The following is a 100,451-nucleotide window of genomic DNA, read 5'->3' as shown; positions in this document are numbered from 1 at the left end:
AATCCGGGCCGCTGGTTCCCGGAAGACGAAGTCGGTCCATCCCCACGTGCGTGGGGCTCACGTGGGACCTTAGATCATCATTTTTGATGAAATCGGTCCATCCCCACGTGCGTGGGGCTCACGACTGGGGGATCCCACGGTGAGACTCCGGTGACCGGTCCATCCCCACGTGCGTGGGGCTCACGGCCGGGCGGGGGCGTTTGTGTTTTCAGGCCGCTGGTCCATCCCCACGTGCGTGGGGCTCACCCCCTGGCCGGGCCGCTGGCCGTAGACATGATCGGTCCATCCCCACGTGCGTGGGGCTCACGCACGGCCGCACCGTGGCCAGCGCCGACCAGAGCGGTCCATCCCCACGTGCGTGGGGCTCACGGGCCCGAGCCGAGCAGTCATTTCAAGTTCTCCGGTCCATCCCCACGTGCGTGGGGCTCACGTCTGCGGCGGAATCGAACATTTCCGCTAACGCGGTCCATCCCCACGTGCGTGGGGCTCACGTCCGCCGCTCATGCGGGGTAATGGCCTGCTGCGGTCCATCCCCACGTGCGTGGGGCTCACGATAAACAGCGCACGGCAGAGATCCTTCAGGAACGGTCCATCCCCACGTGCGTGGGGCTCACCTCGATGTCGCCCTGCACGGGGTCGTCGAGGTCGGTCCATCCCCACGTGCGTGGGGCTCACAGCTTGCCGTCAAAGCGCTGCGTTCGGTGAGGCGGTCCATCCCCACGTGCGTGGGGCTCACGGGTCGGCAGATCAACCTGCAGTCCTAGGCCGCGGTCCATCCCCACGTGCGTGGGGCTCACATCGTCACGGTGATCCAAATGATTCTGATGATCGGTCCATCCCCACGTGCGTGGGGCTCACCGAGTCCGGCATCCCCTCCAAAACCGTGGCCTCGGTCCATCCCCACGTGCGTGGGGCTCACACGCTGACGATGGGCGCATCCAAGTCGATGGGCGGTCCATCCCCACGTGCGTGGGGCTCACTGGCGTCACTCACCCCTCGTCGTCGTCGAGCGCGGTCCATCCCCACGTGCGTGGGGCTCACCCTACAAGGTCACCCTACGTAACAGCACCATCCGGTCCATCCCCACGTGCGTGGGGCTCACGCTTCCCTACCCTCTAGAGGTGGCGCTAGCGCCGGTCCATCCCCACGTGCGTGGGGCTCACGTGCCGTTGACCTGCCCATCCGGAGAATCCCGCGGTCCATCCCCACGTGCGTGGGGCTCACGGATCGCCGCTGACCTGCGGCACCGGATAGAGACGGTCCATCCCCACGTGCGTGGGGCTCACTCGTAGCCGGATTTTGGAGGTCTCAGCATCTGCGGTCCATCCCCACGTGCGTGGGGCTCACGCCGCGGCGAACCTCGGCGGCGACCTCCAGCAGCGGTCCATCCCCACGTGCGTGGGGCTCACGCCGGCAATCTCGGCCGCTTCTTTGCCGTACTCGGTCCATCCCCACGTGCGTGGGGCTCACCGAAGATGACCTGCAATTTTGCGAGGCGTTATCTCCTCGTTATCTGGATTGTGGGCAGCTTCGCTGCACACAACACTCTAGACCGTTTTCCCGAGCATCGTCCCCTCAATGGTGACATGAGGGCCGCCTGAATAACCGGGCCACACCACATGACTCCGCGGCCCCACCGTCAACCCGAACCCCGACACTTCTGGACAGCCATGCTGGACCCACCAGGCATGAGCCTGTTCGAACTTCTTCCACAGCCCGCAAGGACTTCCCCGCGCGATCCGCTCCAAGCAGACGCGTGTCCATGAGGGGGAGGGCCGACAGCCACACTGCCATACCACTCGCAGTAATCCGCGGTACGTACCGCCAGTGCGGATTGACGGCGCCGACGACTGTCTTCCTTGCCATGGGGCAGGTACGAGCGTCGTCAGCGAACTCGAAGAGAGCCGTCGGCCACGTCATGTGGGGGGGATATAGGCAATGGCTCCTTGAGGTGAAGTCATTTCTTGTTTTGGGGAAACATTCCTGTCGAATTTAAAACTGACAACAGTAGCGGCGTGTGTTGTTGCTGGTACGTGCCTAGTGGCAACGGTCGAAGCCCGGCGTAAAGAACAAATATTTGTTGACGCTGCCCGCCGAGTCTTACTCCATGGATTTCTGGGACGGGAGCGCGTCAGTTGCAGTATCAATGGGCTTTCGGTCTGTCGCTTTTTGTGCGGGGCGTGTCGACCAACGTCTTTGAACAAAGATTTGTTTTACGGGGGTAGGGAGTGGAAAGCACCGAACACCTCTGCCGAGGCACTCAGCGGGGAAGCGAGCCGGAACCCCGAGACACCTGAGGAGACAGCGTGACTGCACACGGCACACCAGACCACCAACCACTGCGCATCGTCACCGTCGTCGGCAGCCCCAGGGCTGGTTCCCGCACTCGCCTCGCCGCGGAAAGCCTTGCCAACGCGCTTGCTACCACCCTTGCAGAGAGCGGAACACCTGCGGAGACCGCGCCAACCATCGACCTGGCGGAATTGGCGTCAGGCCTCCTGGTTCCCTGGTCGCTGTCCGCGGAGGCTGCTGAAGCGGTGGCGACCGTGCAATCGTCCACCATCCTCCTGCTCGCCACCCCCACCTTCAAGGGGAGCATCACGGGCATCCTCAAACTCCTGCTCGACACCATCCCCTCCGGTGGCTTGGAGGGAGTGGTGGCGATTCCGGTGGCCATCGCGGGCGCACCCGCCCACCGCCACTTGGCAGAGATCGCCCTCCGCCCGATCCTCGCTGAACTCGGCGCTGCGACCCCAGTGCCGTCCTTCCTGCTCCTCGAGGAAGAACTAGGCGACGTGCAGTCCGCGGCGGACGACTACGCGACCGCCCACGCGCCAGTGGCCGCTGCGGTCGCACAGGCGCTGGCTGTGCGCCGAAAAGAGTGACCGCAGCCGCACGACACCACCCCGTAGCGGTGCGGTCCCAGCGTCCTCACGCAACAGACCACCAGCATCCCTGTTCCCTGTGCCCGCTGTGACGCCGACAGCGGGCACACCATTGTCCTCGGGAAAACCAGGCGTTCCCGCACTCCAACACAGTCCGCACCTAGGCATGCCGCTCCCGCTTCGCCTTCGAACCGCCATCCAACATCGTCTGCGCATGGCATCCCCGCGCTGACGGTTTTGTGCTGCCGTCAATCCCGGCGTGTCGGAAGCCACCGTGTCACAATCGGCCACAACCCGGGGAAAGACCCCTAAGGCCCGTCCTCACCTGCGAGGATGAAAAAAGCCTCATCTCTGTTTCATGGTGGTTCAAGGCATGCGCACCACGATAGGCAGACATGAAAGCCATATACCGAGGTGTCCTCCTCGCGTGTTTTTCCTTCATCGTGGTGTGGGCTGTGATTGCGGCCTTGCTGTGGCTGAGATCCAGTGCCGAACCACCGCCGCAACCACCCGGCCAGGTTGTCGTGGGCGAATCCGCGCCCTCCCGCAGTGTCTCGCCCGCCCCGGAACCGTCGCCGCCACAGTCAGTGGAAGCAACCAAAGACGACGTGGTAGCACCTCCCCCCGCCGTCACCGATGACGACGATGACGACGATGATGATGACGACGGCGACGACGATGACGACTGAACCCGCCCAGCCGCGCCGCCCATTCCGCATCCCCGCCCGGGTGCGGATCATGGCGTGGGTCGTCCTCCTGATGGCCGCGGTGCTGGTCTTGGTGAACTTCATCGTCTGGCAAACCCTGGAAACCGAGGTCAGCGAACGGGTTGACCGGGCACTCGACCAGGAGATCGCCGAGTTCGAAGAGTTCGCTGCCGCAGGCGTGGACCCCCGCACCGGCGCAAGCTTTACTGACCTCGACACCCTGTTCCGCGCCCACTTGAGCCGCCAATACCCCGACCGGCACGAGATCATCTTCGGCTACGTCGACGACGTCCCCGATGCCACCGTGCCTACCGGTCGTGTCCGTCAAGGACAAGAGCCCCTCTTCGACGTCTCCGCGGACCCGGCTGCTTTGGCCGACATCCTCACCGCACCCACGGGGCGCGGCACCGTGGACACCCCTGAAGGTGCGCTGCGCTGGGCCAAAATCCGCGTCAGCCCGCCCGAGGGGGTGGACGCACCCGAAGGATGGTTTGTCACCGGCTACTTCGTCGACGCCGACCGGGAAGAGGTCCACCGGTTCCTGCGTCTCCTCCTGCTGGTCAGTGCAGCCGGGCTTGTTGCTGCGGGCAGCGCCGCCTGGTGGGTTGCTGGACGCATCCTCGCCCCGGTGCGTCTCATCCGCCAAACCGCCGCGCAGATCACTGAAGAAGACCTCACCCGCCGGATCGACGTCACCGGCAACGACGACATCACCGCGCTCGCTGAACAGTTCAACGCCATGCTCGACCGGCTAGAGGAAGCGTTCTCCACCCAGCGGCGCTTCGTGGACGACGCCAGCCACGAACTCCGCACCCCTATCACCATCGTGCGCGGCCACCTGGAACTGATGGGGGACGATCCGGACGAGCGCCGCGAAGTCGTGCGGCTGGTCACCGACGAACTGGACCGCATGGCCCGCATCGTGGAAGACCTCCTCGTGCTTGCTCAAGCGCAACGCCCCGACTTCCTCCGCGTGGAAGACGTTTCTCTCGCCGAGTTGACCAGTGACATCGACGCTAAAGTGCGTGCCCTGGGCGACCGGGACTGGCGGCTCGACGAGATCGGGGAAGGCATCATCCGTGTCGACCCGCAGCGCATCACCCAAGCCATGGTGCAGCTCGCCAGTAATGCGGTCCGCCACAGCAGCTCGGGGGACACGATCGTCCTCGGCTCTTCCCTGACCGACGACGGCGGCCGCCGGACCGTCCGCCTGTGGGTTCGCGACTTCGGCCCCGGTATCGCCCCCGAAGACCAGGAGCGCATCTTCGAACGGTTCGCCCGCGCCGGCAGTCCGCGCGCTCACCGTCCCGGCGCCGGGTTGGGGCTCGCTATCGTCCGCGCGATCGCGGAAGCCCACCGCGGCACAGTCCACCTGGACTCGGCGCTGGGACGCGGCTCGACGTTCACCCTCATCCTCCCCGTGGATGAAAGGAGCACGGGCATATGGCACGCATCCTGATCGTCGAAGATGAAGACCGCATCGCCTCGTTCGTCCGCAAAGGGTTGAACGCGAACGGGTTCACCAGCACCGTGGTGGACCGCGCGGGCGCCGCCATCGACTATGCGCTCACCGGCAATTTCGACCTCATGGTTCTTGACCTGGGCCTGCCGGACGCTGACGGGTTCACGGTGCTGCGCCGGCTGCGTGAGGAAGGCAGCCAGCTGCCGATCATCATCCTCACTGCTCGCGACAGTGTGCGGGACACGGTGACCGGTCTGGAAACCGGTGCCGACGACTACATGACTAAACCGTTCCGCTTCGAAGAACTCCTTGCCCGTATCCGGTTGCGTATGCGGAGCGCGCACAACGCGGAAACAACCGTGCTCCACGCCGGTGACCTCGCCCTTGATCTGCGCACCCGCCGCGCCTCCACCCCTGAGGCCACTGTCGACTTGACGGCCCGCGAGTTCGCCCTGTTGGAACTGTTCCTCCGCCACCCAGGCCAGGTGCTGTCCCGCCAGCAGATTCTCTCCCACGTGTGGGGCTACGACTACGACCCCGGCTCCAACGTGGTCGACGTGTTCATCCGCGCGTTGCGGAAGAAGATCGGCGCCCACCGGATCGAAACCCTCCGCGGCATGGGATACCGGCTTGGCGGTTGATGAAAAACTCCTCATCAACCGCTCATGATCAATTCACGGCGGGTGCTCAGCATCGGAGCCATGAACATCTGGTTTGCGCTCGCTGTCGACTTGGTGGCCGTCGTCTTGCTCAGCTATGGCCTCTACTTTCGCCGTCACGGACGCCGGGATCTGCTGTTCGCTTTCATCGCCCTCAATGTGGGAGTGTTTGCGGCGATGGCGGCGATGATGACCGTCGGAGTGGGCCTTGCGGTGGGCTTTGGACTGTTCGGGGTGCTGTCGATCATCCGGTTGCGGTCGGACGCGGTCACCCAGACCGAGGTTGCCTACTACTTCACCGCGCTTGCGTTGGGACTGGTCGGCGCGCTGGGCCGGGAAATCCCCGTGATGGCAGTGAGCCTCACTGTTGTCCTGTTGGTCGCGGTGTTTGTTGCCGACCATCCGCGGATGCTGGCCCGCACCCGCAGGCAGACGGTCACTTTGGACGTGGTGCACCGCAACCCGGAGATGCTCCGCGCCGACTTGGAGCACCGCCTCGGCGGGAAAGTGAGCGCACTCACCGTCCTGGAAGTGGACTATGTCCGCGACCTCATGGTGGTGGACGTGCGGTTCCACGCCACCGGCTCCGAAGCGAAGCGGGAAACGTCCCGTCTGGTGGAAGAGGTGGCGCGGTGACGGCGGTGGCTGACGCGGCCGCGCTGCGTCCGCTGTCTCTTGTCGAGGTCAACGCTTTGGCGTCGCTGACTTTGCGCTCCTGCCGTAAATACGTGGTCCCTGCCCGGTTGCTGCCGGTTCTCGTCGGCCACCTGGCGCACGACTTCGGGGTGCTGTGCGAGGAGGGGCGTACCGCGTTCCGCTACTCTTCCACCTATTTCGACACGCCTGACCTGGTGACGTTCCGCCAGCACCGGCAGCAGCGGCGCCGCCGGTTCAAGATCCGCACCCGCAGCTACCTGGACTCGGGGCTGACCATGCTGGAAGTCAAGCTGAAAGGCGCCCGGGGGGTGACGGACAAGCGGCGCACCCCGCACGACGGGCGTCCGGACGAGTTGACGCCTGCCGCCGCCCGTTTTCTGGGCGAGGTGCTGTACGACTACGGGGCCGCAGTCCCGCGGCCCCTCACCGCTGTGGCGGTCACCGACTACCAGCGCACCACCCTGGTGGCGTTGTCCGGGACGGAACGCATTACCTGCGACACGGGGCTTGTGTGTTGGCATGCCGGGCAGGAGGTGCGGATGCGGGACGACGTGGTCTTGCTGGAGGTGAAGACCCGCCGTGGGATCACCGCGACAGAACGGCTGCTGCACTGCCACGGGGTGCGCGCGGTGAGTTTCAGCAAGTATGCGGCGGCTATAGCCGTGGTCAACCCGGTGATGGGTGCCAACCGGTGGAGCCGGGTGCTGCGCTCGTGCTTTTCCGGTTATTAGCCTTCCGCCGGGGCGCCGCGGCAGAGGGCGGGGAAAGGCCGGGGTTAGCGGGAATCTGGGCGGGCCGCATTTAGGATGGCCTCATGGGAGCACTCGGAATTCCGGAACTCGCTGTCCTCGTCCTGATCATGGCGGTGCCGGCCGCTATTTTCCTGGCTGGTGTCGTGTTCACGGTCCGTATTGCCCGCCATGGCGCCCCGGCGGTTCTTGCCCGGGCCCGGCGCCGCCGCGACATCCGCTGACCTCTATCCGGTTGCGGGTTCAGCGTCGAACGCGGTGACGAGCTGCCGGATCGCGTCGACCAGTTCCAGCGGGCGGTCGAACATCAGGTGGTGGTAGCCGCCGGGGATTTCGAGGTAGGAGGAGGAAGGGCGCTGCGGGCCGCCTTTCACGAAAGCCGCCAGCCGTTCCCGGTCCTCTGCGGACACCACGCCGTGTTCGGCGATGATCACCCCGAACGGGCAGCGCACCCGGTCCATGCCCGCCCCCAGGTCCGCGGGGCGGTCCGCCTGCCCGTCCGCGAAGATCCGCGGGTCGAACTTGAACGTCCACCCGTCTCCCGTGTCGGTGACACTGTGTTCGCCGACGTGGCGGACGAGACGCGGTTCGGCTGTCGGCTGTTCGGGAAGCGGCCGGAACCGGGCTACGGCCTCCTCCCGGGTGGCGTAGCGGCGGTGCCGCCCGTAGGTGCGGTGGGCGCTGCCGCCCCGGTGGTGGAGCGGTGCGTCGACCGCGATCGCTCCTGCCAGGTCAGCGTCTGGCTGCTGGGCGGCGAACATGGTCACCATGCCGCCCATGGAATGGCCGATGAGCACGGGCCGGGTAGTGGACGCTACCGCGTGGGCCACGGCGAGCGCTTCGTGTGCCCATAACGCGAAACGGTATTCGTCGCGGCGGCCGCTGTCGCCGTGGCCGGACAAGTCCACGGCGACCACCCGGTGGGTGTCGGCAAGCAGTGGGGCGGTGAAACTCCACCACCATGCGTGTGCGGCGCCGCCGTGCAGGAAAACCAGCGGCTGCCGGTCCGGGTCGCCCCACGACAGCCAGGAAATGTCACAGCCCGCTACCCGAGTGCTTCCCTTGTCGGGTTGCCTTGTGAGCGCCTCGGCCACCGGTCCCGGAAGCTCCGACATTGCCACCCCTGTTGCGGTCCATCCGTGTAGGCCCGCTGTCTGGATCTCCCACGCCACGGGAATCCGAACAGCGTTCGGATGAAACGATAGCCATTGGCGTTTCCGGGACGCACAGCGCCTCGGCAGATGACAGGGGCGGCCCTGCCGCGGGGACATCCGCACCCGGATGTCCCACGGCGCAGACCAGGCGGCCGCAGCAGCTTAGGAGAGGAGCTCGCGGCGCAGCTGCCGCAGGGTCTGCGACAGCAGGCGGGACACGTGCATCTGGGACAGGCCCACGTCAGCAGCGATCTCGCTCTGTGTCTTATTGCCGAAGAACCGCAGCAGGATCACGCGGCGTTCCCGCTCCGGCAGTCGGTCCAACGCGTCTTTCAGCGACGTCTTGTCGACCACGGTCTCCAAGTCGCCGTCGGCCACCCCCAGCGTGTCGCCGAGCGCGGACTCGTCCTCGGTGTCACCGAACGGCGTATCCAAGGAGAGCGCACTGTAGGCCGAGGACGCGTCGATCAGTTCGATCGCGGACTCGAGGTCCATTTCCAAAGCGTCCGCGATCTCCCGGGTGGTGGGAGTGCGTCCGTGTTTCTGGGTGAACTCGGCGATCACCCGGTTGAGTTCGCTGCGCCGCTCCTGGTGTACGCGCGGCACGCGCACCGCCCACGTCGTGTCCCGGAAGTGCCGTTTCAACTCGCCGGTGACCATGGGCAGCAGGTAGGCGACAAACGGTTTGCCATAGGACGGGTCGAAGCCTTTGATGGCTTTCATCAGGCCGAGCATGCCGACCTGGTAGAGGTCGTCCATGGGTTCGCCGCGGTTGCGGTAGCGGCGCGCCTCACGGCGGACGAGCGGCATGTACAGCCGTACCAGTTCGTCACGGATCCGCGCACTGGTCTCCTCATCGTCCTGATGGTCGGCCAGTGCGGCCAACAGCCGCTCCGCCTGTCCAGTGGGGCGGGACTGGGGCGCAGGGGGTCGAACCACCCCACCGCGCCGGTGGGCGGGGCTACGGCGGCGTGCCGTTGTGCTGTTGGTGGTCATGTCGACCTCCTCATCGCGGGCTTGGTTCAGCAGGACCGCTCCGACGGCGGCCCCGGTGAGAGGGCCGGTGCCGCTGTCCTCCCGATGAGGCACAGCCTCGGCGGAGCGGACAAGACCGCCTTATCCGTACCTGTCACTCGCCATGCCCCCAGCATCAGGTCACAAACACATCACAAGGACAAGTCTGGTGAAGTGGGAGATATCGCCCGTAACGGAAGGCGGAATCCCGGTGTCTGCGCTGCTCACCACGGCACTCCACCCCGCTTGAGGCGTGCCGTGACAACCGTCACCCCACGGCCAAGCCCACGGCGAGCACCGGTGCGCAGCGAAGAAAACACGATGCGGCCCGCCCGCCGACGGCCGCCGCAGGTCACAGGTAGCCGAGCCGACTCAACTCGGGGCGGGCCGTCGCCACCACGTCGGCGCGCTGCTGGGAGTCCAACCGGGTCCGCCACGACCCGGTGCCGTCATCGTCCGTGCGTACCAGCGCCACGGCCGACACCCGCGCGTCCACAAACTCCGACAAGCGTTGGGCGACCTCGATCTCTTTGCCAGGAATCTCCTCGTAGCGCACGGTCATCAACCGGTCCGTGGACAGTTCCGCGCGCAGCCGAGCCGACAACCGCACCGCGCTGCGCCACCGCAGCGCACACTTGGCCGCCAACGACAGGTTCGGATACTCCTCCCGCTCCTCCTCCGTCTCCACCCCAAAAAACGGGTGGGGGAACTCCTCGTCCACGTTGGCGATTCCGGGACGAAGCCACGCAAGCTGACTCTCATCGTCCAACATGTCCGCGACCACGTCCCGCCCGTCCCGGATCACCTGGATGAACACGGCATCGCTGAACGCCCGCGCCAGTGCGGTGGCGCTGTACAGCAGGTCCGGGCCCGCATCCCCGTAACGGTGGGCTTCCGCGGCATGCCGGCACGGCTCCACCGCCTCCCGCGGGGACACCGCCAACCCGCGGCAGCGGACACACGTGGCGGGGGTGAGAATCCACGACTCCGCCAACGCGTCCCGCAGCAAGACAGCGGTCCCCGACTCTCGGGTATGCACCATCGACGGCTGTCGCGCCACGGCATGCACCGCCTCCATCACCGTGGGATGGCCCCCGCCCACGTAAAACCCGGGAACACTGCGCAACGCGCGGGCAATGAGATCCACCCCGGAGTGGGGTGCGCCCAACACGAAGACGGGACGCTGAATCTTCGTCCCGTTGACCATGAGAATGTGCGGCGGCTGTTTCATATGGGGCCTGATTTTGTCATGTTTGGGATGTTTGGCGGAGCGGTGTCCCCAAGCAGCCCACTGTGGCACGAGCACGGCCTGGCCGCGACTAGGGTGGGATCGGCATACCCGCACCAGACCATCACCGGGCCTCGGTTTGACCCCCAGCCGAGGCCACCGAACCGCGCGGTCCCACTCGACACGAAGGGGAAAGCCGTGGCTGCCACCGTGAACATCAGCGACGTCGGACAATGGCTCGCCGAAAGCGAGCGGACGACGGTGCTCACCGGGGCCGGGATCTCCACTGCCTCAGGCATCCCCGACTTCCGGGGACCTCAAGGCCTGTGGACCCGCAACCCGGGGGCCGCCGCCATGTTCGACATCGACATCTACCGCTCCGACGTCAACGTGCGGCGCGAAGTATGGCGGATGCGCCGCGACAGTCCCGCACTCACCGCGGAACCCAACGACGCCCACCGGGCCCTCGTCGACCTGGACCGGACCGGGCGGCTGCTCGCCGTCATCACCCAGAACATCGACGGCCTGCACCAGAAAGCCGGGCTAGCCCCCGAACGCGTCCTCGAAGTGCATGGCACCATCCACGAAGTGGAATGCCTGTCGTGCGGCCGGCGCGTCCCCACCCCCGACGTGCTCGCCCGCCTCGACGAAGAATCCGACCCCCGCTGCCTCGCCTGCGGCGGCATCCAGAAAGCCGCCACGATCTCCTTCGGGCAGCGTCTCGACCCGGACGTGTTGGACGCCGCCATCACCGCTGCTAAAGACTGCGACCTGTTCCTCACCGTCGGCACCTCGCTCACCGTCCACCCGGTGGCGGGCCTGTGCGACATCGCCCGCGAACACGGCGCCCGACTCGTGATCATCAACGCCGAACCCACCCCCTACGACGAGGTGGCCGACGCTGTCCTCCGCGACCCCGTGGAAACCGTCCTCCCGGAGCTCGTCCAGCGAGCAGTATCCACCGCCTGACCTCGCCCCGGGCATGGTGACGGCCCCGGGAAGCGGCTTCCCGGGGCCGTCACCACGCCCGCGACCTACAGGTCGACGTCGAAGAGGATCTCCAAGGTTTCCTCAACGATCTCCTCGGTGTCGCCTTCGACCACGGCTTCAGCGAGCTCGAACACGTCCTCGGGGTCCACGGCATCCTCTTTCTCGGCGATCCCACACAGTGACGTATCAGAAATAGCAGCGGCCGCTCCCACGCCACTACCGTCCGGAAGAACTATTTCCCCACGCTCACCGACCGTGACCGGGATGGGACTCGGGTCACCAGCGGCCCGCCAGCACGTCACGGATCGCCGTCACATGCTCGTTGTGCTCCTCCGCCAACCGGCGCACCGACGCCCGCGCACTCCGTGCCACCCCCACCGGGCGTACATACCGGGCCACGAGCGGCACCAGACGCGCTCCCAACCGGTGGGTGTGCCCCCGCAACTGCCGTAGCAGGAACACGATGAACCGCAGCCGGTTATCAGAATCCAGCATGGCCGCCAAAGAGAACGCCCGATCGTAGTAGGACACCAAGTCCTCGTCCGACGTCTCCGCCGCGGTGAACGCCAACGCCAGCACCGCGTACGCGTCCGACACCTCCCCGGCAGCACGGGCCGTCACATCCCCGCCGAACAAACGGATCAGCGGGGACAAGGCGTGCAGCAACTGCTGGGTGCCGCTGTCCGCCAGCAGCGCCGCATCCCGCGCCACCTCACCCAGATAGGTCTGCGCCCCCGGATCCGGGTCAAGCGGCAGCCCTTCACAGGGGTAGACGACCAGCCCGCCACGGCTGTCCTCGTGCACGCGCAGCGACTCCGCCAGACTGGCCCACTGCTCCGGCGGCAACTGGGACCGCCACAGGTGCGCCAGCGACCGCCACCGCCGCACCGCGCCCGCCCCGAACAGCTCCCGCAGCGGCACCGCCCCGCCGTGCACCCCCATGAGCACCAGCAGCAGGTTCGCGGTGTAGATCGCGTCCCGGCATGCCGCCCCCAACTCAACAGGACGGTAGCCGCCGTAGTGCGCCTCCCGCCGGTGCCGTCCCGCCTCCCGCAACAGCTCAGCCAAGACCAGCCGCAGCTCGTCACGGACATGCGGGGCCAGCAACCGCAACCGGTCCGCAAGGAACCGGAGCACCTCCCCGGACACGGACAGCGGCGTAAATGACAGCAGGGCGTACAGGAACGAGTCGTCCACCGGCGCGGGACGGATCGACCGCAACTCCCGCATCCGCGCCTCAGCCAGCTCCGCCAGCTCTTCAGCGACGAGCCGCGCCACCAGGTAGTCGCCGAGCACCGGGTCGGTGAACGCCAACCCGGTCGGCGCCCCCTCCGCCGGAGGAGTCTCCCCTACACACGGCAACCGCAGCGGATCCAACGGCCGCGCATAGTGGGGCGGCCACCGCACCAGCGCGTCCCGGTCCGCGGCCACCGTCGCCCCGTCCACCACCTCACCGCCCCGGTGGAACAGCGACAATGCGAGCAACGACGCGGTGAGCAGTGCCTGTTCGATCCGCCCCGACCGGACTTCCGGGTCGCTTTCCGCTTCCGCGGGCCGCTCGGTCGCCACCGGATCCGCCCGGTCCGTGGAGTCGGCGAGCATACGCAGCCACCGCTCATACAACGCGGTTTCGCGCAGCGGCGCATTCACCCGGCGCAACGCGTTACCCACCCCGTCGTAGAGGGCCAACATCAGCAGGAACAGGGGACGCCGCGCCAACGGGAAGTGCGCCTCCACCGTCTCCCAGTCCAAAGACGCCACCCCGTGGTGGTGGAAGTAGCTGGAGTTCACCCGATTCCAGATCGACAACCAGGTGGCGAGCTGCGCGTCAGTGAAATCCTCCAACCGCAGCACCACGCTCCCCAACGGGAACCGCATCCGTGCCGCCGTCGAGTCACGGCAGGTCACCACCACCGCCACCGGGTCCGGGCCCGCGGCACGCTCCCGCTGGAACCGCGTCACACCGGCCAACAGGTCGCTGCGGGACGCCAACGACCGGGTGGTGACCTCCTCCAACCCGTCGAGGATCAGCACCGGCAGCGCATCACAGTTGCCGCCCCCGGCCGCCGCCAACGCTTCAGCGAACCGGTCCGCCAGCACCCGGTCGTACCCGTCGGCGGGCAGGTTGCGGCCGCTGACCCGCACCGCCGTGAAATCGCTGTCGGGCAGCCGCGCCGCCAGCACCGACGCCAACGCGGACTTCCCGGACCCCGGCGGCCCCACCACGATGAGCGGATGGGTGAGAGCCCGGGGGGACGTGACATACCCGAGCAGGAATTCCGCGAGATCGTCGCGGACTTCGGTGTGCTCCTCCCACCACGCCGCATCGTGGGGACGCGCGTGCGCGGTGATCTCAGTGACCCGGAAACACGGGTTGATGTAGGAGATGGACAGCGGGGGGATATGGGTGCCGCCCGTGTGCCGGACCGGCGGCACGTTGAGCCGCTCCTCGTGGGCGCGGGCCAGTGCGCCCCGCACCGCGCTCGGCACCCGCCCCGTGCTGATCGACTGCAACCGGTGCTGCAACCGGGACAGCCCTATAGGCACGTCCGTCACCGATGTGCGAGCCCGGACCATCGACAAGCTCGCCCACGCCCCGAACTCGGGGAAGCTCGCAGCGAGCTTGTCCCGCAGTTCTTCATAGCGGCGCACACACCGGTCTGCGAGCGAAGCACCGAGCCGTTCCGTAATCGCTCTGCGCTGCGACTCGTCGAGCTCCTCCCACAGCGGCATGCCGCGCAGCACCGACGGCAACTGTTTGCAGCGGCGCAGGTAGAAGCGGCGCACCCGGGCCCGCCCGTCGGCGGTGCTGCGCTGCGGGCGGGGGAGCGGCGGCGCGGACGCCACCAGCAGCGCCACGAACTCGCCGAGCCGTTTGCGGTCCGCTACGCCTGCGGCAGCGTCGTCCAGCCCGTTGTCCAACCGGAACGGGAGTTCTGTGTCGTCGAGGGATTCGAAGAACGCGGTGACGACGATAGCGCTGTGCGCGGCGGCAATGTAGCGGGTGCGCTCCACCCGGGTGAGCAGGTGGGCTTCCCGGTCCAAGCGGTTGAGTGCCTGGTGGGTGAACCCTACGAGTTCGGTGCGCGCGGCGAGAAGGTCAGTGGCTTCGTCAGCAACAAGTTGGTCGATCAACTCGACCACGTCCGGATCGTCGGCACCCAAAAGCCGGATCGCATCGCAGTATCGGACGGGTTCGCGCAATGCCACCACCGAAGTTCGCCAAAGTGCCCGGCACCGCAGAACGGCTGCCGGCAGCAGGCTACCGAGTCCCGGCAACCATCATGGCCCTCCATAGGGGCCGCCCGGGGCTTTTTAGGATTTTTCGTGATAACGGAACGGGTACGAGACGGTGAAGAGCTATTGCGAGCGTCGTTGCAATAGCGTTTTCGGATATCGCTACTAGCTAGTAGCAAGGTCTAAGATCCGGTCGATGACCGAAGGGTCGTTCAGATGAGGGCGGAGCGTCTCCAATACCGGCTCGAGGAGTTTCCGTTTGGGCATGACCTTTTCAACGCGGTGCAAGTGGGCCTCGATGATCACACGCAAGTTTTGGTAAACCTCCCGAAACACGGGATCTGTGGTCGCATCCTGTATGGCAGCGAGTTCTTCCCCAGCCTGGCGTAGGGCTGCCCATTCGTGGCGGCCTAGTACAAATCCCCTGCTGAGGGACCACTCCAAGATCCGCTGGTAGCGGAAGAGTCGGCTTGCAGCGGTCTCCGGGACCCCACAAGGGCCCAGCCGGAGTTCGAGGATGTCGCTGCTCGGCATCCACGAGACCGGAATAGGAAGGTGAGCGTCTTCAGCTTCTTCCTCGTCAGGATCCGAGTAGACAGCTTCCTCCATAGCCCAGGTTCCTATGGTGGATCCCCCATGCTCCAAATAGGGGCCCACCATGAGCACCAGGCGTGCCGACCACCCCTGCATGAGGAGGCTTACAGAGCGCAGCATGCGCGAAGTCTCATTGGGGTAGGGCACCGTGAGCCGGTACGGGTTAGTGATCTCCAACCGTCCGCTGGCGTTGACCCGCAGCTCGAAGCCCACGCATTCGCCGACATTCACGGGTGTCCGCTGTTCTCGGCAGAGCAAGGCACGCGGCGTCTCGTCCTCACCCCAGTGCCCCAGGTGACGCATCCGTACCGTGTCCAACAAGCCGTACCAGTCATCACCGGGCAGGGAGCGCCACGTTCCGACCAGTTCTCGCCAGGGCAGCCAGGGAGGCCCGGAGTCAGGAAACAGTTCGGACAGGTCAATCTCGTCGGCGATGAGCACAAGCAGAGTGACGAGGTTAGCGGTGTAGGCAGCAAGACGGTGCGTGATGGTCGCCTTAAAGGGCTGGTAATCCCGCTTCGGGAAGGGACGCGGATAAGGAGCCTCCCGGAACATGTCCACCAACAGGGAGCGGTATGCGGCGCGTTCCCGGGCATCGGCGGCTTTCACAGCGAGCAGTTCCGCGGCAGATTCAACGATGGCTGCGCGTCCCGCGAGTGCGGCAAACGAGGTGAAGGCGTAGAAGAGGAAGTCGCTGTTCTCCGGGAGCGGGGCGCGCCTACGCGCGTAGTAGGCGCGGTCCTCGACCAAGCGGGCGAGTTCATTGACGACGGCCCGCGCGACCAGGTGCTCCCCGAACGTGGCGTGGAGGAACTCGTAGACGCTGCGAGTATCTCCCTGTTGAATGGCGCGTGCTTCGTGTACGAAGAAGAACCGGCCCAGGACTTGATGAGACGTCGTGATATGACCGCTTAATCCAGTTTCTTCGGCATGGACCCCGGCTCCGGGAAACAGTGCTGCCAGGTCGGCTTCCAATTGCTCGGCACTCACCCACTGCTGGTGGCGAGCGAACATTGCGATGGCCACGACTTCGAGGCTGCGCAGTTCATCTTCGACAGCCTGAGCCAACTCCTCTCCGTACAGGTGAGGATGGTGTTTGCGGACCTCGCGTTCCGCAAATGAAGTCAGGAGCTTCTCATAGAGGCCTGCCCGACCTAGGTCGGCAGTCTCCCGCTGGAGTGCGTTCGCATCGGCGTCGAAGATCAGCAGCATGAAGAGCAGCAGCGGCTGCTCCGCAAGGTCTCGGTAGCGCAGCAGACTGTCGGCAGTGATCGGGTGCAAGCCCCGCTCGGCTAGCGCGGCAGTATTGGCCCGATTCCAGACGTCTGTCAGATGGGCGATCTGCGCGTCGGTGAACGGCTCCAGACGAATCACCGGTATCCCGAAGGGGAAGCGGGTGCGTTCAGCTACCACGGTTCGGCTAGTGACGATCACAGCAACGGGACGACCCAGGTCGGCTTGGTGCTCCTGGAAGCGTTGCACCTGTTCGAGGTAGTCGGACCGGTTGACCCCGGTGGCTTGGAGGAGTTCGTCGAAGCCGTCGAGGATCACCACGGGCAGCGCATCCTGGGCTTCGTCGGCCAGATCCCGCCATGAGGTGCGGGCGTGCAAGGTTGCGGAGATTCCCTCGTCGATCTGGGTGTGGATGGGAGCATCAGCGGGAACCGAGCGCAGTTCCACGCGCAACGGCAGGAAGTTCCCGAGCGGCAGCCGAGCAGCAAGCATCCGGGTGAGCTGTGACTTGCCTGCCCCGGGATGGCCGAGTAGAACGATCGGCCGCAGCAGGCATTCGCGCTGGGTGAGCAGCGACGCCAACAGGGGCTGCAAGTTGTCGTATCGGGTGGCTTCGTGCCACCACGCCTCAGACGAAGGGGTGGCGTTCTCGTCGGTGAATCGGAGAAGACCTCCCAGGTCCAGGTAGGCGTCGCGCACCGATGGCAGAACGACCCCATTGGGGGCTTCACTGGCGTCGAGTATTGGTTTGTCCAGTATCGCCTGGTAGAGGTTTTCCAGTTCGGTAAGTCGGCGTCGACTCCGGGATGTCGTCAGTTTCTGGAGTATTTGGGCTAGTTCATCCAGTCCGGTGCTGATTTCCGTAATCTGCTCCTGGGTTTTCTCATGAGCAGAAAAATTGGCCCACACCCCGAATTCCGGAACGTCCGCGGCGAGCTTTCGGTACAGCTCGATATGGCGGCGGCACGCTCGCGAAGGGAGTTCTTCCAGAGTCTCAGTGACGCGAGTGCGTTCAGCGTCGTCGAGACGATCCCACACCTCGAGTCCGCGGAGGAACAGAAGGAGGACGCCTGCGGCCTTACGGTAAGGCGTGGCCAGCTCAGGGCCGCCCGACGCTGGAGGCAGCGTCGGCGTGTCCTGCTCGATCCCGCGCAGCACATCGGAGAACAGGCGGTACTGCTCGTCCCGGGTGAAACGCAGGTCCCGCAGCGTGAACGGGCAATGGTGCTGCTCCAGGAGCTCCGCTAACGCGTTGAAGAACGCGGTGATCCGCAGGATCAGGTCAGCGGCGGCGACACGTTCGGTGCGGTCCCACCGGCTGACCCCGGTGAGTTTCTCCCGGATGCCGGTTATGGCGTTTTGGCCGTGTCGGATCAGGCGATCGTGCAACCCCAGCACGTCTGGGACACCCAGCGCGCTCAGGGTCCCTTTGGTGAGTGCTTCTCCTAATTCCCCGAGGGACGAGCCGTCTTCCCCGCCGAGGATCCGCAGGGCGTCGGCATAGGAGAGGGTTTTCTTCACTACGATGCTGCCTTCCGACGATGGCGTGGGAGGGGCTCTCTATTGTGGCGTTTCCGTGACGGTTGCCCAAATTCCATGATGGGCACAAGCTCATGCGGCTGCGTCCACTTTTGGAAGGAAATAGGAATGCGATCGGTGATTCGGGCAGTGACCTTCGACTGCGCTGATCCCTACGCGCTGGCCGAATTCTGGGCGGGAGCGCTGGGCGCCGTGATCGCTCCGGGGAGCAGGCCCGGTGATGCCCGGGTGTGCGTGGACACCCCCGACGGTCAGCCGAAGCTCACGTTTCAGCGGGTACCGGAGAGCAAAATGGTGAAAAACCGACTCCACTTGGATTTGAGTCCGGTGGAAGACGACCGGGACAAGGAGATCAACCGGCTCATCCAATTGGGCGCCACTTTCGTGGTCGACACCCGCACACCCGACGGCGAGGGGACCGTGGTGCTCGCCGACCCTGAAGGCAACGAACTGTGCGTGACCTCCCCCTGACCGGGAACGGGACTCCGCACGTCCCGCACGCGGGGATTCTTGGCGAACCCTGCTGGCCAGGGGGAGGCTGCGGTCCACGGGGCCTGCTTCCGCACGGGCAGAACGTGCCGCCGCGGACCTTCTGCTGTTTCGGCTGGGGTGCGAGGGCAGATCGGGCGGTACCCTTCACTACCCCAGCCAGCAAGGCTTCCTCGCGCCTAGGGCCGCAGCCCTTGGACTCGGCTAGGGCAGCCGCCAGTCCATGGGTTCGGCGCCCTGCTGTTCCAGCAGGGCATTGGCGCGGCTGAACGGGCGGGAACCGAAGAAGCCGTGGTGCGCCGACATGGGGCTGGGGTGGGCGGACTCTACGCACGGCACGTCCGGCATGAGCGGGCGTAGGCTGCGCGCGTCCCGGCCCCACAGGATGGCCACGAGTGGTTTGCCGCGTGCAGCGAGGGCGCGGATCGCCTGGTCGGTGACGGCTTCCCAGCCTTTGCCGCGGTGCGATCCCGGTTTGCGCGGGGTCACGGTCAGCACCCTGTTGAGCAGCAGCACGCCGCGTTCCGCCCACGGGGTGAGGTCCCCGCTGGACGGCATCGGATACCCGAGGTCTTGGGTGTATTCGAGGAAAATGTTGCGCAGGCTGCCCGGCAGGCGGCGCACTTCGGGGGAGACGGAGAAGCTCAGCCCGACAGCGTGCCCCGGCGTGGGGTAGGGGTCCTGGCCGACAAGGAGCACCCGCACTTGGTCGAAAGGCTGCTGGAAGGCGCGCAGCACGTTCTCCCCAGCAGGCAGGTAGGTGCGGCCTTCGGCCACCTCCTGCCGCAGAAAGTCACCCATCTGCGCGATACGGTCGGCCACGGGCTCCAGTGCCTCGGCCCACCCGCTCTCCATGATTTCGTGCAACGGTCGTGGCATGGCGGAAACCATAGCGGCGGGCTAAGACAACAGCGGCGGTTTCGCGCCAAGTCGGACACTGGTCACAGTTCAGTGGTGGAGCGCAGCCAGCGGGTCAGCCGCTGCCGCAGCGGGTGGGGCGGTGGTCGGCCGTCCAGCCGCGTGCTCTCCCTGAACCGGTTGGGGTGGGGCGGCTCCGCGCCAGCCGTCTCTGATGCGAAAGCAGCGGCCACATCCAGGTAGTGGTGGACGATCTGGAGCGCGGGAGTGTGGGCACCAAGCTGCTGCTCTAGTGCGGCGGCGAGATCCCGCAGCAGTTTTTCGGCGCCCGTGAAATCGCCTGCTTCGGCAAGGTCCACGGCGTAAAACAGCCGAGGGTGGAGAAGGCGGGCGGCCTGCGGCCCGTACTGGGCGGTCAGCGCGTCAACGAGTTCGCTGCGGAGGACCGCGGCTTCGGCCCGGCGCCCCGCCTGCTCGGTGGCGGCAGCGAGATGGTGCCGGGCAGCGTACGTTTCCGGGTGGGCATGGCCGTAGATCCGGTCCAGGTCAGCGACGAGAGTGTCGAAGAGGGCGGCGGCCCGCTCCGGGTCCCCGGCTCGGCTGGTGAGGGAAGCGTGGCGACGGCGGGCCTCCAACGTGGCGGGATGGTCAGCCCCGTAGATGGCGGCGAGCTCGCCGAGGAGGGCACCGATCCGCTGCGCTGCTGCAGCGGCCTGCCCCGCTGCAGCGAGACGTTCTGCTTCCACCCAGCTCTGCTCGAGCCGTCGCATCTGGGCCTCCCGCGACGCTGATTCGGTCGGGGAGGCCGCTGAGGCTGGGGGAGAGGTGCCAGACAGGGACAGCAGCCGGTCACGGACCCACAGGGCGTTGTCTGGCCGCTGGCCGGGGTCTTTTGCGAGCAGCATGAGCACGAGCTCCGCGAGTTCCGCTGGCACGTCGGGGCGCAGCTCAGCCGGGTTGGGCGGAGGTTCCGTCAAGTGCATGCGCAGCACCGGCATCGGTTCGGCGGCGTGGAACGGGGGCTGCCCGGTGAGCATGTGGAACAGCACCGCCCCGAAGGAGTACAGGTCGCTGAAGGCCCCCACGGGAAGCATTTGGATCTGCTCGGGCGACACGTACAAGGGGGTGCCGAACGGTTCCCCGGTGGGCGGCAGGGTGCGCTGGTGCAACGCGGCTTCGTGGAATCCCGCGATGCCGAAGTCCACGAGTTTGACGGTGCCTCCGTCAGGGGCGTCCGCGTCCACCACCATGAGGTTGCTGGGTTTGATGTCACGGTGGACCACGCCGACCGCGTGCGCGGCGGCCAGTCCCGCGCACACGTGGGCGCCCCACCGCACCGCTAATTCCACGGGGAGGCGTCCCCGTTCGCGCAGCAGGGCGCTCAACGAGCAGCCGGTGACGAGTTCCATGACCGTGTACACGGTGTCCCCGTCGGTGCCGTAGTCGTAGAGGATGACGATGTTGGGGTGTCCGGCGAGTCGTGCGGTCACTTGCGCTTCCCGGCGGAAGAGGGCGACGGCTTCGTCGTCTACGCTCGCCCCCGGGTGGATGAGTTTGATCGCCACTGTGCGGCCTAGCCGTTCGTCGTGGCCGCGCCAGACTTCTCCCATGCCTCCAGAGCCCAGTCGTTCGACGAGCCGGTAGCGGCCGTCTAGTACCTGCCCTGTCACGTCAGCCCTCCAGCGGGAGCCTGCGGGGTGTGCTCAACCTATTCAGTCAGATCCGACGGGCGGGCCGTGTGTTCGGTGCCGCACCCCGGTTACTGGGGAGTCGGTGTGCCGTCGTCGGGACATGCCAGGACTACTGTGACACTCGAGATAGGTTCAAAAGCGTCCGGAATTGGTAGCAAAACGCTCCTGCCTGGCTGCAGGGCGGAAGGGGAAGTTGAGGTGGCGTGGCGCCGTCTCCTGCCCACCAAACTGTGGATTAGAGTGGGCCCATGGCTTGGCAGTATTGACCCGCACCCGAAGCCCGGTTGACGTGGGGCGTCTACGCCTACGCGTTCTTCCAGGACTTGATTCCGCTCTACCCGGTGTATGCGCTGCTGTTCGCCGACACCGGGGCAACTGACGGGCAGATTTCCGCGCTGTTTGCGCTGTGGACGCTGGTGGCGTTCACGTTCGAGGTTCCGTCTGGGCTGCTCGCGGACCGGTGGGCGCGCCGCCCCCTGGTGGCTGCAGCACCGCTGCTCGCCGGTGCGGCGTTCGCGCTGTGGACCCTATTCCCTTCCTTTCCCGTGTTCGCCGCGGGTTTCGTGCTGTGGGGTGCGGGTGGCGCGTTAGGCTCCGGCGCGTTCCAGGCGCTCGTCTACGACACTCTCGCCGCCGCGGGCAGGACATCCGACTATCCGCGGCTGATCGGCCGCTCCCGAGCTTTGGCTACGGGGGCTGTGCTCGCCTCCGGCCTGCTCACTGGACCGCTGCTGCTCATCGGCGGCTATGCCGCAGTGGGGGCAGCGAGTGTCGCCGCGTGTGTGCTCGCCGCGCTTGCTGCAGGGCTCCTCCCTGAGACTCCCCGCCACCGTCCCGTCGCCGGCGAACAGCGGCAGCGGGGAGCCTGGAGTGGTGTGTGGACGCGCCTGCGCCACACCCCCGCCCTGGTAGGTGTGATGGGGGCGTTGGCAGCGCTCACCGTGGTGGACGCGTTGGACGAGTATCTTCCGCTGCTGGCCCGCGCCACCGGGGCCGCGGACTGGGCGGTGGCCCCACTGGTGGTGCTGGTGAGTGCGGGCACTGCCCTAGGCCAGTGGTGTGCGGGCCGCGGCACCCGGTGGACGGGTCCGATCCTGTGCGCGGGCGTGCTGCTGCTCGTGGCTGGAGCGCTCAGCGGCCACCCTGCAGGCATGGTAGGGGTCGCGGCCGGGTTCGGGGCGGGTGCATGGGCGGCCGTGGCCGTGGAAAACCGGATGCACGAGCAGGTCAGCAGCCGAGTACGTGCCACGGTCGCGTCCCTGGCGGAGGCGGGGCGGAGCGTGGTGGCGCTGCTGGTCTACGCCGCCTACGGCACCGGGGCGTTGTGGGCGGGGCCGGGACTGCTGTTCGCGCTGTTGGTCGTGCCCTGCCTGGCCGTGGGAGTGTGGTTGAGCGTGTGGAGGCTTTAGTCGGCCTCGTCCGGGCGGAGGACCCGTACCCGGTGCACCCCGTCGGTTTCCGACAGTCCCGTGGCCAGGTCTCTTGTGGGGGTTTTCCCCGCGAGGACCAAATCCACGTCGACGACGGCTCGCCCGTCACGGGTGATCTGCCGCTGGGTGGCCACATTGTGGACAGTGAACCCGTACTGGGTGGCCTGTGCCAGGATCGAGCGCAGAATGCCGCGCCCGTCGTCGTAGGTGACCCGGAACAGGGACATGGCGGGCTGGGAACGGGTGAGCAGCCGCAGCAGCGGGGGATAGCCGAGTACGACGATGAAATAGGCGACGGTCACCCACAGGCCGAGCAGCCACAGTCCGGCACCGCACGCCATACCGACCGCGCACGACACCCACACGGCCGCAGCGGTGGTGAGCCCGCGCACCATGTCGCGGCGCACGAAGATCAGCCCGGCGCCGATGAAGCCGATACCGGACACGATCTGCCCGGCGACCCGGGAGGGGTCCAGCATGATCAGCCCGTCGACGATCACGTCGCCGAACCCGTACTTACCGACGAGCATGAACAGCGCGGACCCTAGCCCGACGAGCGTGTTGGTACGCAAGCCGGCGTTCTTGTTACGCCATTCCCGTTCTAAACCGATCAGGGAGCAGAGCACAAGCGCGCTGAGCAGCGCGACCCCTTGCGGCCAGCTTTGTACCGCGAAATCTGTGAGATTGGTGGCCATGGCCGTGATCACTCCCATGGCCACCCCTACTAACCCATTGTGGCGGAATTTAATCAGTCAGTTTCGCTGCGCCGGTATCCGTCGTGGTGGGACAGGTTGAGTGCCGTGGTCACCAGCGGGAAGTGGCTGAACGCTTGTGGGAAGTTACCGACCTGGCGGCCCAGCCGCGGATCGTATTCTTCCGCGAGCAGTCCCACGTCGTTGCGGAGCGACAGCAGCCGTTCGAACAGTTCCCGCGCTTCCTTTTCCCGGCCAATGGACAGCAGCGCGTTCGCCATCCAGAAACTGCACGCGAGAAAGGCACCTTCGTCACCCGGCAACTGGTCGGCACCGTCTTCGATGCCGGTGCGGTAACGCAGCACGAAACCGTCGACCATGAGCTCTTCGCGGATCGCCTCGATAGTGCCGATGACCCGCGGGTCGTCGTAGGGCAGGAAGCCCACTTCAGGGATGAGCAGCAGTGCGGCGTCCAGCTCCCGGCTGCCGTAGTACTGGGTGAAGGTGTTGCGTTCCGCGTCGTAGCCGTATTCGCACACCTCGGCGTGGATGGTGTCCCGCAGCGCCTTCCACCGCTCCAGCGGGCCTTCCATGCCGTACTCTTCGATCATGCGCACAGCCCGGTCGGCCGCCACCCACGCCATGACCTTGGAGTGCACAAAGTGCTGGCGCGGCCCGCGCACCTCCCACAGGCCTTCATCGGGCTCCGACCAACACCATTCCAAGTAGTTGACGAGGGAACGCTGCAGGCCCCACACGTGCTCTCCCGCGGCCATGCCCGCCTTTTGCGCCAGGTAGAGCACTTCCATGACTTCGCCGTAGACATCCAGTTGGTACTGGTTCACGGCGGCGTTGCCGATCCGCACTGGCCGAGAGTTCTCGTAGCCGGGCAGCCAGTCGGCTTCCCATTCGGCGAGTCGCCGTTCGCCGCGCACCCCGTACATGATCTGGATGTGCTGGGGTTCGCCGGCCACGGCCCGCACCAGCCACTCCCGCCAGGCGTGCGCCTCGTCGGTGTAGCCGCTGCGGATGAGCGCCTCCAGGGTAATGGTGGCGTCCCGCAGCCAGCAGTAGCGGTAGTCCCAGTTACGGACCCCGCCGATGTCTTCAGGCAGCGACGTGGTGGGCGCCGCCACGATACCGCCGGTGGGCCGGTAGGTGAGCGCCTTGAGGGTGATGAGGGAGCGCACCACGGCTTCCCGGTAGCGGCCCTGGTAGGTGCACTTGGACACCCAGTCGCGCCAGAAACGCTCGGTTTGGGCGAGGGCTTTCTCCGCGTCGAGGTGGTCGGATTCCTCGACGTGGGAGGGATGCCAGGCCATGACGAAGGGGATGCGCTGGCCTGCCGTGACCGTGAAGACGGCGTCGTGCATGAAGTTGTGGCCTTCGAGCGGTACGGGGCCGCTCAGCCACACCGAGTCGGGCCCGGCGACAGCTACCACCTCGCTGTCGACGCGGTGGATCCACGGCACCACGTTGCCGTAGTCGAAGCGCAGGCGGATAGCGGTCTTCATCTGCACGGTGCCGCTGACGCCTTCGACGATCCGCACCAGGTGGGGGTGGCCACCGCGTGGGGGCATGAAGTCAATGAGGCGCACGGTACCGGTTGGGGTATCCCACTCGTTTTCCAGGATCAGAGTGTCCTGGCGGTAGCGGCGGCGAGTAGACCTGGGGTCAACCCCGACAGGACGGATCCACCAGTGGCCGTTCTGTTCGTCTCCCAGCAAAGCGGCGAAACATGCGGGGGAGTCGAAGTGTGGAAGGCACATCCAGTCGATTGACCCGTCCCGCCCGACCAGGGCAGCGGTCTGCATGTCGCCGATCATTGCGTAGTCCTCGATCAGTGCGGACACGCCGATCACCCCCATCAAACATTCGTGGATGGCCCCGTATGGACGGGTCACTGAAAAACGGGGACGCGGTAGCGGAGGATCTCCGTGTTGCGCTCCCGGACTCCGTTGCAGGCAACGTTAGTCCTGCCGGAGAGCGTCTGCTGCCACCTAGACCGATGTATAGGTCACGTTCCCGACACAACGCCCCGGAAGGGGGAGATTTCGGTGGAAAGAAGGGTATGAAAGAATCTCATTGCGTAGTTCGCGTGTAATGTCCTGTTCGCTGATAGTGAAGGTTCCGGGGAACCGCCTCCACGCTATCCCGCCACACGCCGATCCACGTGGAATGGCGGCAAGAAGAGTTGCGTGAGTGGCCCGATTGCCAGCGCGAACACCAGGGTGCCCACCCCCACCGTGCCGCCCAGGACGAACCCGGCCGCCACCACCGCCACCTCGATCAAGGTGCGGGCCACCGAGATCGACATGCCGCGCTCCGCCAGCCCGGTCATCAGACCATCCCGCGGCCCCGGGCCGAGCCCGGCACCGATGTACATGCCGCCGCCCGCCGCCACAGCCACAATCCCCACGACGAGCAGCACAACCTGCCCCACGAGCCCGTCCGGGGCAGGCAGCCACAGCAGCGAGACGTCCAACGCCACCCCGATCCCCGTCGCGTTGAGCAGAGTGCCCAACCCGGCGCGCTGCCGCAGCGGAATCCACAGCAGGATCACGATGACGCCGGTGATGATCACCCACGTGCCGATCGACCAGCCGGTCCGCAGGTGCAGGCCTTGGTGCAGCACATCCCACGGGGCGGCACCCAGCCCGGACGCCACCTGGGCGGCCAGGCCGAGCCCGAACAGGTACAAGCCGACACACAGTTGGACGAGGCGCCGCAGCCTCGGCTGCGGCAGCAGGGGAGTGATGAGGGTCCGGTGGACTAGCGACCGCCAAAAAGCGGGGGACTCACCGGGGGTTATCGGTCGCGTCATGGGGACGATCCTGGCGTGTCCGCTTCCGGCAACGCCAACCGGGGTAGGGAAATACCAGCTCACCCGCTGTCGCGCGCCTGCGCGGCGATCCGCGCCGCGAACCGCGCCACTTCCCCGAGCACCTCGTCGCGGTTGGTCTCGTTGAACACCTCGTGCCGCGCCCCCGGGAAGATCCGCGCCGTCGTGTCCGGCCCCGCCAGGGTGAGAATCCCCCGCACCGTGCCCTCCAACGGCACCAGAGCGTCGTCAGAGCCGTGCAGCCACAACAGAGGTGCCTCCACCTTCCCCGCCGCCGTAGCGCGCGCCAATTCCACGCGGAAGGCCTCCAGAGTGGGCCGCTTGAACGGGCCGTGCCACACGAGCTCGTCGGCGGCATAGGCCGCGCCCACCTCGGGGTCACGCGACAGGGTCGCCGGGTCGATCGGCACCTCGGGAATCTCGTCGTGGGCCAGCAGCTCGTCGACGACCGCCCACTCGCCGAGCACCGGCCCGCTCAGCACCAGCCCGGACACCTCCTCTGGATGGGTCTGCACGTAGCGGGCCGCGATCAGCCCGCCCATGGAATGCCCGACGACCACCAGCGGCAGCGCCCGGTAGGCGGTGCGCGCCTGGGTGACCACCCGGTGCACGTCCTCCACAATCCCCGCGAAGTCGTCGATGAGCACCCGTTCCCCCGAGGAGGTGCCGTGCCCGCGGTGGTCCACCCCGTAGCAGACCGCGCCATGCTCGCACAGCCAGCGCGCCACATGCTCGTAGCGCCCGATGTGCTCGCCGTAGCCGTGCACCAGCACCACCAAGAAGGCGGGGTCGCCGGCAGCCGGGGCCCACGCCCGCACGTGCAGGCGCTCTGCGCCCTTGGGCCCGCCGGGCAGGTTCCAGTCGCGCACGCTGATCACGCCACGCCCCTTCCTGTTGTCCGTGCCTTGTCGCCCACCGACGATAACGGGGCATTCCACCCCAACCACCGCCCACGTGTGCGCCGCCAGCGGGCTGTCTAAGGTAGAGGGGCCCAGCCGCCGCTTCCGAGGAGGTGACCCCGGTGCTGTCCGACTCCTACGGCAGGGTCGCCACCGACCTGCGCGTCTCCCTCACCGACCGCTGCAACCTGCGGTGCACCTACTGCATGCCGCCGGAAGGACTGGACTGGCTGCCCGCGCCGGAGCTGCTCACCGACGACGAAGTGGTCCGCCTCATCCGGATCGGGGTCACCCTGCTGGGGATCCGTGAAGTGCGGTTCACCGGCGGGGAGCCGCTGCTGCGCCGCGGCCTGCCCGGCATCGTCGCCGCCACCGCCGCCCTGGAACCCCGCCCGCGGATAGCGCTTACCACGAACGGGATCGGCCTCGCCCGGCTCGCCCCCGCCCTTGCCGAGGCAGGCCTGGACCGGGTCAACGTCTCCCTGGACACGGTGGACGCCGACACCTTCGAAAAACTCACCCGCCGCCGACGGCTGGACGACGTGCTCGCCGGGCTCGCCGCGGCCGCACACGCCGGACTCACCCCGGTCAAAGTCAACGCGGTCCTCATGCGCGGCATCAACGACCACGAAGCACCCGACCTGCTCGCCTACTGCCTGGAACACGGCTACCAGTTGCGGTTCATCGAACAGATGCCGCTCGACGCCCAGCACCGCTGGCAGCGCGCCACCATGGTCACCGCCGACGAGATCCTGGACCGGCTCAGCCAGGCCTACACCCTCACCCCGGCAGACACCGCCCAGCGCGGCAGCGCCCCCGCAGAACTGTTCCTGGTCGACGGCGGCCCGGCCACCGTCGGCGTGATCGCCTCCGTGACCCGCCCGTTCTGCGGAGCCTGCAACCGGGTGCGGCTCACCGCGGACGGTCAAGTCCGCAACTGCCTGTTCGCCCGCGAAGAATCCGACCTGCGCGGCCCGCTGCGCGCGGGCGCGAGCGACACCGAACTCGCCGAACGATGGCGGGCCGCCGTCGCCACGAAACTGCCCGGCCACGGCATCAACGACCCCAGTTTCCTGCAGCCGAGCCGCCCCATGTCCGCGATCGGCGGCTGACCACTCCGCGCAGACACCGGCGCACCCCGGCCGGGGTGCCCACGCAACAGAAAAGCGCCCCCGCGGCCTTCCCAGCCGAGAAGACCGCGGAGAGCGCTTACCCAATGGGCCGTGTCCACCCGCACAGGGCGGGGCGACTACTCCCGCTCCGGATCAGTGGGTACCAGGGCCCCGTTCGTGAGGCCTTCACGTGCCAGCCGCACCGTCTGCGACACCAGTTCCGCCGCGCGTTTCGCCTGCCGTTCGAACTCGTCCAACGTGCGGAACACTTCCCCGTAGCGGCGCTGCTCCGCCACATCCATCTGCGGCATGCGCGCCGACCGGGCATCAGTGCGGAACACGCCGCTGGCGCTCGTCGACCGGCGCACGTTCGCCGCGCTCCGCAGGAACCCGTTGAGGAAGTCGGTGTCCAACTGGTCGCTGGTGGACCGCAGCTTGTCTCCGACCACTTCGACCAGGCCGTTGTCGATGAGCTCACCGACCCGCAGCTGGGCACCGCCCAGATCCCGGTCCCCTTCCGCCAACGCGGGCAGGGTCTGCGCCAACGCGTCGAGAACCTCGCGCAGCTCGTCGCAGACTGCCTGGTATTCCGCAAAGTGGTCGGGAACCGGTTGGACGATGTGGTGCGCCGGTGTCAAGTCGACCAGGTCGTCCAACAGGTCGATCAAGGGCACCGTGGCCTGCTGGTGCTCTGCAGGCTCCAACGGCCCTTCCAGGTCGGCATCCGACATGTCGACCATGCGCACCTCGGTGGCGGCATCCGACTCCGAAGTGGGGCGCCGCAACACCCACAAGTGCACCGGCTGGGAGTGCGCGGACGCCAACCCGGCGGGAAGCGCGATCACGTCCGTGAGCAGGCCACGCCGCACCATCTCGGAACGGATCCGACGACCCGTGCGGCGGTAGGCGGCCGACGTGGACATGACGACAATGGCCCGCCCGCCGGGTGCGGTGTGCGCGTAGGCGTGCTGCAGCCAGGCCAGTTCAGCCTCGGCCCGCGGCGGCAGCCCCAGCTCCCACCGCGTGTCCAGCAGCAGCTCTTCACGCCCCCAATCCGCGTTGGAGGTCGGCGGGTCGCAGACGACAAGCTCCACCCGGTGGTCCGGCCAGGCATCGGCACGCAGCGAGTCACCGACCCGCACTTCGGCGGTCGTGGAGTACTCCAGCTCGGCGCGGAGTTGAGCGAGCCGAGCCGCATGCGGGTCGATGTCCTGTCCGGTGCGCTGCGCGTCGGGCGCGCCCACAGCCAGCAGCAGCGACCCCAGTCCGCACGCCGGGTCGAACACGCTGGTCGCGTCCTTCCCCGCCACCTGGGTGATGGCCCGCACCAGGCGGGACGTGGAGGAGGTGTCGGTATCGCCGCGCTGCGGAGAGTTGCGCAGCCGGTCCACCAGGGCGGTGAGCACTTCGGTGGTCGAGGTTTCCTTGGCGAGTTCCCGGGCGATCTGCAGGGCAGCAGAGTCGCGTTCTGCGTCGTCGCGCAGCGCTTCGACAATGTCGCAGATCCCCCGGGCCATCGAGTCCGGGTATTCGGCACGCAGCGCATGCCACAGCCGGACCTCCCCGGATTCCTCGTACCCCTTGTTCTGGCGGTCCAGCCAGGCGCGCACCTGCGACAGTGCGAACAGCGGGCTGGACTTGGTACCCGCGACCGGAGCGGGGAAGTCGTCGTGGCGGCGCCGCCAGTTCGACACGGCAGCCCTGGTCACCCTGGCGAGCCGGGCAATGTCCGCCGCGGTGACCAACTGTTCGTCAGCAGAGTGCGCGGTCCTGTCCATGCCACCACAGTACACGTATGTGTGCTGCGTTAACATCCATATGTTTGATGTGGGTTGCGGGTTTTGATTCTAATGTTTTGATTAATTTTATTTTTGTTCTATTGGGATGAATGAATCATTAATTGCAATCTTTATTTTGTTGGTTGCAGTTTCGAATTGTTGAATTGGTGTTTCCTGGAGAAGATGTCAATCTTGTCTGATTCCCATGTTGTTCCTGATCTTCTTGCTGTCGGTGCGAAGAGTGTCGGTCTGTACTTTGCTCGATACACCTATCGAGATCTAAGCGTTGACAGTGGTTTAAACTTTGGGGAATGAAAGATGTGAGCGAGTAGATAACATTACCAATGCTGCTCTAATAGGGCATCGAGCTGTTTATAATAATCCTAACACAGTCAAAGACGAAATTTTCTACTATATTTATAGTATTCTTCGCTCTCCTGAATATAGGAATCTTTTTGCGTCTGATTTGAAAAAGTCTCTTCCTTGCATTCCTAAAGTCCAAAACTTTTACGGATTTGTTGAGGCTGGACGTAAATCAACCGATTTGCATCTAAATCATAAAAAAGTTGAGCCTTATGGTGGTATTCTTGAGGAAGTAAAACCGAGATCTTTGGAAATTCCTCTAAGAGAACTGTACCGAGTTGCCAAGATGGAATTTCCCCGAGTAAAGGGAAAGGTGGGCCGCTCTACAATTATCTACAACACTTGGATTATGCTTCCCAATATCCCGGAAGAAGCCTATCGCTACCAGCTCGGTGCACGATCCGCAATTGAATGGATTATTGACCGCTGCCAATTTAAGACTGACAAGGCATCAGGAATCGTCAACGATCCCAACGACTGGGCTGACAATCCTCGTTACATAATCGACCTCCTCAAACGTATCGTCACGGACGGTCATGGCCCCAGAGATATAGCCGTACCACAGCAAGCATTAGGAAGGAAAATTGCTGTGAAGGAAGCTCTGTGAGGGTGTCAGAAACCGCGTTCCTTCACCGCGTCGAGGAACGCCTGCCACTCGGAGTGAGGAAACACCAGTGAGCCGAGTTCCCGATGCTTACTGTCACGGATCGCCGCCCCAGCCGCCGAGCTAGCACTGTGTGAGAGCTTGCGGGAGGGGATGGTGGGAAGGTGAGCAACTTCGACACAGGCAGCTTCACCTTGGGAATAGCTGGATTTAAACCAATCGCTCTCAGGAACAGGATGCATTTACCCTTCTCCTCTCCGATGATCACGTGCAATGCGTTCCAGCAGGGTACGAGTCGGCCGTCCTTCATCCAGACAAGCTGCGCGGAGCCGGTTGAAGATCATCCCGTACTCAGCGAGATCTTCTGAGTCTGTGAAGAACATGCCTGAGTTCTGACCTTCGATGTATACGGTGGTGATCCCATGTTGAGCAATACTCATGATTACAAACCCAGCTAGGCGCATCGCTACGTGTGCGCCTGCAGTGAAAGGCAACACCTGCAAGGTGATACCCGGTTCCTGAGACAACTCGATCAGTCGGTCAATCTGATCTGCCATCACCTGAGACGTTCCCACCTGTTGCCGAAGAGCTCCTTCGGCGATGATCAACCAAAGATCGGGACGCTCCGGCTTTGAGAGAACACGCTGACGCTCCATTCGGGCCTGGACCTCGCGGTCCACATCACTGCTGGGATGGAGTGTCGCTTCAATCACCGCGCGAGCATACGCCTCAGTTTGGGCAATTCCAGGAACGATCTGGGATTGGTAGTACTCGATCGAGGTCGCCTGAGACTCGATATTCGCGTATGTCCGGTAGCTACGCTCTAGGCCGTAGGGCTGCCATCGGTCTGGTTGCCGCGCTTCCTTTCGCAAGGAGAGCAGGCGTTCTAGTTGGTCTTCGGCCCCGTAGATCTGGAGAAGGCGCTCTAACGCGGCTGGGCCTGGGACAGCACCGCGATCTCCCGGCGTCTCCCATCTCGCCAGGCTGCCACCAGTGGTTCTGGCTGCCTTCACGACTTCGCTGAACTTGCGATCGCCGCGCAATCGCCTCAGTTCCTGCGCGAGCTGCCACTGGGCGAGTGTCGGATTGCGGTCCATCCCTGAATCCTGCCTGTTCTTCGCATGTGGGTACAACTTGGACAACTCTCAAATGAGACTTGTATTTGTAACTCTCATTCACTTTACTGTAGGTGAAAAAATGATCTCGAGAGGGGATCTCACTCTCGAGCTGCGGGAGAAAGCTCATGGCTGGAGAGCAGCAACTACTTGCAGGAACGGCGGCTTCTTGCTGTAGATCAGGCAGATCTGTATCAGGACAGCGGGAGGAAGAGCAGCGGATTGCTCGAGACAGGAACGGAGTCTAGAGACGTCGGTAATCGCGTGCTCGGATACACACGAGATTTGATCTTCCTGTCCTGATTTCCAGGTCTTCTGGGTTCCCGCGTGGCAACGGGTTCAACGTCACCAACACCAGAAACACCGCGAGAAACCGCTTCGACCTCTCCGCCACGCCGTCCTTGCCGTTCTCTACCTCTGAGCGGGACTGTGCAGCACCGCCTCACCGAGCAAGCATCGGACACGCCGCACCCGTGTCCGTGGCCGCTATGAACGATCCGCGAATCCGAACAGCGACCCGTCTTCGTGCATGGCTAGGGCTCCGGCGGGTGTTGGCCCCACCCCCGGAGCGTGGCCAGCAACCAACCGCTCTCAGACAGGAGTTGCCGACATGTCCATGATGCCGCATCATCCACCATCCGCGCCTTCCGTGAAGGGGGTTTGGCCGTGCCGGATCTACCCCGGCGACCTCTCCCACACTTCCCGGGTGCGCTCTGAGATCCGCGCTGACCTGGCCGCACTCCCGCACCTGCCCGCCGGCCTCGTTGACGCGGTGGAGCTGTGCGCCAGCGAAGCCTTCGCCAACGCTGTCGAACACACCCGCTCCGGTCAGGAAGGCGGCCGGGTCGTGCGCTCCCTCACCCGGCCCGCCCACAACCGGCTGCGTTTAGCCGTCGTCGACGACGGCACCACCGACACCACGCCCCGCATCCCCTGCGAGCGCACCGCGGCCGAATGGGTCGAAGCCGAAACCGGACGCGGCCTCCTCCTCATCGCGGCCCTCGCTACGGGGAATCCCTGCACCGGAAATAAGCGAGCAGGCCAGTAACCTCGCAGAACGGTTACACCGCAAACGCGACAACGATGGAGGACACCAGCGGCTCGTGGGTTGCTTATGGTCCGCAAACAGGGCTCCCCGAAGAACAGTGTCCACCATCGCACCAGAACCCCCGAGAGAAATCAACGCCGCGAAACCAGCACCCATCCCAGGTGGCAACGAGCGGATGATGGCGGCGAAACCGTCCGCGGAGCCCGCGAGCCCACTCCATCAGCAGCCCCGCTGAGTCTGCACGGTGGCGGCGCATACCACTTCCCAACCGGGGTAGCCGGGGCGGCACCGACAGTTGGGAATGAAGGGAGTCACCGTGCCTGGAAACAGGGAACGCGCGTTCGAAAGCACTCGCCAGGGACGGCCCGACCAACCCCCCAACATCCTGTTCATCCTCGCCGACGACCTCGGCTGGGCCGACCTGGGCTGCTACGGTTCCACCACTATCCGCACTCCCAACCTCGACCAGCTGGCCGCCCAAGGCATCCGGTTCACCCACGGCTATGCGGGATCACCTTGGTGCTCCTCCACCAGGATCAGTCTGTACACGGGGCGCTACCCGGGACGCTTGCAAGCCGGCCTCGAAGAACCGCTCGTCACCCGTTCCCCGGAAAACGGCATCCCGGAAGGCCACCCCACCCTTTCCTCACTTCTCGTTGAGGCCGGGTACGCCACCGCCATGTTCGGTAAATGGCACTGCGGCTGGCTGCCGTGGTACAGCCCGTTGCGGATCGGCTTCGAAACCTTCTTCGGGAACTTCGACGGGGCCCTCGACTACTTCGAACACGTCGACACTCTTGGCAAAGCCGACCTGTACGAAGGGGAGACCCCGGTTGAGGAAGTCGGCTACTACACGGAGATCATCTCCGAGCGGGCCGCTGAATACATCACCGCGCACCGCAACCGGCCGTTCTACGTGCAACTCAACTACACCGCGCCCCACTGGCCGTGGGAAGGACCCGACGACCACGAAGTCGGACAAGAAATCCGCCGCCGCTACCAGCAGAGATGGGAGCACTCCCCGCTGATGCACCTGGACGGCGGTTCGATCGCTAAATACGGCGAACTTGTGGAAGCCATGGACGCGGGCATCGGACAGGTCCTGGCCGCTCTCGACAGGGCCGGGGCCGCCGACAACACTATCGTCGTTTTCTCCTCCGACAACGGTGGGGAACGCTGGTCGAAAAACTGGCCGTTCGTGGGGGAGAAAGGCGACCTCACCGAAGGCGGCATCCGTGTCCCGCTCATCGTGGCCTGGCCGGAAGCGATAGCCGGAAACCAGGTGAGCGACCATCCCGTCATCACCATGGACTGGACAGCGACCCTGCTCGCCGCCGCGGGAACCGAACCGCACCCCGACTGGCCGCTCGACGGTGTGGACCTGCTGCCATGGCTGGTCGACGGCGCCGACTTTCCCGCCCACGACCTGTTCTGGCGCACCTCCAACCAGGGGACGCTGCGGCGAGGCCGGTTCAAATACCTGCGTGACCGGCGGGACCGCGCCGTGCTCGGCAACTGGCCGCGCCACTACGGCGACTACCACCTGCTCTACGACGTGACCGTGGACGGCCGGGAACGAGCTGATATTGCCGGACAGCATCCCGAAGTGCTCGCCGAACTGCGGGAAGCCTGGGAGCGGATCGACGCGGAACTGCTGCCCTTCCCGACCACCCACGTGGGCCTGCCGCGGCCCCGCACCGAAGGAGCCCCGGCCGTGAGCGAGCCGGACTGATGCGTCTTCTCCCCGTCCTCATCGACGCGGCAGTCGTGGTGTTCTCCGTGTCCTCCATGCTGTCCGTGGGATTGGGGAACCCCGCAAGAGAGCTTGTACAGCGGCTGCGCGCCACCTCCCGCGTGGTGCGGGCCGTGGCCGCCAACTTCGTGCTGGTGCCGCTGCTCGCCGTCGCCGTGACCCGGCTGATGCCGCTCGCCCCGCCGCTAGCAACCGGGCTGCTGCTCGTCGCCACCGCGGCCGGGGCGCCGTTCCTCATCAAACTCACCGAAGTCGCGGAAGGGGAGATGGGCTCCAGCACCGCACTGCTCGTGGTGCTGCTGCCGGTCACCGTCCTCACCATGCCGATCGTGGTGCCGCTGCTCGTGTCGGGAACCACGGTTTCTGCGGGAGCGATCGCGGTCCCGCTGCTGGTGACCATGCTGCTGCCGCTCGCGGTGGGAATGGTGTTGCGGGAGTGGCGTCCGACATGGGAGCAGATGCTGCGGCCCGTGTTGACGAAAACGTCGACGGTCGCCCTGCTGCTGCTCGTGGCGGCCACAGTCCTAGCGAACTCCACAGCCATCACCGACTTGGTGGTGCAGGGGGCGCTGCTGCCCGCGCTGCTGGTTATCGGGGGCGCGTTCGGGATCGGCTACCTGCTCGGCGGCTCGGATGCCCGGTTCCGGGAGGTGCTCGGACTGGGAACTTCGCAGCGGAACATTGCGGCGGCCACCGTAGTGGCCACCCAGAGTTTCGCCGACCCCCGCATCGTGGTGATGGTGGTCGTCACCTCGCTTGTAGGGTTCGCGGTGCTCTTCCCGGTCGCGGCACTGTTCCGCAAGCGGAGGTCGTGAACAGCCTAAAACGGAATACCGGCCGGGAGGCGGTGGAAAACCAGGGCAGGGGAGGCAAGGTTTCCGACGCTTCTCCCGTCTTAGGAAAGAGACGATTTTGTGGACCTGCCAGGAATGCTGCTGAATGCCAGATTCTCTGAATAAGGTCAGACCTGCAGCATGTCTGTGTTTTGAGGCGAAAGCTCAACACCAGGGGTTTATTCCGCTGTGTCGGGGTGCGGTTACGGAAAGTTGTCGCCGGTGTGAAACGGTGAGTATGAGACATTTCCTCGTTTTTCGAGAAAATCCTGATGCGAAGCGATGTGAGAAGGGGAAACCCCTGCGGTCCCTCCTGATGGAGAGGGGTGGTGCGTTGGTGGCATGCCTGGACAGGCTGTGCCGGACTCGTGGCCGAGCCCGTTTCGGGAGGGCTGGGAGCCGTCGTCGGGAAGAGGGGCAGGAACGCGGGATTCCTGGAGTTGACCTGTAGTTATCCAGTTCTGCAGCGCTTGGATGTGGTCTTTGAGGCTGCCTTGAGTATCCAGCGCGCATGCGTAGTCGGCGCGTTCCCCGACCCCGTTCCGGGGTGCTGCCGCCGTGCTCTGGCTGCACTGCCGACGTGAGGGAAAAGCGGGCTGACTCCGTTCCCGTTGGAGGAGTTTTCGGAAATAGGAGCAGGGGGAGCGCTGCCGCGCGCACGGCGACTGGATATCCCGTTCGTTAGAGCACTACCGGAGTATCGTATTTCAGTAAACGAGGCGGAGGGAATAATGCGTGATTTTTGAAGTCCGATTCACAGCGAATAGGAGAGAGTTTGGTCCTGAGTAAGGAGATGAGGGTATGTCTGGTCGTGTGCTCCTTTTCCGGAGCGTGATGAGTGTGTTTTTGTCCAGTGCCGCCGCCGTGGAATCCGGGGTTTGATCCGTTGCGGTACTCCCGTGTTCTGACTCCTGGCGGTGAGCGCTGCGGAGGGTGCGTCCAGTAAGACGGACCGCAACACGCTTACTCTGCTGGGGGCGAGGGGAGCGCGTCCCGTGCCCTGGGCGGGCCAGCGGGTTCCGTCAGCGGGAGAGGTCGGGGGAGTCGTGCCGGCCGGGGTAACCCCGCAGTCTCCGGTGCAGCGCTGCACCGCGCCATTGCCCATTCGCGGAAAGTCGCGGGCGCGAACCCGAGAACTCCACGGCCTCCCCAGCGCGTCGCGCAGCCCAAAAGAGAAAAGCTCTGGGGGGTATATACCCCCCAGAGCTTTGTCAGCGATTGTCCGCCCTCAACACCAACACTTGAGATCGCTGACGGGATCTATTGTGCCGCACTATCTGCGCTGCTTGCACACTTTGGGCGTGGTTGTTGATTTTTTAGCGATGAAGGATGTCACAGAGCGCTAGGCAGTGCCGCGGTGGGAAAATCGCGTCTCCGACGAAAAGAAAACGTGTCTTGCATCTCGTGAAAGAGAGATGCGAAAGAAGTCACCGAGACACTCAAACTTTTTGTGAGTGAAGTGTGGCAGTGTGTCACACGAGGGGAGTGGGTGTCGAAGGCACGGGTACTCCACGGGGCCCACAAGCGAAGCGACTGCTCTGCTTGTCCAGGCTGTCACGCGATCGGGAAGCGGTGAGCGACCCGACCCACCACCCCAGCGCAGGCAAGACGGCCGGCCGGGTACGGCACCTGCCAAGGTGTACCGCCTCAGTACGCCCCAAGCACAGTCTTGGCGTCGACAGCAGACTCTCCAGCCTGCGGCCATGCGGCCGCTGAGGCCTCCCCACTGGTCGACAACAAGCGCAAAACCCATATTAAGGTCTTTTGGTGTCCTTAATGGTCCATAACCGCAGTACAGATGGGAAAATGCGGTTTCTGGCCTCTGAGGCACCCGTGAAGCGCTGTCGTCCCACCGACACAACCCCTCACTGCCCTCGAAACCAGCCATGCCGGAGCGTTACCGCAGCATCGTCGACGTCCACGTGATCCTGCCGCGCAGGGAAAAATCCTGCTCATCGAAGGCAGAACACCGGATACTGCGACGGGATGCTGCGCCTTCCTTCAGGCCACCTGGAAGAAGGAGAACCCCTCCACCAGGGCGCGGCCCGCGAACTTCGAGAAGAAGTCGGCATCACCGTCGACCCCGACACGCTCCGCCTCGCCACCATCGTCCACCACTATCGACGTCCCGGACGAGCGCGACTCGGCGCGTTCTTCGTTGCCACCCACTGGGAAGGCGAACCGGTCAACGCCGAACCGCACAAGTGCGGCCCACTCGTGTGGGCCGATCCGCACCACCTGCCCGAGAACACCATTGACTATCCAGCCCAAGGGATCCGCGCCTGGCTGGAAGGCCACGGATACGTTCCCCACAACTGGGAGCGATCACCCACCGCACGTTGATCGACATCGGGTGGCGGTTCGTAGCGACGGTGACACGCCATCCAGGTCGCAGCCCTCCCTGTCCGTCGAGGCGGTCAGGTTGAGAGAGTCAGAGTCACAGTCCCGACAGCACTTGGTCGTGTAACGCTCGGTGTTGCCGTGTGTGGCCCGGGCAGGGGAACTCTCGCTGATCCGCTGCCGCACGTGCAGGGGAGAAATAAGGATCGTCCCCACCGGGAAGCAGGCGTCGTTGGCCTCCACAGAGCCGCTCCGCAGTGCCACGCCTGCCGCTGAGGAAGCGCACGTGCGTAAGCAGACGCAACCAAGGTGGAGGGGAGCTCGCAGTCCTCGCCACGCTCCATACGCTCGTCATGCGGCGGACAGCGTCGCCGTCCAGAATGAGGGAAACCACGAACCAAGCAGAGCCTCAAACAGACAAGCCAGCCGGGCGGGCTCCCGCAGTCCGCAGTGGGGGAGAGGGCAGGTCTGCTGGAGGTGCGGAAGCCCCAAGAGAAGGGAAGATTCGCGGCTTTCGCGGCGTTGATCATTAACCCCGACGGCGGACGTCCGCCGCGACGACCAGGCCGTGCCCCGCGGCGTGCCCGTGCGGGGCAGCCAGGCACCGGCCCCATCAGCACCCCGTCCACACCCTTGGCACCTGGGAGCGTGCCGTGCCCTGGGCACCGCCCGCGGGTGCGCCTCGGCAGACCACGGGTAGGGGCGGGGAAAACCATTTGCTCTGCAAAGGCGGATCTGGCGTCATAGTGGGGCGTCTGCCCACGCTGCAGCAGTCGGCATGCTCCCGTGTCGTCACCCATGAGGAGGTAGCCCATGGCTTACACCGAGGTTTCCGGAAATCGGGTTCCGATCCGCATGTGGACCGACCCGAACACGGTCGAACCGCAAGCCATGGCCCAGCTGTACAACGTCACCAAGCTGCCGTGGATCCACGGCTTGGCGGTCATGCCGGACGTGCACTACGGGAAAGGCGCGACCGTGGGGTCGGTCATCGCGATGCGGGACGCGGTCTCCCCGGCCGCGGTCGGGGTCGACATCGGCTGCGGCATGACCGCGGTACGCACCTCGCTGCGCGCCGAGGATCTCCCCGACGACCTGCGGAAGCTGCGTAGCGGCCTGGAAGAAGCAGTGCCTGTGGGCCACGCCTCGCACCGCACCCCGGTGGATCCGCGCCGCCTGCCCGAGGTGCGCAGCCGCGACTGGGACGAGTTCTGGGACCGTTTTGACACCCTCACCGACCGCGTGCAGAGACTGCGGGAGCGGGCCCTGCACCAGCTCGGCACCCTCGGCGGCGGCAACCACTTCCTCGAAGTGTGCCTTGATGAGAACGACGCGGTGTGGGTGGTGCTGCACTCCGGGTCCCGCAACATCGGCAACGAGCTTGCCCGCTACCACATTGAAGAAGCCCAGAAGCTGCCGCACAACCAGGACCTGCCCGACCGGGACCTTGCGGTGTTCCTCACCGGCACCCCCGAAATGGAGTCCTACCGCAACGACCTGTTCTGGGCGCAGGAGTATGCGCGGCGCAACCGGGACGTGATGATGGGCTTGGCGTGCGCGGTGATGCGGAAACAGTTCCCGGGGGTGCAGTTCCCCGAGTGGATCTCCTGCCACCACAACTATGTGGCTGAAGAAACCTACGACGGCGTGGACCTGCTGGTCACCCGCAAGGGCGCGATCCGCGCCGGCCGCGGCGACCTGGGGATCATCCCCGGGTCGATGGCGACAGGAAGCTACATTGTGCGCGGCCTCGGCAACCCGGCGTCGTTCAACTCGGCGGCCCACGGCGCGGGACGCAAGATGAGCCGCAGCCAGGCCCGCAAGAGGTTCACCCAGGCGGATCTGATCAAACAGACCGAGGGGGTGGAGTGCCGCAAGGACACAGGGGTGATCGATGAGATCCCCGCGGCGTACAAGGACATCAACGAGGTGATCGCCGCCCAGACTGATCTTGTGGAAGTGGTGACGCACCTGCGGCAAGTGGTGTGCGTCAAGGGATAACCGGCTCTCCCTTTCCGCCAGGAAAGGGAGAGCTTTTTCCTTGTGGGCCGACGGGGCAGCGACTGGGGGTGAGCCCGCCACCACCTGATGCGGATGCGGGCCGCTGCGGAACACATTTCCGTGCGGTTTTTGTGGGTATCTTTCCGTGTTCCTCCCGCTCCGTTCTGGTGGCAATTCTCGTTACCGCAGGTCTTTCGGGTTTTTATGGGCTTGGATCGGGCAGACGCAGAGCGTGAAGACCTACCGTCGGGCACCTGCCCGCCAAGGAACCACCCCAGTCGAGAGGCACCACGATGGATACCGACGACATCATTGGTCTCGCAGTGTTCCTCGGCCTGGTGCTGATCGCCGCCGCCGCGATCGCTGTCTTCCGGGAAACCCGTCGCGGCGGACCGCGGCACCGGCAGCCCCGCACTGACACCGCCCACGTGCCCCGCCAGCGGGAACAGCCCGAGCACCAGGACTCAGGGCACCGACCACCCGCCCCCAGCCTGCGCACCCTCACCGAGAGCGAACGCGCCTACTACGAGAACGAGTGGGCGCGCGCCCAGGAGCGTTTCGTCGACGACCCGGCCGCCGCCGTCGCCACCGCCGACCGGCTCCTCGCCCAGGCGATGGCCGACCGCGGCTATCCCGTGGACCAGCCTGTCGCACCCGCGGCCACCGTCGACGAATACCAGCGCGTGCACCAGGCCGCGGAACGCGGCCGGACCGGAGCAGCAACCACCGAAGAACTCGGTGACGCGATGGCCCGCTACCGCGAACTCTTCGCTGAAGTGCTGGGACACGTCTCCCCGGGTGAACGGGTCTTTGGGAAGCACGCTGCCCCGGAGTATGCCGACGCCGTCGCACACCCTGCCACCGCCAACACCGGCCGCCACCGCCGCCGGTAGCGGCCGCGACACCACTAAGGGAGACGACCACCGTGGAGCACCACAGCGACGAATCCCGCAACGTCTACGCTGCTGCTCACACCCCGGAACCGCGCCACGGGGAAGAACAGCCCTATGCCCCGGAAGGCACCGATACCACTCAAGCGTTCTCCGGACCCTTGCCCCGCAGCGAGCCGGAGGCGTTCACTGACGTGCAGCGATTCCACGACCGCTGGAACCGGATCCAAAAGAGTTTCGTCGACGATCCGCGGGCCAGTGTCGCTGCCGCGGACAGTCTCGTCGGAGAAGCAATCGAACAGTTCACCGCCCGCCTCAACGAGCGCCGCCGCCGTATCGAATCAAGCTGGCAGCGGCGCAGCGAAGGCGGAAGCGACACTGAACGGCTGCGTGTGGCACTGCGGGAATACCGCACCCTGCTCGACCAGCTCACCATGGTGCCCTACTAGACCGGGCAGTGGTCCGTCGCGCCCCGCCGCAGACGAGCCGTTCACTCCTGCCCGCGGGCAGACAGCCGCAGCCCGTAGGCGAGCAGCGGCACCCCCGGCTGGGGACTCCAGTCCCGTTCCGGTAGCCGGACAAACCCTTCGGAGGCGTACAACCGCTGCGCAGCCACCATGATCGGCTGCGTGGACAGTACAAGGTGGGCCACGCCCGCGTTCCGGGCCCGCTCGATCACGGAGCGCAGCAGCAGCCGGCCGATGCCGCGCCGCTGCGCGTGCGGGGCCACGGCGAGGGCACGCACCTCGGCTTCGTCCGGCGAGAGTGTGATCTCGCTGTCCTCTTGGAACGGCCGCAGCGTGACCGTGCCGAGCAGCTCGTCGCCGTCCACCGCGACCAGCACGTCACCGATCCCGCTCGTGCCCAGCGCGCGCAGCACGGGCAGGTACGGCGAGTCGGGATCCAGTAGCCCTTGGTCGAGATAGGTGCGCACCCGCAGTTCGCCGACGTGAGGCATTTCCTCGGGGTAGGCGGTACGAACCAGCATGACTCCATGGAACCGTATCTGTGGGGCTCGCTGGTACAGGTAAGGAGCAGACGTGGACGGTTGGGACGCGGTGATTCTCGCTGGCGGGGCGGCGCGGCGCATGGGCGGTGTCGACAAGCCCGGGCTGCGGGTCGGCGGGCGCACCATGCTGGAAAGGGTCGTGGACGCGGTCCAGGAGGCGGCCACGGTCGTCGTGGTGGGACCGCCGCGCCCCCACCCTCCGGCTCGCTATGTCCGCGAAGATCCCCCCGGTTCGGGCCCGCTGTCGGCGTTGCGCACCGGGCTCGCGGAAGTCGTCTCCCCCTGGTTTGTGCTGCTCGCCGCGGACATGCCGTTCCTGGACAGTACGGCGGTAGCGACGCTGCGCACGGCTGCCGCACCCGCTGCCGGGGCCGTGCTCGTCGACGAGGAAGGGCAGTCCCAGTGGCTGGCAAGCGTGTGGCGCACCGCAGCGGTGCGTGCCGCGCTCACTGACTATGCGGGGCGTTCCCTCCGCGGCCTGTTCGCTCCCCTCACCCCGGTGCGGGTGCCGCTCGGGTGGGCGGCCCGCGACTGTGACACCCCGGAAGACCTTGCCCGCGCCCGCCGCGACTGGCAGCAGCAGAACTGATCCGAATCTGATTCTGCGTATTCTGGCTGCGGAAAGGACTTTCTACCCGGCCGTAACGGAGAAAGCACAGGAAGTCAATCAGAAAAGAAATGACGCCGGGTGGCTACGGGGGCAAACCACCCGGCGTCGCAAACGGTGTTTCGACGGGGGCTCGAAACACCGATCCGTGCGCTTCAACGGGGGACTGAAGCGCCAAACCCCAATCTACACCGGTACTCCCTGAATTAAGTCAAGAATTTATTACGACGGGATCTCGGGAGAGTTCCATGGTTTCCCTACTTTCCTCCCGAGCCCGGTATTCCACGGGCAGCACCGCACCGAATTGTTTGGCAATCCAACTAAAACGGTTTCAAAGAAGACGAGCGGCGGCGCGGAAAACCCGGGTCGCGCCGCCGCTCACCCCACGCTCCCAGACGTCACGACGCCTGGCTCACCGACGACATGTTGAAATCCGGAACCCGCATTGGCGGCATCGCCGTGAGCGGGAAGTATTCACCGAACTCGCGGGAGAACGTCGGCGTCGTCTTCCCCACCTCCGTCACCCGCTCCAACAAGCTCACTGGAGACTCGTTGAACCGGAAGTTGTTCACCGCGCCCCGCACTTCACCATCCTCCACGAGGTAAACCCCGTCCCGGGTCAGCCCGGTGAGCAGCATGGTGCGCGGATCCACCATCCTGATGTACCACAGGCAGGTCAACAGCAGGCCCCGCTCGGTCGAGGCCACCATGTCGTCCAACGACGCGGTCGCACCCGGCAGTTCGAGAATCAGATTGTCGGCCTCCGGCGTCAACGGCAGCGCCGTCATCATCGCCGAATCGTAGGTTTGGACCAGGCGCGCCAACTCCCCGTCGCTGATCCACTCCGTCGCACCCACCGGACGCCCGTTGTCGAACGCGCTGATCCGCCGCCCCGGAGCGTCCGCCAGCACGAACGGCGCACACTCCAACCCGGGCTCGGCCGGATTCGACCGCAGCCGCACCGGCAGCGGAGACAACCGTTCCCCCACCCGGGTCCCGCCCTGCGGCGACGAGAACGCGGTCCGCCCCTCAAACGCGTCCCGCGCCCCCAACTCCCAGTACAAGTCGGTCATCAAATCAGCGACCGCCGACGGAGGCAGCAGCGTCTCATACCGTCCCGGAGGAAGCTCCACCGTGGTGCGGCCCCACGAGATCCGCCGCTCCAACTCGGCTTCCAACGCCGCCACATCCACATCCGTGAAATCGCGGGTCGCCTGCCCCACCCACGTGGAATGGTGCGGCTCCTCCGACTTGGCGTTGAGGTCCAGCGTCCCCGACGGCTGGTCGTGGCGGAGCCGCAGCCCCGTCGACGTGCCCAAAAACGTGGCGGACATCGTGTGCTGCGCATAGCCGTACAACCGCACACCCGCCTGCGCCGACCGTTCGAACGCCTTTCCCAGCGCTGGAGCGAACTCGGAGAACACGCCGATGTCTGTGACCGGAACCGGCGCATCCCACTCGCTGCCGGAAGCCTCCGCGCTCGCAGGATCCACCAGCGAATACGCTTCCTTGACCGGCGCCGACCCGCGCGCCGCCTCCTCCGAGGCGCGCACCAGGTCCTCCAACTGGTCGTCCCGCAGCCCGCTCTGCGACACCGAGCCGACCCGGACCCCCGCCGCATCCTTCACCAGCGAAATCACCGTGGCCGACCGGCCCCGAGTCACCCCGTTCGTGGTGAGCGAATTCCCTGCCCAGCGCAGGTTCGCCGTGCTCGCCTCGGTCACCAGCACCATGCACTCGTCAGCACGCGACAACTCCAACGCGCGCTCGGTCATCGCCTGCGCGGACAGCGACTGGCTCACGGTTGATCCCTTCGGTTGAGAGTGCACGCTGTTCACGCCCGGGCCTCCTGAGCGGTGTTGAGCACCCGCACCCCCTCAAACAGGGCGCTGGGGCAGCCGTGACTGACCGGAGCAACCTGGCCAGGCTGGCCCTTACCGCAGTTGAACGCCCCACCCAGCACATACGTGTCGGGGCCGCCCAGCATGCGCAGCGAATTCCAAAACTCGGTGGTGGTCGCCTGGTAGGCCACATCCCGAACCTGGTGGGTGATCCGCCCGTCCCGGATCCGGTAGAACCGCTGCCCGGTGAACTGGAAGTTGTACCGCTGCATGTCGATCGACCAGCTCCGGTCACCCACGATGTAGATGCCGTCATCCACCTGGCGGATCAGCTCCCGCGTGTCCGGGCCGCGCGGATCCGGCTGCAGCGACACGTTCGCCATCCGCTGGATCGGCATCGTCGCCGGCGAATCCGCGAACGCGCACCCGTTGGACCGCTCATAGCCCATCAACTGGGAGATCCTCCGGTCCCGCTGGAACCCGGTGAGCACCCCCTCCGTGATCAACGGGAACGACGACGTCGCCACACCTTCGTCGTCGTAGCCGATCGTGGCCAGCCCGTGCTCGGCGGTGCGGTCCCCGGTGACGTTCATGATCTCCGAACCGTAGCGCAGCACCCCGATCTGATCCGGGGTGGCGAACGACGTGCCCGCATACGCGGCCTCATAGCCGAGCGCACGGTCCAGCTCGGTGGCATGCCCGATCGACTCGTGGATCGTCAGCCACAGGTTCGACGGGTCGATCACCAGGTCGTAGACGCCCGGCTCCACACTGGGCGCTTCGACCTTCTCCGCGAGCAGCTGCGGCAGTTCCGCAAGCTCCGCCTCCACCGTCGGCAGGTACTCCAAGCCCTTGCCCACCGGCGGGGAGATGGTCCGCATACTCTCCAACCGGCCCTGCGCGGTCGACATGACCTCCACCACGGGATGCACCCGCACCCGCTGCTGGGTGGTCACCGTCCCGGCAGTGTCCGCATAAAACTTCTGCTCCTTCGCCACGAGCAGGGTCGCGTCCGCGTGGTCCACGCGAGCATCCGCCAACAGCCGCCGACTCCAGTCGGTGAGCTGCTCAACCGTCTCCTGCAGTGGCACCGACCACGGGTCGACCTCATAGGACGACACCCACACCGCATCCGAATAGGTGGGCTCGGGAGCCAACTCCACCCGGTCGCTGTTCAGCACCGACGTGAGTTTCGCAACCTCGACCGCCTGCGCTGCGGTAGCGGCCGCAGCCTCCAGCGTCAGAGTCGTCTCTGCAGCAAACCCCCACGCCCCGTTGTGGACCACGCGGACCGCGAAACCGAGGACGTCGGTCTCCTGGGCGGTTTCCACCACCCCGTCGGACACCACCAGGTGACGGCCGCGGATCCGCTCCAAACGGAAGTCGGCATGGTCAGCGCCGAGGTCGCGGGCGCGCTGCAGCGCCGCGTCGGCGAGAGAACGCAGCGGAAGAGAGAGGAATTCGGAATCAATTTCGCGCACGGTGGAAACGTAACGCGTTCCGCCGTTCCTGTCAGGTGAAGGGAGGTGATTCATTGGCCGCGCCGTACATCCACGTGGACATGGTCCCGGTGTTGCAGGATGTCGTTACTCGTATCAGACGACACGTAGGGACGCCACCCTGCCAGCGCGAACTGGGCGCTCCAGATCTGGTCGTCGAAGATCACCACCGAGACTTCCAACCGTTGCGCGTGCGCCACCAGCCACTGTGCCAGCAGCCAGCCGGCGTGCCGCTGCTCTTCGCTCACCGGGCGGAAGAACACGTCGATCGCCTCCCCCCGGTAGTGGGTCGAGTCCGCGCCGTGCCCGTCACGGACCCCGCCGGGCTCAAAACCGCCAAGACTCAACTCGCCGTGCACGTCCGTCATCTCGGCGAGCAGCGTCTCAGCGCGCGGCGTCAACCCGGACGGGCCCATCTCTTCGGCTGCAAGCTCCGTGGTGGAACCGGAAAAACAGGTGAGCACCGGCCCTGGGCCGTCCGCTGGACCGGTGAGGAGCGCATCCACCAGCTGCGGGTCCACTTCCACGTCTGCGGGAGGCTCTTCACCGCGGGCCTGCAACGCGGCCGCCGTGGTCGCAGCCATCGCCTGCTGCCGGTCCACCCCCACCTGCTCCCCGGCGACCTCCACCACACACTCGGACCCCCACAGCGCGGTAAGCCCTGTTCCGACAGCCCGCCCCAGCAGTCCTGCCGTCGCGACCGCGCACACCACCACGACGGCCACGATCGCCGCGGCCACAATCCACCACCAGCGCGTCCTCCTGCGGCGGCGCGGGGGCGCGCTCACCACGCCCCCCACAGCACGAAAACCCCGCCCGCCAACAGCGTGACCCCCCACACCCGGTCCATCGTCACCCAGCGCAGCCGCATCGCGTACACACCGAAAAACTCGTAGACGAGAAGCGCAGCCAGCCCGGTAGCGGCCAGCATCGCTAGCGTGTGCACTCCCGTCGCCGCCAATCCCAGCAGCGTCGCATCCCACAAGTCAACGTGGCCCGTGCTCGCCGCCGCCCCCGCATCCGCTGTCTCCACCACCGCTGTGCCGTGGTGGCCGTGGCCAGCGTGCACGTGGCTGTGCGCCACCTGCCCCGCCAAAACCGGCAACAGCATCAGTCCTGAGCCGTGCGCGCACGCCATCACAAACGACGCGACCGCCAACTGCCACGACGACAGGTTCGCAGGATGCTGGTGACCCCGGTGCAGCGGGCCCAGCAGAAACCACACGCCCGCCACCACCAGAATGGCCGCCCCAGCCACAGAGAACACGGTGGACGTCGTCATCGCCCCCGTCACCGTGACCGCGACCGCCACCAGCGCCACTGATGCGGCATGCCCCAACGCCAGCAGCGGCAGCGCGCTCACCACCGCGGAGCGGCGACGCTCCTGCAACCCGCGGGAAACCGCCAACAACCAGCCCATCCCAGGATGAAACCCGTGGAAAATGCCCAACACAATCAGCACCCACAGTTGATTGGCGGTCATGAGCCACGACTCCGTCCCGCATACCCGTCGCCCCACGCATCATCACACGGGACCGCGGCCGTGGCAACGGTCCGCAAAGAAGACCGTGCACAGCGCAACGCGGGGTGCGCACCATGGTGCGCACCCCGCGTCCCACAACCTGCGGCGACTCTGGAGGCGTCAGATCAGGCCCTGAGCGAGCATCGCCTCAGCGACGATCTCGAAAGCAGCGATGTTGGCACCTGCCACATAGTCGCCGGGCCGCCCATAGCGTTCCGCCGTCTCATAGCAGGTGTCGTGGATGTGGCGCATGATTTCCGCGAGCCGCTTCTCGGTGTACTCGAACGACCACGAGTCGCGGGACGCGTTCTGCTGCATCTCCAACGCGCTCGTCGCCACCCCGCCCGCGTTCGCGGCCTTGCCCGGCGCGAACGCTACGCCCGCCTCCGCGAACACCCGGATCCCCTCCGGGGTCGTGGGCATGTTCGCGCCCTCCGCCACCGCGCCCACCCCGTTGCGCACCAGGGTGATAGCGTCGCGGCCGGTCAGCTCGTTCTGCGTCGCGCACGGCAGCGCGATGTCGCAGGGCACCTCCCACACGCTGGACGACGACGAGTCGATGTAGCGGACGTGGGAGCCGCGCCGCTTGGCGTAGTCGGACACCCGGCCGCGTTCGACCTCCTTGACCTGCTTGAGCAGCTCCAGGTCGATCCCCTTCTCGTCCACCACGTAGCCGTTGGAGTCCGAGCAGGTCACCACATGCGCGCCGAGCTGCTGGGCCTTCTCGATCGCGTAGATCGCCACATTGCCCGAACCCGACACCGAGACCCGCTTGCCTTCCAGCGAGTCGCCGCGGGCCCGCAGCATCTCCGCAGTGAAGAGCACACAGCCGTACCCGGTGGCCTCACGACGCACCTGGGAACCGCCCCAACTGAGGCCCTTACCGGTGAACACGCCCGACTCGTAGCGGTTGGTGATCCGCTTGTACTGGCCGAACAGGTAGCCGATCTCACGCTGGCCCACGCCGATGTCACCGGCAGGCACGTCCGTGTGCTCACCCAGGTGCCGGTACAGCTCCGTCATGAACGACTGGCAGAACCGCATGATCTCGGCGTCGGAACGGCCCTTCGGGTCGAAGTCGCTGCCGCCTTTCGCACCGCCGATCGGCAAGCCGGTCAGCGAGTTCTTGAAGATCTGCTCGAACCCGAGGAACTTGATGATGCTCAGGTTCACCGACGGGTGGAACCGCAGCCCGCCCTTGTAAGGTCCCAAAGAGCTGCTGAACTCCACCCGGAAACCCCGGTTGACGTGGATCTCACCGGAGTCGTCCATCCAGGGCACCCGGAAGATCAGCTGGCGCTCCGGCTCACAGAGCCGCTCGATGATCTTGGCGTGGCTGATGTCAGGGTTCTTGGCCACCACGGGGCCGAGGCACTCCAGGACTTCGCGAACAGCCTGGTGGAACTCGACCTCCCCCGGGTTACGCCGCAGGATTTCCTCGTAGATCGGGGACAGTTTCTCATCGAGATTCGCCGACATGGTCGCCTCCGGTTCGGGGCGCACCTCGCAGGCACACCCCGGCTCGGGGCGTGCCGGGAGGAAGCACCGGTTGTGGCCGTATGGGGTTGCATCACGGGCGCCCCGTTGAGCCCGTACCCCGTTCGCTGATCATAGACGCCGTGGCTACCGCCATGGTCCGGCAGGGCCGGTCGTCATGCATCTTAAGGGCACAATTCGTCGAGCGCGGTCGCCTCCTCTCCCACCTGCCGGCCCGGGGAATGCGGGGTGGGTTCCGGCTGCTCAGCGGGTGTTTCACCGGTATCTGCCGCAGAAGACTCCGGGGAAAGCCCCACATCCGGGGCAGCATCCTCGCCGGAGGCAGCAGGCAGCGGTGTGTCGTATACCGCATGGTGCACCAGGGCGCGAATGTGCTCCCAGTCCGGGTAGGCGGTGTTCACCTGCGGCGGGGAAAGCTGCAGGGTCTCCATGTCCGCCTTGGCGACCTTTTCCGCCAACTCCACGAAGTGGGGGAGCTTCGGCTGGGGGATGTCGGTCCGCAGCGTGCTTTTCGCCGCCGAGGCCAGCGACCGGAAACTCGTGAGGATCGTCGCCGGATCAGCCTGTTCCGCCACGTACTTGATCAGACAGCCCTGGCGGCCCATGCGCGAATAGTCGTCGCTGTTGACCCGTGTCCGGCCGTACCACAGCGCTTTACGGCCATCAAGGAGCTGCCAGCCCGCGTCAATGTACTCGCCGCGCTGCCCGTAGGGGAGCGGCTCCTCCAAATAGACCCGGATGCCGCCGATCGCGTCGATGATGTCCTCAAACCCCTGCATGTCGACCAGCGCGTAGTAGTCGATGTCCAAGCTGATTGCGAAACCGATCACTTTTTTGAGCGTGTCCGCTCCCGGGTCGGTGGCATACGGGTTGATCGCCAGCGCGGGCTCGTCGACCACCGTCTGGTAGACCTCGTTGAGCAGGTTGTCGAACCCGTACGGCGCAGGGTAGCGCTCTGCCAGTGCCGTCCCCTCCGGGAACGGCACGTTCTCCAGGTTGCGGGGCAGCCCGATGAGCACGACGTCACCGGTCTCCACGTCGATGCTGGCCACGATCATGGTGTCGGTGCGCATCCCGTACCGGTTCTTGCCCGCGTCACCGCCCAACAGCAGCACGTTGACCCGGTCCTGGCCGTTCCACGGGTCTGCGTCGTCGTGCGGCTCACTCCCCGCCGACTCGAACAGTGTCGTGGACACGTCATAGGCGGTGTAGGAGACGTAGCCGACTGCGGCCGCAGGTGAAGCCACTGCCACGCACAGCACGGTGACCACCGCGCCCGCGACGAGCCGGCGGCCGAACGTGCGGGACTCGGGCCGCGTGATCACGTAGGAGTGGACCACCACGGTCATCCACAGCACCGCCACCACGAACGCGGTCACACCCATCAGCAGCAGCCAATGGTTCTGCGTGGCCAATGTGGCGCTCAGCACGAGGTTGCCGCTCACCACCAGGCCACCACCGACCAGGGCCGCGATGAACAGCAGGTAGCAGGTGAGAATGACGGCCCCGGCCCAGCGCCGTCCCATGCGTACATGGGCTATTCCAGGAAGCACTGCGGACGCCGCAGTCCACAGCAGCGCTTGCGTCATGCTCATTGGGCGACCGGGGGCGGGGGTCGACCGCCGTCTTCTGCCCATGGGGTCCGTTCCCTTTCTGCTGTCTTCCTAGGCGCCCGGGCGGTGGCGGGGTTGGGAGACCGCGGCCATGGTCTCCCACAACCGCAGGGGCGCGCTGTCGTGCCCACACCAGTGTCGCGCTTCACAGGAGTCGCTAAGACCGTACTCCCGTGAAGGGAGTGTCCACCGGCGGAGTGATTTGTCCTGATATCTGGATGCTATGTCTGTTTCCTGGGGATTATCTGGCCGAAGTCAGCCCCATTTTCTTCCGCGATCGGTAGTTAACAGCCTCAGTAGCTGCCATGATCAGGCCGCAGGAGGGGGCGACGCCCGGGGGGACAGGGGCGTCGTCAAAGAGCAACGAAAGGCACTACTTATCGTGCTCGATGCGGTCGACGCAGCGCTGGTACGAGCGCTGCAGGGGGACGGAAGAGCAACGTACCAGGCACTAGCAGACCAGGTGGGACTGTCACGCACGGCAGTCCGCGCCCGCGTCAAGCACCTCATCTCCACCGGAGCCATCCGGATTGTCGGGGTGCTGCACGCTGGCGTCATGGGAATGGAGGTGTTCGGACACATTTCACTTCGTGTTTGCGGACCAGTACGACCAGTCGTCGACGAACTCACCCGGCGCGAAGCCGTCGTCTTCGTCGCACAAACCGCGGGACGCTTTCCTGTCGTCGCCCACGTACGGGTCCGCGACGACGCCGCACTCTCCGCGGAACTCACCCACCTCCGCGCCATCCCCGGCGTCGTCGAAGCTGAAGTCTTCCGCGGCGACCAGATCACCAAAGACGAATACTCCAGCGTCCGGCCTCTGCGGAACATCTCCATCGACCCGCTGGACTGGCGGCTTGTCCGCTGCCTCCAAGCTAACGGACGAGCCTCCTACGCGGACCTCGCCCGCACCGTGGGCCTCTCCCAGGCAGCAGCGCGCGCCCGAGTCGTCCGGCTGCTCGACGCAGGTGTCATCCACGTCACCGCGCTCATTGAAGCTTCCGCTGTCGGCGTCACCGAACGGCTCGGCTTCGGTCTGCGGTGCCGCGGCGACGCATCCGCCCTCGCCGACAACCTCGCCTCCCTGCCCGGAATATCGTTCGCCGCCACAGGGTTCGGCAGCTACGACATCGTCGGCGGAGTCACCGCAACAGACCGGCGCACCATCGTCGACACTCTGGAAACGATCCGCCGCGCCCCCGAGGTCAGCTACACCGAAACCTGGGACTACCTTGCCGTCGCTAAAGAACGGCAGCGTATCGACGGCCACTCCTACACCACAATCCCGCACCCCCGCGGCGGGTGAACCGCGCCGTGCGGCGCCGCCACACCACGCCCAAGCCCAAAGCCCGCGCTCTGACCGTGGCGCCGCAGCTTACCCTGCCGCACCAGCCTCCAGCCGCCCCGCTCCGGCGCGGGCTCACCAGGCCGCGGCCCGGCTGGTGCACTCGGGGGAACACGATCCGACCCGGAAAAAGACACAAGGCGGCCCGCGGAACACCACCGCGCACCCCACCTGCGCGCCCGGAACCAGGGCACGCCCCCGCGGGAGGGCACGACAGTGCGGAGTGTTGCAGGCGACATCCCGGCCCCTGCGGGCCGCCGTCAACACTCGGTCGTCGCGAAACCGCCGCGAAAAGCCATAGCGGAAAAAGGGGGGAACAGGGGGAGGGAGATCACACAGCGCAGGCCACTGGCCGGGGCTACGACGACGCAGCAGCCTGGTTGACCAAGTCATCCAGGTAGCAGGCGGCCTCGCGGAGCGCACGCTCCGTGTCACCCGCCCGGATAGCCTCGGCCAGCCGCTGGTGGTCTGAGGCCGGCTCCTCCGTGGCCGTTTCCGGAGTCTCCTCGTACACCATGTGCGCGATGCTGTCGTAGACCGCCTGGGCGATGTCGTCGTACAGCTCGATGAGCAGCGAGTTGTGGGTCGCCGCCACCACCGCCTTGTGGAACGCGAAATCCGCTTCCACAAACGCCTGCATGTCACGGGCGTGCCAGGCGGACGTCCGTTCGCCGAGCGCACGGTCAATCGTGTCGAGGTCCTCCTCGGTGTGGCGGACTGCCGCCAGCCGGGCCGCCTCCAACTCCAAGGCCCGACGCACCTCGAAGTTCTCCCGCAACTCGGAACGCTTCAACCGGCGCCGCAGGGCGCCACCCAGTTCGCTCGACGAGCGAACAAAAGTGCCCGCCCCTTGGCGGATCTCCAACAGGCCGGTGTGGGCCAGCGCCCGCACCGCTTCACGTACCGTGTTACGACCGACCTCCAGCTGATCCGACAGTTCGGCCTCGGTAGGGATGCGGTCGCCGATTGACCACTCGCCCGAGTCGATCTGAGCTTTCAACTGGGTAATGACCTGGTCAACAAGTCCAGTGCGACGTGTTGAGGCGAGGGGCACGCTCTACCTCCTAGGGGATGTTCGTTACCGCCGGAGCTTAGACCAAGTCTCTCGCGAGAGAGTGGCTCTTGGCGACCGGTACGTTACCCTCGAGGGGATATCCGGTCATCCCACCAATCCAGGGAAGCTGTGGCACCACACCCGACGCCGACCCGCCGCGCCCGCTGGCACCTGGCCGCAGGAATCGTCCTCGCCGCCCTCAACCTGCGCACCGCCATCACCAGCATCGGCCCGCTGCTCACCGAAATCACCACCGACCTGCACCTGACCCCGGTCACCACCGGGCTGCTCACCACCCTGCCCGTCCTCTGCTTCGCCGGCTTCGGCGCCCTCACCCCCGCCCTGCAGCGCCGCTGGGGCGACCACCACGTCCTCCTCGCCGCCCTCGCCGCACTCACCCTCGGCCTCGCCAGCCGCGCCCTCGTCACCGACCCGTGGCTGTTCCTCGCCCTCAGCACCCTCGCCCTCGCCGGCGGCGCCGTCGGCAACGTCCTCCTCCCCACCCTCGTCAAACAGCACTTCCCCCACCGCGTAGGCCTGCTCACCGCCGCCTACACCACCGCTATGGCCCTCGGCACCACCCTCGCCGCTGCCGCCACCGTCCCCCTCGCCACCGCCTTCCACGGCAACTGGCGGCCCGCACTCGCCAGCTACGCCCTGCTCGGCTTAGTCGCCACCATCCCCTGGGCACTGGCCTTGCGTAACGAACCCCGACGCCACCCCGGCGACCAGCCGATCAGCATCCGCACTGTCCTCACCACTGCCCTCGGCTGGCAAAGCACCCTGTTCTTCGCGACCCAGTCCGCCATCGCCTACATCATGTTCGGCTGGTTCGCCCACTTCCTCCGCGACCACGGCATGCCCGCCCCGCACGCCGGACTCGTCCTCTCCTACCTGACCGCGCTCGCGATCCCCACCTCACTCGCCGTCCCCGCCGTCGTCGCCCGCATGCGCAACCCCGTCCTCCTCATCGCCCTCTTCGTCACCTGCTACCTGGTCGGCTTTGCCGGACTCCTCACCGCTCCCGTCACCGGCGCCTGGCTGTGGGCCACCCTCATCGGCATCGGCATGTCCTCCTTCCCCCTCGCCCTCACCTTCTTCGGGCTCCGCGCCCGCAGCCCTCACGGCACCGCAGCCCTCTCCGCCGCCACCCAAGGCGTCGGCTACCTGCTCGCCGGAACCGGGCCGTTCCTCTTCGGCCTCCTCCGCGACCTCAGCGGAGACTGGCGGCTGTCCATTGGCCTGCTCGTCGCCCTCACCTTCGCCCACGGCGGCTGCGGCATCCTGCTCAGCCGGCCCCGCCACATCGAAGACGCCGTCGTGCCCAGCCCAGTCGCCCCCTGACCGGCCTCCCCCGGCCGGCTCACGCCCCCGGCAGCCAGCCCACCCGGCCGATGACATACACCGACCCCACAAACGCCACAATGTCGATCACCGAATGTGCCACCACCAGCGGCATCACCCGCCCGTACCGGCGGTAGAACCAGCAGAACACCACCCCCATCACCAGGTTGCCGACAAACATGCCCACCCCCTGGTAGAGGTGGTAGAGCGCACGCAGCCCCGACGACGCCGCCACCGCCCGCACCGGCGACCAGCCCAACTGCTCCAACCGCAGCAGCAGATAGCCGACCACCACAACCTCTTCCAGCACGCCGTTCTTCACCGCTTGCAACACCAGGACCGCGTGCTGCCACCAATGCCCGTGCAACGCACTCGGCGCGATAGGACGATTGATCCCCCACTGCACCGACACCAGGTAGACCACCAGACCGCCCAAGCCGATCCCCGCGGCCAGCAGCACCCCCCACCCCGCGTCGAAACCGGGACGGCGCAGATCAAAACCGATCGTCCGCGCAGAATCCCCCGACCGGTGCAGCAGGTAGACCACCAACGCCACCGGAGCGAACGCGAACAGCAGCCGGTAGGCCTGCCACGACAAGTCCAGCCACGGACGCTCCGCATCCGCCGCTGACGTCACCAGGCTCGCCGTCTGCTCCGACAGCGCTTCAGGCGCAGTCAGCGCACCCACAAAAGAAATCGTCGCGGCCACAGCCGACGCACCCAACGACAGCGCTAACACACACCAGACCTCCACCCCGAGCATCCGGCGGGTCAGCACACCAGGAGAAGTCCGACCAGCAGCACCACTGCCAGCCGGGTCCAGCGTCGGTTCGGCCATGGTCGAAATTCTGCCAGTGTCCCGACACCACCCGCCCACCGGCAGAAAAAGGAGGCCGGTCTCGCGGGTGACACGGGAACCGCGAGACCGGCGGGTGGACGTCCGTCCCACCCGCGCCCCAGCCACGAAAGCGGGGGCGGGACGGACGCCGGGGAAGACCGGGATGTCAGTGAGCCGCTGACCACCGGTCTTCTGCCGGGCCGGTCTCGCGGGTGACACGGGAACCGCGAGACCGGCGGGAGGGCGTCCGTCCCACCCGCGCCCCAGCCACGAAAGCGGGGGCGGGACGGACGCCGGGGAAGACCGGGATGTCAGTGAGCCGCTGACCACCGGTCTTCTGCCGGGCCGGTCTCGCGGGTGACACGGAAGCCGCGAGACCGGCGGGTGGACGTCCGTCCCACCCGCGCCCCAGCCACGAAAGCGGGGGCGGGACGGACGCCGGGGAAGACCGGGATGTCAGTGAGCCGCTGACCACCGGTCTTCTGCGGGGGAGAAAGGTCGAGGGGGATGCATCGGGTGGGGGAGGAGGCCACCCGATGCACCCAGAGGGGGATAGGGGGTGTTAGTTGAACTGCTCCTCTTCGGTGGATCCGGTCAGAGCCGTCGTGGAAGCGTCCGGCGAGATCGTGGTGCTGATCAGGTCGAAGTAGCCGGTGCCGACCTCGCGCTGGTGCCGGGTCGCGGTGTAGCCGTCGGCCTCGGCAGCGAACTCCGCCTCCTGCAGCTCCACGTAGGCGCTCATGCCCCGAGCCGCGTACCCCTTGGCCAGGTTGAACATCGAGTAGTTGAGCGAGTGGAAGCCCGCCAGGGTGATGAACTGGAACTTGTAGCCCATGTGGCCCAGCTCGCGCTGGAACTTGGCGATGGTCGCGTCGTCGAGGTGACGCTTCCAGTTGAACGACGGCGAGCAGTTGTAGGCCAGCAACTGGTCGGGGTACTTGTCCTTGATCGCTTCGGCGAACTGGCGAGCCACCTCCAGGTCCGGCGTGGAGGTCTCCATCCACAGCAGGTCGGCGTAGGGAGCGTACGCCAGGCCGCGGGCGATGCACGCTTCCAGGCCGTTGCGGACCCGGTAGAAGCCCTCCGGAGTGCGTTCGCCGGTGATGAAAGGCCGGTCGCGCTCGTCGATGTCGCTCGTGATCAGGGTGGCAGCCTGCGCGTCGGTCCGCGCAATGATCAGCGAAGGCACCCCGGCCACGTCGGCAGCCAGCCGCGCCGCGTTGAGGGTCTTGATGTGCTGGCCGGTCGGGATGAGGACCTTGCCGCCCAGGTGGCCGCACTTCTTCTCGGAGGCGAGCTGGTCTTCCCAGTGCACGCCAGCCGCACCCGCGGCGATCATGGCCTTCATCAGCTCGTAGGCGTTGAGGACACCGCCGAATCCGGCCTCCGCGTCGGCGACGATCGGCGCCAGCCAGTACGGGGCGTCCTCGTCACCCTCCGACCAGGAGATCTGGTCTGCGCGCAGCAGCGCGTTGTTGATCCGCCGCACCACCTGCGGAACCGAGTTGGCCGGGTAGAGGCTCTGGTCGGGGTAGGTGTGCCCGGACAGGTTGGCGTCGGCTGCGACCTGCCATCCGGAGAGGTAGATGGCCTTCAGGCCGGCGCGGACCTGCTGGACAGCCTGGTTACCGGTGAGCGCACCGAGGGCGTTGATGTAGTCCTCAGTGTGGAGCAGCTCCCACAGGCGTTCTGCTCCCAAACGGGCCAGCGTGTGCTCCTCGGTGACCGAGCCGCGCAGCCGGATCACATCCTCAGCGGAGTACGTCCGCTTGACGCCCTTCCAGCGCGGGTTGGTCTCCCACTCCTTTTGGAGAGCCGCGCTGGCTTCCTGCTGACGACCGGTGATGCTCATGGTCTTCCCGCCTTAACGAGTCTGATCCCCTGGTAAGTCCACCGGCTGGAGAGCCCCCGCACCAGGTCAAACGTGCGGTGTGCGGTTCGTTCCCCGCCGGTGATCACCATTCTTTGCAAACTTCCACGGTTTTTCGAGCGGGATTCGGGTGAAGATTTGCGATTTTTTCTCTAGCATGAACGCATGCCGTACTTTGGGACTGAAGAAATACCGACTTTGCCAAGTGACCTAGATCTCGTCACCTTTGGCCAGCGGCTGCGCCACCTCCGCCGCGCCCGCAACATGACCCTCGCTGAACTGGGAGAACGCGTAGGACGCGCCCCGTCCCAGCTCTCCCTGCTGGAAAACGGCAAGCGGGAACCCAAGCTCTCCCTGCTCACCGCGCTCGCCAAAGCCCTCGACGTCTCTGTGGAGGAGCTCCTCTCCCGCCAGCCCCCCAGCCGCCGCGCCCAACTAGAGATCGCCCTCGAAGAAGCCCAGCGGGACCCCCTCTACCAGTCCCTCAACCTGCCCCACCTCAAAGTCGGCAAGCGCGTCCCCAACGACGTCCTCGAACACATCGTCACCCTCTACGAGGAACTCAAGCGGCGCGCCGCCAAACCCACCACCACGAACGAGGAAGCCCGCCGCGCCAACGCGGAACTCCGCCGCCTCATGAGCGAGCGCGACAACTACTTCCCCGAGATCGAAAAAGCCGCGCGGGAAACCCTCGAAGCCGTCGGCTACCAAGGCGGGGCACTCTCCCAGGGCATGATCCTCGCCATCGTCGCCCACCACGGATTCACCCTGCGCTACGTCCCCGACCTGCCCCGCTCGGTGCGCTCAGTCACCGACACCCGCAACCGCCGCATCTACCTCAAGCGGGAATCGCTGGGCATGCACACGCCGCGCACCATCCTGCTGCAGACCCTCGGCCACTTCGTCCTCGGCCACACCCCGCCCCGCGACTTCGCCGACTTCCTCCGCCAACGCGTGGAAGCGAACTACTTCGCCGCCGCGGTCCTCATCCCCGAATTCACGGCCGTCCCGTTCCTCACCGAGGCCAAACGGCAACGCGACCTGTCCGTCGAAGACCTCCGCGACGTCTACGCCGTCTCCTACGAGATGGCCGCCCACCGGTTCACCAATCTGGCCACCCGCCACCTCGACCTCGTCTGCCACTTCATCCGCAACGACGAGACCGGCATCATCTACAAGGCCTACCAAAACGACGGGCTGATCTTCCCCACCGACGACACCGGGGCCATCGAAGGCCAGCGCCTGTGCCGCTACTGGGCGGGCCGCCAAGTCTTCGCCTCCCCCGACCGCTATTCGATCTACTACCAGTACACCGACAAACCCAACGGCACCCACTGGTGTGTGGCCCATGTCGACCCCAGCCGGGAACGCAACTTCGCCATCACCCTGGGCGTGCCCTACAAGGAATCGCGGTGGTTCCGCGGCCGGGAGACCACCAACCGCACCAAATCCGAGTGCCCGGTCGGGGAATGCTGCGTGCGGCCCCCCTCGGAGCTCGCCTCCCGTTGGGAAGGCAACGTCTGGCCGTCGGCCCGCGCCCACTCCCACGTCCTGGCCGCCCTGCCCACCGGCCAATTCCCCGGCGTCGACGAGACCGACGTCTACACCTTCCTCGAAAAATACGAGACCGCATAAGGCCACAACCCGGCCGGATACAGCAGCCAGGGGTGGTTCCGGGACCCGCCGGAACCACCCCTGTTTCATGACCCCGCTAACATGTTACCGTTGGTAACACCTATCGTCTACCACCCCACACGAAGGACACCGTCATGACCGACGAGACGCCCGCATCCTTCAGCCTCGAACTCAGCGAAGACCTCATCCACATCCGCGACTGGGTCCACGAATTCGCCCGCGACGTCATGCGCCCAGCCGCCGCCGAATGGGACGAACGCGAAGAAACCCCCTGGCCGATCCTCCAAGAAGCCGCCAAGATCGGCCTCTACTCCCTCGACTTCTTCGCCAACCAGATGTTCGACCCCAGCGGCATCGCCATCCCCGTCGTCTACGAAGAGCTGTACTGGGGCGACCCCGGCATCGCGCTCGCCCTCACCGGCACCACCCTCGCCGCCGTCGCCGTCAGCGCCAACGGCACCCAGGAGCAAATCCTGGAATGGACCCCCCAAATGTTCGGCACCCCCGACGACATCAAACTCGGCGCCTTCTGCGTCTCCGAACCCGACGCGGGAAGCGACGTCGGCGCCATCCGCACCCGCGCCGTCTACGACGAAGCCAAAGACGAATGGGTCCTCAACGGCACGAAGACCTGGATCACCAACGGCGGCATCGCCGACGTCCACGTCGTCGTCGCCTCCGTCGACCCGGAACTCGGCACCCGCGGCCAAGCCAGCTTCGTCATCCCGCCCGGCACTAAAGGCCTCTCCCAAGGCCAGAAGTTCAGCAAACACGGCATCCGCGCCTCCCACACCGCCGAGGTCATCCTCGACGACGTGCGCATCCCCGGCCGCTGCCTGCTCGGTGGCAAAGAGAAACTGGACCAGCGTCTTGCCCGTGCCCGCGAAGGCCGCCGCTCCAAGGGCCAAGCCGCCATGAAAACCTTCGAAGCCTCCCGCCCTGCCGTGGGAGCCATGGCCGTGGGCTGCGCACGCGCCGCCTACGAATACGCCCGCGACTACGTCCGCCAGCGCGAACAGTTCGGCCGTCCCATCGGCGACAACCAAGCCGTCGCCTTCACCCTCGCCGACATGGCGACCCGCATCGACGCCGCCCGCCTGCTGGTGTGGCGCGCCTCCTGGATGGCCCGGTACGGAAAAGAATTCGCCAACGCCGAAGGCTCCATGAGCAAGCTGTACGCCAGCGAAACCGCTACCTGGGTCACCCAGAACGCCATCCGACTGCTCGGCGGCAACGGCTATACCCGGGACTACCCGGTGGAACGCTGGCACCGCGACGCCACGATCTTCACCATCTTCGAAGGCGCCTCGGAGATCCAGCGTCTCATCATTGGTCGCGCCATCACCGGACTGCCGCTGCGCTAGCCGAGGCAAAGCAGCAGAGCCAGGGGAATCGGCGGGACGCGAGCAGAGAAGTGGACGGCAGCGGACAAGGAAGCCGAATACTTCTCCTCGTCCCGCCGGCTTCCTGACCCATGATGTCGCCGGTGCTGTGCCGCCTGTGGCGGATTTTCTCAGGGAACACCGCCACAGGCGGCTTTTTGCTGCATGAGGTGAGTGTGCTTTCCAACTCACGAAGAATAGAGACTGGCGCGGCTATCCGACTTCTGGTGCAGGTCGTCGACGGTGATTGATCTGAACAAGATCTTTGCGCAGCACAGGAAAAGAGCCCCTCGAAGAGAGGCTCTTGACTAGCCGATTTTTAGGAGCAAGTTTGCTGAGGGCTGCGAGAAAGATATCTACGACTGCGTTCCTCGTTGAATGCCGGGGAGGGAATCGTACTCACTGAGATGGTTGTCCTCGAGAGGAAACAATTCGGGTAGACATGCGGCAGGCACTGTCCCGGACGAGGAGACCGAGGCAGAAAATGTGTCCGCAGCCTTGGGCAGTGAAGCAACCGCTGCATGAGCACAGGTGTGGTGAGGTATGCAGGGCTGAGGCCACCAGGCCCTTAGCAGAGCTGGCGTGCCAGGGCATCGACCGTGTCGCTTCCCCTCGGAATTAGGCGGCGAGGAAGTCGAGGACGAACCCGGTGAGGAAGAGCGGGACAGCGATGGCGCGGACAGTGCGGTCCAACCGGTCATGCTCCAAAACCCAGGCGGCGGCCTGGGCAGCCCGTCCAGTGATCGAAAGAAAGTCGAACAGAAACAACACTATTCCCGCAATACCCCACCAAGCGAAGAACAGCCACACAGGTTCCCCGTCGTAGAGCACGATGAGGAGAGCGGACGTCAAGCTTAATACCGAGGATGCGATGATCCCCACGTACAAGAGGCGCGTTGTTACGGGGAATTCTCTCCACATCTGGGAGCGGTGGCGACCTGTGTGCTTCACCCGGTCGGCGTAGGCACGAAGCCGCTCGGGGCCTATCGCGTCGAGCACAATGGTGACTCCCGCGAGGAACGTGAGCAATTTTCCAGCACGGGAGAGCCACAGGATGGAGACGCCGTACAAGGTGTGGTCTGTGAGCTGGTTGCCCGACCACCAAAGGTTCCAAGCTTCGACGATGGTGAGGTCCACGGCAGTACGGTAGCCGCCGTATGGGGTATTGGTGGTGATTTGGTCAACTATGACCATGCTCAAGTAGCTGATAAGGATCTCGTTAGTTCTAGGTTGTCTGTGGCTGTAGAGGAATTTTTTGTGCTTTTGTTCTTTTGTTTGATTTTTGGGAAGTGAATGAAATCAGCATGCCGCGCTGGTAAACTCGCAGGTCATGTAGTGTGCTCCCCGCGTATGCGGGGATGGTCCCTCGGTAGGGAGACCGGTGCAGCAGTTCCCTGTGCTCCCCGCGCAGGCGGGAGTGTGATTCGTCAACGGCCTCGTCCTCACCGAAAACCGACGTGCTTCCCGCGCGTGCGGGGGTGTGATGCCAGCCTCCGGCAGCGAGAGCTGGCATCACCCTGATACAGGTTCCCTTCTCACAGGCGGCTCCGGCTTCTTTCGCCTGGTGTGAGAGTGTGGCTGTGTCCGATGAGCAGCTTCTGTCGGTGAGAAGGGAGGCAGGGGCGCCGCTTCCTATTGAGAGCGCGCCGCACACAGCATGGCCGAAGCCGCGAACGTCACCACTGATTTCACAATCGACGCCCGATTCAACGGGCCGCCCACCTCAGCTAACGGCGGCTACATCTCCGGTCGTCTCGCCCAGTACGTGGACGCTCCCGCCGTCCGTGTTCGCCTGCGGCAGCCGCCGCCGCTGCAAACCCCCATGACGGTGCGCCGCAGCCCTGATGGGGGAGTTCACCTCCTCCGCAGTGAACAGCTCGTGGCTGAAGCCATCCCCGCCGACGTGCCGCAACAGCACCTCGACCCAGTGCCGCCCGCTGTCGCGGAGCAGGCGAGCGCAGGCTACCGGGGATACCGCAACCACCCGTTTCCCACCTGTTTTGTGTGCGGGCCGGAGCGGAGCACCGGTGACGGGCTGCGCCTGTTCGCTGGGCCGCTCGGCGGTGACCCGGAAGCGGACACGGTGGCCTGTGCGTGGACGCCGCCCGCCGATCCCGCAGGGCTGCCACTGGTGTGGGCTGCGCTCGACTGTCCGGGAGGCTGGTCGGTTGACATTACCGGGCGTCCCATGCTGTTGGGACAGATGACCGCCGCCGTTTTCGCGGACCCCCGTCCCGGGGAGCGCCACGTTGTCCTCGGACGCCTGCTCGGCGTCGAAGGACGCAAAGTATTCACTGCCAGTGCCCTCTACGACGCGCAAGGAACCGAGCTGGCGCGTGCCGAAGCGGTGTGGATTCGTATTCCACAGCAGTGAAACGACAATTCCGTTTCCCTGGGACTTTGATGAGAATCTGATAACGGTACGATCTCGGAACGTTTGTTGTTGTCGATCACCGGGTGTGCCATGACCGTTCAGACTTCTCGTTCCCCTCAGCCTCCCGTCGTATCGCCACGTTCCGTCACTAAAGCGACACCTGTAGAAACCGTCTGGCTTGATGTGGCCCGGATCGCGGCCATCACCGCTGTGGTCGTGTTGCACGCCGTCGCCGTGGTGGTCACCCGCCGCTACTACAGCGACATCGGCACGGCCACCTGGTGGACCGCGAACGTGGTGGACTCGTTGATGCGCTGGTGTGTTCCCGTGTTCATCATGATCAGCGGGGCACTGCTGCTCGCGCCGCGCCGGGAAGGCTTGCGCTCCTTCTACCAGCGGCGGTTCAACCGGATCGGGATCCCCCTGGTCGTGTGGAGTGTCGTCTACCTGTCCATCGACCTGTTCGTGAAACAGGCGAGCGACTGGTCGGACGCGCTGAACCGGGTCTTGGCGGGCAAGCCCTCCGTGCACTTGTACTTCCTGTTCGTGCTGGCCGGGCTGTATGCGCTCACGCCTTTCCTGCGGGTGCTCACCGCCCATGCCCCGCGGCGCATGCTGTGGTGGGCAGCAGTGTTCCTGACCGCGGTCGGAGTGGCGGACCAGGCGATCTCCGACTTTGCGGGGATCGGTGAAGCCAACGCCGTCACCCGCTTCCTGCCTTTCCTCGGCTACTACCTGCTCGGTTACCTGCTGCGCGACTGCGAACTGGGCAAGCGGGGCATGTGGGTGGCCGGAATGGTGTTCGTCGCGGCTGCTGCTGCCACCACGGGCATTGTCGGGGCGACCGCGGTGGCCTACGGGGAGTGGAACACGCAGGCCGCCTACGCCTACGACTATCTTTCCCCGACTGTCCTGGCCATGTCGGTGGCGTTGTTCCTGCTGTTCAAACCGCTTGCTGGACGGTGGCGGCGGTTCACCGCCCCCGACCGGGACACGACGGCGGCCCGCCGTCGGCTGCGCACTCTCGCCGATCTGAGCTTCGGGGTGTTCCTCATCCACCTGGTGCTGCTGCGGGAGCTGCGGTCCCTCACCGGGATTCCCGAGCACCCGGTGGGCATGGTGGCGACCGTGCTCGCCCAGGCCGCTGCCGTGCTGGTGGTCAGTTTTGTCCTCACCGCCGTGCTCCGCAGGATTCCCGGGCTGCGCGCTACCGTGTGAGGCTGTGAACCCTGATCCACTGCCCCCGGTGACTGCGCGGGGTGGACGCGCCTCCCGCGGCCGCGACCCCCGTCGGCGCCGCGCGATCCTGGATGCTGCTGACGCTGTCATCCAACGTGAAGGTCCTGATGCCCCCATGGCCGCGATCGCGGCCGAGGCGGGAATCAGCAAACCCATCCTGTACCGCCACTTCGGCGATAAGAGCGGCCTCTACCGTGCCCTCGCGGAGCGGCACGTCGACCCGCTCATGGAGCGGGTGCGGGAAAAACTGCGGGAGCCCGCCGAACTGCGTCCGCGGGTGCGTGCCACCGTCGGCACCTACCTGCAGATGATCAGCGAGAACCTCAACCTCTACCGTTTCCTCATGCACCGGGCTACCGCGGAGGATCCGCGTACCCGCGGCGATGTGAGTCTCATGGTGCGCCGGTTCGGCAAGGAGTTCGCGGACACCCTGGTCGCTGAACAGTACATCAGTGATCCGGTGCGCGCCGTGATCGTGGCGCACGCGGTGATCGGCATGGTGCAGGCGACAGGGGAGTGGTGGCTCGACCACCCGGAGATCCCCTACGAGGACGTGATCGAAAGCCTCACGGACGCGGTGGTGGGCGCGGTGACCAGCGAATGTGCTGCGCCCGCCTCATGAATCCCGGCCGGGACTTGACCTGGAGTGCACTCCACCCTTCAGGCTGTGACCCATGACCGACTACTACACCCCCGGAGAGGTGGCCCGTCGGCATGGGCTGAGCCTGGACACTCTGCGGTATTACGAGCGTGAAGGTCTGCTCGCCCAAGTGGAGCGCTCCCCTGCCGGGCATCGCCGGTATCGGGCAAGTGATGTCGAAATGCTCGACCTGGTGCGTTGCTTGCGGGACACCGACATGCCGATCGCCCGGTTGCGTGAGTTCGCGGAGCTTGTCCGCGCGGGCGACCATACGATCCCCCAGCGTATCGAGGTGCTCGTGGAGCACGATGCGCAGTTGACTGCGCGTATCGCTGAGCTGCGCCGCCGTCAGGAAGCGATCCGGCACAAGATCGACTACTACCGGGGTGTGCTTGCGGAGAACCGTTCGGACACGGAAGAAGAGGGGCGTTGATGCGTTACACCACCATCGGCAGTGGGGAGCGGGCACGGCAGGTCAGTGTGATCTGCCTGGGAGCGATGAAGTTCGGCAGCCAGGTCGGTGACGCGGAGTCGTTCGCGATCTTGGACCGTTTCGTGGAGCGGGGCGGCACCTTCATCGACACGGCGAACAACTACCAGTTCTGGGTGGAGGGGTTCACGGGGGACGAAAGCGAAACCCTGCTGGGCCGGTGGCGGGCCGCGCGCGGGATCACCGACGAAGTGCTCATCGCCACCAAGTTCGGCGCCCGCCCGCGCACGCCGGGCGGAGGGTTGGCTGACGCGGAAGGCTTGTCCGCGAAAGCGGTGCGTGCCGCGGTAGCGGGGAGCCAGCAGCGGCTCGGCATGGACCGGCTGGACCTGGTCTACCCGCACAGGGAAGACCGTTCAGTGCCCTTGGAGGAAACCTTGGGCGTGCTGGCCGAGCTTGTCGAGGAAGGCCAGGTGGGGCTGGTGGGGGCGAGCAACCACCGGGCGTGGCGGTTGGAGCGGGCCCGGAGGCTCAGCGATGACCGGGGCTGGCCCCGCTACGAGGTTGCCCAGTTGCGGTACAGCTACCTGCAGCCCCGCTTCGATATTCCGCTTCCGGAAGCCGGGCACATGCATGCCACCGTCGACCACTTGGACTACGTCGCTCAAGAGAACCGGGACGGTCGGCCGCTCGCCCTGGTCACCTACACGCCGCTGCTGTATGGGGCGTATGTGCGTGCTGACCGGACGCTGTCCTACCCGTATGAGCATCCGGGCACTGCGGCGCGGCTGAAGGTGCTGCGGGAGGTGGCGGCGGAGTGCGATGCGACCCCCAACCAGGTGGTTCTGGCCTGGTTGATGGGCGGGGACCCGGCGATCATCCCGCTGGTGGGGGTCAGCAGCGTGACGCAGCTTGATGAAGCTTTGGACGCGGTTGACGTGGAGTTGACCGCTGAGCAGCGGTCCCGGCTCGACCACGCGGGGTGAGCTGCGGGGAGTTCTGTACTGCGGTGCGGGAGACGTCGTCCCCGGGGCCGGGCGGGTGTGTCGACTGGGCCCGGGGACGGGTGCACGGTGCAGACGAAAAAGGGAAAATCACACCGCTCCGTGGGCTCCCATGAACCGTGTGTTACACGCTACACTTCTGCGCATGCGACCGGCACTGACTTTCCAGCAGTGGTGGCGCCGCTGGTAGGCGGCGCTTCTGGTTCGCATTCCTGAGACCTGGCGACCGCCCGGACCGGCGGTCGTTTCTGTTGTCCGCGGTTCGGGCGCTGACAGCAACCAGACCAGCCCGAAAAGGACCAGCCCGTGGACGACAACTCCTACACCACCAGTGGTGGTATCACCGTGCACCGCACGGCAGTGCCGTGCGATCCCCGTGCGCTCGCCGATCTGACGGTCAACGTGGAACAGCGCCGAGGCGGCGTGCTCTCCTCCGGGATGGAGTATCCCGGCCGCTACAGCCGTTGGCATTTGGGATACGTGGACCCGTGCCTGGAAGTTGTCGCGCGCGGCCGCACGATCGGGGCGACGGCCCTCAACGACCGCGGCCGTGTCCTGCTGCCCGCGGTAGCCCGGGCGCTCACCGCGCACGGCGCGGTGGTGGAGCACACCGACGACACGGTCGCTGTCACGGTCCCTGAACCGGATCCCACCGAGTTCTTCACTGAGGAAGAGCGCAGCCGCCGGCCCAGTGTTTTTTCTGCGCTCCGCGCCCTCGTGGGCGTGTTCTTCCACGCGGAAGAACCCCACCTGGGGTTGTACGGGGCGTTCGGCTACGATCTGGCGTTCCAGTTCGAACCGATCGAGCAGGTGCTGCCGCGCGACCCGGAGGACCGGGACCTGGTGTTGCACCTGCCCGACGAGATCATCGTCCACGACCGGAAACGGGAGATCTGCCAGCGCTACTCCTACGACTTCACGCTGCCGGAGGAGTTGCGCGGCCCGGCAGGGGCGACCACGCGGGGCCTGCCACGCCGCACCGAGCCCACACCCCCGGTGACCCCGGCTGCCGAGGTGCCGCCGCAGCCGGAACCCGGGTCGTATGCGCGGATCGTGGCTGAGGCCAAGGAGCGGTTCCGCCGCGGCGACTTGTTCGAAGTGGTGCCCAGCCACCGCTTGTACGCGCCGTGTGCGTCGCCTGCGCGGTTCTACGAGCGGCTGCGGGAACGCAACCCTGCCCCGTACGAGTTCTTCCTCAACCTGGGGGAGGGCGAGTACCTGGTCGGCGCGTCCCCGGAAATGTTTGTGCGGGTCACGGGCCGTCCCGGAGAGGGGCAGCGGGTGGAGACCTGCCCGATCTCCGGCACGATCAAGCGTGGCGCGGACGCGGTCGGCGACGCGGAGAACATCAAGGAGCTGCTGTCGTCCGCGAAGGAAGAGTCGGAGCTGACCATGTGCACCGACGTGGACCGCAACGACAAGTCCCGGGTGTGCGTGCCAGGCAGTGTGCGGGTGATCGGCCGCCGGCAGATCGAAATGTACAGTCGGCTCATCCACACGGTCGACCACATTGAGGGGATTCTGCGCCCCGAGTTGGACGCTATTGACGCGTTCCTCACCCACATGTGGGCGGTGACCGTGACGGGGGCGCCGAAGACGTGGGCGATGCGGTTCATCGAACAGCATGAGAGTTCGCCGCGCCGCTGGTATGGGGGCGCGGTCGGTGTCATCAATTTTGATGGTTCGATGAACACCGGGTTGACGTTGCGGACCGCGCACATCCGGGACGGGGTGGCGACGGTGCGGGCGGGCGCCACACTGCTGTACGACTCTGATCCGGAAGCTGAAGAGCGGGAGACTTTCCTCAAAGCCCGTGCCCTGTTGGAGACCCTCACCGACGAGGGTGAGGAAACCTCCAAGGCTGCGCCTGCGGTGGAGCAGGTGGGGGCGGGGATGCGGGTGCTGCTCGTCGACCACGAAGACTCGTTCGTCAACACGCTCGCGGACTACGTCCGGCGGCACGGCGCCGAGGTCACCACGGTGCGCTACGGGTTCGACCCGTCCCTGCTCGACCAGATGCGTCCCGACCTGGTGGTGCTCTCCCCGGGGCCGGGGCTGCCCGCCGATTTCGCGATGAGCGCGCTGTTGAAGGAGTTGGACGCGCGCGGCCTGCCTGTGTTCGGGGTGTGCCTGGGGCTGCAGGCGATGGTGGAGTACGCGGGCGGGGAGCTGCTCACTTTGGACACGCCGGTGCACGGTAAACCCGGCCGGGTTCGGGTCACCGGGGGCGCGCTGCTGGCTGGGCTGGGAGAGGACGGGGAGTTCACCGCGGCCCGCTACCACTCCGTGTACGCGACCCCGGACCGGGTGAAAGGGTTCGAGGTGACGGCGGTGACGGAGGACGACGGTTTCCCCGTGGTCATGGCGATCGAGAATGCTGAGGCGCGGCGGTGGGCGGTCCAGTTCCACCCCGAGTCGATCCTCACCGGCCGGGTGGGGGAGCAGATCGTGGCGAACGTGCTGCGCTTGGCCAGGGAGAGCAGCTGACCTCGGGGGTACGCCCGGTTGTGCCCGGTCCGCTGCGTTGCGGGGGCGCGTCGTTGCGTAGCGGACCGTCCGGTTTCGGCCATTCAGCGGCCTGAGTGGGCGGAGATCCCTGCTGGCTGCTACGTTCTTCTGCGGCCCCGGGACGGGTTCGGAGTGTGCCGGGGCCGCAGACACGACACGAGCTGGGGGATGCAACCGGTGGTGAAGCACGTCGAGCCCGAGGTCCACCTGATCGCGCGGCCGCAGTTGGACTACGACGAAATCGCGCGCTACCTCGCCGACGTGGGCGGGAGCAGTTGGCTGGAGCGGCTGGATCGGGGGGAGCTCGACGAGGTTCTCAACGATCCGCAAAACCTTGCGGAGTTCGCTGGTCGGTTGTGCTACCGCTCGTGGGAGCCGGGGCTCAACCCCAACGTGACCCGGGTGCGCACCGACCAGACCGCGTATTTGACGAACATTCTGGCGAGCATGCACGGGTCCGTGTTGGAGCACGTGAGTTTCAGCTTCGTGTTGCACAACGTGTCCCGGGTGGCCACTCACGAGCTGGTCCGGCACCGGCCTGGCGTGGCGATCTCACAAGAGTCGCTCCGGTTTGTCCGGTTGACGGACCTGCCGTTCTGGTTCCCCGAGTGGGCGCAGGAAGACCCCGAGCTGATGAAGCGCGCCACTGACCTGCTGGAACGCATGGAAGAGTTCCAGCGGTGGATGACCGACCACTTCGGGTTGGACGAGGAGGGCGTGCCGTTCGCGGTGAAGAAGCACCGTACCTCTTTCATGCGGCGGTTCGCACCGGAGGGGGTGGCGACCGGACTGGTGTGGACGGCGAACGTGCGTACCCTCCGCCACACGCTGGAAACGCGGACGGCTCCCGGCGCGGAAGAGGAGATCCGGCTGATCTTCCACAAGATCGGCGAGATCATGGTGCAGGAAGCGCCCGCCTTGTTCGGGGACTACACGGTCACGGACGGCGCCTGGGTGCCGAAGTGGCGCAAGGTCTGATCCCGCGGGCCTAGGAGGACAGTCCGGCGCGGGTTTCCGCAGCGGTGATGCCCTGCTGGCAGGCGCGGACGAGGGACCGGTGGGCGTGGAGGCGCGCCCACAGTCCCAGCGGCCGCAGCCGCGGGGCGGGGGCACCGGACGCCTCAGCGACGGTGAGCGTGGCTGCGTGGAGGGGGCCGCGACGGTACCAGTGCTCCCACTGGTCGAAGTCGGGGCTGTGCTGGTGGGCGAACACGCAGCCGTCCCCGTCAGCCGTGGTGAGCGGGGTGCCGTCGAGGCTGCGCAGCGGGATGCGGGCGCCGGGGGTGTGCGGCCAGGCAGGGGCGGTGACCACGTTCACCGCGGGCCCGTGCGGGCGGGCGGTGAGGAGGAGGGCGTGGTCGGCGCTGGTGCGTGGCGGCAGAGTCCACTCTTCGACGGTGTCGCGGAGGGTGACGATGATGCGCGGCAGCCACCACCAGTTTTCTCGGCGGGCCAGCAGGCCGCCGGCGCGCTGCCGGGTCGGCGGGTGTTTGCGGATCTCCTGGGCGAGCAGCGCGTCGACGAAGACGTCACCGGACAGGTCGTGGGTGACGGTGACCCGGCCGGTGGCGGCGACGGCAGGAGAACCGGGTGGGAGGGCACGGGCGTCCGTGACACTGCACACGGCCTGCCCGTCGGTGAGCGTGTCGAGTAGGGCGAGGTGGGAGAAGGGCAGTGCGACGCAGGGGTGTCCTTCCCACATGAGGGGGACGGCGGGGACGCCGACGGGGCCTGACGGGCTGAGCCATGACAGTTCCGCGGTCGTCGAGTTCTCCCAGACTGTGGCAAAAGAAGACACTTCGCTCCTTTTTGTGACGTGGATCTCATGTTACGTTCAGTGAGTCCACTCAGTCGACAGGCGGCGTCACGGAACGTGTGGGGCAGCCCCTCAGTCTCGCGGACGCCGCCGCGACCGAAGGAGCGACATGCCTGCCGTTGTCGTACTGGTCGCTGTTCTCGCCCTCTTCGCTCTGGGATACCGCTACTACTCGTCGTATCTGGCCCGCCGCGTCTACGGGCTGGACCCCAACTATGTGACCCCCGCCCACCGCTACTCCGACGGGGTCGACTTCGTCCCCACCAACCGTTACGTCGTTTTCAGCCACCATTTCATCTCCGTGGCCGGAGCCGCCCCCATCGTCGGCCCCGCGGTCGCCGTGTTCTGGGGCTGGGGCCCGGCCCTGCTGTGGGTGGTGCTCGGCACGATCTTCGCTGCGGGCGTGCACGACTTCGGGGCGCTCGCGGTCTCGGTCCGCCACCGCGCGAAAAGCATCGGCACGCTCGCCGGTGAGGTGGTGAGCAGACGCGCCGGCACCCTCTTTCTGATCATCATCTTCTTCCTGCTGACCCTGGTGAACGCGGTCTTCTCCGTGGTCATCGCCAACCTGTTCGTTTCCACCCCTAGCGTGGTGCTGCCCACCTTGGTCACGATTCCCTTGGCGATCGGTGTGGGCCAGTACGTCTACCGCACGCGCAGCGCGGCACTGCTGCCGTCCCTGGTCGTGCTGCTGCTGGTGTACGCGTCCATCCCGCTGGGCCTGCTGTTCCCGATCACTATCGACCCGCTGGCTGCCGCGGTCGGCCTCACCCCGAAAACCCTGTGGATCATCCTGGTCTTCGGCTACGCTTTCGCGGCGTCCCGGCTGCCAGTGTGGCTGCTGCTGCAGCCGCGCGACTACATCAACCAGCAGCAGATGCTGGTGGCGTTGGCGGTGATCCTGCTGGGCGTGGCCGTAGGCTTCGACTGGATCGTGGCGCCTCTCATCAACGACGTGCCCGACGGATCCCCGCCCTGGTTCCCCCTGCTGTTCATTACCATCGCCTGCGGGGCGATCTCCGGGTTCCACAGCCTGGTCTCCTCGGGGACGACAGCGAAGCAGATCGACCGGGAAACCGACGCCCGTTTCGTCGGCTACCTGGGTGCTGTCGGGGAGGGCACGCTCGCGCTGTGCGCCATCCTGGCCTGCACGGCGGGCGTGGCGGCGACCCGCGCCGACTGGGATGCGCTCTACACGGACTATGCGACCGCGTCGGGCAGCGCCACCGACAACTTCGTCAACGGGGTGGCGAACTTCGCGTCCCACCTGGGCATTCCCGAAACCGTGGGTGTGGTGTTCGCCGCCGTGGTGATCATCAGTTTCGCGTCCACCACCATGGACACGGGGGTGCGGCTGCAACGCTACATCGTGCAGGAGATCGCGGAGACCGCCCGGATCCGGCCGCTGGCACGCAACCTCACCTTGGCGACCCTGGTGGCGGTGGCGGTGCCGTTGGCGTTGGCGCTCACCCCGGGCGACTTCGCGTTCGGCACCCTTTGGCAGCTGTTCGGCACCACCAACCAGCTCACCGCCGGACTGGCGTTGGCGGTGATCGCAGTATGGGTCACCAAGAGCAGCCGCAACCCGCTCGCGGTGCTCATCCCCCTGGTGTTCCTGCTCGTCATGACCTCGTGGGCGCTGGTCCTCAACCTGGTCCGGTTTGTGACCGCTGACGACCCCATGCAGGTGTTCCTGCTCGCCCCCTTGGACGCGGTCATCTTCGTGCTTGCACTGTGGCTGATCGTTGAAGCGTCGCTGGCGCTGCGGACCGCGTGGCGGGCCCGCACGGCTGCCGCCGGCACTCCAGCAGTCCCGGCAGCGGACCCGAAGACCGGTACGGATGCGGCCCCGCCCGCGGGGGACAGCCCGACGGATCCGGCGGAGCCTGCGGGAGCAGGGGAGCAGTGAGCACCGGGTTTGCGGGGCGTGCCGTGCGCGCCTGGCGGCGGCTGGAAGCGTTCCACGAAGAGTGGTTCGCTGCACGCTGGCGGCATGCGCTGCAGCGGGAGGACCGCCGCCAGGCCGACACGTTCCGCGCCATGCTGCTGTTGCACTCGCTCGGCGTGGACGTGCCCGTGGCCTACGAAACCCTGGACCTCATCCCGTACCTGGTTGCGGACGTGCACGACTGGCATCGCCGCATGGGGCGCGACCGGTGGGGTGATGCGGGGGTGTGCTGTTGACCGGGGCAGCGATCACGCTGTTCGGGGGTAAGGGCGGCGTCGGCAAGACCACGCTGGCCGCCGCCCACGCCCTCGCCTTAGCGGACAGCGGGCAGCGGACCCTGCTCGTCTCCACGGACCCCGCGCATTCGCTCGGCGACATCCTGGACGTGCGGTTAGGGGACCGGCCGCGTCGGGTGACCGGCTGCCTGTGGGCGGTGGAACCCGATGCGGAGGCGACCGTGCGCCGCAGGATCATCCAGGTAGCGGACGAGGCGCGCACCGTCGTGCCGGACGAGGTGATGCCCGCGGTGCGGCGGCACCTGCGGCACGCTGCCGCTGCACCCGGCATGGTCGAGTCCGCGCTCCACGACCGGCTGATCGACTATGTCGACCAGGTGCCGGAAACGTGGGACCGGCTGGTCGTGGACAGTGCGCCCACCGGACACCTGCTGCGGATGCTGGCCTTGCCCACCCTGCTCGCCCCCTGGGTGCACGGCCTGATCCAGCAGCGGGAACGTGCGAGAGCAGTGGACGGGTTCGCTGCCAGCGTGTTCGACCCGGAGCCGGGACGGGATCCCGTGGTGGAGAAGCTGCGGGCCCGGCAGCGCCGCTTGGCGGCGGCCGCGGCCCGACTGCGCACTGACGCGGCCGTGTGCCTGGTCACTGTGCCCCGTCGGGCAGTGGTCGCGGAGACGCGCCGCGCAGCAGCGGCACTGCGCGACGACGGGATCCCCCTGGGCGTGGGGGTGGTCAACCAGGTTCCTTCCCGCGTGGATACCGCGGTCCTGGCGGAGCTCCGCGCCTTGTTCGCCCCGGTCGGCTGGGTGGAGGTGCCGTTGCTTGACACGGAGCCCATCGGGGTGGCGGCACTGCGCGCCCTACCGCGCCTCACCGGGGCAGAACCCGGCCCGTGACGTGCCGCCTCGCCAGGGCGGCCCTGTGGCGGGCGGCACGGCGAGGCGGCATGTGTCCGACGCTACGGCGGGAGTGAGCGACAGCACGGCGAAATGTTGTTAACGTCAAGGAGAGTGTGAATTCCCGCACACTCGCGGGATTTCGCGCTGCTCCCAACTGCCCCTGCCATCCAGGAGGACGCATGCCCCGGCCGCTCATCGGTATCACCAGCTATCTCGGACCGGCACGCTGGGGACACTGGGTGCGTGAGGCGTCTGTTGTCGCCACCCCGTTCCTCCGCGAAGTGGACCGAGCGGGCGGCCTGCCCGTCGTGCTCGCTCCCGTCCACCCTCGGCGCATCCCCGACCTGCTGCACCGGATCGACGGCTTCGTCTTCACCACGGGGGCACCTGTGGGGGCCGACACGGAAGCGGAGAACGCTGATCCGCGGCGCGACCGTTTCGAAATCGAACTCATCCGTGCCGTGCTCGACGCGGGACGGCCGTTTCTCGCGGTCGAACGCGGACTGCAGGTTCTCAACGTCGCCGTGGGCGGCACGCTACTGCCCGCCGCCGACACCGGTCCGGGCCTCGCCGACGCCGAGGTGATCATCAACGTCAGCAGCATGCTGGGCAAGGTGCTGGGTGACCGTGCCCGGGTGCGCTGCGCGGCCAGCCCGGGCATCAACCGCATCGGGTCGGGCCTGATGCCGGTGGCGTGGGGCGCCACCCAGACCGTGGAAGCGGTGGAAGCGGTCGGCCACCCCTTCGGGGTGGGGGTGCGGTGGCGTCCCGAAGAGGGGACGGACCGTCGCCTGTTCTGCGCGCTCGTCGACTACGCGGCGGGGTGACCCCGTCCTCGCGGATATCCCCGCAGCCACGCGGGGATATGGCACGAAGAGAAGTCCGCGATGCCGGGTAGGCTCACCTCAAACGGGGAGGTGAGATGGCGACCGCGACGAACCAGGGGGAACGCGACGACACCGTAGACCGGATCTGGACGATCCCGAACATGATCAGCGTCCTGCGGCTGCTCGGTGTCCCGTTGTTCCTCTGGCTGGTCCTCGGCCCGCAGGCCGACCTTTGGGCACTGGGTGTACTCGCTGCCGCCGGGCTGTCGGACTGGCTGGACGGCAAGATCGCCCGGGCATGGAACCAGACCAGCCGGCTCGGCACACTGCTCGACCCGATGGCCGACCGGCTCTACATCTTCGCCGCACTGCTGGGACTGGTCGTCAGAGACATCATCCCCTGGTGGCTGATGGCGATCCTTGTCCTTCGTGACGTCCTCATCATCGGCGCGCTACCGGTGCTGCGCTACTACGGGTACGGGCCGCTTCCCGTGAACTTCGCTGGAAAAGCCGCGACGCTGTGCCTGCTCTACGCGTTCCCCCTGCTGTTCCTCGGCGGGTATTCCGGAGCCGTGGGATATGTGGCGCAAATCGTTGGTTGGGCTTTCGCAATATGGGGAACAGCCCTCTACTGGTGGGCCGGACTGCTGTACTCGGTCCAGGGCTCACAGTTGATCAGACAGAGTCGTGCCCTGGAACGCGAAGAGGACACGAACCCTGGGCGTGGACAGCGGACGGACCGGCCGGCACCGCAACGGCGGTGACACCCCAGACTCAGGCAGCGTCGCCTGAGCGGTCCGTAGCTGGTCACTCCGGGCCACCACGTCGTGACAATGAAGGGAGCAGCATCCCCACCATGAGACCCCGTGCTATGGCGGTTCGCCGAACGATTTCCGGGGCTTGGAGGTGGCCGCGATGAAGGCCGTCGTAATGGCTGGCGGGGAGGGCACCCGACTCCGCCCGATGACCGCTAACCAGCCCAAACCACTACTTCCCGTGGTCAACCGGCCGATCATGGAGCACGTGCTCCGGCTGCTGAAGCGACACGGGTTTGAGGACACGGTCGTCACCGTGCAGTTCCTCGCCACCCTGATCCGCAACTACTTCGGCGACGGTGAAGAACTCGGCATGAGCCTGCGCTACGTCGCCGAAGAAGTGCCGCTCGGGACCGCGGGCAGTGTCAAGAACGCCGAAGAGCACCTGCGGGGCGAGCCGTTCATCGTCATCTCCGGTGACGCGCTCACCGACATCGACCTGACCGACATGGTCCGGTTCCACCGGGAGAACGGTGCCCTGGTGACCATCGGTCTCAAACGGGTCGCCAACCCCCTCGAGTTCGGCATCATCATCGTCGACGACAACGGGCGCATCCAGCGGTTCTTGGAGAAACCCACCTGGGGCCAGGTGTTCTCCGACACCGTCAACACCGGCATCTACATCATGGAGCCCGAGGTCCTGGACCATGTCGCACCCGGCGAGAACGTCGACTGGTCCGGCGACGTCTTCCCTAAACTCCTCAAAGCCGGCGCCCCGCTCTACGGCTACATCGCCGACGGCTACTGGGAGGACGTGGGCACCCACGAAAGCTACCTGCGCGCCCAGGCCGACGTGCTCTCCGGCAAAGTCGACGTCGAAATCGACGGCTTTGAAGTGTCCCCCGGCATCTGGGTGGCGGAAGGCGCCGAAGTCGACCCTGAAGCGGTCCTCAAAGGCCCCCTCTACATCGGGGACTACGCCAAAGTCGAGCCGGGTGCGGAGCTGCGCGAGTTCACGGTGCTCGGCAGCAACGTGGTCGTGCGCTCCGAAGCGTTCCTGCACCGGGCCGTGGTGCACGACAACGTGTACGTGGGCACCCGCGCCAACCTGCGCGGCTGTGTCGTCGGGAAGAACACCGACATCATGGCCGGGGTGCGGATCGAGGAAGGCACGGTTGTCGGTGAGGAGTGCGTCCTCGAATCCGAGGCCTACCTCGCCAACAACATCAAGGTCTACCCGTTCAAGACGATCGAAGCCGGCGCGGTCGTCAACACCAACGTCATCTGGGAGTCCAAGGGGCAGCGGTCGCTGTTCGGGCCCCGCGGCGTGTCCGGGCTGATCAATGTGGAGATCACCCCGGAGTTGGCGGTCCGTTTGGCCAGCGCGTACGCCACCACGTTGAAGAAAGGCGCGGTGGTGACCACGGCACGGGACGCTTCCCGGGCCGCGCGCACCCTCAAACGGGCGGTGATCAGCGCGCTCACCGCGGCCGCCATCAACGTCCAGGACTTGGAGGCGACCCCGCTGCCGTTGGCGCGCTTCCACACCTCCCAGCCGGGGTTGAGCGGCGGTATCGCGCTGCGCACAACCCCGGGCGACCCGCAGTCGGTGGACATCGTCTTCCTCGACTCCAGTGGCGCCGACTTGTCTCCGGCCGCCCAGCGCAAACTGGAGCGGGTCTTCTCCCGGCAGGAGTACCGGCGGGCCTTCCCCGGTGAGATCGCGGAACTGTCCTTCCCCTCCCGCAGTGTGGAGGCCTACACCCGGGAGCTGTTGCAGAGCATCGACTTGAGCGGGGTGGCGGAGGCCAACCTCAAAGTCGTGGTGGACTGTGCGGGCGGTACCGGGTCGTTGATCCTGCCGGCCCTGCTCAGCCAGATCGACGCCGATGTTCTCACCGTCAACAACCGGCTCGATGAGGCGTCCCCCACAGACACGCCGGCCAAGCGCACCCGCGACTTGCAGCGTCTCGGGGAGCTGGTGGCGTCGGCGCGCGCCGACTTCGGGGTCCGCTTCGACCCGGTGGGCGAGCGGATCCAGCTCGTGGACGGCAGCGGGACACTGGTGGACGACGAGCGGGCCCTGCTTGTCGTGCTCGACCTGGTAGCCGCGGAACGTCAAGGCGGCCGGGTGGCGCTTCCGGTCACCACGACCCGGGTGGCGGAACAGGTCGCTAACCGTCACGGCGTCGACGTGCAGTGGACCCCCACGTCGCTCGACGCGTTGACCAAGGCTGCGCTCGCTGACGACATCATCTTCGCTGCCGACGGCCGCGGCGGGTTCATCCTGCCCGAGTTCTCGCGGACCTGCGATGGAATCGCCGCATTCGTGCGACTGATCGGACTGGTGGCGCGCACTAAGATGTCGCTCAGCCAGATCGACCAGAGGATTCCGCAGGCGCACCTGCTGCGCCGTTCCGTACCGACTCCCTGGGCGGTCAAGGGCAGCGTCATGCGTGAAGTGGTGGAGGCCGCACAAGGCCGTGAGATCGACACCACTGACGGGGTGCGGGTCATTGAACCCGACGGCTCCTGGGCGCTGGTGCTTCCCGACACTGCCGAGGCGGTCACCCACCTGTGGGCCGAAGGCCCCGATGATGAGACCGCCCAGCGTCTGCTGGAGGAGTGGTCGGCCGTGGTCGAGCGAGCCGAGGGTTGATCCCGTGACCGGGCGCGCGGCCGGGGACACCCTCGACCGCGCGCCCGGCGTATGCGGAGTTTGAAATCGGTCTGGTTTCACGGAAGACTCCATCACTGCACGGTTCCACTGCCGTGCGGCTAAGGTTTAGAGCTGACTGCTCTTGGTGTAAGAGATGGTGAAAAAAGAGGTGATTATGGGGAAGAGATATGGAAAGGACCTGAACTGAAAACCAAGGTCCATGAACCACCATCTCCGTCCTCCGTCACCTGTAAGTCACCCAGCCGATTCAAGGACCGCCCCGTGCGGTAGGAGGCCGAGCCGACCTATGTCGAACTGCACGCAGTGCGGTCACGCCGTTGCGGATGATGCCCGCTTCTGCTCCAACTGCGGTTCCCCCGTCAACCGGTCGCGATGGGATCACTCGCAGTCGCGTGGCCGCGACCGCGTCGGCGAGACGACGTCCACGATTTCTCTCAGCGGCATCCAGGCGCTGGAGGCTGAAGCCGACGGCGTCGACCCCGTCGGCCCTGATGCGGCCGCGGTGGAAGCCCTGCCCCCTGGGACTGCCTTGCTCGTCGTGAAACGCGGTCCGAACGCGGGGAGCCGTTTCCTGTTGGACAAGGACCTCACCACGGCGGGACGGCACCCTAACAGCGATATCTTCTTGGACGACGTGACGGTCTCCCGGCGGCACGTAGAGTTCTACCGGCGAGGCGGCTCTTTCGGTGTCCGCGATGTGGGTAGCCTCAACGGCACCTACGTCAACCGGGAACGCATCGACGAAGCGGAGCTCGGGGGCGGAGACGAGATCCAGATTGGCAAGTTCCGACTGGTGATCCTCACCAGCCCGCGCCGTGGCTGACCGGTAGTCGACGCTGACACGACTGTGCGGCGGGCGGGGTGCCCTACTCAAGAGGTCCCGTCCGCAAAAATAGAGGTTTGTCACGCCTCGGAGCGGAGAGCTTTAGAGGAGGACCCGCTTCGGATACGCCGCCCGCCCCTGACGCGGACATCCCCCGGCGGTGTACCGTGGGGAATGGAGCAGAGCGCACTTCGGCGTGTGCCCCTCCGAACGCGACAAGTCGTGGGACGGAGCCGCAGTGAAGCATATGGAGGTCGTCGGCGTCCGAGTCGAGATGCCGGCAAACCAACCGATTGTCCTGCTCAAGGAGACTGACGGGAAGCGCTACCTTCCCATTTGGATTGGCACGGTCGAGGCTACGGCCATCGCACTGGCCCAACAGGGTGTCAAGCCTGCGCGTCCGCTCACCCATGACCTTCTTCGCGACGTGATCGAGGCGTTGAACACCAGCCTGGCCACGGTGAACATCACCGCGCTGGAAGACGGTGTCTTCTACGCCGAACTGGTCTTTTCGAACGGGGTTCAGGTCAGCGCGCGCCCGTCGGACTCGATCGCGCTGGCGTTGCGCACGGGAGCGCCGATCTACGCGCGCGACGACATCCTGGACGAGGCCGGCGTAGCAATCCCGGACGAGCAGGAAGACGAAGTGGAGCGTTTCCGAGAGTTCCTCGACAACATCACTCCCGAGGACTTCGGACGCATGACCTGAACGATGGTGAACGGTGGTCGACGGGCGCGTTCACCGGCAGCAAACCAATGTTGTGCACGACGCGCCGACGGCTGTCGTTGACGCTGCCCACGCTCCGGCTTACCGTCGGGGGAGTGAGGCCGCCTGCGGTGTCGAAAACAAGTCGTGTTGTCTCCCCATAGTCCGGTATCGCCGCAGGCCAGGAAGCCGGAGGTTCGGCGTGGCGGGTATCAGCGGCAAGCAGAACGCCTCCGAGTATCGGCGGTCACCCGTGCGATGGACGGGTGAAGAATGCCTGCTGTGTGACGAGGACGTAGTGGGGCTGCCGATGAACGTCGGATACCGTGGTCCCACCGCCTGTATGGCAGCGGGAATCACGTATCGCCAGCTCGACTACTGGGCTCGTACTCAGTTGGTCGAGCCCAGTGTGACCGTGCCCGGCAGCTCGCCGGCGCATCGGCTGTACAGCTTCCGCGACATCCTCATCCTCAAAGTCGTTAAACGGCTGCTCGACACGGGGATCTCTCTGCAGCAGATCCGCACCGCGGTCGAGCACCTCCGACAGCGCGCCACCGCTGATCTCGCCCACATCACGTTGATGAGCGACGGGGTCAGCGTCTACGAATGCACCTCCCCCGACCAGGTCGTGGACCTGCTGCAGGGCGGCCAAGGCATGTTCGGGATCGCGCTGGGACGCGTGTGGCGGGAACTGGAGGGCAAGCTCAGCGAGCTGCAGGGGGAGCCGCTCACCGAGCAGGCCCGCATCGCCATGGAGGCGTATCCGAGGGACGAGCTGGCGCAGCGCCGCCGACAGCGCCGCACCGGCTAGTCGACCCGTGCACCGCGGTGCTCCCGGGGCAGGGGGCCCGGGGCCGGTAGCATGAGAACGACACGGTGGACCGGACACACCCGGCCGCCGACACGCGCCGTTGACACCACACGGGAGAGACTCCGCGCCGCGGAGCGCCGACGGGGCAACCCTCCCCAGCAACCTCTCAGGCACCAAGGACCGTGTGGGATAGGCACTCTGGAGCACGGCGGCACACCAGTCGCAGGCGACAGAGGGGGAGACCTAAAGGAAGCACACCGTTGATCGGCCCAGCGACCAGGAGGTCTCCATGTCGGACCGTTCTGTTTCCCGTCCCCCTGCGCTCACGTTCCCGGACCGGCACATCGGCCCTGACCCGGCGGAACGTGCCGCCATGCTGGAGACGGTGGGATACGCGTCCACCGCAGACCTCATGACCGCGGCCCTGCCCGCCGACATTCTCACCGCCCCTGATGCTCCCGCACCTTTGCGCCTGCCGGAACCGGTGGGGGAGGCCGAGGTGCTCGCGGAACTGCGGGCTCTTGCCGCCCGCAACCGCCTGCTGGTCTCCATGATCGGCCAGGGCTACTACGGTACGGTCACCCCTCCGGTGATCCGCCGCAACATCCTGGAAAACCCTGCCTGGTACACCGCCTACACCCCCTACCAGCCGGAGATCTCCCAGGGGCGGCTTGAGGCGCTGCTGAACTTCCAGACCATGGTCGCCGACCTGACCGGGCTGCCCATTGCCGGAGCCTCCCTGCTGGACGAGGCCACCGCGGCGGCCGAGGCGATGACGTTGGCTCGCCGGGTGGACAAAGGGAAGCGGTCGGTGTTCGTGGTCGACGCCGACGTGTTCGGCCACACGCTGGCCGTGCTGCGGACCCGGGCCGAACCGTTGGGGATCGACCTGGTCGTCGCTGACCTGAGTGCAGGACTGCCGGATGTGGACGCGTTCGGGGTCCTCGTGCAGTATCCGGCGGCCAGCGGCCAGGTACGGGACCTGCGCCCGGTGGTGGACGCCGCCCACGAACGGGGCGCGCTCGTCGTCGTGGCCGCTGACCTGCTGGCGTTGACCGTGCTCCGCAGCCCTGGAGAGTTCGGTGCGGACGTGGCTGTGGGCTCCACCCAGCGGTTCGGGGTGCCCATGGGGTTCGGCGGCCCGCACGCCGCCTACATGGCAGTCCGGGACGGGCTGCAGCGGCAACTTCCGGGCCGCCTGGTCGGGGTTTCCGTGGACGCGGCAGGGAAACCCGCCTACCGGTTGGCCCTGCAAACCCGGGAACAGCACATCCGCCGCGAGAAAGCCACCAGCAACATTTGCACCGCCCAGGTGCTGCTCGCCGTGATGGCGGGCATGTACGCCGTCTACCACGGCCCGCACGGGCTTCGCGCGATCGCGGAGCGGGTCCACCGCCGCACCGCGGAACTCGCCGCCGGGCTGCGGAAGCTCGGGGTGGAGGTGCTCACCGACGCGTTCTTCGACACGCTGCGGGTGCGGGTGCCGTCCCGGGCCGCGGCCGTGGTGCGCACCGCGCGTGACCTCGGCATCAACCTGTTCTTCGCCGACGAGGACACGGTCGGTGTCTCCTGCGATGAGACCACCACATCCGAGCATGTGGCGGCTGTGCTGCGCGCGTTCGGGGCTACCACCCCGCCGCAGACCGGGGACGTCCCGTCCGCGCTGCCGGAAGGGTTGCGCCGCGACGTCGACTACCTCACCCACCCCGTGTTCCACACCTACCGCAGCGAAACCGCGATGCTGCGCTACCTGCGGCGGCTCGCCGACCGGGACCTGGCGTTGGACCGCACCATGATCCCGTTGGGCTCGTGCACGATGAAGCTCAACGCCACCGCGGAAATGGAGGCGATCACCTGGCCCGAGTTCGCGGAACTGCACCCGTTCGCCCCCCTCGACCAGGCGGAAGGCCTGGTGCAGATCGTGCGGGACTTGGAGACGTGGCTCGCGGAGATCACCGGATACGACGCGGTCTCCCTGCAACCCAACGCGGGCTCCCAAGGCGAGTTCGCGGGCCTGCTCGCTATCCGCGGCTACCACCGCAGCCGCGGTGAAGAGCAGCGCGACATCTGTCTCATCCCGAGTTCCGCGCACGGCACTAACGCGGCCAGCGCCGTCATGGCGGGCATGCGGGTGTCTGTGGTGGCGTGCGACAGTGGCGGCAACATCGACCTGGCGGACCTGCGCGCCAAGATCGACGCTGCCGGGGACCGGCTGGCCGCGCTCATGGTCACCTACCCTTCCACCCACGGGGTGTACGAGGAGACCATTGCCGAAGTGTGCCGGCTCGTGCACGAGGCGGGCGGCCAGGTCTACGTGGACGGCGCCAACCTCAACGCGCTTGTCGGCTGGGCCAAGCCCGGGAAGTTCGGGGCAGACGTCAGCCACCTGAACCTGCACAAGACGTTCTGCATCCCGCACGGCGGCGGTGGCCCCGGCGTGGGACCGGTCGCGGTCCGCGCCCACCTCGCCCCGTTCCTGCCGAACCATCCGGCGCACACCGAGGCGGGGCCGCACACGAGCGCGGGCCCGGTGGCTGCGGCCCCGTTCGGTTCCGCGAGTATCCTGCCGATTTCGTGGGCCTACATCCGGCTGATGGGGGAGGAAGGGCTGCGTGCCGCCACCGAACAGGCGGTGCTTGCCGCCAACTATGTGGCCCGGCGGCTGGCCCCCTACTATCCGGTGCTGTACACGGGACGCAACGGACTGGTGGCCCACGAATGCATCATCGACCTGCGCGGCCTGCAGAAACGCACCGGAATCAGCAACGAGGACGTTGCTAAACGGCTCATCGACTACGGCTTCCACGCGCCCACCATGTCCTTCCCGGTGCCGGGCACGCTGATGATCGAACCGACGGAGAGCGAGGACCTCGCCGAACTGGACCGGTTCATCGACGCGATGATCGCGATCCGTGGCGAGATCGACCGGGTGGCGGAAGGCAGCTACGACCGGGCAGACAACCCGTTGAAGAACGCTCCGCACACGGCAGAAGAAGTCACCGCGGACGAGTGGAAGCACGCCTACTCGCGGTCGGAAGCCGCCTACCCGGTGCCGAGCCTGCGCGCCAGCAAATACTGGGCGCCGGTGGGCCGGATCGACCAGGCCTACGGGGACCGCAACCTCGTGTGCGCCTGCCCGCCCCCGGAGGCTTTCGCGCAGTAGCGGCCCGCGACAGAAGGCTCCGGTCGAGGCAGCCCGGCCCGTCCGTGAGGCTGCGCGGCCGCCCGCCGTTCCCGGCGTGGCCGGGAACGGCAAGACCGGTACAGGGGGCGGGGAGGAACCGCTAATCTCCGAAGGGTCCTTCACCCCCGGACGGAAAGCAGTGTGCGACCGTGCAGTCCTCCCGACCAGCCTCCCCGCCCCGGCTCGACGACCCTGCGGCAGCGACCCTGTGCAGCCAGGCCCGCGATTTAGCTGAGGCGGGGCACGCGGACCGGGCCGCTGAACTGTATGAGCGGGTCGTCGCCGACGCCGGGCCCCGCTACCGGGCCCAGGCCGCGCTCGGGCTCGCAGTGGTGCGCGACCACCTCGGGGACACTGCGGGCGCTCGGCAAGCAGACGAGACAGCGATTGCCGCCGCCGACCCGGAGTTCTCCCCACGCGCCGCCTACCACCTGGCGCTGCTGTGCGAAAAAGAAGGGGACAGCGACGCGGCCGCCCGTGCCTGGCAGACCGTGGTGGAATTCGGTAACCAGCGCTACCTGGGGGCGGCCCATCACGGGCTGGCGCGCCTCGCGGAAGCCCGCGGCGACGATGAGACCGCGCGCAGCCACTGGCAGTACGCGTTGGACGCTGCCGACCCGCAGACGGTAGCGGATGCGGCCCGCGACTATGCGCGACGGCTGTTGGAACGCGGCGCTGCCGCCGAGGCAGCGGAAGTCCTCGCCCGCGGGCTCGCCGCCCACGACACGCCGGACCTGCGGCTCCTGCTCGGCGCGGTCCGGGTGGAGCAGGCCATCGCCGAGTTCGACACGGCCCTCGCCCAGCAGCCGGCAGACCCCCACGACACTGCGGTGGCCCGGGAGCTTTTGGCCCGCCTGCTCGCCGTGCGCGGGGATTCCGCCATCGCGGAACGCGTGTGGTACGACGGTCTCACCCACGACGACCCCCAGACCGCTGCCGAGGTGCGCGCCCGCCTGCGGCGCGGCTTCCTCACCCCCGACCCGGACGTCGCCGCAGAAACCGGGGAGGCCACGTTCTGGTGGGACCCCTACCTGGAAGCAGCCGTGGCCTCCGACACCACGCCGATGCTCGCCGGGGAACTGTTCGCCGCCCTCAGCCGAATCTACGCCCTGCTCGCCCAGGCTGACGGTCCTGCCCGCGCGGACGCTGCTCTTGCCGCGGCGCTGCAGGTTGTCGACGACTACGTGTGGGGTGCGGCCCTCCGCGACGATGTGCACGCCCAAACCGGCCGCACCACCACAGACCTCGACTGAAACCGGGTCGGGGGACTGGCGCGGTCACGCGCGGCCGGATGCGGCCAGTTCCCGGCGTGACAACTGGTCGGCGCGGCGGATCGGCTCACAGATCCGGTAGCGCGGCGACAGCCGTAGCACCAGCTCGCACGCGGAATCCAAGTCCACCCGGTGCCCCACCGACACGTACACCGGTTTGACCCCGTCGTGGACCCGCAGGCAGCGGCCCACCACTTCACCGCGGTCCACCAGGTCGGTGGCTGAGCCCCGCCGCGGGCCGGGTTCGGCGGCGTCACCCACAAACGCGGTCTTCGCCACCCCGAACACCGGCCGGTCCACCAAAACCCCCAGATGGCAGGCCAGCCCGAACCGGCGCGGATGCGCCAGCCCGTAACCGTCGCAGAGGTACACGTCCGGTTCGACAGGCAACTGTTCCAGTGCGGCGAGCAGCGGCGGCAGTTCCCGGAACGCGAACAGGCCCGGCACATAGGGGAACGTCGGCGTTGCGCGCACCGTGGCCTGGGCGGTGACCTCCAACGTGGCGGCGTCCACGACGACCGCGGCCGCCACCAGCTCGGTCGGACCGTAGCTCACATCCAGGCCTGCGACCAGGCGCACCGCATCCGGGTCGCAGGGGTGGACACGTACCCGGGACGCCAACCGGCTTTGGAGGGCACGTGCCGCATCAGGGTCGGTAGGCCACAGTTCCATGGCCGCCAACTCCGGGGTGATGTGGGGCATGGCACCTTCCCGTCGGGTGAGGCGAGGGCAGACCTGACTACCGTGCCACGCTTTCAGTGTCGGCGGTACCTCGGGAAGGCAGCACCGCTTCCACACACCCCCACACGAACACCACCGTGTTGATCACCGTGAACCCGGCAAGCGGCGGGAAGAACCCCTGCAGCTCCGCGGTGCGCGCCGGGTCCCCGACATACCAGATCAGTCCGGCGAGCACGGCCGCGCCCACGCCCGCGGCCACCAGGCCCCGCACCCATCCCACCGTCTCGTAGCGGAGTGCGGCCCAGCCGCGGCGGGGCCGCTGCGGCGGTGGCGGGCCGCCCATGAAGCGGTGCGCGAACCGCGCGTCCGCCCACGCGATCATGCTGTGCCCGTACGCCACGGTGAAGCCGAGGTAGAGGGCACCGAACCCGTGGCTGGCGTCAGCGTGGCCGCCCGACCGCAGATGCCAGGCGATGATCAGCAGCAGCGCCACGTCCAACACGGGGACGAGCAGGAGCAGCACCGTGCTCAACCAGCGCAGCCGCAGCAGGTAGCGGGCGCTCAACCCGCCGAGCAGCAGCACCCAGAACAGCACTTCGCAGGCGACGATTGCGGCCACCACCATGACGGTTTTCCCTTCCCGGCCCTTGTGTGACAGCTCCTGTCCCCACTGTGTCGCGCAGGCCCGCGGTGGCGCGTCCGCGGAAGGAACGAATCGATGTACTGCTTTCGGACGACGCTCTAGGCCCGGCATGCGTGCTGAGATGGGAATGTGCGACAGAAGTGGATGGAGTTCCTGGACCGCGACATCCTCGGCGGTTTCTCCCGCATGGGCAGCCTGCTGTGGGCGGCTGCGAACACCGCGGTGGGACTGCTGCTGTGGGCTTTGGGCGCGTTCGTGGACCGTCCCGGAGTCCACCGGTTGTGGCTGCTCGTTCCGCTGCTTTTCGTCTGCGCGGCACTGCTGCTGCGCCGCACCCGCCCCGGGGTGGGGCTGACGATCGGCACGATCGGTCTAGCTCTCGACCTTGTCGTGGTCGGCCCCTCGGTTTGGCCAGTAGCGGTCTACGGGGACCTGCTGTACGCGGTGACCGTGTGGGGCGGCAGCCGTCTCGCCTACGGGGTGGTCGCCGCGGTAGGTGCGCTCGGTGTCCTCGGCGTGGGCGGGGCCGTGCTGGTGTGGCCGGAGGAGCTCCTCGCTGAAGGGCTGCTGGGAGTGCTTTCGCTGGTCGGCCTCTACGTTCTGGTGTTCGTCACCCCGATGACCAGCGGGTTGAGTGTGCGCGCCCACCGGGCACGGGCCGAATTGGAACGCCAGCGGGCCGTGCAGGTCACGCGGATGGCGGAACTGGACCGGGCCAACGCGATCGCGGCCGAACGGGCTCGTATGGCCCGGGAACTGCACGATGTGGTCGCCAACCATTTGAGCGCGGTGGCGCTCCAGTCCACGGCGGCTCTCGCGCTCCGCGAGTTCGACCCGGAGCGGGTCCGCGGGGTGCTGCGCACTGTGCGGGACAACAGTGTGCGCGGGCTGGCGGAGATGCGCCGGATGATCGAAGTGCTGCGGGCCGGGGAGCAGTATGAGGCCGAACGGGTCGCTCTCTGCTTGAGAGATGTGGGCCAGTTGGCCGCCACCGCGCGGGACGCGGGCCTTGACGTGGTGCTCTCCGGGGTCGAGGAGGCCGGGGAACTGCCGGCGCGGGTGGACGCGGCAGCGTACCGGACCGTGCAGGAGTGCATGACGAACGCGTTGCGCTACGCTTCGCCGCCGCGGCTGCGGGTCACGGTGCGCCGCACAGCCGACGCCGAGGACGCAGGGGAGTGGCTGGTGATCGAGGCGGAGAACCCGGTCGCAGAGCCGGCGGAGCCGTCCCGGACCGGAGCTTGGGGGTCGGGGACTGGGCTGGCGGGGATGCGGGAGCGGACCGTGCTGCTTGGCGGTCGATTCCGCGCCGGACTCAACGGGGACGGGCAGTGGCGAGTACGGGTCGAGCTTCCCATCGAGTCGTAGCAGGACAGGGTGGAGGACACGTGGTCAGGGTCGTGGTGGCTGAAGACCAGGCGGCAGTGCGCGCCGGGCTGGTGATGATCTTGGAGACCGATCCCGGCATCACGGTGGTGGCCGAGGCAGCCGACGGGCAGGAAGCGGTGGACACGTGTCTGCGGCTGCGGCCTGACGTGGCGCTCATGGATGTGCGCATGCCGCGGCGGGACGGGATTTCCGCCACCCAGGAGCTTGCCGCGGCCGGGATCGATGTGCTGGTGTTGACCACTTTCGACTTGGACGAGTACGTGTTCGGGGCGCTGCGGGCGGGGGCCGCGGGTTTTCTGCTGAAAGACGTGGAGGCTGCGGACCTGCTGAAAGCGGTGCACACGGTGGCGCGGGGAGAGGGCATGATCGCGCCCGCGGTGACTCGACGGCTCATCAACGAGTTCGCCGCCACCCGGCCGCGGGAGCAGGAGAAAGCAGACCCCGCCATCCTGGAGCGGCTCACCCCCCGGGAGCGCGAAGTGCTGGCCTGTATCGGGGAAGGGCTGTCGAACCAGCAGATCGCGCGGCGCCTCTACATTACCGAGACCACGGCGAAAACCCACGTCAGCCGGATTCTGACCAAGCTGGACCTGCGTAGCCGGGTCCAGGCGGCCATTGTCGCCCGGGAGGTCGGCTTGGGCTGACCAGGGGTGGCCGACGGGGCCGGCCTCACCGCTCGCCGTGCTGGACCCGGGGGGCGGTGAGACCGGCCAGGAGCGCGTCCAAGCCGGTGCGGAAAACCCGGTCGTGGTCGACGTCGATCGAGCTCAACGCCATAACAGTGGGGAACCGCCCGTCGAGGACGGCAGGGTCGCTGCTGGGCAGTCCTTCGGAACGCACCTGGTGGATCACCGCGCCCAAGACATAGGAGGTCAACGCGGCTGCCGCCCCGGGAACCTCCTCCGGGGGCAGGCCTGCTTCGGTGAACGCCGCATAGTGCAGTTCCGTGGCGCGCAGGGCCGCCACCGTGTCGGGACGGCGGTGGATCATGAGAGGCAGCGCCCCCGAGTGGCGGAGCAGGGCGGCACGGTAGTCGCACGCCCAGTCGCGCAGCCGCTGGTCCCACGGCCGCGGCTCGGGTTCAGGATCGGTTTCGGGGGTAGCCTCATCCTCCGGGGCGGTTTCGGCTGCAGGGGAGGCGAGAGCCCGGGCAGGGTCGCTGATGTACTCCACGATCGCGCTGTAGAGCTGTTCCTTGCCCAGCGGGAAGTGGTGGTAGATGGCCATCGCTTCGACGTTGAGGGCGTCGCCGAGCCGGCGCATGGTGAGGCTGCGCAGGCCCATGCCGTCGATGATGCGGAGAGCCTCGGCGACGATCCGTTCCCGGCTGAGACCAGCGTTGTTGCGACTCACACCGCCATCCTAGACTTACTACGTAAAGTCAGGTGCGGATGGCGGTCGGGTGTCGGAAACCGGACCACTGCAGCCCTCTAAAGTGGGTGCTAACCATCCAAGACAAGGGAGCGAGCATGGTGCTGGGAGCCCGCAAAGTCGGAGCAGAGGCGCGTGCGCGATACGCAGAGGACACCGAGAAAGCGCAGCAGCTTCCCGAGCTGCTCGAAGCAGCCCGGAAAGCGGAGGAGGAGCTGCTGCGGGCCCGCCGGGAGGGCGCCGACGTGGTGGAGCTCAACCGGTTGGGGGTCGCCTACGATGCGGCTCTCACCGAGGCGATGCGCGCCGCCTACGCCCACCAGCGGGTACTGGTGGGCCTCCGCGGCTACGAGGACCGCATCTACCGGCGGCGTCGTCTGGCCCGCCCAGAGGTGAAGAAGGCCACGGAAGTCGCAGAACGGCTGTTGAGCCTGCGGGAGCAGCACCGCCTGCACGGTATTGAGCGGGTCCCGCGCAGCCCAGTGACAGCCTGAAGGGCGTGACACCATGGCGACGGACTTTGTGCGTATCGACCCGAATTCCAAAGTTCCGCCGTACGAGCAGATCCGCGCGGCCGTCGCCAACGCCGCTGCGAGCGGACGGCTGCCGGTCGGCTACAAACTGCCTACGGTGCGTGCCCTAGCCAGCGAACTGTCGGTGGCAGTGAACACGGCGGCGCGCGCCTACCGGGAGCTGGAACAGGCAGGCGTCGTGGAAACCCGGGGCAGGTCGGGCACGTTCATTGCGGCCGGCGGCGACCGGCAGCGCGCCGAAGCGCTGGCGGCGGCACGCCGCTACGCCGAAACAGTGTCCCGGTTGGGGATCTCCCAGCAGGAGGCTGTGGACATCGTGCGGGCGGCAGTAGAGAACCTCACCCGCTGACGGGGCACGAACCAGCAAGGCAGCCGTCCTCGCAACAGGCACAGAACGACCGTCAGCGCCCCGCCGGGTGCTGCCCCGCGTTCGCCGGGCAGGACGAGTCCCGTTCCCCAGACTGGGGGCGTGGCGGGCTCACAGCTCAGCGGCCACGCCGTGACAGGGCACGTGTCGACGCTGCCGGGGATGCCTGGACGAGCAGCGGCTTCTCCCGCGCGTCGCGGCGCCGCGCACCACCCGTCTGGTGCGGGAGCCGCGACGCGCGGCCCATACCGGATCAGCTAGCGAAGTCCAGCAGTTGCCGGGCGCGGCTGGGATGCCGCAGCTTGGACAGGGACTGCTTCTCCAACTGTCGGATCCGCTCCCGGGTCAGGCCCAGGTGCTTGCCGATCTCGTCCAGGGTGCGCGGACGCCCGTCAAATAGGCCGAACCGCAGCGACATGATGGTCGCTTCACGGGGCTCCAGGTCGTCGAGCGCGCGACGCAGTTGGTCGGCCATCAACTGGCGGTCCACCACCTCGGACGCCTCGGACGCGTCCACGTCCTCGATGAGGTCGCCGATCCGGGTCTCCCCGTCTTCGCCGATCGTCGAGTCGAGACTGATCGGCTGGCGGGTGATCCGCAGCAGCTCTTCGATCTGCGCCGGGGTCTTCCCGAGCTCCTGGGCCAGCTCGTCGGGGGTGGGTTCGCGGCCCAGCGTCTGGTGCATATCGCGCTCCAGACGGCTGAGCTTGCTCAGCAGCTCCAGCACGTGGACCGGCAGCCGGATCGTCCGCGCCGAGTCCGCGAAACCGCGCTGAATCGCCTGGCGGATCCACCACATGGCGTAGGTGGAGAACTTGTAGCCCTTGGCGTAGTCGAACTTCTCCACGGCGCGGATCAGCCCGAGGTTGCCTTCCTGCACCACGTCAAGCAGGGGCATGCCGCGGTCGCTGTACTTTTTCGCCACCGACACCACCAGGCGCAGGTTCGCTTCCAGCATGTGCGCCTTGGCGCGGCGGCCGTCCTCAGCGATCCACTCCAGCTCTTCGCGTTCGGTCTCGCTCATCTCCTGGGGGCCGGGAGACTCCTCCAGCCACCCCAGCTTGTATTCGGCGTACAGGCCAGCCTCGATTCGCTTGGCGAGCTCGACCTCCTGCTCCGCGGTGAGCAGTTCCCGGCGTCCGATAGCCTTGAGGTAGGTATGGACAGAGTCGCCCAGAGCCGGTGAATGGTCGTCAAGATCGGCCTCGGGGGCGTCAGTAGTCTCCGCCCCGGCCTGGGCTGGCTGCTTCTTCCGGCTTCTTTTCTTGGCAGAACGGCGTCGACCGCTCCCCTTCGAAGTCGTCTCCAGAACAGCTTCCAGCGTGTCGTCGTCACCGGGGTCCACCGGAGTATCCTCGTTGTTGGCGATCCGGACTCCGGTGTCGGACAGCTCCCGGAGAAGAGAACGGCCTTCGGCAGGGGTGATCCCGGCCTCGGAGAACGCAGTACGCAGCTCGGAGAGAGACACGTGTCCCCGGGCGCGTCCCCGTGCGATCAGCTCATCAAGCGTCGCCGAGGCGGCCTCGATCTCCGCCGTTACGGGAGAGGCGGCTTGGGCAGTGCGCGACATGAGAGCACCTCCCTCCCTTCAAGACAGTCGGGCACGCGGCGGAAGAGGAAAACCGCCGTCTTGGGCGCGCCACTATGTCCAACGTGTGAAAGAGTCAAATGTTCCCGAATCTCGATTGGATATCGACCTAAGTGACCGCGGTCACCAGCGTGGTAGGGGATGGCGAGGTTCCGGGCGGGGAAGAGAAAAAGACTTGGACGGCAAGGAGGGAGGGGGTTAACGGCCCTCCCTGGCAACAGATATGACGCTGGGTGACGCCGGGAAGTTCCCGGTCATCCCTGGCTCAACTGGCGCACGTCCGGTTTTCCGGAGGGAAGCAGCGGCAGCTCCGCGCGAAGGTCCAGTTCCCGGGGCGCGGCATAGCGGGGCAAGTGGGCGCTCACCCACTCCCGGATCTCCGCCAGAGTCGGGGGATGCGTCGGATCGGCGGGAACCACGACCGCGGTGACCCGCTGCCCCCACTCCGGGTCGGGACGGCCCACCACGACAGCGTCCGCCACCGTGTCCAACCGGGTAAGGAGCGCCGCCACCTCCCCGGCTACCACCTTGTGGCCCCCCGTGTTGATGACATCGTCGGCACGCCCGCGGACCCGCAGCCGCCCGTCGTCCACCACGCCGAGGTCCGAGGTGCGGAACCAGTGGCGGCCCGCACGCTCCGCCCGATGGGCAGCGGTCAAGTCCGGGCGGAGCCGATAGCCGCGGTACAGCACAGGCCCCGCCAGCAGGATGCGGCCTTCCGCGTCAACGTCGACGGCGACCCCGTCCAACGGCAGGCCGTCGTACACACAGCCGCCGCAGGTTTCACTCATCCCATAGGTGGTGACGATGCGCCCGCCCGCGCGGCGGGCCTCCGCGAGCAGGCCGGGATCGGCGGCAGCACCCCCCAGCAGAATGGTGCGGAATTGCGACAAGTCCACGCCTGCGGCAAGCAGGCGGCGCAACTGAGTGGGCACGAGGGACACGTGCGGGCGCTGCCTGGCCGCGGCCTGCACCGCTTCAACCGTGAACGGGCGGAAGAGCACCGGCGCGTCCAGCAGGCGGGCCCGCAGCAGCACTTGCAGCCCGGCGATGTGCGCGGTGGGCAGCACGCACAGCCACGGCTCGCCCTGCTGCGCACCGATCCGCGCGGTCGAGGCCCGGGCGGACGCGAGGAGCGCGTCCGCGCTCAACTCCACTCCTTTAGGCTGGCCGGTCGACCCCGACGTGCTGACGACCACTGCCACGTCGTCGGCCACCGGGACCCCGTCGGCAAGCGCGACCACCCCCTGCGGGGTGCGCATACTGGTGGGGCGCAGCGTCTCAACCAGGCGCCGGAGGTGGGAATCGGGAACGTCCCCGGGGATCGGCAGGAGGGCGGGCCCGTGCCCGGCCACGGCGGCGTCGACAAGCTCGGCGAGACGCTCAGCGGCAAGGCCTACCACGGCCTGCAGGGGACGTCGGTTCCGCATGGTTGTCCAGGGTAGTGCGCAGCCGGTTCCACGGGGGGATTAGGGTTGACCCCCGAAAGTACAAGGTTGGACAGACCAGGAGAGGCAAGAACGTGGGCAGCGTGGTGGACTGGAAGCGGTCCGGGGACTACACCGACATCATCTACGAGACCGCGGAGGGCATCGCCAAGATCACCATCAACCGCCCGGAGGTACACAACGCTTTCCGCCCACAGACCCTGTTCGAGCTGCAACACGCCTTCAACGTGGCCCGAGACGACTCCTCCATCGGTGTGATCATCCTCACCGGGGCCGGGGACAAGGCGTTCTGCTCCGGCGGGGACCAGAAGATCCGCGGCGACGACGGCTACCTGGGCGACGACGAAGTGGCCCGTCAGGGGATCGGCCGGCTCAACGTGCTTGACCTGCAAGTGCAGATCCGGCGGCTGCCGAAACCGGTGATCGCTATGGTCGCGGGCTACTCCATTGGCGGCGGCAACGTGCTGCAGATCTGCTGCGACCTGACGATTGCCGCCGACAACGCCCGTTTCGGACAGACCGGCCCCAAGGTCGGCTCGTTCGACGGCGGCTACGGCTCCTGGCTGCTGGCGCAGACCGTGGGCCTGAAGAAAGCCCGGGAGATCTGGTACCTGTGCCGCCAGTACACCGCGCAGGAAGCCCTGGAAATGGGCATGGTTAACGCGGTGGTGCCGTTGGAGCGGCTCGAAGAGGAGACCGTCGCCTGGGCGCGGGAGCTGCTGGAGAAGTCGCCGCTGGCGATCCGCATGCTCAAGGGCGCGCTGAACGCGGTCACGGACGGGGCCGCGGGCATGCAGCAGTTCGCCGGGGACGCCACCATGCTCTACTACATGAGCGAAGAAGCGCAGGAAGGACGCGACGCGTTCAAGGAGAAGCGCCGTCCCCGGTTCGACAAGTTCCCGCGCCGCCCGTGACCGGCCGGGCATTCGCCATCCCGCTGCGCACCCGCTTCCGGGGGATCACCGTCCGCGAAGGAATGCTGGTGCGCGGCGCCGCAGGATGGGGAGAGTTTTCACCGTTCGCGGAGTACGGTCCCCGCGAATGCGCCCGCTGGTGGGCGGCCTGCTACGAGGCGGCGGAACTCGGCTGGCCAGCACCGGTGCGCGACACGGTTCCGGTCAACGCCACCGTCCCCGCAGTGGGCCCGGAGGAGGCCGCGCGTATCGTGGCCTCCTCCGGATGCACCACAGCCAAAGTGAAGGTGGCGGAACGCGGGCAGAGCGAAGCCGACGACGTGGCCCGGGTAGAGGCGGTGCGGGACGCGCTCGGCCCGCGCGGGCGGGTCCGTATCGACGTCAACGGTGCGTGGGACGTCGACACCGCGGTCCGCATGATCCGGCTGCTCGACCGCTTCGAGTTGGAGTACGTGGAGCAGCCGTGCGCCACGGTCGACGAGCTCGCCGAGGTACGGCGGCGCGTGTCGGTGCCGATCGCAGCAGACGAGTCGATCCGGCGTGCCGAAGACCCGCTGCGGGTGCGGGACGCGGAAGCTGCCGATGTGGTGGTGCTCAAAGTCCAACCCCTCGGCGGGGTGCGGGCCGCGCTGCGGCTCGCTGAAGAGTGCGGGCTGCCCGTCGTGGTCTCAAGCGCCGTGGAAACTTCGGTAGGGTTGGCCGCCGGAGTAGCGCTGGCCGCGGCACTCCCCGAACTACCGTACGCGTGCGGGCTGGCCACGCTGCGGCTGCTGCACGCCGACGTGTGCGACGACCCGCTCCTGCCCGTCCACGGGGTGTTGCCCGTGCGCCGGGTGGACGTGTCCGAGCAGCGGCTAGCGGAGGTGGAGATCGACCCTGCGGCGTGGCAGGCGCGGCTGGCAGCGGCACGCGCCGCCTGGGAGCAGGTCGAGCGAGAGCCGGGGCCGTGAACTACGGTGGGGCGCGCCTGTGACACGCGGCAGCAGCGGACACGAGAGCGGGTGACGGACCGGTACCGGTGACGAACCGGTCGACACGGGGGCATATTCTCGGGTTCGTCACGGTCGGCTCGTGGTGGCGTTCCGGGGAAAGCCGACCAGAACACCTAGGCGCGGTGTCAAGGTGTTCGCGGATACGACTGGCAAGTAGGTCTTGCGGTGAGAGAGTACGCATGAATCCGTCTACCGCACTGGCGCGTGTCCTTGTCGACGAGCTGGCTCGGCTGGGGCTGACCGAGGCAGTGATCGCGCCGGGCTCCCGTTCCACGCCGCTGGCCTTGGCCCTGGTGGCCGACACCCGGATCCGCACCCACGTCCGCATCGACGAACGTTCCGCGTCCTTCCTGGCTGTCGGTCTGGCCCGCGCCTCGCGCCGCCCGGTTGCGCTCGTGTGCACCTCCGGTACGGCCGCAGCGAACTTCCACCCCGCCGTGCTGGAAGCTGACCAGAGCGGGGTCAGTCTCATCGTGCTCACCGCGGACCGGCCTCCCGAACTGCGGGGGACCGGCGCCAACCAGACAGTGAACCAGATCGGCCTGTACGGTTCCGCGGTCCGGTTTTTCGCGGAAGTGGGCGTGCCGGAACGCGAAGCAGGCATGGTCGCCTACTGGCGGTCCCTGGTCTGCCGGGCCTGGGCTGCCGCCCAGGCGAACAAGCCGGGTCCCGTCCACCTCAACCTGGCGTTCCGGGAGCCGCTGGTTCCGGAACCGGGAGGGCAGCCCTGGCCGGAACCGGTGACGGGGCGGCCCGACGGGAAACCGTGGATCACCGTCGACCTCCAGCGGAACGAACCCGAACCGGTGGAACTGCCGTGGGTGGAGCGGGGCGTCATCGTCTGCGGTGACGGTGACTACGACCCGATCCCCCTGCTCGCCCTGTCCGCCCAGACCGGCTGGCCGCTGCTGGCCGAACCCACCTCGAACGCACGCAGGGCGGAAGCCCTCTCCAGCTACCGGCAACTGCTCGCTGTCCCCGAGTTCGTCGCCGCCCACGAACCGGAACTGGTGGTGAGCGTGGGACGGCCGGGCCTGTCCCGGCAACTGCTCGCCTACCTGCGCCGCGCCCCGCGGCACGTAGTCGTGGGGGACCCGGTGGCATTCGCCGACCCGGTGCGGACCGCCACCGACGTGGTCGGCGCGGTCACCGCCCCGCCGTCCGCCACCCCCGACACGGCGTGGGCCGCATCCTGGGCCGCAGCGGAAGCAGCCGCCCGGGCCGCCGCCGACCGGCTGCTCGACAGCGACGAGACGCTCTCCGAGCTGCGGCTGGCCCGCGACCTGGCCGCCCACCTGCCCGCAGGGTCTCTCCTGTTCGCTGGGGCCAGCATGCCGATCCGGGACTTGGACGCGGTGATGCGGCCGCGGTGCGGGCTGCGGCTGATCGGCAATCGAGGCGTCAGCGGGATCGACGGCACCGTCTCCACCGCGGTGGGTGCAGCCCTCGCCCACCAGGCCGACGGCGGAGGGGAAGCGTTTGCCCTGCTCGGCGACCTGGCGCTGCTCCACGACCAGAACGGGCTCCTGCTGGGCCCGGACGAGCCCCGCCCCAACCTGACGATCGTGGTGGTCAACAACGACGGAGGCGGGATCTTCTCCGAACTGGAGCAGGCCGGGCACCCCGACTTCGAACGGGTTTTCGGCACCCCCCACGGCGTGGCCGTGGAACAGGTCGCCGCCACCGCGGGACTGCCCTACACGCGCGTGGAGTGGGCCACCGACCTGCCCAAAGCCCTCATCGGGGACGGGCTGCGCCTCGTGGAGGTTCGCACAGACCGCGCTGCTTCAGCCCGCCTGCGCCGCGCTCTGCAGGAAGCAGTCGCCGCCGCGGTGCGGTAACCCCGCGGACCGGACAGGACCCGGAGAGCTTTCGCGGGAACCACGCCGTCCCGGCCGCACAGGTCCGGCTCCTGGGGTGACGCACAGTAGTGTGCTGCTGGCCCGGCCACCATTGTCGCGGCGGGACACGCGCGGCCTGCCGGGCCCGGAGCCGCCACGGAGCAGCCGGGTAGAAAAGGCGAGACGCCGACCAGGGAAGGAGAGCGCATGTCGGACCGAGAAACCGTGCCGGGCACGGTCGTGGTCGGAGTGGACGGCTCGGAAGGCAGCCTGCACGCCTTGGACTGGGCGATTGACGCTGCCGCGGGGCGCGGGGCCACGCTGCGCCTGGTGTATGCGATGGGGCTGCCGCTCGTCACCGTCCCGCTGGGAGGACCGATCCGCACCGCCCCTTCCCCGGAAGTCTCTCAAGCAGCAAAAGCGCTCCTTGAAGAAGCGCTGCGGCGCGTCCAGGAGGCCGCACCCAGCTTGCGGGCCGTCACCGAAGTGTCCCGGGCCGAAGCCCACCACGCCCTGCTGAAATCCGCGCAGGACGCGGAACTGCTCGTCGTCGGCTCCCGCGGGTACAGCGGGGTCGCGTCGCTCTTCCTCGGCTCGGTAGCGCAGCGTGTCGCCTCCCACGCCACCTGCCCGGTCGTGGTGGTGCCGCCGACCAGCCAGGAGGCCGCGGCCCGCCGCGGCCGTGTCGTCGTGGGCGTGGACGGCTCCGAGCATGCCGCTGCCGCGCTGCGGTTCGCGCTGGTCGAAGCGGAACGGCTGCGCGCCGAACTCGTCGCTGTATACGCGTGGCAGGCGCCGGACGCCCCCGTCGACCCGTTCACCGTGCTGCAGGCCGACGTGGCAGTCGACCGGGAGCAGCAGGTCGCTCGGGCCCGCGAATGGCTGCTCCGCACCGTGGATGAAGCCCGGACCCCGCTCACCCAGCGGGTCCCGGTCCGTGTAGAAACCCCCGAGAAGCATCCCGCGGCAGCGCTGCTGGACGAAGGCGCCGACGCCGACCTGATCGTCGTCGGGTCGCGGGGCCGCGGCGGGTTCACCGGGCTGCTGCTCGGCTCGGTCAGCCAGCAAGTCCTGAACCACGCCGTCGTGCCCGTCGCTGTCGTGCGCGTCTCCTCGGCTGGTTGAGCCCGAGGCGCCCCGCTGCGGGGCGCCTCGCAGCGTTACCGTCCGGTGAGGGCGGCGCGCACCGCGCGGAACTTCGCCACGGTTTCCGCGAGCTCCGCCTGCGGGTCAGAGTCGGCGACGATCCCTGCCCCAGCGAAGAGGCGGGCCCGCGGCCCGGTGATCTGAGCGCAGCGCAGCGCGATCCCCCACTCCCCGTCGCCGCGCGCATCAATCCACCCCACCGGCCCGGCGTAGCGGTCGCGGCGCATTCCTTCCAATTCGCCGATGACGTCCATCGCTACCCGGGTCGGGGTGCCGCCCACCGCGGCAGTGGGATGCAGGGCCGCCAGCACTGGCAGGGTCGCCGTCTTTGCGGGGAGTACGGCCCGCACCGGGGTGGCCAAATGCTGCACGTTGGCAAGACGCAGCAGTTCGGGGTGGCGGGGCACGTCCAGTTCCGTGCAGAACGGGGCCAGCGACTCGCGCAGCGACTCCACCGCATAGGCGTGCTCTTCGACATCTTTCGCGGAAGTGAGCAGCGTTTTCGCGAGCACAGCGTCGTCGTCCGCGGTGGCCCCCCGCGGCGCGGTCCCCGCCAGCACCAGCGACTCCAGGCGGGTGCCGGTACGGCGCAGCAACAGTTCCGGGGTAGCCCCGGTCAGTCCCACCACCGAGTAGACGTAGCAGTCCGGATAGTCGGCGGCCAGCCGCTGCAGCGGGGTGCGGACATCAATGGGATGGTCCGCTTCCGCGACAAGGTCGCGCGCCAGGACCACTTTCGCTAGCCCGGTGGTGTGGATGCGGTCCACGGCCTGGCTCACCACTGCGCACCACTCTGCTTCGCTGAGCGTGCCCGGCCGCCACCGCAGTGCCCCCACCGGGCGGGGTGGCGGCACGGCCGGCAGCGGGTCGGCTTCGTCACCCACCACGGTGAGCCACGTCTGCCCGTCCCGCCGTCCCACGACGACTCGCGGCAGGATGAGCGTGGATCCGGCGTCGCGGCCGTCGAACGTGAACGAGCCGAACACCACAGGTCCGCTACCCGGCACCCCCACGTCGTCGTCCACCACGATCGTCGAGAACAGCGATTCAAGCCATTCATCTGCCGCCGTGAACCGTTGAATGCCGGACCGCTCCGGCTCGGCGGGCAGTTCCAAGCGCGCCGCGACTCCCCACGCCACCAGTCCCTCACCCCGCCGAACCCACGCCAGCGGTGCGGCGGGAGGCAGCAGGTCGAGCAGAGCGCGCTGGTCACGCAAGGCAACGGTGCGTGCGGTCACACGTGCACCGGAGGTCGGAGAAATCACGAGGATGGAGTCTATGCTGCCGCCCTCTCCGGCCGACGCCGCCCCGCTGCCTCGCCCGGCTGTCCCGGCATGGGAGGGGGCGAAAGCCGTCTAGGCTTGCCAACGTTTACCCCTCTTCTACCGAAACGTGTCGTGGAGAACACCCCATGGGATGGTTGACCCGTGCCACTGCTGCCGTGATGCTGCTGTCTATGACGGCCGCATGCGGACCAGTCCCCGAGGGGGCCGTCCCCCGCGTGACTACTCCGACCACTGAAACAGGCGACGCCGCCGCATCTCCCGCACCGAGTGCCGCGGCAGAGCTCACGCCGATCCCCGAGGACTGCGCAACAGACCCGGCCTATCCGAAACGGCAGATGCGCGGCGTATGGCTCACCACCGTCCGCAACATCGACTGGCCTTCCGAGCCCGGGCTGAGCCCCCAACAGCAGCAGGAGGAGCTCACCGCTTTTCTGGACCGCGCTGTCGAACTCGGGTTGAACGCGGTGTTCTTCCACATTCGCCCCACAGCGGACGCGGTCTACGCCTCAGACAAGGAACCGTGGGCCCGCTACCTGACCGGCACCCAGGGCGGCGACCCCGGCTACGATCCGCTGGAATTCGCGGTCGCAGAAGCCCACACACGCGGCCTGGAACTGCACGCCTGGTTCAACCCCTACCGGGTGGGGTGGCGGGAAGCCGACCTGGAGCACCTTGCCGACGACCATCCAGTGCGCCGCAACCCGGAGTGGATGATCGTCTACGACGACCAGGGCTACCTCGACCCCGGCAACCCCGAAGTCCGCGAATGGGTGGTCGACGTGGTCGCGGATGTCGTGGAACGCTACGACGTCGACGGGGTGCATTTCGACGACTACTTCTACCCGTACCCTGCCTCAGGGGAGACGTTCGACGACGACGCCAGTTGGCAGGCCCACGGCGACGGTTTCCCCGACCGGGACGCGTGGCGGCGCGACAACGTCAACCAGCTCATCCGGCAGGTGCACGAACGCGTCCACGACATCAAACCGTGGGTGCGGTTCGGGGTGAGCCCGTTCGGGATCTGGCGCAACCGCAGCAGCGACCCTTCCGGGTCGGCCACCAGCGGCCTGCAGTCGTACGACGCGCTGCACGCCGACACCCGCACGTGGATCCGCGAAGGCTGGATCGACTACGTGGTCCCGCAACTGTACTGGCCGCAAGGGTTCGCCGCCGCTGACTACGCGGTCCTCGCGCCGTGGTGGGCCGAGGAAGTGGCGGGCACGGGAGTGGACTTGTACATCGGCCAGGCCGCCTACCGGGTGGGGGAGGACGGCTGGAAAGGTGCGGACGCCCTCGCAAAACAGCTCGACTTCAACACGCAGCACCCGGAGATCACCGGCGACATCTATTTTTCGATGAAGGACCTCAACGGCCGGGCCCGCACAGCCATAGAGCAGGTGGCTGCCAACCACTATGCGCGCCCTGCGCTGCCCCCCGTCGCGAGCGGCGCGTCAGGACAGCCCGCCCCGGTGCGCGACCTCGTCGCCGACACCGGTGAAGACGGGGTGACCTTGCGGTGGGAAGGCGACGCAGACCACCGGTGGTACGCGGTCTACCGGGTGCCCGCAGACACGGACGCGTGCGCCCTCGCCGACGCCAAGCACCTGGTCGCGGTGCTCGGCGGCGACCAGCACACCTACCGCGATCCGGCACCGGGAAATGAAGCAGTGCGCTACCACGTGACAGCGGTGGACGCGTTCCGCGTGGAAAGTGTCCCCTCCGCGGGGGTGGTCGTGAACCCGAGGTGAGCGAAGACCAACCTTTCAGTTAGGTCTGGGCGGCCTAGGCCTGGTATCGCCCCGTCGCCGAACGGATAAGAAACTGGGTAACACCGCACACACGCGCAGACGCGCACCGGTGCTGGTCCCCAGTCGGTGAAGGAGGGCGCCATGTCGTTGCGGGAGAACGAGAGACGCATCCTGGCGGAGATCGAACACCAGCTCAGTACCGACGATCCGGAGCTCGCTGAGGCACTGGCCTCTTTCGACGGGGGCGACCGCTTCTCATCAGAAGAGATCGCGGAGACGTGGAAGCCGTGGGCGATCTGCGCGGCGATCGCGTCCGTGGTGGCAGGGCTGCTCGTCGTCCTGTTCCTCGCGATCCCCGGCCCGCAGCCCAGCGGGGAGGATGCGCCGTCGCCGCGCCCCAACGGGATGGTGATGCAGATGCGCGTCCGGTAACCGGGAAGCAGGCCCGTGA

General features: G+C 67.0%; 84 protein-coding genes, 1 CRISPR repeat array and 1 riboswitch. Of the genes, 52 read left to right on the top strand and 32 right to left on the bottom strand.

Going from position 1 to position 100,451, the window contains the following annotated elements:
• Positions 1-32 precede the first annotated feature (32 nt).
• Positions 33-1,470: a CRISPR direct-repeat array (repeat unit 29 nt; unit sequence CGGTCCATCCCCACGTGCGTGGGGCTCAC).
• 836 nt (positions 1,471-2,306) lie between these two features.
• The 7 genes from TF1_RS01070 (at position 2,307) to TF1_RS16220 (ending at position 7,343) form a co-directional block, all read left to right on the top strand.
• A complete protein-coding gene (locus tag TF1_RS01070) occupies positions 2,307-2,885 on the top strand; it encodes an NADPH-dependent FMN reductase (RefSeq protein WP_011291762.1) in 579 nt (192 codons plus the stop codon).
• Positions 2,886-3,280: 395 nt separating this feature from the next.
• Entirely contained in the window at positions 3,281-3,574 is a 294-nt protein-coding gene (locus tag TF1_RS15680; protein ID WP_081430407.1) for a hypothetical protein, read from the top strand.
• Entirely contained in the window at positions 3,543-5,051 is a 1,509-nt protein-coding gene (locus TF1_RS01065; protein ID WP_394296558.1) for a sensor histidine kinase, read from the top strand. The genes TF1_RS15680 and TF1_RS01065 overlap by 32 nt, the downstream gene beginning before the upstream one ends.
• Positions 5,036-5,695 carry a response regulator transcription factor gene (locus TF1_RS01060; RefSeq protein WP_061783533.1) on the top strand — a complete coding sequence of 220 codons (660 nt, stop codon included), beginning with the start codon at positions 5,036-5,038 and terminating at the stop codon, positions 5,693-5,695. The genes TF1_RS01065 and TF1_RS01060 overlap by 16 nt, the downstream gene beginning before the upstream one ends.
• A 60-nt stretch (positions 5,696-5,755) precedes the next feature.
• Positions 5,756-6,349, top strand: coding sequence for a DUF4956 domain-containing protein (locus TF1_RS01055; protein WP_370492582.1), 594 nt, complete (start codon positions 5,756-5,758; stop codon positions 6,347-6,349).
• Positions 6,346-7,101, top strand: coding sequence for a polyphosphate polymerase domain-containing protein (locus TF1_RS01050; protein WP_061783532.1), 756 nt, complete (start codon positions 6,346-6,348; stop codon positions 7,099-7,101). The genes TF1_RS01055 and TF1_RS01050 overlap by 4 nt, the downstream gene beginning before the upstream one ends.
• Positions 7,102-7,184: 83 nt before the next feature.
• Entirely contained in the window at positions 7,185-7,343 is a 159-nt protein-coding gene (locus TF1_RS16220) for a hypothetical protein (RefSeq protein ID WP_169803302.1), read from the top strand.
• Between the two features lie 3 nt (positions 7,344-7,346).
• On the opposite strand, the gene TF1_RS01045 is transcribed toward TF1_RS16220, so the two are convergent.
• The 3 genes from TF1_RS01045 to TF1_RS01035 all read right to left on the bottom strand — a co-directional run bounded on the left by TF1_RS01045 (position 7,347) and on the right by TF1_RS01035 (position 10,518).
• Positions 7,347-8,234 carry an alpha/beta fold hydrolase gene (locus tag TF1_RS01045; protein ID WP_011291767.1) on the bottom strand — a complete coding sequence of 296 codons (888 nt, stop codon included), beginning with the start codon at positions 8,232-8,234 and terminating at the stop codon, positions 7,347-7,349.
• A gap of 201 nt (positions 8,235-8,435) precedes the next feature.
• A complete protein-coding gene (locus TF1_RS01040; RefSeq protein ID WP_104612988.1) occupies positions 8,436-9,269 on the bottom strand; it encodes an RNA polymerase sigma factor SigF in 834 nt (277 codons plus the stop codon).
• A gap of 370 nt (positions 9,270-9,639) precedes the next feature.
• On the bottom strand, positions 9,640-10,518 hold the full coding sequence (locus TF1_RS01035; protein ID WP_011291769.1) for a sulfotransferase: 879 nt from the start codon (positions 10,516-10,518) through the stop codon (positions 9,640-9,642).
• 195 nt (positions 10,519-10,713) lie between these two features.
• Here TF1_RS01035 and TF1_RS01030 point away from each other — a divergent pair, with 195 nt between their 5' ends.
• On the top strand, positions 10,714-11,484 hold the full coding sequence (locus TF1_RS01030) for an SIR2 family NAD-dependent protein deacylase (protein WP_061783531.1): 771 nt from the start codon (positions 10,714-10,716) through the stop codon (positions 11,482-11,484).
• Positions 11,485-11,781: 297 nt separating this feature from the next.
• On the opposite strand, the gene TF1_RS01025 is transcribed toward TF1_RS01030, so the two are convergent.
• Both TF1_RS01025 and TF1_RS01020 read right to left on the bottom strand, forming a co-directional pair.
• Positions 11,782-14,715, bottom strand: coding sequence for an NACHT N-terminal helical domain 7-containing protein (locus TF1_RS01025; protein WP_255266120.1), 2,934 nt, complete (start codon positions 14,713-14,715; stop codon positions 11,782-11,784).
• Positions 14,716-14,907: 192 nt separating this feature from the next.
• The gene (locus tag TF1_RS01020) at positions 14,908-18,090 is read right to left on the bottom strand and encodes an NACHT domain-containing protein (RefSeq protein ID WP_061783529.1); all 3,183 of its coding nucleotides are present in this window, start codon (positions 18,088-18,090) and stop codon (positions 14,908-14,910) included.
• Between the two features lie 126 nt (positions 18,091-18,216).
• On the opposite strand from TF1_RS01020, the gene TF1_RS01015 reads away from it, so the two are divergent.
• Positions 18,217-18,579 carry a VOC family protein gene (locus TF1_RS01015; protein ID WP_011291774.1) on the top strand — a complete coding sequence of 121 codons (363 nt, stop codon included), beginning with the start codon at positions 18,217-18,219 and terminating at the stop codon, positions 18,577-18,579.
• A gap of 222 nt (positions 18,580-18,801) precedes the next feature.
• On the opposite strand, the gene TF1_RS01010 is transcribed toward TF1_RS01015, so the two are convergent.
• A complete protein-coding gene (locus TF1_RS01010) occupies positions 18,802-19,476 on the bottom strand; it encodes a uracil-DNA glycosylase (protein WP_038043641.1) in 675 nt (224 codons plus the stop codon).
• 62 nt (positions 19,477-19,538) lie between these two features.
• Positions 19,539-21,125: a serine/threonine-protein kinase gene (locus tag TF1_RS01005; protein ID WP_016188597.1), complete on the bottom strand. Its 1,587-nt coding sequence runs from the start codon at positions 21,123-21,125 to the stop codon at positions 19,539-19,541.
• A gap of 305 nt (positions 21,126-21,430) precedes the next feature.
• Here TF1_RS01005 and TF1_RS01000 point away from each other — a divergent pair, with 305 nt between their 5' ends.
• A complete protein-coding gene (locus tag TF1_RS01000; RefSeq protein ID WP_061783528.1) occupies positions 21,431-22,555 on the top strand; it encodes an MFS transporter in 1,125 nt (374 codons plus the stop codon).
• On the opposite strand, the gene TF1_RS00995 is transcribed toward TF1_RS01000, so the two are convergent.
• The 4 genes from TF1_RS00995 to TF1_RS00980 form a co-directional block, all read right to left on the bottom strand.
• Entirely contained in the window at positions 22,552-23,289 is a 738-nt protein-coding gene (locus tag TF1_RS00995) for an MgtC/SapB family protein (protein WP_011291778.1), read from the bottom strand. The genes TF1_RS01000 and TF1_RS00995 overlap by 4 nt on opposite strands.
• A gap of 35 nt (positions 23,290-23,324) precedes the next feature.
• The gene (locus TF1_RS00990) at positions 23,325-25,136 is read right to left on the bottom strand and encodes a glycoside hydrolase family 15 protein (RefSeq protein WP_016188599.1); all 1,812 of its coding nucleotides are present in this window, start codon (positions 25,134-25,136) and stop codon (positions 23,325-23,327) included.
• Between the two features lie 281 nt (positions 25,137-25,417).
• Positions 25,418-26,092, bottom strand: a complete 675-nt coding sequence (yczE, locus tag TF1_RS00985) for a membrane protein YczE (protein WP_061783527.1) — start codon at positions 26,090-26,092, stop codon at positions 25,418-25,420.
• 59 nt (positions 26,093-26,151) lie between these two features.
• Positions 26,152-26,988 carry an alpha/beta hydrolase gene (locus tag TF1_RS00980; protein ID WP_011291781.1) on the bottom strand — a complete coding sequence of 279 codons (837 nt, stop codon included), beginning with the start codon at positions 26,986-26,988 and terminating at the stop codon, positions 26,152-26,154.
• 143 nt (positions 26,989-27,131) lie between these two features.
• Here TF1_RS00980 and moaA point away from each other — a divergent pair, with 143 nt between their 5' ends.
• The gene (gene moaA / locus TF1_RS00975; protein WP_061783535.1) at positions 27,132-28,121 is read left to right on the top strand and encodes a GTP 3',8-cyclase MoaA; all 990 of its coding nucleotides are present in this window, start codon (positions 27,132-27,134) and stop codon (positions 28,119-28,121) included.
• Positions 28,122-28,258: 137 nt separating this feature from the next.
• Here the strand turns inward: moaA and TF1_RS00970 are convergent, their stop codons facing one another.
• Positions 28,259-29,899, bottom strand: a complete 1,641-nt coding sequence (locus TF1_RS00970; RefSeq protein WP_061783526.1) for an N-6 DNA methylase — start codon at positions 29,897-29,899, stop codon at positions 28,259-28,261.
• A 304-nt stretch (positions 29,900-30,203) separates the two neighbouring features.
• On the opposite strand from TF1_RS00970, the gene TF1_RS16215 reads away from it, so the two are divergent.
• Positions 30,204-30,869, top strand: coding sequence for a type ISP restriction/modification enzyme (locus TF1_RS16215; protein WP_218016124.1), 666 nt, complete (start codon positions 30,204-30,206; stop codon positions 30,867-30,869).
• A gap of 5 nt (positions 30,870-30,874) precedes the next feature.
• On the opposite strand, the gene TF1_RS15670 is transcribed toward TF1_RS16215, so the two are convergent.
• Positions 30,875-31,108: a DUF397 domain-containing protein gene (locus tag TF1_RS15670; protein ID WP_016188605.1), complete on the bottom strand. Its 234-nt coding sequence runs from the start codon at positions 31,106-31,108 to the stop codon at positions 30,875-30,877.
• Positions 31,109-31,963, bottom strand: a complete 855-nt coding sequence (locus tag TF1_RS00965; protein WP_016188606.1) for a helix-turn-helix domain-containing protein — start codon at positions 31,961-31,963, stop codon at positions 31,109-31,111. It lies immediately after the preceding gene.
• Between the two features lie 628 nt (positions 31,964-32,591).
• Between TF1_RS00965 and TF1_RS00960 the strand changes: the two genes are divergently transcribed.
• The 7 genes from TF1_RS00960 (at position 32,592) to TF1_RS00930 (ending at position 41,295) form a co-directional block, all read left to right on the top strand.
• A complete protein-coding gene (locus TF1_RS00960) occupies positions 32,592-33,029 on the top strand; it encodes an ATP-binding protein (RefSeq protein WP_061783525.1) in 438 nt (145 codons plus the stop codon).
• A gap of 316 nt (positions 33,030-33,345) precedes the next feature.
• Complete coding sequence (locus TF1_RS00955) at positions 33,346-34,761, top strand: sulfatase family protein (protein WP_255266119.1); 1,416 nt, start codon at positions 33,346-33,348, stop codon at positions 34,759-34,761.
• The gene (locus TF1_RS00950) at positions 34,761-35,597 is read left to right on the top strand and encodes a bile acid:sodium symporter family protein (protein WP_011291788.1); all 837 of its coding nucleotides are present in this window, start codon (positions 34,761-34,763) and stop codon (positions 35,595-35,597) included. The genes TF1_RS00955 and TF1_RS00950 overlap by 1 nt, the downstream gene beginning before the upstream one ends.
• A gap of 2,004 nt (positions 35,598-37,601) precedes the next feature.
• Positions 37,602-37,958, top strand: a complete 357-nt coding sequence (locus TF1_RS00945) for an NUDIX domain-containing protein (protein ID WP_061783523.1) — start codon at positions 37,602-37,604, stop codon at positions 37,956-37,958.
• Positions 37,959-38,768: 810 nt separating this feature from the next.
• Complete coding sequence (locus TF1_RS00940; RefSeq protein ID WP_011291791.1) at positions 38,769-39,956, top strand: RtcB family protein; 1,188 nt, start codon at positions 38,769-38,771, stop codon at positions 39,954-39,956.
• Positions 39,957-40,249: 293 nt separating this feature from the next.
• Positions 40,250-40,849: a hypothetical protein gene (locus tag TF1_RS00935; RefSeq protein WP_011291797.1), complete on the top strand. Its 600-nt coding sequence runs from the start codon at positions 40,250-40,252 to the stop codon at positions 40,847-40,849.
• A 32-nt stretch (positions 40,850-40,881) separates the two neighbouring features.
• Entirely contained in the window at positions 40,882-41,295 is a 414-nt protein-coding gene (locus TF1_RS00930; protein ID WP_011291798.1) for a hypothetical protein, read from the top strand.
• Between the two features lie 41 nt (positions 41,296-41,336).
• Here the strand turns inward: TF1_RS00930 and TF1_RS00925 are convergent, their stop codons facing one another.
• Entirely contained in the window at positions 41,337-41,834 is a 498-nt protein-coding gene (locus TF1_RS00925; protein WP_061783522.1) for a GNAT family N-acetyltransferase, read from the bottom strand.
• Positions 41,835-41,886: 52 nt separating this feature from the next.
• On the opposite strand from TF1_RS00925, the gene mobA reads away from it, so the two are divergent.
• Complete coding sequence (mobA, locus tag TF1_RS00920) at positions 41,887-42,444, top strand: molybdenum cofactor guanylyltransferase (protein WP_011291800.1); 558 nt, start codon at positions 41,887-41,889, stop codon at positions 42,442-42,444.
• 416 nt (positions 42,445-42,860) lie between these two features.
• Here mobA and TF1_RS00915 read toward each other — a convergent pair whose 3' ends face one another.
• The 6 genes from TF1_RS00915 to TF1_RS00890 all read right to left on the bottom strand — a co-directional run bounded on the left by TF1_RS00915 (position 42,861) and on the right by TF1_RS00890 (position 50,410).
• Positions 42,861-44,264: a metallopeptidase TldD-related protein gene (locus TF1_RS00915; RefSeq protein WP_016188614.1), complete on the bottom strand. Its 1,404-nt coding sequence runs from the start codon at positions 44,262-44,264 to the stop codon at positions 42,861-42,863.
• Positions 44,265-44,296: 32 nt separating this feature from the next.
• On the bottom strand, positions 44,297-45,838 hold the full coding sequence (locus tag TF1_RS00910; RefSeq protein WP_061783521.1) for a TldD/PmbA family protein: 1,542 nt from the start codon (positions 45,836-45,838) through the stop codon (positions 44,297-44,299).
• On the bottom strand, positions 45,835-46,590 hold the full coding sequence (locus tag TF1_RS00905; protein ID WP_081638434.1) for a hypothetical protein: 756 nt from the start codon (positions 46,588-46,590) through the stop codon (positions 45,835-45,837). Before TF1_RS00905 ends, TF1_RS00910 begins: the two co-directional genes overlap by 4 nt.
• On the bottom strand, positions 46,587-47,285 hold the full coding sequence (locus TF1_RS00900; protein WP_038043653.1) for a hypothetical protein: 699 nt from the start codon (positions 47,283-47,285) through the stop codon (positions 46,587-46,589). The genes TF1_RS00905 and TF1_RS00900 overlap by 4 nt, the downstream gene beginning before the upstream one ends.
• 159 nt (positions 47,286-47,444) lie before the next feature.
• Entirely contained in the window at positions 47,445-48,803 is a 1,359-nt protein-coding gene (gene gdhA / locus TF1_RS00895; RefSeq protein WP_011291805.1) for an NADP-specific glutamate dehydrogenase, read from the bottom strand.
• Between the two features lie 182 nt (positions 48,804-48,985).
• Positions 48,986-50,410 carry an LCP family protein gene (locus tag TF1_RS00890; protein ID WP_152436240.1) on the bottom strand — a complete coding sequence of 475 codons (1,425 nt, stop codon included), beginning with the start codon at positions 50,408-50,410 and terminating at the stop codon, positions 48,986-48,988.
• A 406-nt stretch (positions 50,411-50,816) separates the two neighbouring features.
• On the opposite strand from TF1_RS00890, the gene TF1_RS00885 reads away from it, so the two are divergent.
• Positions 50,817-51,740, top strand: coding sequence for an Lrp/AsnC family transcriptional regulator (locus tag TF1_RS00885; RefSeq protein ID WP_016188618.1), 924 nt, complete (start codon positions 50,817-50,819; stop codon positions 51,738-51,740).
• 397 nt (positions 51,741-52,137) lie between these two features.
• Here the strand turns inward: TF1_RS00885 and TF1_RS00880 are convergent, their stop codons facing one another.
• Complete coding sequence (locus TF1_RS00880) at positions 52,138-52,833, bottom strand: FadR/GntR family transcriptional regulator (RefSeq protein ID WP_061783520.1); 696 nt, start codon at positions 52,831-52,833, stop codon at positions 52,138-52,140.
• 129 nt (positions 52,834-52,962) lie between these two features.
• On the opposite strand from TF1_RS00880, the gene TF1_RS00875 reads away from it, so the two are divergent.
• A complete protein-coding gene (locus TF1_RS00875) occupies positions 52,963-54,177 on the top strand; it encodes a CynX/NimT family MFS transporter (RefSeq protein ID WP_011291809.1) in 1,215 nt (404 codons plus the stop codon).
• Between the two features lie 19 nt (positions 54,178-54,196).
• Here the strand turns inward: TF1_RS00875 and TF1_RS00870 are convergent, their stop codons facing one another.
• Both TF1_RS00870 and aceA read right to left on the bottom strand, forming a co-directional pair.
• Positions 54,197-55,015 (bottom strand): CPBP family intramembrane glutamic endopeptidase, encoded by an 819-nt coding sequence (locus TF1_RS00870; RefSeq protein ID WP_049754932.1) that lies wholly within the window; start codon positions 55,013-55,015, stop codon positions 54,197-54,199.
• Between the two features lie 562 nt (positions 55,016-55,577).
• Positions 55,578-56,867, bottom strand: coding sequence for an isocitrate lyase (aceA, locus tag TF1_RS00865; RefSeq protein WP_011291811.1), 1,290 nt, complete (start codon positions 56,865-56,867; stop codon positions 55,578-55,580).
• 216 nt (positions 56,868-57,083) lie between these two features.
• Here aceA and TF1_RS00860 point away from each other — a divergent pair, with 216 nt between their 5' ends.
• Both TF1_RS00860 and TF1_RS00855 read left to right on the top strand, forming a co-directional pair.
• Complete coding sequence (locus TF1_RS00860; RefSeq protein ID WP_016188622.1) at positions 57,084-58,520, top strand: helix-turn-helix transcriptional regulator; 1,437 nt, start codon at positions 57,084-57,086, stop codon at positions 58,518-58,520.
• 134 nt (positions 58,521-58,654) lie between these two features.
• Complete coding sequence (locus tag TF1_RS00855) at positions 58,655-59,884, top strand: acyl-CoA dehydrogenase family protein (protein ID WP_011291813.1); 1,230 nt, start codon at positions 58,655-58,657, stop codon at positions 59,882-59,884.
• 636 nt (positions 59,885-60,520) lie between these two features.
• Here TF1_RS00855 and TF1_RS00850 read toward each other — a convergent pair.
• Entirely contained in the window at positions 60,521-61,096 is a 576-nt protein-coding gene (locus TF1_RS00850) for a hypothetical protein (protein WP_016188623.1), read from the bottom strand.
• A gap of 463 nt (positions 61,097-61,559) precedes the next feature.
• On the opposite strand from TF1_RS00850, the gene TF1_RS00845 reads away from it, so the two are divergent.
• From TF1_RS00845 to thyX, 7 genes are all read left to right on the top strand, one after another.
• Positions 61,560-62,276 carry a hypothetical protein gene (locus tag TF1_RS00845; RefSeq protein WP_011291815.1) on the top strand — a complete coding sequence of 239 codons (717 nt, stop codon included), beginning with the start codon at positions 61,560-61,562 and terminating at the stop codon, positions 62,274-62,276.
• A gap of 90 nt (positions 62,277-62,366) precedes the next feature.
• Positions 62,367-63,494 carry an acyltransferase gene (locus TF1_RS00840; protein ID WP_051122463.1) on the top strand — a complete coding sequence of 376 codons (1,128 nt, stop codon included), beginning with the start codon at positions 62,367-62,369 and terminating at the stop codon, positions 63,492-63,494.
• Positions 63,495-63,498: 4 nt separating this feature from the next.
• Positions 63,499-64,137, top strand: coding sequence for a TetR family transcriptional regulator (locus TF1_RS00835; protein ID WP_011291817.1), 639 nt, complete (start codon positions 63,499-63,501; stop codon positions 64,135-64,137).
• A 52-nt stretch (positions 64,138-64,189) separates the two neighbouring features.
• Positions 64,190-64,588 carry a MerR family transcriptional regulator gene (locus tag TF1_RS00830; protein WP_011291818.1) on the top strand — a complete coding sequence of 133 codons (399 nt, stop codon included), beginning with the start codon at positions 64,190-64,192 and terminating at the stop codon, positions 64,586-64,588.
• The gene (locus TF1_RS00825) at positions 64,588-65,571 is read left to right on the top strand and encodes an aldo/keto reductase (protein ID WP_061783519.1); all 984 of its coding nucleotides are present in this window, start codon (positions 64,588-64,590) and stop codon (positions 65,569-65,571) included. The genes TF1_RS00830 and TF1_RS00825 overlap by 1 nt, the downstream gene beginning before the upstream one ends.
• A gap of 324 nt (positions 65,572-65,895) precedes the next feature.
• Positions 65,896-68,076: an anthranilate synthase component I gene (locus TF1_RS00820; protein ID WP_016188629.1), complete on the top strand. Its 2,181-nt coding sequence runs from the start codon at positions 65,896-65,898 to the stop codon at positions 68,074-68,076.
• Between the two features lie 201 nt (positions 68,077-68,277).
• Complete coding sequence (thyX, locus tag TF1_RS00815) at positions 68,278-69,075, top strand: FAD-dependent thymidylate synthase (protein ID WP_061783534.1); 798 nt, start codon at positions 68,278-68,280, stop codon at positions 69,073-69,075.
• 10 nt (positions 69,076-69,085) lie between these two features.
• Here the strand turns inward: thyX and TF1_RS00810 are convergent, their stop codons facing one another.
• Positions 69,086-69,895: a hypothetical protein gene (locus TF1_RS00810; protein ID WP_011291822.1), complete on the bottom strand. Its 810-nt coding sequence runs from the start codon at positions 69,893-69,895 to the stop codon at positions 69,086-69,088.
• Between the two features lie 127 nt (positions 69,896-70,022).
• On the opposite strand from TF1_RS00810, the gene TF1_RS00805 reads away from it, so the two are divergent.
• The 11 genes from TF1_RS00805 to TF1_RS00755 all read left to right on the top strand — a co-directional run bounded on the left by TF1_RS00805 (position 70,023) and on the right by TF1_RS00755 (position 84,035).
• Positions 70,023-71,822 carry a carbon starvation CstA family protein gene (locus TF1_RS00805; protein ID WP_011291823.1) on the top strand — a complete coding sequence of 600 codons (1,800 nt, stop codon included), beginning with the start codon at positions 70,023-70,025 and terminating at the stop codon, positions 71,820-71,822.
• Positions 71,819-72,097: a cory-CC-star protein gene (locus TF1_RS00800; RefSeq protein ID WP_011291824.1), complete on the top strand. Its 279-nt coding sequence runs from the start codon at positions 71,819-71,821 to the stop codon at positions 72,095-72,097. The genes TF1_RS00805 and TF1_RS00800 overlap by 4 nt, the downstream gene beginning before the upstream one ends.
• The gene (locus tag TF1_RS00795; protein ID WP_011291825.1) at positions 72,088-72,993 is read left to right on the top strand and encodes an ArsA family ATPase; all 906 of its coding nucleotides are present in this window, start codon (positions 72,088-72,090) and stop codon (positions 72,991-72,993) included. The genes TF1_RS00800 and TF1_RS00795 overlap by 10 nt, the downstream gene beginning before the upstream one ends.
• A gap of 182 nt (positions 72,994-73,175) precedes the next feature.
• Positions 73,176-73,823, top strand: coding sequence for a gamma-glutamyl-gamma-aminobutyrate hydrolase family protein (locus tag TF1_RS00790; protein ID WP_011291826.1), 648 nt, complete (start codon positions 73,176-73,178; stop codon positions 73,821-73,823).
• Positions 73,824-73,918: 95 nt separating this feature from the next.
• Positions 73,919-74,587, top strand: a complete 669-nt coding sequence (locus TF1_RS00785; protein ID WP_011291827.1) for a CDP-alcohol phosphatidyltransferase family protein — start codon at positions 73,919-73,921, stop codon at positions 74,585-74,587.
• A 151-nt stretch (positions 74,588-74,738) separates the two neighbouring features.
• Complete coding sequence (locus tag TF1_RS00780) at positions 74,739-77,237, top strand: mannose-1-phosphate guanyltransferase (protein WP_011291828.1); 2,499 nt, start codon at positions 74,739-74,741, stop codon at positions 77,235-77,237.
• Between the two features lie 307 nt (positions 77,238-77,544).
• The gene (locus TF1_RS00775) at positions 77,545-78,081 is read left to right on the top strand and encodes an FHA domain-containing protein (protein ID WP_011291829.1); all 537 of its coding nucleotides are present in this window, start codon (positions 77,545-77,547) and stop codon (positions 78,079-78,081) included.
• Between the two features lie 238 nt (positions 78,082-78,319).
• Positions 78,320-78,790: a bifunctional nuclease family protein gene (locus tag TF1_RS00770; protein ID WP_011291830.1), complete on the top strand. Its 471-nt coding sequence runs from the start codon at positions 78,320-78,322 to the stop codon at positions 78,788-78,790.
• Positions 78,791-78,989: 199 nt separating this feature from the next.
• Complete coding sequence (locus TF1_RS16065; RefSeq protein WP_016188631.1) at positions 78,990-79,598, top strand: MerR family transcriptional regulator; 609 nt, start codon at positions 78,990-78,992, stop codon at positions 79,596-79,598.
• A 101-nt stretch (positions 79,599-79,699) separates the two neighbouring features.
• A riboswitch (glycine riboswitch) is annotated at positions 79,700-79,791 on the top strand.
• Positions 79,792-79,887: 96 nt separating this feature from the next.
• Positions 79,888-82,761 carry an aminomethyl-transferring glycine dehydrogenase gene (gene gcvP, locus TF1_RS00760; protein WP_061783518.1) on the top strand — a complete coding sequence of 958 codons (2,874 nt, stop codon included), beginning with the start codon at positions 79,888-79,890 and terminating at the stop codon, positions 82,759-82,761.
• A gap of 170 nt (positions 82,762-82,931) precedes the next feature.
• Positions 82,932-84,035, top strand: a complete 1,104-nt coding sequence (locus TF1_RS00755) for a tetratricopeptide repeat protein (RefSeq protein ID WP_061783517.1) — start codon at positions 82,932-82,934, stop codon at positions 84,033-84,035.
• Positions 84,036-84,059: 24 nt separating this feature from the next.
• Here TF1_RS00755 and TF1_RS00750 read toward each other — a convergent pair whose 3' ends face one another.
• Complete coding sequence (locus TF1_RS00750; RefSeq protein ID WP_011291834.1) at positions 84,060-84,755, bottom strand: endonuclease V; 696 nt, start codon at positions 84,753-84,755, stop codon at positions 84,060-84,062.
• 37 nt (positions 84,756-84,792) lie between these two features.
• Positions 84,793-85,359: a hypothetical protein gene (locus TF1_RS00745; RefSeq protein WP_011291835.1), complete on the bottom strand. Its 567-nt coding sequence runs from the start codon at positions 85,357-85,359 to the stop codon at positions 84,793-84,795.
• Between the two features lie 147 nt (positions 85,360-85,506).
• Here TF1_RS00745 and TF1_RS00740 point away from each other — a divergent pair, with 147 nt between their 5' ends.
• Both TF1_RS00740 and TF1_RS00735 read left to right on the top strand, forming a co-directional pair.
• A complete protein-coding gene (locus TF1_RS00740; protein WP_238569729.1) occupies positions 85,507-86,745 on the top strand; it encodes a sensor histidine kinase in 1,239 nt (412 codons plus the stop codon).
• A 20-nt stretch (positions 86,746-86,765) separates the two neighbouring features.
• Positions 86,766-87,410: a response regulator gene (locus tag TF1_RS00735; RefSeq protein WP_011291837.1), complete on the top strand. Its 645-nt coding sequence runs from the start codon at positions 86,766-86,768 to the stop codon at positions 87,408-87,410.
• Between the two features lie 25 nt (positions 87,411-87,435).
• Here TF1_RS00735 and TF1_RS00730 read toward each other — a convergent pair whose 3' ends face one another.
• Entirely contained in the window at positions 87,436-88,119 is a 684-nt protein-coding gene (locus TF1_RS00730; RefSeq protein WP_011291838.1) for a TetR/AcrR family transcriptional regulator C-terminal domain-containing protein, read from the bottom strand.
• Positions 88,120-88,235: 116 nt separating this feature from the next.
• On the opposite strand from TF1_RS00730, the gene TF1_RS00725 reads away from it, so the two are divergent.
• The gene (locus TF1_RS00725) at positions 88,236-88,631 is read left to right on the top strand and encodes a hypothetical protein (RefSeq protein ID WP_011291839.1); all 396 of its coding nucleotides are present in this window, start codon (positions 88,236-88,238) and stop codon (positions 88,629-88,631) included.
• 13 nt (positions 88,632-88,644) lie between these two features.
• Positions 88,645-89,019, top strand: a complete 375-nt coding sequence (locus tag TF1_RS00720; RefSeq protein WP_011291840.1) for a GntR family transcriptional regulator — start codon at positions 88,645-88,647, stop codon at positions 89,017-89,019.
• A 271-nt stretch (positions 89,020-89,290) separates the two neighbouring features.
• On the opposite strand, the gene TF1_RS00715 is transcribed toward TF1_RS00720, so the two are convergent.
• Both TF1_RS00715 and TF1_RS00710 read right to left on the bottom strand, forming a co-directional pair.
• A complete protein-coding gene (locus tag TF1_RS00715) occupies positions 89,291-90,607 on the bottom strand; it encodes an RNA polymerase sigma factor (protein ID WP_011291841.1) in 1,317 nt (438 codons plus the stop codon).
• 272 nt (positions 90,608-90,879) lie between these two features.
• Entirely contained in the window at positions 90,880-92,055 is a 1,176-nt protein-coding gene (locus tag TF1_RS00710; protein WP_011291842.1) for an AMP-binding protein, read from the bottom strand.
• Between the two features lie 92 nt (positions 92,056-92,147).
• On the opposite strand from TF1_RS00710, the gene menB reads away from it, so the two are divergent.
• The 4 genes from menB to TF1_RS00690 all read left to right on the top strand — a co-directional run bounded on the left by menB (position 92,148) and on the right by TF1_RS00690 (position 96,945).
• Positions 92,148-92,987, top strand: coding sequence for a 1,4-dihydroxy-2-naphthoyl-CoA synthase (menB, locus tag TF1_RS00705; RefSeq protein ID WP_011291843.1), 840 nt, complete (start codon positions 92,148-92,150; stop codon positions 92,985-92,987).
• Positions 92,984-93,937 (top strand): o-succinylbenzoate synthase, encoded by a 954-nt coding sequence (locus TF1_RS00700; RefSeq protein ID WP_016188638.1) that lies wholly within the window; start codon positions 92,984-92,986, stop codon positions 93,935-93,937. The genes menB and TF1_RS00700 overlap by 4 nt, the downstream gene beginning before the upstream one ends.
• 221 nt (positions 93,938-94,158) lie before the next feature.
• Positions 94,159-95,820, top strand: coding sequence for a 2-succinyl-5-enolpyruvyl-6-hydroxy-3-cyclohexene-1-carboxylic-acid synthase (menD, locus tag TF1_RS00695; RefSeq protein ID WP_011291845.1), 1,662 nt, complete (start codon positions 94,159-94,161; stop codon positions 95,818-95,820).
• Positions 95,821-96,027: 207 nt separating this feature from the next.
• Complete coding sequence (locus TF1_RS00690) at positions 96,028-96,945, top strand: universal stress protein (RefSeq protein WP_011291846.1); 918 nt, start codon at positions 96,028-96,030, stop codon at positions 96,943-96,945.
• 35 nt (positions 96,946-96,980) lie between these two features.
• Here the strand turns inward: TF1_RS00690 and TF1_RS00685 are convergent, their stop codons facing one another.
• Positions 96,981-98,204, bottom strand: coding sequence for an isochorismate synthase (locus TF1_RS00685; protein WP_011291847.1), 1,224 nt, complete (start codon positions 98,202-98,204; stop codon positions 96,981-96,983).
• A 173-nt stretch (positions 98,205-98,377) separates the two neighbouring features.
• Between TF1_RS00685 and TF1_RS00680 the strand changes: the two genes are divergently transcribed.
• Both TF1_RS00680 and TF1_RS00675 read left to right on the top strand, forming a co-directional pair.
• A complete protein-coding gene (locus tag TF1_RS00680; protein WP_011291848.1) occupies positions 98,378-100,000 on the top strand; it encodes a glycoside hydrolase family 10 protein in 1,623 nt (540 codons plus the stop codon).
• A 141-nt stretch (positions 100,001-100,141) separates the two neighbouring features.
• The gene (locus TF1_RS00675; RefSeq protein WP_011291849.1) at positions 100,142-100,432 is read left to right on the top strand and encodes a DUF3040 domain-containing protein; all 291 of its coding nucleotides are present in this window, start codon (positions 100,142-100,144) and stop codon (positions 100,430-100,432) included.
• Positions 100,433-100,451: the final 19 nt, after the last annotated feature.

This window comes from Thermobifida fusca NBRC 14071 = JCM 3263 (genome assembly GCF_001592045.1).
In the GTDB taxonomy this organism is placed as follows: domain Bacteria; phylum Actinomycetota; class Actinomycetes; order Streptosporangiales; family Streptosporangiaceae; genus Thermobifida; species Thermobifida fusca.
The sequence above is the reverse complement of the archived record's forward strand: the minus strand, read 5'-3'. Positions and strand labels throughout refer to the sequence as shown.

Excerpts from the sequence above, each read along its gene's own strand:
- TF1_RS15680 (WP_081430407.1), top strand. The coding sequence starts at position 3,281 with ATGAAAGCCATATACCGAGGTGTCCTCCTCGCGTGTTTTTCCTTCATC.
- TF1_RS01065 (WP_394296558.1), top strand. The coding sequence starts at position 3,543 with ATGATGACGACGGCGACGACGATGACGACTGAACCCGCCCAGCCGCGC.
- TF1_RS01060 (WP_061783533.1), top strand. The coding sequence starts at position 5,036 with ATGGCACGCATCCTGATCGTCGAAGATGAAGACCGCATCGCCTCGTTC.
- TF1_RS01055 (WP_370492582.1), top strand. The coding sequence starts at position 5,756 with ATGAACATCTGGTTTGCGCTCGCTGTCGACTTGGTGGCCGTCGTCTTG.
- TF1_RS16220 (WP_169803302.1), top strand. The coding sequence starts at position 7,185 with ATGGGAGCACTCGGAATTCCGGAACTCGCTGTCCTCGTCCTGATCATG.
- TF1_RS01045 (WP_011291767.1), bottom strand. The coding sequence starts at position 8,234 with ATGTCGGAGCTTCCGGGACCGGTGGCCGAGGCGCTCACAAGGCAACCC.
- TF1_RS01040 (WP_104612988.1), bottom strand. The coding sequence starts at position 9,269 with ATGACCACCAACAGCACAACGGCACGCCGCCGTAGCCCCGCCCACCGG.
- TF1_RS01035 (WP_011291769.1), bottom strand. The coding sequence starts at position 10,518 with ATGAAACAGCCGCCGCACATTCTCATGGTCAACGGGACGAAGATTCAG.
- TF1_RS01015 (WP_011291774.1), top strand. The coding sequence starts at position 18,217 with ATGCGATCGGTGATTCGGGCAGTGACCTTCGACTGCGCTGATCCCTAC.
- TF1_RS01010 (WP_038043641.1), bottom strand. The coding sequence starts at position 19,476 with ATGCCACGACCGTTGCACGAAATCATGGAGAGCGGGTGGGCCGAGGCA.
- TF1_RS00995 (WP_011291778.1), bottom strand. The coding sequence starts at position 23,289 with ATGGGAGTGATCACGGCCATGGCCACCAATCTCACAGATTTCGCGGTA.
- TF1_RS00990 (WP_016188599.1), bottom strand. The coding sequence starts at position 25,136 with ATGGGGGTGATCGGCGTGTCCGCACTGATCGAGGACTACGCAATGATC.
- yczE (WP_061783527.1), bottom strand. The coding sequence starts at position 26,092 with ATGACGCGACCGATAACCCCCGGTGAGTCCCCCGCTTTTTGGCGGTCG.
- TF1_RS00970 (WP_061783526.1), bottom strand. The coding sequence starts at position 29,899 with ATGGACAGGACCGCGCACTCTGCTGACGAACAGTTGGTCACCGCGGCG.
- TF1_RS15670 (WP_016188605.1), bottom strand. The coding sequence starts at position 31,108 with ATGCATCCTGTTCCTGAGAGCGATTGGTTTAAATCCAGCTATTCCCAA.
- TF1_RS00965 (WP_016188606.1), bottom strand. The coding sequence starts at position 31,963 with ATGGACCGCAATCCGACACTCGCCCAGTGGCAGCTCGCGCAGGAACTG.
- TF1_RS00960 (WP_061783525.1), top strand. The coding sequence starts at position 32,592 with ATGTCCATGATGCCGCATCATCCACCATCCGCGCCTTCCGTGAAGGGG.
- TF1_RS00950 (WP_011291788.1), top strand. The coding sequence starts at position 34,761 with ATGCGTCTTCTCCCCGTCCTCATCGACGCGGCAGTCGTGGTGTTCTCC.
- TF1_RS00945 (WP_061783523.1), top strand. The coding sequence starts at position 37,602 with ATGCTGCGCCTTCCTTCAGGCCACCTGGAAGAAGGAGAACCCCTCCAC.
- TF1_RS00940 (WP_011291791.1), top strand. The coding sequence starts at position 38,769 with ATGGCTTACACCGAGGTTTCCGGAAATCGGGTTCCGATCCGCATGTGG.
- TF1_RS00935 (WP_011291797.1), top strand. The coding sequence starts at position 40,250 with ATGGATACCGACGACATCATTGGTCTCGCAGTGTTCCTCGGCCTGGTG.
- TF1_RS00925 (WP_061783522.1), bottom strand. The coding sequence starts at position 41,834 with ATGCTGGTTCGTACCGCCTACCCCGAGGAAATGCCTCACGTCGGCGAA.
- TF1_RS00910 (WP_061783521.1), bottom strand. The coding sequence starts at position 45,838 with ATGAATCACCTCCCTTCACCTGACAGGAACGGCGGAACGCGTTACGTT.
- TF1_RS00900 (WP_038043653.1), bottom strand. The coding sequence starts at position 47,285 with ATGACCGCCAATCAACTGTGGGTGCTGATTGTGTTGGGCATTTTCCAC.
- gdhA (WP_011291805.1), bottom strand. The coding sequence starts at position 48,803 with ATGTCGGCGAATCTCGATGAGAAACTGTCCCCGATCTACGAGGAAATC.
- TF1_RS00890 (WP_152436240.1), bottom strand. The coding sequence starts at position 50,410 with ATGACGCAAGCGCTGCTGTGGACTGCGGCGTCCGCAGTGCTTCCTGGA.
- TF1_RS00870 (WP_049754932.1), bottom strand. The coding sequence starts at position 55,015 with ATGGCCGAACCGACGCTGGACCCGGCTGGCAGTGGTGCTGCTGGTCGG.
- aceA (WP_011291811.1), bottom strand. The coding sequence starts at position 56,867 with ATGAGCATCACCGGTCGTCAGCAGGAAGCCAGCGCGGCTCTCCAAAAG.
- TF1_RS00855 (WP_011291813.1), top strand. The coding sequence starts at position 58,655 with ATGACCGACGAGACGCCCGCATCCTTCAGCCTCGAACTCAGCGAAGAC.
- TF1_RS00850 (WP_016188623.1), bottom strand. The coding sequence starts at position 61,096 with ATGGTCATAGTTGACCAAATCACCACCAATACCCCATACGGCGGCTAC.
- TF1_RS00845 (WP_011291815.1), top strand. The coding sequence starts at position 61,560 with ATGGCCGAAGCCGCGAACGTCACCACTGATTTCACAATCGACGCCCGA.
- TF1_RS00840 (WP_051122463.1), top strand. The coding sequence starts at position 62,367 with ATGACCGTTCAGACTTCTCGTTCCCCTCAGCCTCCCGTCGTATCGCCA.
- TF1_RS00830 (WP_011291818.1), top strand. The coding sequence starts at position 64,190 with ATGACCGACTACTACACCCCCGGAGAGGTGGCCCGTCGGCATGGGCTG.
- TF1_RS00825 (WP_061783519.1), top strand. The coding sequence starts at position 64,588 with ATGCGTTACACCACCATCGGCAGTGGGGAGCGGGCACGGCAGGTCAGT.
- TF1_RS00805 (WP_011291823.1), top strand. The coding sequence starts at position 70,023 with ATGCCTGCCGTTGTCGTACTGGTCGCTGTTCTCGCCCTCTTCGCTCTG.
- TF1_RS00790 (WP_011291826.1), top strand. The coding sequence starts at position 73,176 with ATGCCCCGGCCGCTCATCGGTATCACCAGCTATCTCGGACCGGCACGC.
- TF1_RS00785 (WP_011291827.1), top strand. The coding sequence starts at position 73,919 with ATGGCGACCGCGACGAACCAGGGGGAACGCGACGACACCGTAGACCGG.
- TF1_RS00780 (WP_011291828.1), top strand. The coding sequence starts at position 74,739 with ATGAAGGCCGTCGTAATGGCTGGCGGGGAGGGCACCCGACTCCGCCCG.
- TF1_RS00775 (WP_011291829.1), top strand. The coding sequence starts at position 77,545 with ATGTCGAACTGCACGCAGTGCGGTCACGCCGTTGCGGATGATGCCCGC.
- gcvP (WP_061783518.1), top strand. The coding sequence starts at position 79,888 with ATGTCGGACCGTTCTGTTTCCCGTCCCCCTGCGCTCACGTTCCCGGAC.
- TF1_RS00750 (WP_011291834.1), bottom strand. The coding sequence starts at position 84,755 with ATGCCCCACATCACCCCGGAGTTGGCGGCCATGGAACTGTGGCCTACC.
- TF1_RS00745 (WP_011291835.1), bottom strand. The coding sequence starts at position 85,359 with ATGGTGGTGGCCGCAATCGTCGCCTGCGAAGTGCTGTTCTGGGTGCTG.
- TF1_RS00725 (WP_011291839.1), top strand. The coding sequence starts at position 88,236 with ATGGTGCTGGGAGCCCGCAAAGTCGGAGCAGAGGCGCGTGCGCGATAC.
- TF1_RS00720 (WP_011291840.1), top strand. The coding sequence starts at position 88,645 with ATGGCGACGGACTTTGTGCGTATCGACCCGAATTCCAAAGTTCCGCCG.
- TF1_RS00715 (WP_011291841.1), bottom strand. The coding sequence starts at position 90,607 with ATGTCGCGCACTGCCCAAGCCGCCTCTCCCGTAACGGCGGAGATCGAG.
- TF1_RS00710 (WP_011291842.1), bottom strand. The coding sequence starts at position 92,055 with ATGCGGAACCGACGTCCCCTGCAGGCCGTGGTAGGCCTTGCCGCTGAG.
- menD (WP_011291845.1), top strand. The coding sequence starts at position 94,159 with ATGAATCCGTCTACCGCACTGGCGCGTGTCCTTGTCGACGAGCTGGCT.
- TF1_RS00690 (WP_011291846.1), top strand. The coding sequence starts at position 96,028 with ATGTCGGACCGAGAAACCGTGCCGGGCACGGTCGTGGTCGGAGTGGAC.
- TF1_RS00680 (WP_011291848.1), top strand. The coding sequence starts at position 98,378 with ATGGGATGGTTGACCCGTGCCACTGCTGCCGTGATGCTGCTGTCTATG.
- TF1_RS00675 (WP_011291849.1), top strand. The coding sequence starts at position 100,142 with ATGTCGTTGCGGGAGAACGAGAGACGCATCCTGGCGGAGATCGAACAC.